A 112751-nucleotide genomic window follows, 5' to 3' on the forward strand; every position below is an offset into this window, starting at 1 on the left:
GGCGGCCCGGCCGGTGCCGCCGTGCTGCCGGTGCCCGAGCCTGCGCCGCGGGGAGCCGGCCCGGCGGTGGCGGGCGGTCCGGTCGCGGCGGGCGGCCCGGGCGACGGCGTGCATCGGCGGCCCGAGTACCTCGTGGAAGCTGATCCCGAGGCGGCGTTCGGCCCGGGCGGTTGGACGCCCCGGCCGGTGCTCGGCGACGAGGAGGCGTAGCCGGTGGCCGATCCGGCGGGCCGGGTGGACGTCCCGGTCGAAGCGCTCGCGGCGCTCGCCGAGCGCGAACAAGTGGGCCGGCTGCACGTGGCGCTGCGGCCGGACCCGGTCTGGCTCTCCGACGCCCAGCACGACGAGGCCGCCAAGCGAGTCGACGACGCGCTGGCCGCGGCGGGCCTGGTCGACGCGCGCGGCCGCGCCACCATGGACTTCCTCGACTGGCTCCCGCTGCTGGTCCGGCCGGTCGTCGAGTACTACGGCTGGGTGGCGACCGGCGACCGCACCTACGGCGTGCTCGCCGCGGCCAGCGGGCTGCAAGCGGTGCTCGCGGTGTCCGACGGCGAGCACGTCGGCGTCCAGGAGATCGACCGGGACCGGCTGCTGGAGACGCTAGTGGAGCAGCTGCCGGCGGTCGGGCCGGGCGGCGGGTCGGCGCGCTCGGTGCGGGTCGCCGACCTGACCGACGCCGCTGCGCGCGGCGCGGACGCATATCCGCTGGACCCGGCGCTGTCGGATGTGCTCACCTTGGTCCAGCGTCCGGTGCGCGGCAGCGGCGAGCTGTACGCCGGGCGGCGCGACGAGGTCGGCCGCTACGTCCGGCTGGAAGAGCCGCTGCACTACGCCGACACCGACTGGGGCCGGTATCTGAGCTACACGGTCGGGGCCGGGGCGGACGCGGAAATCCGGATCGGCCCGGCCGGTCCGGCCGAGCTGTGCGGTGCGCTGCGTGCTCTGGAGCGCACCCTGAACTGAGGGGAAACAGGTGCGCTATCCGGAAATCGAGCCGTACGACAGCGGACTGCTCGACGTCGGCGACGGACACCGGGTGTACTGGGAGACCTGCGGAAACCCGGACGGGAAACCGGTCGCGGTGCTGCACGGCGGGCCGGGCACCGGCTGCAGCGCCGGCCTGCGCCGGTTCTTCGACCCGCAGCGGTACCGGATCGTCCTGCTCGACCAGCGCGGCTGCGGCCGGAGCAGGCCGCACGCCGCCGAGACGGTCGACGCGCTGGCCGCGAACACTACCGAGCATCTGATCGGCGACCTGGAACTGCTCCGGGAGACGCTCGGCATCGAACGCTGGCAGCTGTTCGGCGGCTCGTGGGGCTGCGTGCTCGGCCTGGCCTACGCCGAGCGGTGCCCGGAGCGGGTCGCCGAGATCGTGATGATGGGCCTGGCCACCGACCGGCAGGTCGAGATCGACCAGCTGACCGGCGGTCTCGGCGGGATGTTCCCGGAGGCGTTCGCGCGGTTCCGCGACGGCGTGCCGGAGGCGGAGCGCGACGGAGACCTGGCGGCGGCCTATTACCGGCTGCTGACCGACCCGGACCCGGCGGTGCACGAGGCGGCGGCCCGCGGCTGGTGCGATTGGGAGACTGCGATGCTGCCGGGAGTGCCGCCGTCGCCGCGGTTCGAGGACCCGGCCTTCCGGTTGGGGTTTGCCCGCCTGGTCACGCACTACTTCTCGCACGGCTGCTTCCTGGAAGACGGGTCGATCCTGCGCGACGCGGGCCGGCTCGCCGGGATCCCGGCGGTGCTGGTGCAGGGCGTGCTCGACCTGAGCAGCCTGGTCGGCACGCCGTGGCTGCTGGAGCGCGCGCTCCCGGACGCCGAGCTGGTCCTGGTCGGCGGGGCAGGGCACACCACTGCGGTGGCGGCCATGGAGGACGCGCTGATCGCCGCGACCGATCGGTTCGCCGACCGTCCGTGAAGGGAACATTGAGGGACTCCGAGTCCCTCAATGTTCCCTTCACGGACTTCTCGCCCTGCGGACCGCTCAGGGAATCATCAATGCCGGAGCCCCTTCCGGCCGCAGCGACTCCGCTGTCCGGGCCGCCCGGGTCGTCTCGGCCAGCTGCAGCGCGGTCACTCGCGGCGGCACCCGGTCCAGATGCCATTCCGCCAGCACCAGCGCTACCTTGGCCTGCATTTCGGTCCGCAACCGCAGGAACGAGTCCGCCGGGTCGGCTCCGACCTCGCCCAGCAGCAGCCACCACGCCCAGGCCGCCGCGCCGGCGTTCGCGATGAAGTCCGGAATGACCGCGACCCCGCGCGCGGAGAGCGCCGCTTCCGCTTCCGGCGTCGTCGCGGCGTTCGCCGCTTCCACGACGACCTTGGCCTTCACCAGGTTCTCGTTGTCCACGCGCAGGGCGTACGAGATGGCGGCGGGCACGAAGATGTCCGCGTCGGCGGCCACGACGGCTTCGCGCGGCAGCACCTGGATCCCGGCCGGCAACCGGGTCCGGTCCACCTCGCCGAAGCGGTCGCGAAGCTCGAGCAGCGCGGGCACGTCCAGGCCGTCCGGGTCGTACAGCGTCCCGGCCGCGTCGGCGACCGCGACGATCTTCATCCCCGCTTCGTGCAGGTACCAGGCCGCGCCGCCGCCCATCGTGCCGATGCCCTGGACCGCGACGGTCGTCTCCGGGACCGCCCAGCCCCAGGTGTTCGCGGCGCCGAGGCAGGCTTGCGCCACGCCGTAGCCGCCGATCACGTCGCCGAGCAGCTGCCCGCCGGGAACCGGTGCGTTGAGCCCGGCCTGCACCCGGCGCAGGGTCCGAGCCGGATCGGCCGAACGGCGGATCGCCGCGTGGTAGGACTGCTCCAGGCCGAGCTTCGCGAACACCTCGTCGATCAGGTGCTGCGGCACCCCCAGGTCTTCGGCGGTCACCCAGCTGGCGTCCAGCCAGGGCCGCAGGAATTCGCAGAACCGGGTGAGCACGCCGGTCGCGCGCGGGTCCTTCGGGTCGAAGTCGAGCCCGCCCTTCGCGCCGCCGACCGGGAGGTTGAACGCGGCCGTCTTGTTCGCCATGCCGCGCGCGAGGTCGGCGACCTCGTCGACGGTGCAGCCGGCGCGCATCCGCGTCCCGCCGGTCGCGATGCCGGAAACCAGGCTGTGCACGACCAGGTAGCCGTGCGCACCGGTGACCGGGTCTGTCCACGTCAGCTTCATCAGCGGTTCGGCGATCCGCGAGTCCATCGAGCCACTCACCTCCTCGGGTCCTGGGCGGCGTCTTGCCGCCCCTGCTTCCGAGGGTGCGGCCAGTACCGCGGCCGCGTCCATTTACCGAACCTGCACGAAGTTGTTTAGGGTTCGTACATGGAGCTTTCGTTGCACCGCCTGCGGATGCTTCGCGAGCTGCGCCGCAGGGGCACCGTCACCGCGGCCGCCGCGGCGCTGCACTACACCGCGTCGGCGGTCTCGCAGCAGCTCGCACAGCTCGAACGAGACGTCGGCGCGAAACTGTTCGAGCGGCTCGGCCGGCGGGTGCAGCTGACCGAACTGGGCATTCTGCTCACCGAGCACGCCGAAGACATCCTGGGCAGCGTCGAGCGGGCGACGCTCGCGCTGGAAGAGGCGCAGGGAACGATGTCCGCGCGGATGACCGCCGGGGTGTGGGCGTCGGTCGCGTCCGGTTTGCTGCCCACCGCGCTGACCGCGCTGGCCGCCGATTATCCGGGAATCCAGGTGCGGACGAAGGAATTGGCGCCGGAAGCGACCGCGGAGGCGGTCCGGGACGGCACCCTGGACCTGTCGTTCGTCATCGATTATTCCGACGCGCCGATGCCATGGGACCGCGGCTTGGAACGCGCGGTCGTCGCGGTGGAACGGCTGCACGCGGCGGTGCCGGCGGGCGCGCTGCCGTCGGCGACCGTGCCGCTGGACTCGCTGGCCGAGCACCCGTGGATCCTCGCGAGTCCGAAGTCGCATTTCGGCCGGGCGATCCGGAACGCCTGCCAGCGGCACGGGTTCCAGCCGAAAATCAACCACGAGGTCGAGGAGCAGTCGACCGCGATGGCGATGGTGGGCGCCGGGCTCGGCGTGACCCTGGTGTCCGACCTCGGCTTGCGGCTGCTGCGCCCGCCCGGGATCGATGTCGTCGCGCTGGCCCCGCCGCTGCTGCGCACGGTGTCGATCGCCTACCGGCGCACCGAGATCCGGCGGCCGGCGCTGCATCTGGTGATCGGCGCCGTGCAGCACGCCGCGGCGGAACTGGGGCTGGGCACCGAACCCGCGCTGCCCTGAGCCGGGGCACCCCGGATGGAGCAGCGTCGGGCATTGTTCACCGACGGGGTGAACGCGCAGGTCAAAGCAGATTACGAGGTTCTTATCGATCGCCGCCGCCGGCTTGCGACGCTGTTTTTGTCAGACCCCGCGTGTAGCGTCGCGAAGCGACGAGGTTCGCCTCCCGCGGACCTCCTGACGTGGACGGCGACAGATGACTGCAGTGCACGATTTTCCGGACCGATCCGGAAGTGCCGCGAACCGGACCGCGCGGGTGCTCGCCGATCGCGCGGAGGGGGAGAGGTACGTCGCGTCGGTGTGTTTCAAGCACGGCCCGCCGAGACTGCTCGGGGTGGAACTGGAGTTCACCGTGCACCACGCCGGCGCCCCGGTTCGCCCGCTCGATCCAGACGTTCTCGCCGCCGCGCTCGGCCCGCACACCCCGCGGACCCTGCGCCCCGACAGCCCCGCAGAGCCGCTCCCGGCCGGTTCGCCGGTGAGCCTGGAACCCGGGTGCCAGGTGGAGCTTTCCCCTCCGCCGCAAGCCTCGCTGCGTGCGCTGCACGCCGTCGTCGAGGCTGATCTCGCTTATCTCAGCGGCCTTCTCGCCCGCCACGGCCTGGAACTGGGCGGCGCGGGCATCGACGAGCACCGCCCGCCGCACCGGGTCCTGCGCACCCCCCGCTACGCCGCGATGGAACGCCGGTTCGCCCCGCTCGGGGACGGCGGCCTCACGATGATGTGCAGCACCGCTGGCCTGCAGGTCTGCGTGGACGCGGGCGAGGCGCACGAAATCGCCCCGCGCTGGGCGGCCGCGCACGCGATGGGGCCGCCCCTGCTGGCGCTGTTCGCGAATTCTTCCGTGCACGCCGGCGCGAACACCGGGTTCGCCTCCGCCCGGTGGCTGGCCGTGCTGGAAACGGAACCGGTCCGCACCCGCTCCGCGGACCCGGGCCCGGACCCGGCGGGCGAATGGGCCCGCCGGATGATGGACACCCCGCTGATGGTGTTCCCCCGCGGCGAGCGCCCGTGGGACGCCCCGGAGGGCCTCACCTTCGCCGATTGGATCGCCGGCCGCGGCGCGGCCGGCATGCTGCGCCGCCCGACGGTCGAGGATCTCGACTACCACCTCACCACGATGTTCACCCCGGTGCGGCCGCACGGCTATCTGGAGCTGCGTTTCCTCGACGGCCAGCCGCCCGGCGAATGGCTTCCGCCGGTGGCGCTGGTGTCCGCGCTGCTGGCCCGTCCGTCCACAGTGGAGCTGGTACGCCGGGTGTGCGCGCCGGTCGCCGGGAAATGGGCCGAGGCGGCGCGCACCGGGCTCGCGGACCGGGAACTCGCCGCGGTCGCCGAGGAGCTGGTCGAGCTGGGGATCGCCGGGCTCGACACAACCGGGTTCCCCGTGGCGGTCGTCGAGGAACTTGCTGCTTCGCTGCGGGCTCGCCTTGCCGCCGCGAGGGGGAGTTCGCGATGACGATCCGTTCCGTGCGGAGCGCGTCGCCGAGCTGCGCCACCGAACTGGCCCCGGCCTGGACCGGAAGCTCCCTGTCTGCCGAAACCCCTGCCGAAACCGCTGCCGGGCAGCCCGCCGCGGCGCGGTCCCGGCGTCGCTGCGCCGCACTCGCGGCGCACCCCGAGATCACCGCCGGGCCGCGAACCCGGCTCACCGGATCGAGGAGTCAGGACCGATGAGCACTATCCCCGAACCGAACCCGTTGCTGGAGCTCAGCCCGCAAGACCTGCGGGCGCACGCCGCCGCCGCGCTGACGCGCGCGCGGAAACGCAGCGTGGCCCTCACCGACGCGGTGGACGACGACGATCTCGTCCGCCAGCACTCGAAGCTGATGTCCCCGCTGGTCTGGGACCTCGCGCACATCGGCAGCCAGGAAGAGCTGTGGCTGGTCCGGGACGTCGGCGGCCGCGCCGCGCTCCGCCCGGACATCGACGACCTTTACGACGCGTTCCAGCACGCCCGCTCGGACCGTCCGGCGCTGCCGCTGCTGGGCCCGGCCGAGGCGCGCGCGTACGTCAAGGAAGTCCGCGAGAAAGCCTTCGACGTATTGGAAACCGCCCCGCTCGAAGGCCGGCGGCTGACCGAAAGCGCGTTCGCGTTCGGCATGATCACCCAGCACGAACAGCAGCACGACGAGACGATGCTGGCCACTCACCAGCTCCGCAAGGGCGAGCCGGTCCTGCACGCAGCCGAACCGCCGCGTGCCCCGGCGCGTCGATTGCCGCCCGAGGTGCTCGTGCCGGGAGGCGCGTTCACCATGGGCACCACCGCCGAACCGTGGGCGCTGGACAACGAACGCCCCGCACACCAGGTCGACGTCCCGGCCTTCGTTCTCGACACCGCCCCGGTCACCTGCGGTGCGTACCTCGAGTTCCTGGACTCGGGCGGATACCACGACCGGCGGTTCTGGACCGAGCCCGGCTGGGCCTACCGGCAGGAGCACGACATCACCGCGCCCCGGTTCTGGCACCGCGAACCGGACGGCTGGTGGCGCACCCGCTTCGGGGTGCGCGAGCGGGTGCCGCGGAACGAGCCGGTCGTGCACGTCTCGTATTACGAGGCGGACGCGTACGCGCGCTGGGCCGGGAAGCGGCTGCCCACCGAGGCGGAGTGGGAGAAAGCCGCCCGGTACGACCCGGCGTCCGGCCGGTCGCGGCGGTACCCGTGGGGCGACGAGGAGCCGACCGCCGAGCACGCCAACCTCGGGCAACGCCATCTGCGCCCGGCCGAGGCCGGGGCGTATCCGGCGGGCGCGTCGCCGTTGGGCGTGCACCAGCTGATCGGCGACGTCTGGGAATGGACCAGCACCGACTTCCACGGCTATCCGGGCTTCGCGGCCTTCCCGTACCGGGAATACTCGGAAGTGTTCTTCGGCCCGGAGTACAAAGTGCTGCGCGGCGGCTCGTTCGGCACCGACGCGGCGGCGATCCGGGGCACGTTCCGCAACTGGGACTATCCGATCCGGCGGCAGATCTTCTCCGGATTCCGGTGCGCACGCGATCCGCGCCCGGGCGAGGCGGGTTGAGCGAGATGTGCCGTCACCTCGCCTACTTGGGCGCACCGGTGTCGCCGGCCGAACTGGTGTTCGCCGCGCCGCACGCCTTGCTCGTGCAGTCCTACGCACCGCGGGACATGCGCGGCGGCGGCTCGGTGAACGCCGACGGCTTCGGCCTCGGCTGGTATCCGGAGCCGGGCGCGCTGCCGCAGCGCTACCGCCGCCGCGAGCCGCTTTGGACCGACCAGACACTGCCCTCTCTCGTCGCGTCGGTGCGTACCAGGGCGTTCGTCGCGGCGGTGCGCAACGGCACCACCGGAATGCCCGTCACCGAAGCGGCTGCCGCGCCGTTCGCGGAGGGCCGTTGGCTCTTCAGCCACAACGGCGTCGTGCGAGGCTGGCCTGGGTCGATGCGCGGACTGGCCGGGCAGCTCGACGTCACCGAGCTGTTCACGCTGGAAGCGCCGACCGATTCCGTCCTGCTGTGGGCGCTGCTGCGTGCTCGGCTGACCGCGGGGGAGGAACCGCTCGACGCGGTGGCCGCTCTCGTCCGCGACGTCGAGGCGGTCGCACCGGGCTCCCGGCTGAATTTCCTTCTCACCGACGGCCAGACGCTGGTCGGCACCGCCTGGACGCACTCGTTGTCGCTGCGCTGCACCGAAACCGGGGTGGTGCTGGCGTCCGAACCGTGCGATCCGGATCCGGTCTGGACCGCGGTGCCGGAGCACCACGCCGTGCGCGTCACCGCGGACGGCGTCGACGTCATTCCCCTGAACCTGGAACGGAGCATCGCCCGATGACCGAGGCAGACCTGGAAAGCCATCGCAGCGACGTGGCCGCCGAACTGCGCGCGGACGTGCGCGAGGGTCTCACCGCAGCGCAGAAGTGGTTGCCGCCCAAGTGGTTTTACGACGCTGAAGGCAGCAAGCTGTTCGAGGAGATCACCGCACTGCCGGAGTACTACCCGACGCGCAGCGAGCGGGAGGTGCTCGCCGGACGGGCGGCCGAGATCGCCGAGCTCACCGGCGCGCACACGCTCGTCGAACTGGGTTCGGGGTCGAGTGAGAAAACGCGGCTGCTGCTGGACGCGCTGACCGCGCACGGCACGCTCGAATCGTTCGTGCCGATGGACGTGTCGGAATCCGCGCTGGCCGAAGCCGCCACCGCGATCTCGGCGGACTACCCGAAGCTGGAGGTCCGCGGCGTCGTCGGCGACTTCACCCGGCATCTGCAGCTGCTGCCCGGCACCTCGCCGCGAGTCGTCGCCTTCCTCGGCGGCACGATCGGCAACTTCCTGCCCGGCGAACGCGCGGAGTTCCTGCACTCCGTGCGCGAAGTGCTCGACGAGGGGGAGTGGCTGCTGCTCGGCACCGACCTGGTCAAGGACCGGGACACGCTGGAGCGGGCGTACGACGATTCGGCGGGCGTCACCGCGGCGTTCAACCGGAACGTGCTGCGCGTGATCAACGCGGAGCTGGACGCGGACTTCGACCCGGACGACTTCGACCACGTCGCGTACTGGAATGCCGACCAGGAGTGGATCGAGATGCGGCTGCGCGCCCGCCGCCCGCTGCAGGTGCGGATTCCCGGCGCGGACCTGGTGGTGCCGTTCGCCGAAGGCGAGCACATCCGCACCGAGGTGTCCGCGAAGTTCCGCGCCGCCGGAGTCGAGGCGGAACTGGGCGCCGCGGGTTTCGCGCTGGAACGGTGGTGGACCGACTCCCGGCAGCGGTTCGGCGTGAGTTTGGCAAGATCGGTCCGTGCGTAACCCTCTCGCGGCGTTCGCCCGCAAGCTCGGCACCCGGCCCCGGCTCATGGCGGCGTCGCGTGCCGTGATCGTGACCGACCGGTTGTTGCACCGCTGGTTCGGCGGCCGGATCAGCCTGGTCGGGCTGGCCGGTCTGCCCTCCCTGCGGCTCACCACGACCGGACGGCGCAGCGGCCTGCCCCGCAGCACGAACCTGCTGTACTACCCGCACGGCGACGAATTCGTGCTCACCGGCTCGAATTGGGGCCGCCCGAAGAACCCGGCCTGGACCTACAACCTGCGAGCGAACCCGCAGGCGACGGTCGCGCTGCGCGGCCGGGAGGCGGAGGTCAAGGCGCGGGAACTGGCGGGTGACGAGTACGCCCGGATGTGGACGGAACTGCTGGAGTTCTGGCCGGGGTACGAGATGGAACGGAAGGCGGCCGGGCGGGAGTTGCCGGTGTTCGTGCTGACCCGGGTGTCGAGCTGACCGGACGCTCGGTCGGCCCGCTGACGCCGGTGCGTCCCAGCTGACCGGGCGCTCGGATGGCCACTGATGGGCCGGGCACCGACCTGCCGGAGCCCGTCCCCAGCGGCACTGATCAGGCGAGGCCGGGTCGGCCACTGCATCCTCGGCCAGGCCCGAGGCGTGGACGACGCGACCGCGGCGCACCTGATCGACCTCAAGGCTCCCGCCGACGGCCAGGCCTTCCAGCCGGACAAGCAACCGTTCGGTTCGCCTGCCAAACCCTGAACCGGCGGCGTTCCGGCCGGTGCGCGAAAGGGCCCCTGGAGAGAACCAGATTCTCTCCAGGGGCCCTTCGCCTGCGCTACGACCGGGATATCGGTCAGGAACGGGTCATCTTGCGCAGCACGTACTGCAGGATGCCGCCGTTGCGGTAGTAGTCCGCCTCGCCCGGGGTGTCGATGCGGACGACCGCGTCGAACTCCACCTTCGAGCCGTCTTCCTTCGTGGCCGTCACGTGGACCGTCCGCGGCGTCTCGCCGTCGTTCAGCTTCGTGATGCCCTCGATGTCGAACGTCTCGGTGCCGTCCAGCTTCAGCGACGCCGCCGACTCGCCCGCCGGGAACTGCAGCGGGATGACGCCCATGCCGATCAGGTTCGACCGGTGGATCCGCTCGAACGACTCGGTGATCACCGCGCGGACGCCGAGCAGCGAGGTGCCCTTGGCCGCCCAGTCGCGCGACGAGCCGGAGCCGTACTCCTTGCCGCCCAGCACGACCAGCGGGGTGCCCGCCGCCGCGTAGTTCTGCGCCGCGTCGTAGATGAACGCCTGCGGCGCGCCTTCCTGGGTGAAGTCGCGGGTGTAGCCGCCCTGCACGTCGTCCAGCAGCTGGTTGCGCAGCCGGATGTTCGCGAAGGTGCCGCGGATCATCACCTCGTGGTTGCCGCGGCGCGAGCCGTAGGAGTTGAAGTCCTTGCGCTCGATGCCGTGCTCGACCAGGTACTGCGCGGCCGGGGTGCCCGCCTTGATCGCGCCGGCCGGGGAGATGTGGTCGGTGGTGACCGAGTCGCCCAGCTTCGCCAGCACCCGGGCGCCGGAGATGTCCTGCACCGGAGCCGGTTCGGCGGCCATGCCGTCGAAGTACGGCGGCTTGCGCACGTAGGTGGACTGCGCGTCCCACTCGAACGTCTTGCCGGTCGGCGTCGGCAGCGACTTCCAGCGCTCGCCGCCGTCGAAGACGTCCGCGTAGTCCTTGGTGAACATCTCCTGCGTGATCGCGGAGTCGATGGTCTCCTGGATCTCCTGCGGCGACGGCCAGATGTCCTTCAGGAACACGTCGTTGCCGTCGGTGTCCTGGCCCAGCGGCTGGTTCGCGAAGTCGAAGTCCATCGTGCCGGCCAGCGCGTAGGCGATGACCAGCGGCGGCGACGCCAGGTAGTTCATCTTGACGTCCGGGTTGATCCGGCCCTCGAAGTTCCGGTTGCCCGAGAGCACCGAAACCGCGGTGAGGTCGTTCTCCTGGATCGCGGCGGAGATCTCGTCCGACAGCGGGCCCGAGTTGCCGATGCAGGTGGTGCAGCCGTAGCCGACCAGGTGGTAGCCCAGCTTCTCGAGGTACGGCCAGAGACCGGCCTTGTTGTAGTAGTCGGTGACGACCTGCGAACCGGGGGCCATCGACGTCTTGACCCACGGCTTGACCGACAGGCCCTTGTCGACCGCGTTGCGCGCGAGCAGCGCCGCGCCCAGCATGACCGACGGGTTGGAGGTGTTGGTGCACGAGGTGATCGAGGCGATCACCACGGCGCCGTGGTCCAGCACGAACTCGCCGCGGTCGGCGGTGGACACCTTGACCGGCTTGCTCGGCCGCCCGGTGGCCCCGTTCGCCGCGGACTGCAGGTCGACGGCGTCCTCGTCCTTGAACGACAGCGCGGCCGGGTCGGAGGCCGGGAAGGTCTCCTCGACGGTCTCGTCGACGTTGGTGTGCGGAGTGGGCTGCTCGCCCTCGACGTAGTCGTGCACCGACTTGCGGAACGAGGACTTCGCGTCGCTCAGCTCGATGCGGTCCTGCGGGCGCTTCGGGCCGGCGATCGACGGGACGACCGTCGAGAGATCCAGCTCGAGGTACTCGGAGTAGGCCGCCTCGTGCGACGGGTCGTGCCAGAGGCCCTGCTCCTTCGCGTACGCCTCGACCAGCGCGACCTGCTCGGCCGAGCGGCCGGTCAGCTTGAGGTAGCGGACGGTCTCGTCGTCGATCGGGAAGATCGCCGCGGTGGAGCCGAACTCCGGGCTCATGTTGCCGATGGTGGCGCGGTTGGCCAGCGGCACCTGGGCGACGCTCTCGCCGTAGAACTCGACGAACTTGCCGACCACGCCGTGCCGGCGCAGCATCTCGGTGATGGTCAGCACGACGTCGGTCGCGGTGACGCCGGCCGGGATCTCGCCGGTCAGCTTGAAGCCGACGACGCGCGGGATGAGCATGGAGACCGGCTGGCCCAGCATCGCCGCCTCGGCCTCGATGCCGCCGACGCCCCAGCCCAGCACGCCCAGGCCGTTGACCATGGTGGTGTGCGAGTCGGTGCCGACGCAGGAGTCGGGGTATGCCTGGCCGCCGCGCGCCATCACCGTGCGCGCGAGGTGCTCGATGTTGACCTGGTGGACGATGCCGGTGCCCGGCGGGACGACCTTGAACTCGTCGAAGGCGCCCTGGCCCCAGCGCAGGAACTGGTAGCGCTCGCGGTTGCGCTCGTACTCGATCTCGACGTTGCGTTCGAAGGCGTCGGCGCGGCCGAAGACGTCGATGATGACGGAGTGGTCGATCACCATCTCGGCCGGCGCGAGCGGGTTGACCTTGTCCGGGTCGCCGCCCAGCGCGGTCACCGCTTCGCGCATGGTGGCCAGGTCGACCACGCACGGCACGCCGGTGAAGTCCTGCATGATCACCCGGGCGGGCGTGAACTGGATCTCGGTCGACGGGTCCGCGTTCGGATCCCAGCCGCCGAGCGCGCGGATGTGGTCGGCGGTGATGTTCGCGCCGTCCTCGGTGCGCAGCAGGTTCTCGAGGAGGATCTTCAGGCTGTAGGGCAGCCGCTCGGCGCCTTCGACCTTGTCCAGGCGGAAGATCTCGTACGAGTTCTCTCCTACCTGCAAGGTGTCCTTGGCGCCGAAGCTGTCCTGGCTAGGTGCAGTCACGTCTAACTCCAGTGGCATGGATTCCACGCCGCTGGGGCGTGGCCTCCCGGGTCAGTTCGGTGTCGTTCGTCGTATCCGCCGGCTGTCGTCGGGCCGACCCGGCGGGGTCGTCGGCAGTCTTGCGCACCCCCACCGTAGAACCGGAACCGGGAGGGCACACCTCGTCCGCCGATCAAACAGTACGCGCGTCCTGTATTTCGTTCAAGACGACACGCGCAGTGATGTAGGCCATGCGGGACGCGCCGTGCCCGGAGGTCCCCCGATCAGGGGAAATGATGTCTACGGTGTGTAAGTTCTTGCTGAGGCTTGTGATAGTGATGTGACTACAGTGGCACGGGGTGTGACTGCGGACGCCGAGCCGGAAACGGGCCTGGTCCGGGTCCGGCCGAGGGGAGTCCGGGCAGCACCGGTGTGAGCGGAGGTGGCGGGTCGTGATGGTCCGGCGGGGACGGTCCGGAACAGCGAACGCGGCGACGGTGCACGGCGCCGGCGTGCGGCGCGGCATCACGGTGGCCGCGTTCACCCTGGTGGCGCTGCTCGGCGCCACCAGCACCGGTCTCGCGGTGCCCCCGCCGCCGCCGAACCCGAGCGACTCCGACATCAACTCGGCGAAGGGCGACGCCAACGCCAAGGCGGGCGAGGTCGGCCGGCTCACCAATCAGCTCGCCCAAGCCGAACAGAAGCTCAGCACGCTGCAGGACGACGTCGAGCTCAAGCAGGAACAGGCCATGAAGGCGCTGGTCGACCTGCAGACCGCGCAGGACGCGGCCACCCAGGCGCAGAACGACGCGAAGTCGGCGCGCCAAGAGGCGGACGCGGCGGCGGGTGCGATCGAGAAGGCCCGCGCGGACGCCAAGAAGTTCGCCGCTGCCAGCTTCGAGCAAGGCAGCACGATCGGGTCGGTCTCGGCGTACCTGACTTCGGACAGCCCGAAGGACCTGCTCGCCCGCGCCCAGCTGCTCGACTCGATCAGCGGCTCGCGGATCAACGCGATGGACCGCCTCCAGCAGGCCCAGACCGACAAGTCCAACAAGGACGCTGCGGCGCGCAAGGCGCTGGACGTCGCGCGGCAGAAGCAGGACGCGGCGACCCGGGCGAAGGGCAACGCCGACGCCGCGCAGGCGGCGGCGGTGTCCTCGCAGCAAGCGCAGGCGGCGCAGAACACTCAGCTCGAAGCCAGCAAGAACTCCGTCGAGCAGCAGCTGTACGCGGCGCAGGCCAAGGTCAGCGGCCTGCAGGGACAGCGGCAGCGCTACCAGGACTGGCTGGCACAGAAGCAGCGCGAGGACGAAGAGCGCGCCCGCCAGGCGGCTCTGCGCGCAGCAGCCAACAGCGGCGGCAACGACAACGGCAATGACGACGGCGGCCCCAGCCGTCCGGCTCCGGCAGCGGGCAGCTCGATCGAAGCCGTCATCGCGCGAGCTCTTGCACAGGTGGGCATGCCTTACGCGTGGGGTGGCGGCACCGGCAGCGGCCCGAGCCGCGGCATCCGCGACGGCGGCGTGGCCGACCAGTACGGCGACTACCGCAAGATCGGCTTCGACTGCTCCGGCCTGATGATCTACGCCTTCGCCGGTGTGCAGGGCCTGCCGCACTACAGCGGCTACCAGTACACCGCCGGCCGGCGCGTGCCGCTGTCGCAGATGCGGCGTGGGGACATGCTGTTCTGGGGCGGCTCGGGCGGCATCCACCACGTCGCGCTCTACCTGGGCAACGGGCAGATGGTCGAAGCCCCGCAGTCCGGCTCATACGTGCGGGTCACCTCGGTGCGCTACGGCGGCATCATGCCGTACGCGACCCGGCTCATCGGGTGAGCGGGCTCCAGACGTACGGCGTGGTCTCGGTGACCGCGGTGAAGCCGAGCCGTTCCAGAATCGGCCGGCTGGTCGGCAGCGCGTCCACCTGCAGGTAGGCGATCCCGCGGGCGCGCGCCGCGCCGACCCGGTGCGAGACGAGCGCTCGGTACAGCCCCCGCCCGCGCCACCCCGGCAGCGTCGCGCCGCCCCACAGGCCGGCGAATCCGGTGCCCGGGACGACTTCCAGCCGGGAAGCGGCGACGAACTGGCCGTCCGCTTCGGCCACCACGTGCGTCGTCGTGCCGCTGTCGGCACGCGACCGGGCAAGCAGATCCGCCGCGACCGCCGCCTCGTCGTTGCCGAACACCGCCGCCGACAGCGTCGCGATGCGCAGCAGGTCGTCGTGGCCGCTGGCTTCCCGCACCACGAACTCGGCCGACGGCGGGGCCGAATCGGCGACCGCGTCGAGCGGCGCGATCAGCACGGTCTCGGTCTCCTCCGGTACGAACCCGGCGGCGAGCAGCCGGTCCGGCAACTCGGCCGGACGGTCGTGGCCCCGGGTCTTCCACTCGAACTCCTCGCCTCGGGCGGCGAAGAAGTCCCGCTGGCGGGCGATGAGCTCGTCGAGCGCGGCGCCGGTGACGCCGAGGTCGGGCGGCCCGGCGACGAACCCGCGGCGGCCGCCGGTGAGGCGGGCGACGGGACCGTCCTGGACGAGCTGCTGCCCGGGTTCGGGCCGGGTGAGCTCGGCTTGGCGAACTTCGCGGTCGTAAGCGGCGAGCAGCCGCGCGGCGTCGGGCACCTCGGCAAGGTAGCGCGGCCCGGCGCGGGGCGCGCGCGGGTTTCCGGGCCGAGAGGTCCGTGAAGGCCGCCTTGAGGGAATCAGAGTCCGTGAAGGTTCCCTTCACGGACTTGGCTACCCCCGGGGTTGCGCGAGCTGTGCGGGCGGGCAGGCTGGGGAACATGACGGGATTCGCGGGCATCGTCCTGGCCGGCGGGACGGCGCGCCGGCTGTCCGGAGTGGACAAACCGGAGCTGCGGGTCGGCGGGATGTCCTTGCTGGCGAGGGCGGTCCGGGCACTCGCCGGGGCCGAGCCGGTTGTCGTGTGCGGGCCGCAGCGGCCGGGCTACGACGTCGTCTGGACGCGCGAGGCGGTGCCGGGCTCCGGTCCGGTCGCGGCGCTCGCCGCGGCCCTCGAACGCGTCGACACGGTCAGCATTGTCTTGCTGGCGGCGGATCTTCCCGGCATCCGGCGGTCCACAGTGGAGCGGCTGCGGGCCGCTCTGGACGACGACACCGACGGCGTCGTGCTGCTGGACGCGGCGGGCAAGCATCAGTGGCTGACCAGCGCCTGGCACACCGCGGCGGTCCGCCGGGCGCTGCCCGCCGATCCCGCGAACGCGTCGCTGCGCCGGACCCTCGGCGGTCTCCGGATCGCCGGGCTGCCCGCGGAACCGGGGGAGAGCGACGACATCGACACGCCGGAAGACCTCGAAAAGCACCGCTGACACGGGCTTCACAGCTGTCACACCGGCAATCGGGTTGGCTACCCTCGCCGCACGTCGGCGACGCAGTAGGGTCGCGGGCGAGCCCGCAGACGTGGATACCCCTGGAGGAAGAGTGACCGAGCCCGGCTTCGCCGAGGGCGCGAACGGGCAGCAGCCCGGCACCCCGGCGCGGGACGCCCAGCTGCTGGAACGCACCGTGTTCGAGGTGAAGCGCGTCATCGTCGGACAGGACCGGCTGGTGGAGCGGATGCTCGTCGGTCTGCTGGCGAAGGGGCACCTGCTGCTCGAAGGCGTGCCCGGGGTCGCGAAGACGCTGGCGGTCGAGACGTTCGCGCGGGTGGTCGGCGGTTCGTTCTCCCGCGTGCAGTTCACCCCCGACCTGGTGCCCGCGGACATCCTCGGCACCCGGATCTACCGCCAGGGCTCCGAGCGGTTCGACGTCGAGCTCGGCCCGGTGGTGGCGAACTTCGTCCTGGCCGACGAGATCAACCGCGCGCCGGCGAAGGTGCAGTCGGCGATGCTCGAGGTGATGGCCGAGCGGCACGTGTCGATCGGCGGCCGGACCTTCGCGATGCCGGATCCGTTCCTGGTGCTCGCCACGCAGAACCCGATCGAGAACGAGGGTGTCTACCCGCTGCCGGAGGCGCAGCGCGACCGGTTCCTGTTCAAGATCGTCGTCGAGTACCCGACCGCCGAGGAAGAGCGCGAGATCATCTACCGGATGGGCGTCGCCCCGCCGGTCCCGCACGAGGTGCTCAGCCCGGCCGAGCTGGTCCGGCTGCAGGGCGTCGCGTCGCAGGTGTTCGTGCACCACGCGCTGGTCGACTACGTGGTGCGGCTGGTGCTGACCACCCGCACGCCGAACGACCACGGGCTGTCCGACGTCGCGGGCTGGGTGTCCTACGGCGCCTCGCCGCGCGCGAGCCTCGGCATCATCGCCGCGGCGCGGGCACTGGCGCTGGTCCGCGGCCGCGACTACGTCCTTCCGCAGGATGTCGTCGATGTCGTGCCGGACGTGCTGCGGCACCGGCTGGTGCTGTCCTACGACGCGCTGGCCGACGGCGTGCCGGTGGACCACATCGTCACCCGCGTGCTGCAGACGGTGCCGCTGCCGCAGGTTTCGGCCCGGCCGCAGGGCGGCGCCGGTCCGGTGCCGGCTGGCGCGCCCGCCAGGTAACGACGTGGCTGGCACCTCCTCGAAGAACCAGGACGGCCGTCCGGGCTGGGCGCCGCCGGTCCTGCGCGGCGAGCGGATGGAAGCCGGGCTGCGGACGCTCGAACTCGACGTGCGCCGCCGGCTCGACGGCCTGCTCCAGGGCAACCATCTCGGGCTCGTCCCGGGCCCGGGCTCGGAGCCCGGCGAGGCCCGTCCGTACCAGCCCGGCGACGACGTGCGCCGGATGGACTGGGCGGTCACCGCGCGGACGACCACACCGCACATCCGGGAAACCGTCGCCGACCGCGAGCTGGAGACCTGGGTAGTCGCCGACCTGTCGGCGAGCCTCGACTTCGGCACCGCGCTGTGCGAGAAACGCGACCTGGTCGTGTGCGCCACCGCGGCGGTCGCGCACCTGACCGGGGGCGGCGGCAACCGGATCGGCGCGCTCGTGTCGAACGGCGAAGGCAGCACCCGGATCCCGGCCCGCGGCGGTCTGCCGCACGCGCGCGGCCTGGTCCGGAAGCTCGCCGAAACACCGCGCGCGGCGGAAGGTGTGCGCGGCGATTTCGCCGGTGCGCTGGAGCAGCTGCGCCGTCCGCCGCGCCGGCGCGGCCTGGCGGTGGCGATCTCCGACTTCCTCGGTCCGCTCGACTGGGAGCGCCCGTTGCGGGCGCTGGGCGGACGGCACGAAGTGATCGCGATCGAAATCGTCGACCCGCGCGATGTCGAGCTGCCGGACGTCGGCACCGTCGTGCTGGCCGACCCCGAGACCGGAAGGCAACGCGAAGTGCACGCTTCGCCGCTGCTGCGCAAGGAATTCGGCGCGGCCGCCAGCGCGCACCGGGAGACGGTCGCCGCCAGCCTGCGCCGCGCGGGTGCCGCGCACCTGGTGCTGCGCACCGATTCGGACTGGATCGCGGACCTGGTGCGATTCGTCGTGGCCCGCAAGCGCCGCTGGTCGGGAGGGGTCGCGTGAGCCTCGGCGGCTTCAGTTCCCCCTGGTGGTTCCTGCTGCTGCTCGCGGTCGCCGCGGTAGCCGGCGCTTATGTGCTGGCGCAGCGAGCGCGCCGCCGCCGCGTGCTGCGGTTCGCGAACCTGGAATTGCTGGACAAGATCGCGCCGAAGGCACAGGGCTGGATCCGGCACCTGCCCGCGGTGCTGATCGTGATCTCGCTGCTCTTCCTGACCGTCTCGCTGGCTGGGCCGACGGCGGAGCAGAAGGTTCCGCGCAATCGCGCGACCGTCATGCTGGTCATCGACGTTTCGCTGTCGATGGAAGCCACCGATGTCGTGCCGACGCGGCTGAAGGCGGCCCAGGACGCGGCGAAGCAGTTCGCGCAGAACATGACGCCGGGCATCAACCTGGGCCTGATCTCGTTCGCGGGCACGGCGACCGTGCTGGTGAATCCGACCACCGACCGGGCCGGGGTGTCGAAGGCAATCGACAATCTGAAGCTCGCCCAGTCGACGGCCACCGGCGAAGGGATCTTCGCCGCGATGCAGTCGATCCAGAGCTTCTCCGCCGTCGTCGGCGGAGCGGACGGCCCGCCGCCGGCGCGCATCGTGCTGATGAGCGACGGCAAGCAGACGGTGCCGGACGACCTGTACGCCCCGCGCGGCGCGTACACCGCTGCCCAGGCGGCGAAGCAGGCGCAGATGCCGATTTCCTCGATCTCGTTCGGCACCGAGCACGGTTCGGTGGACATCGAGGGCAAACAGCAGGACGTCCGGGTGGACGACGAGTCGCTGCAGGAGATCGCGCGGCTCTCCGGCGGCGAGTTCTACAAGGCGGCCAGCGCGGATGAGCTGAAGCGCGTCTACGCGGACCTGGGCGAGCAGATCGGCTACGAGCTCAAGAACGCCGACGCGAGCAAGCCGTGGGTGGTGCTGGGCACGCTGATGCTGATGGCAGGGGCGGCCGCCGCGCTGGTATTCGGCCAACGACTGCCGTAATGCCGTGAAGGGAACATTGAGGGACTCTGAGTCCGTCAATGTTCCCTTCCCGACCGGGCGCACTCAGGGCATCGCGAACCCGTTCTGCCGCCAGGCTTCGTAAACGGTGATCGCCGCGGTGTTCGCCAGGTTCAGCGAGCGGTTGTTGGGCAGCATCGGCAGCCGCAGCCGGTCGGTGACCTCCGGGGCGTGCTGGACCTCGTCCGGCAGCCCGACCGATTCCGGCCCGAACATCAGCACGTCGCCGGGCTCGAAAGCGACGTCGGTGTACAGCCGGGTCGCGTTCGCGCTGAACGCGTACACCTTCGCGGGCAGCAGCGCCCGCCACGCCGCCGCCAGGTCGGCGTGCACTCGCACCCGGGCCAGGTCGTGGTAGTCCAGCCCGGCGCGGCGGAGCTGCTTGTCCTCCAGCACGAATCCGAGCGGCTCGACCAGGTGCAGCTCGCATCCGGTGTTGGCGGCCAGCCGGATCGCGTTGCCGGTGTTGGGCGGGATTTCGGGGTGGTAGAAGAGCACTCGGAACACGGGCGGCCTCAGACGGTTTCGGGGAGGTACGCCGCGTAGGCGGCCCGGACCTCGGCTGGCGGTTCGGTCTTGCGGTACTCGACCGGGTCCACGAACACGTACCGCAGGCGCATCCGGGTGGTCACCGCGCTGCCGCGGCGGATGACATTCTCGAACTCCATCGACGTGGTGCCCTGGCGGGCCAGGTACACCGAGATCACCAGTTCGTCGTCGAACCGGCAGGGCGCGAAGTACCGCAGGTTCGATTCCGCCACCACCGTGTCCACGCCGAAGGCGAGCATCTCGGCGTGCGACCCGAACAGCTTCCGTTCCACCTCGAACGCGGCCATGTCCGCGTAGGCCAGGTAGTTGGCGTTGAACACGATCCCTTGCCCGTCGCATTCGTGGTAGCGCACGCGCAGAGGCATCTCGATCATCGGTTGCCGCTCGGTCACGCGACCAATCTAGCCATCACCCGTGCAGCGCCCGATAGGTGTCGGCCGCACCGGGATGCAGCGGAACCGGCTGGGTGCCGATCAGCGTCCGCACGTCGAGGAACTGCGTCCCGACCGCCTGTGCGGGCACCAGTTCGGCGGCCCGCCCGACCAGCACCCGCACCACCGCGGCGGCGACGTCGGTCGGCAGCGCGGGGGAGCACACCAGCAGGTTCGCGACCCCGATCGTCGGAAGCGAACCCACGCCGCGATAGGCCCCGGCCGGCACCTGGACCTGTTCGTACAGCGGGCCGTACGCCTTCCGCAGCTGGGGGAGCACCGACGTGAGCGGGATGAGCGCGAGCGGCGTCGTCCGGTTGAGCTCGGCCAGCGCCGGCGTCGGGATCCCGCCGGACCAGAGGAACGCGTCGATCCGCTTGTCCCGCAACGCGGCGACGGCGTCGCCGAGCGGAAGGTGCAACGCGGTGATCGGCACGTCGATACCGGCGAAGACCCGCTCGCCGAGCTGTGCGGCGCCGGAGCGGCTCGCCCCGACGGAGATCGGCCTTCCGGCGAGCGACCGGAGATCGGTCAGCCGGTCCTCGGCGCGCACGACCAGCTGGAGGTAGTTCTCGTACACCCGGCCGACCGCCTGCAGCGGCACGGGCTTCCCGAACGGCGATCCGCCGGTCAATGCGGACTGCGCGATGTCGGCGAGCGCCAGCCCCAAATCGGCGGTCCCGTCGCGAACCCGTTCGACGTTCTCGACGCTTGCTTCGGTGCGCAGCGCGGTGCAGTGCAGTCGCGGTTCGGCGCGCGTCAGCTCGGCCGCCAGCACCTCGGCGAACGCCAGGTAGAAGCCGCCCGGCTCGCCGGACGCGATGGTGATCTGCCGTTCCGGCCCGCGGTAGGAGTCTCCGCAGCCGGCGAGGGCGAGTGCGAGCCCGCCGAGCAGCGCGGCGCGACGGGTGACGGTCATGGCGTCACCGCCGCGGGCAGGGTGATCCGGACTTCGAGCCCGTGCGGCTCGACGCCGCGCAGCTCCAGGATTCCGCCGCGCGCCCGGGTCTGCTCGCGCGCGATGGAGAGCCCGAGCCCGGTGCCGCGCGGTGCGCCGTCGCCGCCGGCGCGCCAGAACCGCTCGGTGGCGCGGGCCAGGTCCTCCGGCGGAAGTCCGGGGCCGTCGTCGGCGACGATCAGCGTGCCGGTTTCCGGGGTGGATTCCCAGCCGGCGGTGATGGTCGCGCCCCGGCCGGCGTAGTGGACCGCGTTGTCCAGAAGGACATCGAGCATCTGCGCCAGTTCGCTCTCCGGTGTGCGCACCAGCAGCGGTTCGGTGTGCCCGGCGCACGGGACGAGGGTCGCGCCCGCCTCGTCAGCGGACAACCGCCACGCGTCGACGCGTTCCGCAACGACGGCGGCGAGGTCAGCGGGCTCGTCGTCGGCTCGGGCGGCGAGCCGGGTCGCAGTGCTTTCGGCGGTGGCGAGGGCGAGGAGCCCGTCGAGAATCCGTTCCAGCCGCTCGACTTCGGCCACGGTCGCGGCGTAGGCGGGCCGGTCGGCCATCTCGGCGCCGAGCGAATCGAGCCGCAGCCGCAGCGCCGCCATCGGGTTCCGCAGCTGATGGGAGGTGTCCGCGACGAGCCGCTGCTGCTGGTTCGCCGATTCGACCACCGCGTCGGACATCCGGTTCACCGAGGCGGCGAGCGAGCGCAACTCCCTCGGCCCGGAACGCTCCGGCACTTGTGCCCGGCGTCCGCCGGCCACCGAGAGCACGCCGGTCTCCAGTTCGATCAACGGGCGCACCATCCAGCGCGACAACAACACCGCGAGCAGCACGAACAGAGCCGCGACCACGAGCGCGCCCGCGGCGATCGCGCTCCACGCGCCGCTGACGTCCGCCGCGGCGGACGCCACCGAAGCCCGCAACAGCACGACCCCGGAGACGCGGGTGCCGGTGCCGACTGGCCGGGCGAAGAGCACCGGCGTGTCCGACCACGGCATGATCCGCTCGACCGGTGCCTCCGGTTCGTTCCGCAGCGTGGCCTCGACCAACGCCCGGACCGCCGGGTCGTCGCTGCGCAGGCCGCCGGTCTGGACGAGCGGCTCCCGCTGCGCGTCCACGACGAGCACGCCTTCGGTGTATAACGCCGAATACTGCCGGGCGTCGGCGTTCAACGCGGCCGCGTCGCCGGAATCGACGGCCTGTTGCGCGAGCACCACGAAGCGGTCGACGTCGCTGCTGCGCGAGATCACCAGCTGCTGGGTCCGCTGGTCGGCGGTCGCGGACAAGAGCGGCACAGCGAACGCCGTCACGACGGCGAGCGCGAGCGTGACGAGGACGGCCAGCAGACGCGCGCGCACCGGTCAATCCCGGCCGAGCCGGTAGCCGAAGCCGCGGATGGTGGTGAGCAAGCCAGGCCGGTCGAGCTTCGCGCGCAGCTGTGTCATGTGGACATCGAGCGACCGCGACACGGCCAGGTATGCGTCGCCCCACACCTCGTCCATCAGCTGCTGCCGGCTGACCGCCGTGCCGGGCCGCGCCGCGAGCACCGCCAGCACGGCGAATTCCTTGGTGGTGAGCCCGATATCGCCCCCGGCGACGAGAACGCGCCGGGCGCCGAGGTCGATCTCCACGTCCTCGACCCGCACGATCTGGTCCTCCGGCACCGCACCGGAGTGGCTCGCCCGCCGCGCGACCGCGTCCATCCGGGCCAGCAGCTCGGCCAGCCGGACCGGCTTGGCCAGGTAGTCGTCCGCGCCGAAGCGGAGCGCGCGGACGACCGAACGTTCGTCGCTGCGCGCGGTCAGCACGATCACCGGCGCGGGGGAGACCTGCCGGATCTTGCGCAGCACGTCGAGGCCGTCCATGTCGGGCAGCCCGAGGTCGAGCAGCAGCAGGTCGGCGTCCCGATGCCGGGTGAGCGCGTCCGAGCCGCGGCCGACGGAAGCGACGGAATGGCCGTGCGCGTGCAGCGTCTCGGCGAGCGCCCGGGCGACCCCGGTGTCGTCCTCGACGAGCAGTACGCGCACGGCCGTCCTCCTGATCAGTCCTCGTCGCGTTCGAGAGCGGACGAACGCGAAGTTTCCCGCATTGTCGCGTACACGATGAGCGACACGAGGACGCAGCCCGCGACATACCAGAAGAACAGCGATTCGTGGCCGGCTTTCTTCAGTGCCTGGGCGATCAGCTCGGCGGTGCCGCCGAAGATCGCGACGGTGAGCGCGTAGGGCAGGCCGACGCCGATCGCGCGGATCCGCGTCGGGAAGAGCTCGGCCTTCACGATCGCGTTGATCGAGGTGTAGCCGGTGACGATCACCAGCGCGCCGAGCAGAAGCAGGAACGCCAGGACGGGCTGGCTGGTGTGCGCCATCAGCGTCATGATCGGCACGGTCAGCACGGTTCCCGCGACGCCGAAGAACATCAGCAGCTTCCGGCGCCCGATCTTGTCCGAGAGCCGGCCCGCGATCGGCTGCAGGATCGCGAAGACCAGCAGTGCGAGGAACATGATCACGGTCACCGTGCGGCGCGGGATGCCCGCGGTGTTCTCCAGGAACTTCTGCGTGTAGGTCGCGTAGGTGTAGAACGCGACCGTGCCGCCCAGCGTCAGGCCGACGACCAGCAGGATCTCGCGCGGGTATTTGACGAGCTGGCGCAGCGTGCCCGCTTCCCGCTTGGCTCCCTCGGCGTTGTCCGACAGCCGCTGGTAGCTCTCCGATTCGTCCATCGACTTCCGCAGCAGCATCACGATCACCGCGGCGGCCGCGCCGACCACGAACGCGATCCGCCAGCCCCAGTCGCCCATCTGCTGGTCGGTGAGGACGCTCTGCAGGACCAGCTGCAGGCCGAGCGCGAGCAGCTGCCCGCCGACCAGCGTCACGTACTGGAAGCTGGAGTAGAACCCGCGCTTGCCCGGAGTGGCCACTTCGGACAGATAGGTCGCCGACGTCGAGTACTCGCCGCCGACCGAGAGGCCCTGCAGCAGCCGGGCGAGGACCAGCAGGATCGGGGCGGCGATGCCGATCGTCCGGTATCCGGGCGTCGCGGCGATGAGCAGCGAACCGCAGGCCATCATCGTGACGGACAGCATCAGCGCGGAGCGCCGGCCGTACCGGTCGGCGAAGCGGCCGAGCAGCCAGCCGCCGAGCGGCCGCATGAGGAACCCGACGGCGAACACGGCCGCGGTGTTGAGGAACTGAGCGGTGGCGTCGCCGCCGGGGAAGAACGCCTTCGCGAAATAGACGGTGAACGCGGAATAGGCGTACCAGTCGTACCACTCGACGAGATTTCCTACCGAGCCGCGCAGCACGTTGCCGACCACGCGCCGCTCGGCCCGTGCCGAGCCGGCGTCCTGGATCCGGGTTGTCATCTTTGACCTCCTGTGTTGCGACTCACGGTGACCAACTGGCGGGTAACCAGCAAGGTCAGAGCGCGGTTCCTTACCGTCGCTTAGGACGGGAGTGCCGGGTGCGCACGCGGTGTGCGCAGCCGATAGCCTCAGGCAGGCGCAGCGGTCAACGGACGAGGAGAAACGCAGTGGGACGGTCGGTTTTGGTCACCGGCGGCAACCGGGGCATCGGGCTCGCGATCGCCCGCGACCTCGCCGAGCAGGGGTACCGGGTGGCGGCGACGCACCGCGGTTCCGGGGTGCCCGAGGGCATCTTCGGCGTGCAGGCCGACGTCACCGACACCGAGCAGGTGGACGAGGCGTTCAAGCTCGTCGAGGAGCACCAGGGCCCGGTCGAGATCCTGGTGTCCAACGCCGGTCTCACCGACGACACGCTGCTGATGCGGATGTCGGACGAGCAGTTCGAGCGCGTGCTGAACGCGAACCTGACCGGCGCGTTCCGCGTCGCGAAGCGGGCCTCGCGCGGCATGCTGCGCGCCCGCTGGGGCCGGTTCGTGTTCATCTCTTCGGTGGTCGGCCTCTCCGGCGCGCCCGGGCAGTCGAACTACGCCGCGTCGAAGGCCGGCCTGGTCGGCTTCGCGCGCTCGCTCACGCGGGAACTGGGGTCGCGCAACATCACTGCCAACGTGGTCGCGCCGGGTTTCGTGCGCACCGACATGACCGACGCGCTGAGCGAGGCCCGGCGCAACGAGATCCTCGCCACCGTCCCGGCCGGGCGCTACGCCGAGCCCGCCGAGATCGCCGCAGCGGTGCGGTACCTGGCCTCCGACGAAGCGGGCTACGTCAACGGCGCGGTGCTGCCCGTCGACGGCGGCGTCGGCCTCGGCCACTGACCTCGTTCCCCGTAGAACCCAAGACCTGGAGGACCCGTTGCCCGGATTGCTCGAAGGCAAGCGGCTGCTGATCACCGGCGTCATCACCGACGCCTCGCTCGCGTTCCACGCCGCCCGCATCGCCCAGCAGGAGGGCGCGAAGGTGGTGCTCACCGGCTTCGGCCGGCTGTCGCTGGTGGAGCGCATCGCCAAGCGGCTTCCCGAGCCGGCCCCGGTGCTGGAGCTGGACGTCACGAACCAGGAGCACCTGGACACCCTCGCCGACCGCGTGCGCGAGCACGTGGACGGCCTGGACGGCGTGCTGCACTCGATCGGCTTCGCGCCGCAGAGCTGCCTCGGCGCGCCGTTCCTGGACGCGCCCGCCGAGGACGTCAAGGTCGCGGTGGACGTTTCGGCGTACTCGTTCAAGTCGCTCACCGTGGCGACGCTGCCGCTGCTCGGCCCCGGCGCGTCGATCGTCGGGATGGACTTCGACGCACGGGTGGCGTGGCCGGTCTACAACTGGATGGGCGTGGCGAAGGCCGCGCTGGAGTCGGTGAACCGGTATCTGGCCCGCGAACTCGGGCCGCAGGGGATCCGCGTCAACCTGGTCAGCGCCGGCCCGATGAAGACGATGGCCGCGAAGTCGATCCCGGGCTTCGACAAGCTGGAGGGCGGCTGGGACGGCCGGGCGCCGCTCGGCTGGGACTCGTCGGACCCGGAGCCGACCGCGAAGACGGTGTGCGCGGTGCTGTCGGACTGGATGCCGGCGACGACCGGGTCGATGATCATGGTCGACGGCGGAGTGCACGCGCTCGGCATCTGAGCTTGCTGCTGTGCGGCCCCGCGGGAGTCTCCCGCGGGGCCGCTTTTTGTTGCACGGCAAAGGGTTCCGTGCCCTCAGGACGCGTTCGAGGAACCCTCGGGCGCCTCGGTCTCGCCGAACCGGAGCCCGCCGAGGCGTGCGGAGCGCCCTAAGGGCAGGATGACCACCGTGGGTTATGACGCGTTGCTGTGGCTTTCGTTCGGCGGTCCGGAGGGGCCCGACGAGGTGATGCCGTTCCTTGAGAACGTCACCCGGGGCCGGGGCGTGCCCCGGGAACGGCTGCTCGAGGTGGCCGAGCACTACCAGCACTTCGGCGGGGTCTCGCCGATCAACCGGCTCAACCGCGCGGCGATGGCCGCGGTGGAGAAGCAGCTGGCGGCGGAGGGCCTCGACCTGCCGGTGCGGTTCGGCAACCGCAACTGGAACCCGATGGTCGAGGACACGCTGGCCGAGATGAAGGAGGACGGGGTGCGTCGGGCGCTGGTGTTCCCGACCAGTGCCTACGGCGGATACTCCGCCTGCCGCCAGTACGACGAGGACATCGAACGCGCCCGCGCGGCAGTCGGCGAGGACGCGCCGGAACTGGTGAAGCTGCGCCAGTTCTTCGATCACCCGCTGTTCGTCTCGGCGGTCGCCGACGCGGTCCGCGCGGCGCACGCGAAGCTCGGCGACCGGCCGGGCACGCGGACCGTCTTCACCGCCCACTCGATTCCCGACAGCGCCGACCTGGCGGCCGGCCCGCCCGCGGAAGGCGGACGGCGGTACTCCCGGCAGATCGCGGAAGCGGCGCGGCTGGTCGCTGCCGAAGCGGGAGTCGCGGAGTACGACGTGGTCTGGCAGTCGCGGTCCGGCCCGCCGCAGATCCCGTGGCTGGAGCCGGACATCGTGGACCACCTCGACGCGCTGCACGCGCAGGGCGTGGAGTCGGTGGTGGTGAGCCCGATCGGGTTCGTCGCGGACCACCTGGAAGTGATCTGGGACCTGGACAACGAGGCCGCCGAACGGGCCGCGGAGCATGGAATGGCGTTCGCTCGGGCCGCGACGCCGGATTCGGATCCGCGGTTCGCCGAAATGGTGGTCGAGCTGGTGCGCGAGCAGGTGGACGGGGTGCCGGCGCGGAAGCTGTCGGCGTTCCCGGTCGCGGGGTGCACCGTGAACGGTGCGCCGTGCGCCGTGTCCTGCTGCGAACCGCTCCGGCGGCCGGGGCGCTGAGCTTCGAACGACTGTCCGTGAAGGGCCCCTTGAGAGACTTGGATTCTCGCCAGGGGCCCTTCACCGACGTCGCGTGGGGCGATGCCAGTTCGGGCGTTTCGCGCGCACCTCGCGCTGCCCGCCGGTATTGTCCGGTCCACACCGACTTCCGGGGGGACTCCACATGTTACGCTTGGCGGTTTCGGCCGCTGCGATCCTGGCCTGCGTGCCGGTGCTCGCGGCCTGCGGCGGCAACGACGGCAGCGGCAACGGCACCAGCGTTTCGCAAAGCGGCGATACCTCGGCAGGAAGCGGCAGCGGAAAAACGGGAACACCCCTAGCCGGCACGGACCCGTGCACGCTGCTCAAGCCGGAAGACGTGCCCGAAGCCAAGCCAGACCCCAGCGTCACGCCGAGCGCTGCGCCGCTCGGCGACGGCCGCCGATGCCAGGGCGACGACTACGCCGTGACCATCAGCGACGTCGACGCGGACGGTTACGCCGTCCAGTTCGAAGGTTCGGTGAACACACCGCTGCCGGACATCAACGGGTACAAGGCGGCGAAGCGCGAAGACGGCAAGCCGCCGTACCAGTCCTGCGCGGTCCTGCTCGCGGTGACCGCCAACGAGCTGGTGACGGTCGCCGTGGGGCTGAAGGAAGACCAGGACCCGTCGAAGACCTGCGAGGTCGCGCAGAAGGCAGCGACCGTCGTCACGGGCCGGATTCCTCGTTGACGCCCGCTGGCGGCTAGGTCACGCCACGGCAGGGAAGGCCCCTTGCGGGACGTGGATTCCCGGAATGGGCCCTTCACGGACCGCTGAGTGTCGAGGCAGGCTCAAGCCTGCCGGTCGGCTTGCTCGGCGAACACGCGGACTGCCTCGTTCACCGAGGCCGTGCGGGCGACCCGTACCGCATCGGCCAACGGCCGCAACGCGTCGGCGCGCCTGCTCGCGGCCGACGCCGACAGTGCCCCGCCCGGCTCGTCAGTTTGGGCGATCGCCAGGATCGCCGAGATCTCCTCCGCGCGCTGCAACACCCGCAGGGCTCGCGGTGGCGACCCGGCCGGCCAGTCCACCTGCGGCCGGGACCGCAGGTGCGCCGACAACTCCGCGCGCACCCCGGGCCGGTCGCTGGCGACGTCCAGCGACTGCAACGCACCGGCGCTGGCCCGGATCGCGTCGGTCAGCCCGTGCTCCGCGTCGGGCAGCGCCTGGTACTCCAGCACGACCGGGGCGGGCAGCGAATACACCGTCCAGCGCATCAAACCCTCGGCGATCGGTTCCGGCACCAGCCCGAACCCCAGGCCGGTCAGCACTACCGCCTCGCCGCAGCGCAGCGCGGCCTCCGCGAACGGTCCGCCGGCGCCGAGGCCGCGTACGTCGCCGGGCACCGGCAGGACGAGCTGAACGCTCGTCGCGCCTTGCGTGCGCAGCGCGAGCAGGAGCTGGACGGGGGTGGCCGCGCGGTGGAAGGCGAGCGGGAGATCGAACGCATCAGCGGCGCCCGGGTCGGCGGCGACCACGTCGTGGGCCTCCGCCCAGGCTTGCAGAGCGTCGAGGACGTCGTCGGACGCCGCGGCTCCGTTCAGCCACGCGGAGGACCAGACGGCGAGGGTCGCACTGGGTCGGCACACGACCGCCTATTTTACCGGCTCCGTCCGGCTTCGCCGAGCACCGCCCGGCTGGAGCCGCTCCACATCGACGGATGGCGGAACGGTCAGTAGCGTCGAAGGGGTGAACGCTGTTCCCGATGCTCTTCCCCGTACTGCCGGCGAGCTTCGCGCCGCCGGATACACCCCGCGCCCGATCGCGCGCGAGATCCACGACAACCTGCTCGCCGCGCTGCGCGAGGGCCGCGACGCCTGGCCCGGCATCGTCGGCTTCTCTCGCACTGTGCTGCCCCAACTCGAACGCGCCCTGCTGGCCGGACACGACGTGGTCCTGCTGGGCGAGCGCGGCCAGGGCAAGACCCGGCTGCTGCGCACGCTGGCCGGCCTGCTCGACGAGTGGACCCCGGTCATCGAAGGGTCGGAGCTGGGGGAGCACCCGCTCGATCCGATTACGCCCGCCTCGATCCGCCGGGCCGCCGAGCTCGGCGACGAACTGCCGGTGGCCTGGCGCCACCGCAGCGAGCGCTACACCGAGAAGCTGGCCACGCCGGACACCAGCGTGGGCGACCTGATCGGCGACGTCGACCCGGTGAAGGTGGCCGAGGGCCGCAGCCTGGGCGACCCGGAGACCATCCACTTCGGACTGGTGCCGCGCGCGCACCGCGGCATCGTCGCGATCAACGAGCTGCCCGACCTCGCCGAGCGGATCCAGGTCGCGCTGCTCAACGTCATGGAGGAACGCGACATCCAGGTCCGCGGCTACACCCTGCGGCTGCCGCTGGATGTGCTGCTGGTGGCCACCGCGAACCCGGAGGACTACACCAACCGCGGCCGGATCATCACGCCGCTGAAGGACCGGTTCGGCGCGGAGATCCGCACGCACTACCCGTTGGACGTCGAGTCCGAGGTCGCCGTGGTGCGCCAGGAGGCGCACCTCGTCGCCGAGGTCGGCGAACCGCTGCTGGAGGTGCTGGCCCGGTTCGTGCGCAACCTGCGCGAGTCGACGGTCATCGACCAGCGCTCCGGCGTCTCCGCGCGGTTCGCGGTGGCGGCGGCGGAAACCGTGGCCGCCGCGGCGCTGCGCCGGTCCGCCGTGACCGGCGAAGACCCGGCCGTCGCGCGTCCGGTCGACCTGGACGCGGTGCCGGCCGTGCTGCGCGGGAAGATCGAGTTCGAGCCCGGCGAGGAGGGCCGCGAGGTCGAGCACCTCGTACACCTGATGCGCCGTGCGATAGCCGAGACCGCCCGGGAGCGCTTCGCCGGTCTGGACCTGCGTCCGCTGGCCGACGCGGTCGCGGACGGGCACCTGGTCGCTACCGGAGAACGCGTGCCGGGTGCGCAGGTGCTCGCCGCGCTGCCGGAACTGCCGGTGCTGCACGAGGTCGCCCACCGTGCCGGGGTGGCCGCGGACGAACCGGCCGGCCGCATCGCGGCGGCGGTGGAGCTGGCGTTGGAGTCGCTGTACCTCGCCCGCAGGCTGGCGAAGGACTCCGACGGCGCGACAACGGTGTACGGCGAGTAATGCCGCTGCTTCCCGAGGGGTATTCCTACGGCCCGTGGCACGACGGGCCGGACCCGCTCGCGCCGCCGGCCGACCTTCGCGACGCGCTGGACGAGATCGGCCGCGACGTGATGGGCGGGTCGTCCCCGCGCTCGGCGCTGGAGGAACTGCTGCGCCGAGGCACCGAACGCACCGCCGGCCTGGACGAGCTGACGAGACAGCTGTGGCAGCGCCGGTCGGAAATCCAGCGCCGGCACCGGCTCGACGGCACGCTGCAGGAGGTCCAGCAGCTCCTGCAGCAGGCGCTGGACGCCGAACGCCGGGAACTGTTCCCGGACCCGGACGACGACGCCCGCTTCCGTGAGGCACAGCTGGACGCGCTGCCGCCCGGCACCGCGGCCGCGGTCCGCGAGCTGAGCGAATACGACTGGCGTTCCGGCGAGGCGCGGCAGAAGTACGAGCAGATCCGCGACCTGCTGGGCCGCGAACTGCTGGACGCGCGGTTCCAGGGCATGAAGGAGGCGCTGCAGAACGCCGGCCAGGAGGACGTCGAACGCGTCAACCAGATGCTCGGCGACCTCAACGCGCTGCTGTCGGCGCACGCGCAGGGCGCGAGCGACATCGGCGAACGATTCGCCGAGTTCATGCGCCGCCACGGCGAGTTCTTCCCGGAGAACCCGCAGAACGTCGAGGAGCTGATCGACGTCCTGGCGGCGCGGTCGGCGGCCGCGCAGCGGATGCTGAACTCGATGTCCGAGGAACAGCGCGCCGAGCTGGCGGAGTTGTCCCAGCAAGCCTTCGGCGACCCGAGACTGGCGCAGCAGCTGTCCGCGTTGGACGCGCAACTGCGTGCCCTGCGGCCGGGGGAGGACTGGACCTCGTCGTCCCGGTTCCGCGGCCAGGACCCGCTCGGGCTGGGCGAAGGCGCGCAGGCGATGGCCGACCTGGCGGAACTGGACGCGCTGGCCGAGCAGCTGGGCCAGTCGTATCCGGGCGCCCGCCTGGAAGACATCGACGTGGAGGCGCTGGAACGCCAACTCGGCCCGGACGCCGGCGTCGACGCGAGGCGACTGTCCGAACTGGAACGAGAGCTGCGCCGGCAGGGCCTGTTCGAGCGGGCCGCGGACGGCACCCTGCGGCTGTCGCCGAAAGCCCTGCGCCGGCTGGGCGAGACCGCCCTGTCGGACGTCGTGAATTCCCTGCGCGGCAAAGCAGGGGAGCGGGAGACGGAATCGGCGGGCGCGGCAGGCGAGCCGACCGGGGCGAGCCGCCCCTGGCGGTTCGGTGACATGCAACCGTGGGACGTCCCGCGCACGGTGCGGAACGCGGTGCTGCGGTCCACTTCGACCGGTTCGAGAGCGGTCACCCTGGACGTCGAAGACGTCGAGGTGATCGAAACCGAACACCGCTCGCGGGCGGCGGTCGCGCTGTTGGTGGACACCAGCTGGTCGATGGTCCAAGAGGGCCGGTGGCTGCCGATGAAACGCACCGCCTTGGCACTGCACCAGCTGATCACCACCAGGTTCCGCAACGACGCCCTGCAGCTGATCACGTTCGGCCGCTATGCCACCCCGGTCGACCTGCCGGAACTGGTCGGCCTGGAAGGAACCTGGGAACAAGGCACGAACGCCCACCACGCACTCCTGCTGGCCGGACGGCACCTGCGCCGCCACCCGGACGCGCAACCGGTCGTCCTGATGGTGACGGACGGAGAGCCGACCGCCCACCTGGAACCGGACGGCGAAGCGATTTTCGCCTACCCGCCGGAAGCGATGACCCTCTACAAGACACTGTCCGAAGTAGACCGAATCGCCAAGCTGGGCGCGTCGGTCACCGTATTCCGGCTGGGCGACGACCCTCGCCTGGAAGCCTTCGTGGACACGATCGCCCGCCGCTCCGGCGGCAGGGTCGTAGCCCCAGACCTGGACGGCCTGGGCGCGGCCGTAGTAGGCGACTACCTGAATACCCGCCGCCGCTGACGAACGGAGGGCTTGCCGAAGCGTCTTTTCCGCCTCGGCAAGCCCTCTGCGCGTCGTTGTCGCAACCAGACGCCGCCGTCCGCGGCATTCCCCGGACCCCGGCTTTCCTGGCGCGAGAACCGGCGACGAGGCTGACCAGCTGGTACCTGCCGGTCAGCGAGCAGAACCTCAGGTAGCCAGTCCCGGAAGCCGGTCCGCCGCGGTCCGCTTGCGCCGCAACCACACCCGCCGCGTCCCGTCCGCGTACAACCGGACCGTCCGCAGCTCCCACCCGGCGAACTCCGCGTGGATGGACAGCTGGATCATCGCCGCGCGCCGCGACACCGCCGGGGGCAGCCGCAGGCGGCGGTACTCCCAATCCCCGTCGACCACCGCCTCGTCAACCGTCGTCATGGCTGGATCACCTGCGTCCCTTCTCCGGCGGCCGAGCCCACGAACACCCGGCCGCTCTGGTCGTCCACGCCCACCGAATTCGGCTGGCGCACCGTCGGGAATCGGTACTTCTCGGTCGGCTCGCCGCCCCGGACGTCGTATCCGACGACCTCGTTGCGGGCGGTCAAGGTGACCCACGCCAGGCTGCGCTTGGCGTCGTAGGCGATGCCGTACGCGCCACCCGGCACCGGATACCGCTGGCGCAGAATCAGCGGGTTGGTGGAGAAGGCCAGCAGTGCCCCGGCCCGCGCGTCGGTGACCAGCACCCGGCCGTACGAGTCGGCGACCGCGTTCGCCGCGCCGTCGCCCGCGCGCAGCCCCTCGTCCATGGTCCCGGCCTGAACGTTCACGCTGAACACGGCGGTGCGCAGCCGGTCCAGGACGACGACGCTGTTTCCGGTGTCGACGACATCGTCGGCGCTGTAGAGCTGCCCGGTGATCGTCTTGGACACCGCGCCGTTCGTCAGCACCTCGACCGCCTTGCGGTCGCGGACCGCGACCAGCGTGTCCGCTCCGTCCGCGAGCCCGGCGGCGGGCTGGCCAGCGACCTTCTCGGTGTTCAGCTGCCCGCTCGGGAGCGCGACCCGGGCCAGTACGCCCTTGCTCGGCACTCCGGCGATGGCCTGCCCGGCGGAGGCGCTCAGCGACTCGGCCGGGCCGGGCAGCGACACTGTCTTCTTCGGCGCGTCCAGCGAGCCGAGGTCGTAGATCCGCAGCTCGGGCGGCTGGGCGAGCGCGACGACGAGCGTGCGGCTCTGCTGGTCGGCGGCGATCGCGGACACCGCGGGCATGGCCAGCACCTGCCCGGCCGGGGGCACGGAAACCGCGGGGGAGGCGGCTGGCGTCGCGGCCGTCGGATGGGCCACCACCTGCAGGCTGTCGTTCGGCTGGGCCGAGGACGAGCAGGCGGAGAGCGCGAGCGCACCGGCCAGCGGGATCGCGATCCGCGAAACGGCGGCGAGCCGACGCACCTTGATACCTCCACCAGGTTGGCGAGCAGACCCGTCCAGCATCCTCCAGGATCCCCGAGTCGTCACGCCCATGTCACCGAGCCGACACCTGCGCCTCACCTGGTGCCCCGCTCCGGGTAGCCGAAATCGATGCCGCTGACGTCGTCCAGGGCACTCCGGATAGCAGGCGGGAGCTGCAGGTCTTCGGCGGCGAGCGAGCCGGTCAGCTGCCCGGTGTCGCGGGCGCCGACCACCGGCGCGACGACGCCGGGCCGATCGCGGACCCAGGCGAGCGCGACGGCCAGCGGGGACGTGCCCAGTCCTTCGGCGGCGGTCACCACGGCCTGCACGATCCGCGCGGCCCGCTCGGTGCGATGGTGTTCCACGTACCCGGCGTACTCGGTCGAAGCGCCACGCGAGTCCGCTGGGGTGCCGGTGCGGTACTTGCCGGTGAGCACGCCGCGGCCGAGCGGAGCCCAGGGCAGCAGCCCGATCCCGTGGTGCGCGGCGGCAGGCACGACCTCGCGTTCGACGCCGCGCTCCAGCAGCGAGTACTCGAACTGGCCGGACACGATCGGCACGGTCGCGAGCGAGGCGGCCGTCGCGAGCTGCCAGCCGGCGTAGTTGGACACGCCGACGTAGCGGACCTTTCCGCTGGTCACGGCGTAGTCGAGGGCGGAGATCGTCTCTTCGATCGGCACGCACTCGTCCCAGGCGTGCAGCTGCCACAGGTCGAGGTGGTCGGTCTTGAGACGCTTCAGCGAGCCTTCGAGCGCAGAGAGCAGCGCACCGCGCGAGGCGCCGCCGCCGAACGGGCCGTCGGTGCGGCGGGCGACAGTCTTGGTGGCGAGCACGACATCGTCGCGCGGCACCAGGTCGCTGAGGAGTTCGCCGAGCATCCGCTCGGCCTCGCCGCCCGCGTAGAGGTCCGCGGTGTCCACGAGCGTGCCGCCCGCGTCGACGAACGCGACTAGCTGGCTGGCCGCCTCGTCCGGATCGGTGTCGCCACCCCAGGTCATGGTGCCGAGGGCCGTCCGCGAGACCCGCAGTCCCGACCGGCCGAGCTGTCGCTTTTCCACGACCGCCGAGCCTAGTGGGCGCGCCCCCGGTTACCGGATCAAGGTGACCCGTGTCGGACCCGGGGGTCTGGGACGAGTCCGCCGGAACCACCCGATAGGTTCCCGATCGTGCGAATCGGACTGCGCCCCGTGCGGGCGGGCGAACCGGCGGGAGCGGCCTGATGGGATGGTTCGAGGCCCTGATTCTGGGGCTGGTTCAGGGGCTCACCGAGTTCTTGCCGATTTCCTCGAGCGCGCACGTGCGGATCGTCGCGGCGTTCGCCGGCTGGGGCGACCCGGGCGCGGCGTTCACCGCGGTCACCCAGATCGGCACCGAGCTCGCGGTGATCCTGTACTTCGGCGCGAAGATCGGCCGGATCCTGCGCGCCTGGTTCTTCTCGCTGTACCGGCCGGACTGGCGGCGCGACCCGGACGCGCGGCTGGGCTGGCTGATCATCGTCGGCTCGCTGCCGATCGTCGTGCTCGGCCTGCTGCTGCAGAACGAGATCGACCGGGCGTTCCGCGACCTGCGGATCACCGCCGTCACGCTGATCGTGTTCGGCCTGATCCTGCTGTTCGCCGACCGGACCGCGAAGCAGCAGCGGACGCTGGACCACCTGAACGTGCCGCACGGCCTGGTCTACGGCTTCGCGCAGGCGCTCGCCCTGATCCCGGGCGTGTCGCGCTCGGGCGGCACGACGAGCGCCGGCCTGCTGATGGGCTACACCCGGTCGGAAGCGGCGGAGTACTCCTTCCTGCTGGCCGTGCCCGCGGTGTTCGGCTCGGGGCTGTACAAGCTGACCGACATCGGCAAGAACGGCGAGAACGCGCAGTGGGGCCCGACGATCCTGGCCACCCTGGTCGCGTTCGGCGTCGGCTACCTGGTGATCGCCTGGCTGATGGCCTACATCAAGAAGCGCAGCTTCGTGCCGTTCGTCATCTACCGGGTGGTGCTCGGCGCGGTCCTGCTCGTCCTGGTCTTCGGCGGCGTGCTCGACCCGAACGCGGGGCCGGTCGGCGGCTGAGCCCGCCGATCACCGGTTAGGGTGGCGGAGTGAGTACGGTCATCTTGCTCCGCCACGGAAAGTCCACCGCGAACGGTTCCGGCGTGCTCGCCGGCCGGATGCCCAAGGTCGCGCTGGACGACACCGGCCGCCAGCAGGCGGCGGCGCTGGTCGAGCGGTTCGCCGGAGTGCCGCTGGCCGAGCTGGTGGTGTCGCCGATGCTGCGCTGCAAGCAGACAGTCGCGCCGCTGGCCGCCGAGCGCGGCCTGGCGAAGACAGTCGAACCCGGACTGTCTGAAGTGGACTACGGAGACTGGACCGGTCGCGAGCTCAAGGCATTGGTCAAGGAGCCGCTGTGGCGAGTGGTGCAGGCGCACCCGTCCGCCGCGGTCTTCCCGGGCGGCGAGGGGCTGGCCGCGATGCAGGCCCGCGCGGTCGCCGCGATCCGCGCGCACGACGCCCGGATCACCGCTGAGCACGGCGACCACGCGGTGTGGGCGGTGTGCAGCCACGGCGACGTGATCAAGGCGATCCTGGCCGACGCGCTGGGCCAGCACCTCGACGCGTTCCAGCGGATCGTCGTGGATCCAGCGGCGGTCTCGGTGGTCCGCTACACCGAGACACGCCCGTTCGTCCTGCGGGTGAACGAACACGGCGGCGACCTGGCCGGGATCGTGCCGCCGCCGCCGAAGAAGCGCACTCGCGCGAAGAAGGCGTCCAGCGACGCGGTGGTGGGCGGCAGCACCGGCCGCTGAGCGGCAGCAGCCAGGACGCCGGGAACGGCCGCCCTGCGCTGCGCTGGCACCGGCCCGCTCCGGCAACGTCCGTGGTGGGCGCCGTGCGGGAACCCGGGTCCGTGATGGGCCCTTGGAGGGAATCAGAGTCCGGGAAGGGGCCCTCCACGGACGGCTGGCAAGCCCAGGCGGCAATTCCTCCTGCCGCGAATGTTCCCCCATCGAGAACGAGCCACCCCCGCCCCGACAGTCCTTCCGTCGGGCCCCCGACCCCGTAGGGTGGCAGGACCGACGTGGAGAACCAGGAGCACATCCCGAATGATTTCCCCGGACAACCCGTTCGCCGTCCCCAGCGAGCTGCCGTACGAGCTGCCGCCGTTCGACAGGATCGCCGAGGAGCACTACCGGCCCGCTTTCGAGGCCGGGCTCGCCGAGCACGTCGCGGACGTCGAGCGGATCGCGGACGATCCCGCGGAGCCGACGTTCGAGAACACGATCGAGGCGCTGGAGCGGGCCGGTGCGCTGCTGGACCGGGTGTCCGGCACCTTCTTCAACATCGCCGGCTCGAACTCGACGGACGAGGTCCAGGCGATCCAGGCCGAGCTGGCCCCGAAGCTGGCCGCGCACTCCGACGCGATCCACCTGAACCCGAAGCTGTTCGCCCGCATCGACGCGCTGTTCCAGCAGCGCGCCGAGCTGGGCCTGAGCCCGGAGGCGCTGCGGTTGCTGGAGCGGCGGCACACCGACTTCAGGCGGGCGGGCGCCGGATTGCCGGAAGCGGACCAGGAGAAGCTGCGCGCGCTGAACGAGCAGCTGTCGACGCTGCAGACCCGCTTCTCGCAGAACCTGCTGCGCGACACCAACGAGCTGGCTGTTGTTCTGGACGACGTCGCGGACCTGGCCGGGCTCAGCGACAGCGCGATCGCCGCAGCGGCGCAGACCGCAACCGAGCGTGGTCTCGAAGGCAAGTACGTGCTGACGCTGACGCTGCCGACCGCGCAGGCGGCCGTCGAGTCGCTGGAGAACCGCGCGGTGCGCGAGCGCGTCTACACCGCGTCGGTGTCGCGCGGCAACCGCGGCAACGAGTACGACAACAACGCGGTGGCCGCGGAAATCGTGCGGCTGCGCATCGAGCGCGCGACGCTGCTGGGCTACCCGAACCACGCGGCGTACGTGATCGCGGACGAGACCGCCAAGACCGTCGAGGCGGCGGGCGGTCTGCTGGAGCGGCTGGCACCGGTCGCGGTGGCCAACGCTCGCACCGAAGCGGCCGAGCTGCAGCAGCTGCTCGAAGCAGACGTGCCGGGCGCGACGCTGCAGCCGTGGGACTGGGCGTTCTACGCGGCGAAGGTCCGCCGTGAGCGGTTCAAGCTGGACACCGAGCAGCTGCGGCCGTACTTCGAGCTGGACCGGGTGCTGCACGACGGCGTGTTCGTCGCGGCGAACCGGTTGTACGGCTTGACCTTCACCGAGCGGACCGACCTGCCGAAGTACCACCCGGAGGTCCGCGTCTACGAGGTGTTCGACGCCGACGGGGCCGGGCTGGGCCTGTTCTTGACCGACTACTACACCCGCGAATCCAAGCGCGGCGGCGCGTGGATGAACAACTTCGTGGACCAGTCGCGGCTGCTCGGCCGCCACACCGTGGTGGTCAACGTGCTGAACGTGACGAAGCCGCAGGCGGGGGAGCCCACCCTGCTCTCGCTGGACGAGGCGCGCACGGTCTTCCACGAGTTCGGGCACGCGCTGCACTCCCTGCTGTCCGGAGTGCAGTTCCCGACCTTCACCGGCACCAACGTGCCGCGGGACTTCGTCGAGTACCCGTCGCAGGTCAACGAGATGTGGATGCTGTGGCCGGAAATCCTGGCCAGCTACGCCAAGCACAACGTGACGGGGGAGCCGTTGCCGGCTTCGACGGTCGAGCAGCTGGAGGCCGCGCAACAGTACGGCGAAGGGTTCCGCACCACCGAGTACCTGGCCGCGGCGCTGCTTGACCTCGCGTGGCACCGGCTCGGCCCGGACGACGCGGTGGAGGACGTGCAGCAGTTCGAGGCGGCGGCGCTGGAGAAGGCCGGGGTGGCGCTGGAAAGCGTTCCGCCGCGGTATCGGACGACGTACTTCAACCACGTCTTCTCGGGCGGGTACAGCGCGGGCTACTACTCCTACATCTGGAGCGAGGTGCTCGACGCCGACACCGTGCAGTGGTTCACCGAAAACGGCGGCCTCAAGCGGGAGAACGGGGACCACTTCCGGTCCGCCTTGCTCGGCCTGGGCGGCAGCGTGGACCCGATGGAGGCGTTCGCGAACTTCCGCGGCCGCGCGCCGGAGATCGAGCCGCTGCTGAAGCGGCGCGGCCTGGCCGGCGCGTAAGACCAGCGTATAACGCCCTATACGGCGGAGCGGGAGGGCTCCGTCGGATAGGGCGTTTTCGGGTGCCTGCCGGGCCTTCGGTGACGAAAACCGCGGCGGATGCGGATCGCTGCCGCGCGCACAAGAGCCGGAATTCGTCGGATCGGCTGAATCCCGGACGTGAGTCTCGGCGGAACCGACGAAGCCGCACAGGGGGTCGATGACCCGACAATGCGGCGTCGCCGATTCAAGGAGGATCCGCCTGTGAGCACTCCGAGTTCCGTCTCCGTCGTGCGGCGGACCGAACGGACCACCCTGACGCTGCTCGTGGGCGTCTTCATCATCGACTACATCGACCGGGTCATGATCGCGGTGGCGCTGCCGCTGATCGGCGCGGAGTTCGGGCTGAACAAGACCACCCAAGGCCTGGTGGTCTCCGCGTTCGCGATCGCCTACTTGATCGGGCAGATGCCCGGCGGGCTGCTCGCGGACCGGGTGGGCGCCCGGCCGCTGCTGGTGATCTCCCTGGTGGCCTGGTCGGTGTTCACCGCCGCGACCGGGTTCGCGCCGGCACTCGTCGTGCTGCTGGTGCTGCGCGCGGCATTCGGGTTCGCGCAGGCGCTGTTCCCTGGCGCGGCGTTCAAGGCGCTGGCCGAACGCACCACGCAGGAAGGCCGCAGCCGTGGTGCCGGTCTGCTGCTGGCGTCGAACTCGGTCGGTGCCGGGCTCGGTCCGCTGCTCGTCGCGCCGCTGGTGGTGGCGGCGGGCTGGCGGCACACGTTCTGGATCGTCGCGGCCGCCGGGCTGGTCGTCGGCCTGCTGTTGTGGCGTCTGCTGCCCCCGCCGCTGCCGCGAGAGCTGACCGAGCCGGACGCGCGGGTCACGCCGGTGAAGGTGCCGGTTTCGAAGGTGCTGCGGAACAAGCTCGTGGTCCGCTGCGCGCTGATGTTCGCCTGCTTCAACATGCTGGCCTATGGGATGATCACCTGGGTGCCGTCCTACCTGGTCGAAGCGAAAGGCATGTCGCTCGTCTCGGCGGGCATCTCGGCGGCGATCCCGCAGCTCGTCAGCGCGGCGGCAGTGCTGCTCGGCGGCTGGCTGATGAGCAAGTACTTCGACCAGCGGCCGCGGCTGCTGGTGGTTCCCGCGCTGGTGGTGTCGGCCGCGGTGCTGGTGGCGATGCTGCTCGCTGAGTCCGCGACTCTGTTCACCGTGCTGCAGACGGTGGCGATGTTCATCAGCGGCCTGGCGTCGATCGGCATCGTCGGGTTGCCGCTTCGGGTGCTGCCGCGCGATCTGGTCGGCACCGGGATGGGCCTGGTGAACTCCGGCGGCCAGCTCGCCGGGGTGCTCGCGCCGCTGGTGATGGGCTGGCTCGCGGACCAGTTCGGATTCGCTGCGGCGTTCGGCTTCCTTGCCGTGTCGACGCTGGCCGCGGCGCTGATCTCGCTGTCCACCCGGTCCACCCAGCTGGGTCTGGAGGCGCCGGCGTCCGCGCGCGAACGGGTCAGCTGACCCCGGGCGGGGCCTCGTGGTTTCCCGGGCGGACCACGGGGCCCCGGCGGCATCCGACGAACCGACCCGGCCGTTCGGCCGCATTAATGGTCTAGACCTTGACGGGATATCTGGTCCAGTCCAATTCTGGGAAAGTTCCGGCCGCGCGCCGCCGCGCGGCCCCTTTCCGGCACTGGAGCCCGCCATGCGACGAAGAAGGCACCTGTCCCGATGGTCCGCCCTGCTGGCCGCCGCCGCGGCGCCGCTCGGCGTCCTGGTCGCCACTGCCGGTCCGGCCACGGCCGCGACACCGTTGCCGAACCATGTGTTCGCGCCCTACTTCGAGTCCTGGAACGGCGAGAGCCCGGCGGCAATGGCGCAGGACGCCGGCGTCCAGCACCTGACCATGGCCTTTCTCCAGGCCGCGACGAAGGGCCAGTGCACGGTCTACTGGAACGGCGACAGCGGCATGCCGGTAGCCGACTCGACGTTCGGCGCGGACATCCGCGCCATCCGCTCGCGCGGCGGCGACGTGATCCCGTCGTTCGGCGGCTACACCGCGGACAACACCGGTACTGAGATCGCCGACAGCTGCACGAACGCCGACCAGATCGCCGCCGCGTACGAATCGGTGGTCACCACCTATGACGTCCCGCGGCTGGACATGGACGTCGAAGACAACTCGCTGACCGACTCGGCCGGGATCGACCGGCGCAACAAGGCGATCAAGAAGGTGCAGGACTGGGCCGCGGCGAGCGGCCGCCAGCTGCAGATCTCCTACACTCTGCCGACCACCACGAGCGGCCTGGCCAGCGCGTTGGGAGTGCTGGAGAACGCGGTGTCGAACGGGACCCGGGTCGACGTCGTCAATCTGATGACGTTCGACTACTACGACAACGCCAGTCACCAAATGGCGCAGGACACCCAGACCGCGGCGGCCGGGCTGGTGTCGCAGCTGGGCCGGCTGTATCCGGACAAGACCGAGGCGCAGTTGTGGGCGATGGTCGGCATCACCGAGATGCCTGGCATCGACGATTTCGGCGCAGCCGAGACGTTCACGACCGCGGACGCGACGGCGGTCTACGACTGGGCGGCCTCGAAGGGCATCAACGAGCTGTCGTTCTGGGCGCTGCAGCGCGACAACGGCGGGTGCCCCGGCACCGGCGGCTCGGACACCTGCTCCGGCATCGCGCAGGACAAGTGGTACTTCAGCCATACGTTCGCGCCGTTCACCGGCGGAACCCCAGTGCCGGGCAACGATTCCTCGGTGTCCGCGAGCCCGTCGTCGGCCTCGGTCGACCCGGGCGGCGCTGCTTCCGCGAAGCTGACCACAGCGGTGACTTCCGGTACCGCGGAGCAGGTTTCGTTCGCGGTGAGCGGCGCGCCGGCCGGCGTGGCTGCCTCGGTCAGCCCGGGAACGGTGACCGCGGGGGACAGTGCCACCCTCTCGATCACTACGACGGCGGCCGCTCAGCCCGGCGTCTATCCGTTGACAGTCACCGGTACCACGCCGAGTGGTGGCAGCCGCACTGCGACGTACACGTTGACTGTCAATGGAACCAGCCCGGCTGGCACTGTGAGCAACGGCAACTTCGAAACCGGTGCGCTGGGCCCGTGGACCGGGGCAGGGGATACCGTCGTGTCGTCGCCAGTCCATTCCGGCAGCCACGCGCTGAAGGTGTCGCCGACCGCGGCGACCACCGGAGAAGCGGCGCAGAACCTGACGCTCGCGCCGAACCACGCATACACGCTGACTGCCTGGGTGCAGGGCGGATATGCCTACGCGGGAGTGCGCGGGGACGCGACGGCGAGCGATTGGACGTCACAGGCCGCCTGGACTCAGCTGACGGTGCCGTTCAAGACCGGCTCGACCGGCGCGGTGACGGTATACCTCCACGGCTGGTACGGCCAGGCCCCGATCTACGCGGACGATGTCTCGGTGAGCTGACCGCCGCGCTCCTGCCTCCTGGTGCGGACTGTGCTCGCAGGGAGGTCCCGGTCTGCAACGCTTCGGCCGAACCTCCGGCGCGGTGTCTCACCGGACGTTCGGCACGAAGCGTGCGGGCCGATCACGGCTATGCCCGAGTCGGGCAGGGCGGTCCGTGGCAACTACCGGCCAATATTTCCGTGACCGGCGTGAAAACCATGGTGGTGTATAACGTCCTATTCGGTCAGGCGCTGGCTGAAACGCCCCGAATGCCACATTGGGTGCGTGAGATGCATCGAATGCCACATTGGGTGCGCGAGATGCACCCAATGTGGCATTGGGGTTTTCAACCAGTGCTGCTCGGCGATCCCAGCGGGCGGCACCAGCCGGCTACCGGACGGCGGGCGCTTACCAGGGGTAGGTGCCGCCGTTCTCGTTCAGGAACTGGCCAGTCCCGGTGCCGTCGATCAGCAGCCGCGCGACCTGCTCTCCGCCCACCGATGCCGGGGCCGGGCCGGTGTTGTTGTTGAGGTCGGTGGCGCAGTGCCCGGGGGAGAGAGCGTTGACGCGAATTCCGCTGTCGCGCAACGTGTTTGCGTAGATCAGCGTCACCGCGTTGAGGGCCGCCTTCGACGAGTTGTAGGTGAGCAGGTTGGCATAGGCGCGCAGCGTTGAGCCTGCCTGGTCCGGATCGTCGAGCACCGCGAAGGTGCCGAGGCCGCTGGACACGTTGCCGATCTGCCCGACTGGCGATCGGCGCAGCAGCGGCAGCATCGCGTTGGTCACCGCGACCACGCCGAACACGTTGGTCTCGTACGCCTCGCGCAGGTCCGCGACCGGGATGTCGGCCGGGACGCGGCGGAGGTCCCGGGTGATCGCCGCGTTGTTGACCAGGATGTCGAGCCGGCCGTACTCGGTGTCGATCAGTTCGGCCGCGGCGGCGATCGTGGCCGGATCGGTCACGTCCAGCCGGATGAACCGGGTCCCGGTCTCCGCCGCGGCTTTCGCTCCTCGTTCGGGGTCGCGGGCACCGAGGAGGACAGTGTGGCCGGCGTCGGCGAGCGCGCGGGCAGTGGCGAATCCGATTCCTTTGTTGGCACCGGTGATCAGGGCGATTTGAGACGTCATGCGGCAACTGTGTCCCGGCCTGGCCGACACCGGGAGAGACCTGCTGAAGCTGGTATCGGCAGTCCCCTGGTGACGGTCGGGCCGGAACGGCATGCTGGCAGCATGGACCAGGTGGACCGGACCGAGCTGGCGGCGTTCCTGCGCGGGCGCCGCGCGCGGGTGCAGCCCGCCGACGTGGGGCTCGCCAACGGGCCGCGGCGGCGCACGCCGGGCCTGCGACGGCAGGAAGTGGCGCAGCTGGCCGGAATGTCCGTCGACTACTACATCCGGCTGGAGCAGGCACGCGGGCCGCGGCCGTCGCGGCAGATGCTCGGCGCGATCGGCCGTGCCCTGCGGCTCTCCGGCGACGAACTCGCGTACCTGCACCATCTGGCAGGCGAACCGCCCGGCCCGCCGCCGGGCCTGGTCAAGCAGGTGCGCCCGGGCGTGCTGCACCTGCTCGACCGGCTGGACGACACTCCGGCGATGGTGTGCGACGCGGTCTACACGGTGCTGGCCTGGAATCCGATGGCAGCCGCGCTCATCACCGATTTTTCCGCGCTGCCGGCGGGGGAGCGCAACGTGATTTGGCGGTTCTTCAGCCGCCCGGCCGCCCAGCGCCGGTTCGATGCGGCCGACGCCGACGAGTTCGCGCGCGCCTCGGTCGCCGACCTGCGTGCGGCCGCCGCCCGGTATCCGAACGATCCGGAGGTGCGCGGGCTGATCTCGCGGCTGTCCGCGGAGAGCGCCGATTTCCGGTCTCGCTGGGCGGAGCGGGACGTCGAAGTCGCGCGCTCGACGAGCAAGCGGATCCGGCATCCGGAGGTCGGCTGGCTCGACCTGGAATGCGAAGCGCTGCACGATCCGCACCGCGACCAGTGGATCATCCTGTACACCGCCGCGCCGGGCACTCCGTCGCACGAAGCGTTGCGGCTGTTGAAGGTGGTCGGGACGCAGAGCTTGACGCCCTAAGCGCGCGCGGTGATTTCCTCCACGGCCGTGCAGGTTTGCGCAGGGCTGAGCAGGTCGGTTTCCAGAACGGTGCACTGTGGACGGAGCGGGAGATATTCGGCGAGCCGGTCGTTGATCCGGCCGAGTTCGACCGGAGTGCCGTGCGCTGCCATTGCGTCTGTTGTCGCGTGCTCGCCGCGGGTCGCGAATCGAGCCGCACCGCGCGGCCGCGAGACGGCGAGCATGATCTCGAGGTACTCGCTGCCAGCGGTTCGGGCTGCTCGTTCGAACCGCTGAACCTGCTCGACGCTGGCTACGAGCTGGGGCATGACCACATCGAAACCGGCTCGCAGGTGCGTCTCCGCCATCGCGACCGCGAGCCGTCGCGCGGCCGGCAAGCTGTCCTGGAAGGCGTCGCGCCAGCCGCCGAGCAGGGTGCGGACTTCGTCGGCTTCGAGGTCGAGCACGCCGGGATGCCGATCGGCGTACAACCGGGCCACGGCGGATTTCCCGACGCCGGAGGGGCCGTTGAGGTGGATCAACCGCGGCATGCGGGCAACGATAGCGAGCTTCGCCGGGCTGCTGGCAAGAACTGCGGATCCGGTGGATAACCATGTCCGGGCAGTGCCCGGCGAAGCCGATCGCGCGAAAAGCCGGGCCGGGCAGTGCGGTGCGCGCCAAGCACCTTCGCCGCGCCGATGAAGGGACAACGCTGCGTTTGAGCCGGCGGGAGTCGCCAGGCCTCAATCCGGCGCAGCAGCGAGCCCGCCAGGGGCTGGGGCAAGTGCTGGCCCCGGGCGCAGGCCGTTGAGGATGATCCGCAGGTTGCGCTGCCACTGATCGCTGCGCGGGGCGAGTCCGATGGTGTGGTTCGCCGGGATCGCCGTGGCCAGGGCGAACGGCACGTCGCGCCAGTCGAGATCCGCGCGGATGACGCCGGCTTCCTGTGCGTGCTGGACGAGGGTGCGCATCGCGCGCTGGAGCCGGTTGATCTGCGGGGCCAGGTCGAGCCGGCTGCCGCGATTGGACAGGGCGTCGTGGAGGCCGCAACTCGACGCGCGCAGCTGTACGTAGGTTTCGGCGAATGCCATGAATGCCTGGCTCGTCGCGGGGGAGCGTGCGGCCTGCTTCGCGCGCTCGGTCATCTCGTCGATCGTGTCGGCGAGGATGGCGGCCAGCAGCGCGTCGAGCGACGGCACGCGCCGGTACAGCGTGCCGAGGCCGACGCCGGCGCGCTGGGCGACATCCCGAGTGGTGACGGCGAGGCCGAGTTCGTCGAGCGCCTTCCGGGCCGCGGCGACCAGCCGTTCGACGTTGCGTCGCGCGTCCGCGCGCGGCTGGGGGTCGCCTTGGGCGAGGAGCGCGTCCACCGCGGAACCGGTCATGGTCCGATCCTACTCAAGCGGGTCAGCTCGTTCCGGTTCTGGTAGCTTCGGATAAGTGGAACAACATGACCCGGTTAAGCGGGAGACGATCGGCGTCGGGATTGTCGGCGCGAATCCGGAGCGGGGATGGGCGTCTCGGGCGCACGTCCCGGCCGTTGCGGCATTGCCGGAGTTCGAGCTGGCCGCGGTCGCGACCACCCGGGCAGACAGCGCGGAAGCCGCACGGACGCGCTTCGGGGCGCGGCACGCGTTCACCGACGCGCGAAGTCTGGCTGAGCATCCGGAGGTTGATCTGGTCGTCGTGACCGTGAAGGTTCCGGCGCATGTCGAGCTGGTGACTGCCGCGCTGGCGGCAGGCAAGCACGTGTACTGCGAGTGGCCGTTGGCGGTGACCGCGCCGGAGGCGACCGCGCTGGCCGAAGCGGCGGAGCGAGCCGGAACCCGAGTGGTGGTCGGATTACAGGCGCGGTTTTCACCTGCGGTGCGGCGGGCGCGCGAGATGATCGCCAGCGGACGGCTTGGCACGGTGCAGTCGGCGACCGTGTACAGCTCGCGCAGCAAGGGAGCCAGCCGCGAAGTGCCTGCCTGGACGGCCTACACCTACGACCTGGGCAGCGGCGCCGGGTTGGTCGAAGTTCTGGGCGGGCACGCGTTGGATCTGGTCCAGCACTTGCTCGGCCCGATCCGTGAGCTGACCGCGCGTACCGCGATCCGCAGCAGCGACCATCGCAGCGCCGAGACCGGCGAGCCGATCCCGGTCACCGCACCGGATCACTTCCTCGCCCACGCGCAGCTGCAGAGCGGCGCGGTCGTCTCTGTCCACCTGCACGACGGGGAGGTCTCACAGCCGCGTACTCGGATCGAAATCGCCGGTACCGAGGGGAATCTCGCGCTGACCTCGGCACCGGAAGACAACCCGTGGGCGGCCCAGCTGCAGATCGGCCGGCTCGACCTTCGCTGGTCCCGCCCGGGCAGTCCGGAGTGGACACCGGTAGCGACGGGGCCGGAGCGGGTCCCTGGCGAGGCTGCGAACGTAGCCGGCCTTTACTGGCAATGGGCGCGAGACCTTCGCGAGGGAACCCGCGTCGCACCGGATTTCCGGACTGCCGCGCGGCTGCACGAGCTGCTGTCGCGGGCCTGCTGAGCGGACAAGACGTGTCCCGGCTCACCCTCGGACTCGACGGCGGAGCTGGACTTCAATGGAGGTTGAAGTCTTAGCGTCGGGTGCATCGAGTTCGCGAGACTTCCTGGAGGAGACCATGATTCTGGTGACCGGCGCGACCGGAAACGTCGGACGGCGAGTGGTGGAGCGGCTGCTGGCCGCGGGGCACCCGCTGCGTGCGGTGACCCGCGAGCCGAGCCGCGCGAACCTGCCTGCGGGCGTCGAGGCCGTAGCTGCCGATCTGGCTGACCCGGAGACGCTGCGGCCGCATCTGGCGGGCGTGCGGGCGGTGTTCCTGATCTGGCCCTTCACCGACCCGGCGGTCACCGCGCGACTCGCTCCTCGGGTCGCGGAGGTGTTCGCCGCCGCAGGCGGGCCTCGGGTCGTCTACGTGTCGGCGGCTTCGGCGGGGGAGGACCCGGACTCCTTCTGGGCGGTGGTGGAGCGCGCCGTCGCCGCCTCCGGTGTTCCGTGGACGATGCTGCGCCCCACCGGGATCGCCACGAACGCGCTCGGCTGGGCCAGTTCGATCCGCGCCGGGGGAGTGGTGCGGTGGCCCTACGGTGGCGCTGCCCGGTCACTGGTGCACGAGGACGACATCGCGGCAGTGGCGGTGGAGGCGTTGACCAGCGCCCGGCACGACCGGAAGACCTACGTCCTCACCGGCCCTCGGACGGTCACTCAGGCTGAGCAGGTCCGCATCATCGGGGAAGCGGTCGGTCGTGAGACGAAGTGGCTCGAGACGTCCGCCGAAGCGGTCCGTCCGATGCTGGCGGGGGCGATGGGCAGCCCGGAATTCGCGGATTCCGCGCTCGCCGGGTGGGCACGGCTCACGACGGAGCCGGAGCCGGTAACGGGTGACGTCCAGGCGGTGCTCGGCAGGCCGGCGCGAACGTTCGAGCAATGGGCCGCCGACCACACAGCTGACTTCTCCTAAAAAGTGTATAACGACCTATACGGCAGCCGATCTGAGGAAAACCAGACCTGTGCAGACTTCCGCTCAAACAGCCGCTTAGACCAACCGGCACAGACGAAAGAGTGCCGTTCGACGTCGATCAGGTGCGGTTGAGTTCCGCGGAAACAGCGAAGGCCGCCCGGCGCGATGCCGGGCGGCCTTCACCGCGGAGAACTCAGATGAGGCCCAGCTTGCGGACCGCGTCGCGCTCCTCGGCCAATTCGGCCACCGAGGCGTCGACGCGGGGGCGGGAGAACTCGTCGATCTCCAGGCCCTGGACGATCTCGTACTTGCCGTCCTTGGCGGTGACCGGGAAGGACGAGATGAGGCCTTCCGGGACGCCGTAGGAACCGTCGGAGACGACGCCGGCGGAGGTCCAGTCGCCTTCGGCGGTGCCGTTGACCCAGGTGTAGACGTGGTCGATGGCGGCCGAGGCGGCGGAGGCAGCCGAGGAGAGGCCGCGGGCCTCGATGATCGCGGCGCCGCGCTTGGCGACGGTCGGGATGAAGGTGTCGGCCAGCCATGCCTGGTCGTTGATGGTCTCGGCGACGTTCTTGCCGTTGACCTCGGCGTGCTGGACCGACGGGTACTGGGTGGCGGAGTGGTTGCCCCAGATCGCGACCTTCTTGAGGTCGGTGACGGCCACGTTCAGCTTCTTGGCCAGCTGGGCCAGCGCGCGGTTGTGGTCGAGGCGGGTCATCGCGGTGAAGCGCTCGGCGGGCACGTCGGGGGCGTGCGACTGGGCGATCAGCGCGTTGGTGTTGGCCGGGTTGCCGACCACGAGCACGCGGATGTCGTCGGCCGCGCCGGCGTTGATGGCCTCGCCCTGCGGTTTGAAGATGCCGCCGTTGGCCTCGAGGAGGTCGCCGCGCTCCATGCCCTTGCTGCGCGGGCGGGCGCCGACCAGCAGGCCGATGTTCGTGCCGGAGAAAGCCTGCTTCGGGTCGTCGAAGATGTCGATGCCGGCCAGCAGCGGGAACGCGCCGTCGTCGAGTTCCATCGCGGTGCCCTCAGCCGCCTTGACCGCCTGGGGGATTTCCAGGAGCCGCAGCTTCACCGGAGTGTCGGAGCCGAGCAGCTGACCGGACGCGATGCGGAACAGCAGCGCGTAGCCGATCTGGCCGGCCGCACCGGTGACGGTGACGTTGACAGGGGCTTGGGTCATAGCGGGTTCTCCAGCTTGAGACGACTTTGGCTAGTACCAGGATGCTAGCCCTACCGGCGGGTGTCGTCCGGGTGCGTCCAGTCACTCTCCGGGGCGGTCTGCGTCACGTTTTCCGCGAGCCGGGTGAGCAGGCTGGCCAGGGTGGCGATTTCTTCGTCGGTGAAGCCGGCTCGGAGGCGTTTGTCGTGCGCGATGGCGGCGTCGGCGAGGCGGTGGAAGACGCGTTCGCCGTGCTCGGTGAGCTCGACCTGGTGCACCCGGCGGTTTTCCGGGTCGCGGGCGCGAGTGATCAGGCCGGCGGTCTCCATGCCGTTGAGGTGGTGGGTGAGGGTGGCACCCTGGACGCCGACGGCTTCGGCGAGTTCGCGCTGGCTGGCGTGCCGCCGGGTTTTGAGGGCGATGAGGATCTGCCACACCGGCTGGGAGCCGCCGACTTCGGCGAGGGCGCGGTCGAATGCCTGTCCCGCGGTTTTGGCGGTGCGGGCGAGGTGGACGCCGATCGGCGGCGTGGCGGGGCGGGGCACGGACTGGACGGTACCGGAGATCGTTGCCCGGCTAAGCGTTTGACGTCTAACCATTAGATATCTAACGTTTAGGGCATCGCACCTCGAGCCGCCGGAGGGATCATGACTGCTGGAGAGATCGTTGAGCTGGGCCGGAACTGGGCAGCCGCCGAAGTCGCGGGCGACCCGGACGCGCTGGCCGGGATGGTCGCCGACGAGTTCCGGCTCGTCGGCCCGCTCGGGTTCGTGCTCGACCGGGAGCAATGGCTGGACCGCTATCGCTCCGGCGCGCTGGCGACACAGCGGCTGGACTGGCGCGAGGTCGACGTCCGGGTGCACGGCGACACCGCGATCGCGATCGGCGTGCACGACCAGGAAGCGACCCATCAGGGCAACCGGGTGGACGGTACGTTCCGCGCGACGCACGTGCTCGTCCGCGGCGGAGGCGGCTGGCGGCTCGCCGGGATGCATCTCAGTCCGCTCGGGGCGCCACCGGCGTTCGCCGGCTGATTCGTCGCTGGGGAGACTTCTGCGACGGGCGGGCGAGTGGTGTCGGCTATCGCGAGGGCGCGCACCTCCCGGCGTCTGCCGGTCTTCTGAGCCGGTTCCGTGAGGGCGAGCGGTGTCCCGGCTTGACCGGTAGCTGGCCAGCCGCCGCTGCAATCGAGCCCGAGTCGCCGCAGCGGGCTGATGTCCTGTGGGGTCGGCCGTTATGTCTGCGCAGGGGCTTGTCGCGGGCGGGCTCCGGTGAGGTTCGTGAAACGCGACTTGTCCGGAGTTTCGTGCGCGGTGCGGGTGACGGCTGCCGTTTTCCATCTCGTTGTACCTTTTTGCAGCCATTCCGGCCGGACTTTTTCGGTGGAGTGCCGCGCATTCTTGTTGAATCATCAAATGTCCACAATGGTCTTGATCAAGTATTGGTGAAGCAGTTGCTATGGGCAGCTAACAATGAATTTACTCCATTTAGTGGATCTTGCCGACTGTGCTGTTCGCGCTACTCTGTGTGCGCCCCGTTTCGCCCCCCGAAGTAATGGGAAGGATTCCCATGCTCACCACGATGGCCGCTGCCCTGCTCACACTTTCCTCGACGATTTCCCCGCATTCCTGGCCGCAGAATCCGCCACCGGACAAAATTATCATCGACGTCGCGACCGTGAATGGGACCGGGTGCCCGCCGGGTTCCGCGGCGGTCGCGGTCGCGCCCGACAACACTGCCTTCACGGTCACCTACAGCCAGTACACCGCGCAGGTCGGCGTCGGCGCGCGGCCGACGGACTTCCGCAAGAACTGTCAGATCGCCCTTCGCGTGCACGTGCCGCAGGGGTTCACCTACGGAATCGCCTCGGCGGACTATCGCGGGTTCGCGCATCTCGAAGCCGGCGCGAACGGCCTGGAGCGGGCGAACTACTATTTCCAGGGGAATTCGCCGACCGCCGATGTGAGTCATCCGCTTACCGGGTTCTATGACGACGACTGGCAGTTCTCGGATTCGACGGACGTCGGTGCCATCGTCTACGAACCCTGCGGGGAGGAACGCAACCTGAACATCAATACGGAGTTGCGGGCGTATGCCGGGACCTCCGACCCGGCGAAGACGACCAGCTTTGTGACGATGGACTCGACCGACGGCGGCGTCCAGACCGTGTACCACTTCTCCTGGAAGACCTGCCCGTAACCGTCCGCACCCGAGGAGGGAGGCCCGTGAGCGCTCCGGTGGGCACGGGTCTCCGCGGATTCGTCGAGCAGGTCGCCGCGCCGGTGGAGATGCACGACGGCTGGCCCAGCGGGTGCGGAGTTCCTTGGGCCCGAGCGGACGGCAGAGGACCCGTGGGCCCGCGCTCAACTGTGCGGCGGCGGGTCCTGCGCCCCGACCCCCAGCACCCTCCCGAGCGCGATCAGCCCCTCGTCCAGGTGGCTCATGCTGGACAGCACGGCGCGGGTCTCCGCCTCGTCGATCCGGTCGGCGACCGGTGTCCCGTCGTCGCGGACCAGCTTGCGATCGCGGGTGCTGCCCGGTGCGCTCACCGCTTCGTGCACGAGGTCGACGTTCGCGATGATCCGGCCGGCGAACTGGTCCAGTCGCTCGGAGACCGGGCCGTCGAGCTGGCCGGGCTGCGCTCGGGCCGCGACGTGCCGGGCCCGGAACGCGATGCCTTCGAGCGTGGTCAGCACGTGCCAGCCGTAGTCGCGGCGGGCGCTGCGCAGGTTGATCGGGTGGGTCAGCGGCTCGATGGTCAGCCGCACGTGCTCGACCGCCCGGTCCAGGTCGCGTGACATCTCGATGATGTTCACGTTCTCCCGCCCGGACAGCAGTGTCGCCGCGGACGCCACGAACTCGTGGAGTTCGTCCAGTGCGATCGCGATGTCGTCGAGCATCACCGCGCGGGTGCGCACCGGCAGGACCACGATCGCGGCGAGCAGCCCGCACGCCGCCCCGACCGCGGTCTCCGCGACCCGGATCCACAGCACCTCGATGCTGAACGTGCCGAGCAGGCTGTAGAGCAGGCCGAGCATGCTCGTCACGAAGAACGCCATCAGGAACTGCGACACCCGCGCGGTGTAGACCATGCCGAACACGCAGACCAGCAGGAGCGTCAGGATCGCCGGGGTGTTCCCGCTGACCAGCAGCGCGAGCGCGACGCCGCCGACGATGCCCAGCAGAGTCCCGCCGGTGCGCCGGACCCCCTTCACGAACCGGGCGCCGGCGCTGGAGGTGCCGATGAACACGACGAATACCGTCAGCACCGCCCAGTACCAGCGCTGCGGCGAGATCAGCTGCCCGGCCAGCACCGCGAGCCCGCCGCCGAGCACCGCCTGGATGGCGCCGCGCGTCTGGTTGTCCCAAGCGAACACCTTGGCCGGTTCGTCCTCGTCCGCCTCGCCTTCGGCGAAGTCCACGTCCGCCTGGTGGCTGGCGATCCGCTGCGCGCGGTCGTCGGCGACGGCGAGTTCGGCGATCGCCCGCCGCACCCCGTCGCCGGGATGCGCGCGCTCGTCGATCCGGCTGCCCTCCACCAGCATCCGGCTGTACTCGCCGGTCTCGCTGATCAGCGGGAGCTCGCGCGGATCGCGTTCCATCAGCGAGCGCAGCCGCGCCAGCCGTGCGACCAGATCGTCCGCGACGCCCGGCGGCATCGGCTGCGAACAGGTCTTCCGCACGGTGATCACCAGCCACTGCACGGCCAGTTCCACCTCGATCACCCGGCGGCGCAGCAGGTCCGCGCGGCGCTGGTCGACCACGTCCGGCGCGTGGTCCTCGATCAGCAGCACCACCTCGTGCAGGCGCTCCATCGAGGTCCGGATCTGCCGGGTGCTGCGTTCCGAGCCGCTGGAGGAGATGTACGCAGCGGCCGAGCGCACTACCGCGCCGAGCCGCAGCCGGAACGCCTGGCGGTAGCGGATCAGCTCGGTCGCGGCGTTGTGCCGCAGCAGCGCGAACCGCACGACCGCGTTCGCCGAGACACCGATCGCGAGCGCGATCAGCAGGTGCGGCACCTGCGCGAGACGCGCCTGCAGGAACATCGGGAAGAAGAACAGGAAGAACGCGATCGACCCGAGCGCGACGCCGCGCGCGCCGAAGCGCTGCACGTACACCGCGACGAAGATCAACAGCACGAAGATGATGCTGTCCAGCGGCGCGTACGCGGACCCGACGCAGGCCACCGTGATCGACGCCGCCCCGACGAGCAGTGCGAGGCCCAGGGTGACCGCCTGGCCGCCGTGGGTCGCGTCGTTGATGGTGAACGCGCACATCATCGCCGAGATCGCCGCGACGAGCGTGGTGGTGAGCGGGAAGTGCAGCGGCAGCGTCGCCAGCACGGCGATGACGATGCCAAGCACCGCCGACGCGGCGAGCCGCAGCCGGACCAATCCCGGGTCGGCCGCGGCCAGCCGGTCGAAGAACGCGTTGCGCAGATCGGTGATCATCGGGCGAGCAGCTCCCACTGGGCGAGGGCGACGCGCCGCCCGGACGAGGCACGGACCCGCAGCCGGTAGTGCCGGCACGCGGCAGGCGCGGCGAGCGCGAACGGACGGAGCTGCCGTCGCCAGCGGAACACCTCGCCGGCGCGTTCGTCCAGCGTCCGCCAGTGTTGCCCGTCGTCGGAGCCTTCCAGCACCCAGTCCCTCGGATCGCCGCCGCGTGAGCCGGACGTGAGCGTGTAGAGGACGACTTCGCGCGGCTCGCCGGTCACCGTGAAGGTGACGGCCGGGCACCGGGTGCGGAAAACGGCTTGGCTTCGGCTGGTGTCGTCGACCAGTGCCACCGCCGGGCCGTCGGGGCTGTGCACGGAGCCGTCGAGGTCGGACAGCGGGGCGGGCTCGACCGGGGTGACCGGTCCGCCGCCCCAGCTGCCGGGCTCGGAACGGACGTCGAACTCCAGCACCGCGCCGCGCGCGAGGACCGCGTGCGCGAGGGTGGCCGACGGATGCGGTTCGCCGTCGACGGTCAGGCCGTGCACGTACGGCGTGTCGGCCTCGTCGTCGGCGGTCGCTGCGCGGGGTGCTCGGATCACCAGGTCCTTTCCGTCGTCCAGGTGCACGGTGGCGGAGCGGAACAGCGGCGCGCACGCCGTGTACCGCGGGCTGCCGACGGCCAGCGGATAGAGACCGAGGGCGGTGAAGACATACCAGGCCGACATCTCGCCGTTGTCCTCGTCCCCGGGATAGCCCTGGCCCAGCTCGCTGCCGAGGTACAGCCGGCGCAGCACCTCGCGGACCGTGCGCTGCAGTTTTGCGTGCGCGCCGGCGAACGCGTAGACGAACGGGATGTGGTGCGAGGGCTGGTTGGAGTGGCCGTACTGGCCCATCCGCACGTCCCTGGCCTCGGTCATTTCGTGGATACGGCGGTCCTGGCCGGTCTCCGCGAGCCGGAAGAACTCGTCCAGCTTCGCCTCCAGCGCGGCCGGGCCGCCGTGCAGCGCGGCCAGGCCGGGGCCGTCGTGCGGGACGGAGAACGCGGTGTTCCAGGCATTCGTCTCGACGTAGTCCGGGCCCCACACCCGGGGGTCGAATTCCGCCGCCGGGGTGCGCCAGCCGCCGTGCGGGGTGCGGCCCTGGAAGAAACCGATCCGCCGGTCGAAGTGATTGCGGTAGTGCTGGGCGCGTTGGCGGAGGTAGAGCGCGTTGTCGGCGAAGCCGAGCGCGTCCGAAAGGTTCGCGAGGCCGGCATCGTTGAGGCAGCCTTCCAGCGCCCAGGACAGGCCGCCGCGGGTGGAGGTCGGCGTGTAGCCGAGGTAGGGGGAACGGTCGAGTCCCTTGCGGCCGACACCCCGGCGCGGCGGAGCGACGGTGGCGTTCTTGAGCGCCGCGTCGTAGGCGGCTTCGACGTCGAAGTTCCGGACGCCCTTGAGGTAGGCGTCGGCGAACGCGACATCCGAGCTGGTGCCGGTCATCAGATCGGCGTAGCCGGGGGAGGACCACCGCGCGATCCAGCCGCCTTCGCGGTACTGCTGCACGAAACCGTCGATCATCCGGCCGCACTGGCGAGGCGCGAGAAGCGCGTACGCGGGCCAGGCAGTGCGGTAGGTGTCCCAGAAGCCGTTGTTGACATACAGCTCCCCGTCGACGACCTTGGCGCCGGTGCGGCGGCGGGTGCTCGCCCGGAAGCTGCGGGCGACCGGGCTGGCATGACGCACGCCGTGCGGCGTGTTCTCGTGGGCGGCGTTCGGGTAGAGGAAGAGCCGGTACAGGTTGGAGTAGAAGGTGGTGAGCGCGTCTTCGGACGCGCCCTCCAGTTCCACCCGGCCGAGTACTTCCTGCCAGCGCGCCTTGGCCTCGTCGCGGACCTGCTCGAATGCGGTGCCGCGCGGGATTTCCAGTTCCAGGTTGCGTTTCGCCTGGGCGAGGCTGATCAGGGACGTCGCGATGCGCAGCGTGACCTCGGTGTCGGCGAACTCCAGCCAGCCGGTGACGGTCCGCCAGAACGGGCGGCGGAGCCGGCCGCCGCCGGTCGGGCGCTGGTCGGTCTCGGCGTAGACGAACATCCGGCGTGCCCCGGCCGAGTGGACGCTGCGCACCCAGGCGTGGCCGGTGAGCACGCCGTTGTCCGGGTTGAGCCGGATGCCGCCGCGGTTGCGGGCATTGTCGAACAGGAGCCAGTTGTTCCCGGTGGGAAAGGCGAAGCGGAAGATTGCCGCGTGGTCGGCCGGTGCCAGGTCAACGGTGATGCCGTTGCCGAAGCGGACGCCGTAGTGGTGCGGGCGGTCCAGTTCGTCGGCATGGCGGAACGGGAGCGACCGGCGGACCCGGTCCGGTTCGACCGGTCCGGTGCCGGGCATCAAATGGAAGGTGTGCCGATCGCCCATCCACGGGCTCGGCTGGTGGCTCACGCCGAACGCCTGCAAGCGCGGGCGGTTCTCGGCGTCGTTGTGGCGGTGGTAGGAGTAGAACCAGTTCAGCGCCCGGGCGTCGGTGATCGGCGTCCAGAAGGCGAAGCCGTGCGGGACGGCGGTGGCCGGGAAGGTGTTGCCGCGGGAGAACCGGCTGCTGGAATGCGTGCCGCGAGTGGTGCGCACCCGGTCGGGCAACGACTTCTCGGCGGGCGGTTCGTCGGCGAGGCGGACGTCGTCCAGCCAGCCGACCGCGGTGCCCGCCAGGTCGGTGCGCAGGACGATCCGGCGAACTCGCTTCCCGGCGAACGCGGCCAGCGAGCGGCGGACCAGGTTCCACTGGTCCACGTACAGCGTCTTCGCCTCGCCCTGCTCGGCGGCGGAGAACCCGGCCCGGGTCCCGTCGGCGAACTCGAGGTCCAGCGCGACCCGGGTGCTGCGGTAGGTCGGCACCGGCCCGTCGGAAGCCGGGAACACCACATACGACAGCGCACTGTGGGCGGCGACCGGAATGTCCACTTCGAACAGCACCGCCGGCGGCCCCGCCGAATACCGCAACGCCTTCGCCCCGGTGAACCCGACGCCGGTCTTCGCGGTCGGCGACCGCCGCGGCCCGGAGTCCACCGCCAACGCCGGCGAGACCGGCTGCGGATCGCCCGCTTCGAACGAGGAGAAGAACGCAGCCGTGGTCACCGCCCCCACGGTAATCGGTCCAGCACCGCGAGTGCGGGATCAGCGGTCAGCGTCGTGGCCCGCCGGGCCGGTTCGGGATGCAGCAAGCTGGCGCTGTCGTGATGCCCGGGCGGCCACCTTTGCCGGTCTGTCCGTGAAGGGCCCCATCACGGAATCCAAGTCCGTGAAGGGCCCCTTGAGGGAATCCAAGTCCCTGAAGGAGCCCTTCACGGACAAGACCAGCGGACCGTTCGGCACGCACCACCTGAGACAAGCTCTAATCCTGCGCCGGACGCTGGCGCGCTGCTGCCGCTGACCAGCCGGCTAGACGCGACATGAAACGGGTGCCCCCTCGGGAAAAATCCCGAGGGGGCACCCGCTGGCTCACGCCGTCAGAACTTCGAGCACTGTCCGCCGGCCGGGCCGTTCACCGTGTTGGCCAGCTGATAGTCGGTCGGCGCGGGGGAGTTCCCCGTGCACGCCAGCGGCCCGTTGACGGTGCTGCCGGTCAGCAGCGTCGCCTGGTTGCCGTCCAACCTGACCGGGCCGGTGACGTCGGTCAGCTCGATCGACACCGGGCCGGTGCTGCCGGTGATCGACACCGGGCCGTTCACCTTCGTCCGGTTCAGCACCACCTGCGCCGCACCGCTCGCCGCGAGCGGGCCAGCGATCTGGCCTCCCCGGACGATCAGCGAAGCACCCCGGGCCACGTTCACCGGTCCCGAGACCGTGGCGCCGTTCAAGCACACCACGCCGCTCGACACAGTCAGCGGGCCGTTCTGCTGGCCGGTGAGCGTCTTCGTGCACGACGCGTCCGGCCGGCCCAGCAGCTCGACCTCCGACAGGCTCGCCGGACCGCCGGTCGTCGCGGTGACTTCCAGCCGGTAATAGGCGTAGTGCGCCGGGTTCTTCACCGCGAAGGCCCGCGTCTGCTGCCGCCACCGGAAGGACTGGTCAGTCTGCTGGTCGGCGACCGTCCAGGTCTTCCCGTCATAGGAGCCCTTCAACGTCCAGCTCTTCGCGTCGCCCGCACCGGTGCCCGAGGTCAGCGTGTAGTGCGTGACCGCCTCGTCAGTCGACTTCAGCTGGTACTGCACCGCACCGGTCACCTTCGCCTGCGTGCCCGACGTGTTGTCGAACAGCGCCGAAGCGTCCGAACCGTCCGAAGTGGACAAGGTGCCCTTGCCCGGGCCGGTCTCGTCGTGCAGCGGCGTCGGCACGGCGTCGCCGGTGGTGATCGACTTCGGCGCGTCGTTCGCGCCGGTGCCCCACGCCGACGGGTTCGGGCCCATGTCGAAGTCGAGCGTGGCGCCGTGGGCGAGCAGGTCGTGCGGCAGCGACGTCGACGTCCACGCCTTGCCGTTGACCTTCAAGCCCTGCACGTACACGTTCTTCGCCGAGTTCTTCGGCGCGTTGATCACCAGGTCGCCGCCCGGCAGGTGCACGGTCGCCTTGGTGAACAGCGGCGACCCGATCGCGTAGTTCGGGCTGCCCATCTGCAGCGGGTAGAAGCCCAGCGAGCTGAAGACGTACCAGGCCGACATCTCGCCGTTGTCCTCGTCGCCCGGGTAGCCCTGGCCCAGCTCGCTGCCGGTGTACAGCCGCGACACCGCTTCGCGCACCTTCGCCTGCGTCTTCGCCGGCTGGCCCGCGTAGTCGTACATGTAGAGGATGTGGTGCGAGGGCTGGTTGGAGTGGCCGTACTGGCCCATCCGCACGTCCCGCGCCTCCCGCATCTCGTGGATCGTGCCGCCGTAGCTGCCCGGGAAGGTCGCGGTCTCCTGATCGGCGAAGAACTGGTCGAGCTTCGCGCCCAGCTTGTCCTTGCCGCCGTAGAGATTCGCCAGCCCCTGCCCGTCCTGCGGCACGGTGAAGGCCATGTTCCAGCCGTCGGTCTCGGTGTAGTCGCCGCCCCACACCCGCGGGTCGTAGGACGCCTTGTCCTTGGTGAACTTCCCGCTCGCGTCCTTGCCCTGGAAGAAGCCGACGCTCGGGTCGAACAGGTTCACGTACTGCTGCGCCCGGCTGGTGAAGTACTGGTAGTTCTCCAGGTACTCCGCCTTCCGCGGATCGTTCGCCGGCGCCTGGTCGTACAGCTTCTTCGACAGGTTCGCGATGCCGAAGTCGTTGACGTAGCCCTCGATCGCCCACGAGAAGCCCTCGCCGGTCGAGTTCGGCGTGTAGCCCAGGAACTCCGACTGGTCCAGTCCCTTGCGGCCGACCGCCGAGTTCGGCGGCGCCACGGTGGCGTTCTTCAAGGCCGCGTCATAGGCCGCCTTCACGTCGAAGTTCGTCACGCCCTTCTGGTAGGCGTCGGCGAACGCGACATCCGAGCTGGTGCCGGTCATCAGATCCGCGTAGCCGGGGGAGGACCACCGCGCGATCCAGCCGCCGTCCCGGTACTGCTGCACGAAGCCGTCCACCATCTTGCCCGCCATGTCCGGCGTGAGCAGCGAGTACGCCGGCCACGTCGTGCGGTAGGTGTCCCAGAACCCGTTGTTCACGTAGGTCTGGCCGTCGACGATCTTCGACCCGGTCTGCGTCGGGGTGTCGGTGCCGGTCTTCGGCGACACCGGGCTCGCGTACTGGTACTTCGGCGCCTCCTTCGTGCCGACGTTCTCGAAGCCCTCGTTCGGGTACAGGAACAACCGGTACAGGTTGGAGTACAGCGTCTCCATCTGGTCCTTCGAAGCGCCCTGCACCTCGATCACACCGAGCTGCTTGTCCCACGCCCGCTGCGCCGCGTCGCGCACCGAGTCGAAGCCGGCGTTCGGCGCGATCTCCTGCTCCAGGTTCTTCTTCGCCTGGTCCACGCTGATCAGCGACGTCGCGATCCGCATCGTCACCGTCTTGTCCCCGCCCGCGGCGAACCGCAGATAACCGGTCACGTTGTCCCGGCCCTGCCCGGTCAGCTTCCCGCCGGCGGTGACCGGCTTGTCGAACGTCGCGTAGACGAACATCCGCCCGGCGCCCGCGGACAAGCCGCTCTTCGCGTCGGAGTACCCGCTGAGCGTGCCGCTGGCCGGGTCGAGAGTCAGGCCGCCGGAGTTGTTCACGTTGTCGAAGATCAGGCTGGAATCGGCGCCCGGGAACGAGAACCGCATCATCGCCGCGTGATCAGCCGGCGCGATCTCGGTCTTGATCCCGTTCTGGAACGTCACGCCGTAGTAGTGCGGCCGCGCGACCTCGTTGTCGTGCGTGAACGGCAACGCCCGCTTGTCCCGGTTCGCGTCCGGCACGCCCGCGGCGGCCGAAGGCATCACCTGGAAGCTCTGCCGGTCGCCCATCCACGGGCTCGGCTCGTGGCTCACGCTGAACGCCTGCAGCTGCGGGAGATTGTCCCCGTTGTTCTGCGAGTGGTAGTTGTACAGCCAGCTCGCCGAGCTCGCGTCGGTCACCGGGGTCCAGAAGTTGAACCCGTGCGGCACCGCGGTCGCCGGGAAGTTGTTGCCTCGCGAGAACGTGCCGTTCGCCATCGTGCCGCGCGTGGTCAGCACGTTGTCGCTGGGCCGGGCGCTGGCCGGCGGAGTCGGCGTCGCGGAGATCTTCAGGTCGTCCAGCCAGCCGGCGAACTGCGCCGGCCCGCTCGGGTTGTCGTAGCCGACCACGATCCGGTCGATCGTCTTGCCCGCGGCGACCCGGCCGATCGCCGAACGCACCAGGTTCCACTGGTTCGCGTACAGCACCTTGCTCGCGCCCTGGCCTTCCGGCGTCAGCGGGAAACCGTACTGGTCGGTCGCGCCGAGATCGCGCAGATGCGTGCCGTCGGTGAAGTCCAGGTCCACCGCCACGTTCGTGCTCGGGTACTTCAGATCGCCCTCGACGAACTGCGGCTGCACCTTGTAGGACAGCTCGGTGGTGGCGGCCACCGGCAGGTGCACGTCGTAGATCTTGTTGTAGGAGTAGCCGTGCCCGGCGGCCGGCTGGCTGCCCGAGTACCGGAACGCCTTCTTCCCGGTGAACCCGACCCGGTTCTTGTTGGTGTAGCCCGAAGTCGGGCCGGAGTCGACCACGCTGCGCATGTTCGGCAGCGGCGGCGGAGCCGGGTCGTCGTTGGCCAGCAGCAGCTCGGACATCTGCATGATGCTGTCGCCGTTGTTGCGCGTGACGTCCAGCCGGTAGTAGGTGTAAGCGGCGCTCGGCGCGGCCAGCTTGTAGTCGTTCTGCTGGAAGCGGTTCGCGAACGACTGCCCGGACTGCTTGTCCAGGTCCGTCCAGCTCGACCCGTCGTTCGAACCCTGCAGCGTCCAGTCCCGCGGGTCCCGGCCCGGCGCGTCGTTGGCCGAGCTGATCGCGTAGTGGGTGATCGCGGTCGGCGCGGACAGCGTGAACGTCACCGACGCGGCCGGATCCCAGGACAGCCACTTGGTCCCGGTGCTGCCGTCGATCAGGTTCGCGGCGACCTCGCCGCCTCCGGTGTTCTCGCTGGTCGCGCTGATGTCGGTGATCTTCCCCCGGATGTCGCCGGGGATGGCGGTGCCGTTCGCGCCGTTGACGCCCGAAGCGCGCGGCTTCCCGGCGGCATCGGTGTCGACGGCGTCCTGCGTCGCGGGCGGGTCGTTCGCTTCGAACGACGAAACGAAGTCCGGCGGGGCGGCCTCTGCCGGCGCGGCGGCGGCCGCGGCAGGCAGGACGACCAGGCCGGCCGCCGCCACCGCCGCGGCGAGCACGGCGTGGAGCGGTCTGGCACTTCGGGGCATCGTTGCTCCCAATTCGTCGGGCGGGTGAGTCGGGGAATCTCGGGGCCCCGGAAGTGAAAGACGCGGGTGACATCGATGTCAAGGCCGGTCCGCAAACCTGACTCGAAACGGACAAGCGCCGGTGGCCGCGCTGCGCCGGCCGGCGCAGCGCGCTCCGGAAGCGCCGCGGCCAGGGGCTTGCCCGGCGGGACTGCGGCGGGCTTTCTCGCGCGGGCGCACCCGGCCCGACTGTCCGTGAAGGGCCCCATCAAGGAATCCAAGTCCGTGAAGGACCCCTTGAGGGAATCCAAGTCCGGCGAGGGGCCCCTCACGGGCGGCCGGGAGCGGAGCCACGGCCGACCCGCCACTGCCGGTAGGGACCCGGGCGCGCGGGAACCGGTAAGGACTCGGGCGCGTGGGATGGCGGAAGCTTCTCCGCTCCGGCCAGTCGAGCACCCCCGCGCCCCGGCCCGGGAGGTATAACAGAACCATGTCGACCGATCCCGACGAGGAGGCCCGCCGCCGGGCCGAAATCGCTCTTGCCGACGGTGATCCCACCGGATGGTTCGAACCTCTGTACGCGGCGGCGGAAGCCGGCGAGGCAGTCGTTCCCTGGTTCCGCGGCGAGCCGTCGCCGGAGCTGGTCGCCTGGGTCGCCGAGCGGCCGGGCCACGGCAAACGCGCGCTGGTCGTGGGATGCGGGATGGCCGACGACGCCGAACTGCTCGCCGCGGCGGGATACGAAACGTCCGCGTTCGACGTGTCGCCCAGCGCGATCAAGGCGGTGCTCAACCGCTTTCCGGACACCGAGGTCTCCTACCGCACCGCGGACCTGCTCGCCCCGCCGGCCGAGTTCCACTACGCGTTCGACCTGGTCGTGGAGATCATGACCGTCCAGTCGATGCCCAAGGACGTGCACGACCCGGCCATCGCCTCGGTCTCCGGCTTCCTCGCTCCCGGGGGGACCCTGATCGTCGGCGCGGTCGCCGAGGAATCCATCGATCTGGACACCTGGGCCGGTCCGCCCTGGCCGCTGAACAAGGCCGAAGTCGAATCGTTCGCCCGAGACGGCGTCACTGTCGCTTCGCTGGACCGCGTGCGCGACGGCGCCCGCTGGTGGGCGGAATTCACCCGCTGACGTCCGACGACCGGGCCCCAGCCAGGCGCGAACGCCAAGCAGGCAGTCCGCAGAAAGACCGGGCCCCGTGGGACATCAGCCGCCCGCAGCCGGCGTTCGAGGAACTGGCCGCCGAGGGCGGATTCCGCGACGCGGTGCTCGACGCTGGATGCGGGACCGGGGAGAACGCACTGCACGTCGCCGCCCTCGGCTGGCCCGTGGTGGGCGACCTCGCGAAAGCCCGGGAGCGCGAGCTGGCCGCCGAGTTCACAGTGGACGACGCGCTCCGGCTGTCCACCGTGGACGGTCCGTTCGACGCGGTACGCTGCGCCGGACGGGCTCCCCGCCTGGCTCGTGACAGCGGAGCGCGTGACGGCTTCGTGAGTGGTCCGGACCGCCGGTCCGGACCACTCGCCAACCGCCTCAGCAAGACTCCAGGAACCGCTTCACCACTCGTTCGCCGAACCTCAGCCCGTCCACCGGCACGCGCTCGTCCACGCCGTGCGCCATGGCCCGGTACGGGAAGCCCTCCGGCAGCGCCAGCGGCGCGAACCCGTAGCACGCCATCCCGAGCTGGGTGAACGCCTTCGCGTCCGTGCCGCCGCCCATGCAGTACGGCACCACCACCGCCTCCGGATCCTCCGCGCGCAGCGCCGCCGCCATCGCGTCGAACCACGGAGAATCGACCGGCGCCTGCACTGCCGGCTGATGCGCCACGAATTCCCGCGTCACACCCTCGCCCAGCAGCGAATCCAGCACCGAGAACAGCTCGGTCTCAGCCCCGGGCAGCACCCGGACGTCGACTTGCGCGGTCGCGGTGGACGGGATCACGTTCACCTTGTACCCGGCGTCCAGCATCGTCGGCGTCGTGCTGTTGCGCACGGTCGGCACCACCAGCGACCCGGCCGGCCCCAGCGCGGCCACCGTCGCGTCGACGGCGTCTCCGGACGAAAGATCGACCGGCACGCCGAGCGCGGCGCCGGTGCGTTCCAGGAACGCCTGCACGGTCGGCGTCAGCTGCACCGGCCACCGGTGTTCGGCGATCCGCTGCAGCGCCCCAACCAGCCGGATCACCGCGTTCTCGTCGTTCGGCCGCGAACCGTGCCCGGCTCGCCCGCGCGCGGTCAGCCGCAAGTGCGCGGTCCCGCGCTCGGCCGTGCCGACCGGGTAGAGCCGCACTTTCCGGCCGTCTGCGGCGGGAACGTGATAGCGGTAGCCGCCGGACTCGCTGATCGCCGCGGCGCAGCCATCGAAGAGCTCCGGATGGTTCTCGACCAGCCAGTGCGCGCCGTAGTCGCCGCGGTCCTCCTCGTCGGCCACGAACGCCAGCACCAGATCGCGGCGCGGCCGCAGCCCGGACGCGACCGACGCCAGCACCATCGCGCAGAAGTCCTTCATGTCGACCGCGCCGCGGCCCCACAGGAACCCGTCGCGCACCTCGCCCGAAAACGGCGGTACAGACCAATCCGCCGCGTCGGCCGGCACCACGTCCAAGTGGCCCTGTACGAGCAGCGCGGGCAGCGCCCGGTCCGCACCCGGGATCCGCGCGATCACGTTCGCCCGGCCCGGCGCGGACTCGAGGAGCTGCGCGGAAACCCCGTGCCGGCCAAGGAATTCCGCCACGTACTCGGCGGCGTCGCGTTCCCCCTCGGACTGTCCGTTGCCGTGGTTGGTGGTGTCGAACCGGATCAGGTCCGCGCACAGCGAAACGACGTCGACCTCAGCCATAGATGCCTTGCACCGCCCCCGCCGCGATGGCCGTGACCACCTTGAACGCCTTCATCGCTTCGGTCATGCTCGACGCCTCGAACGCGACCCGGCGCGTCCCGGTCTGCTCCACCGTCGGCACCACCGCGGTCGCCTGCGCGAGATGACTGGCGTCGAACTCGACCTCGATCCGGTGCCGCCCCGGCGTCCGTTCCACCCGCCCGGCACGGGACATCGCGTCCCGGGCACCGGCCTCCAGCAGCCGCGCGGTGCGCGCCGGCGGCAGGCAGATCGCGGCGTACCGGCTCACGCATTCCTTGACCTGCACCAATTCCGCGTCCGGCGCGTAGTCCCGGGCGTCCTCGCAGGTCTGGTCGTCACCGCTGACCAGCAGCACCGGCACGCCGTACTCGCCGGCCATCGCCGCGTTCAGCCTGCCCTCGCTGGCAGGGACGTCGTCCAGCCACACGCCGGTGATCTGGTTCTCCAGGTACGTGTGCGACAGGACGCCGTCGAAACCGGCGCCGGCGTGGTAGCCGAGGAACACCACGCCGTCCACGCCGGAGTCGATGCCCTGCATCATCGAGAGCGGCTTGTGCCGCCCGGTCAGCATCCGCGCGCGCTCGTCGAGGTCCTCCAGCAGCAGGTTGCGCTGCGACGAGTGCGCCTCGTTGACCAGCACGTCGGTCGCTCCGGCCGCGTACAGGCCGGCCAGCGCCGCGTTGACGTCGCCGGTGAACATCCGCCGGAACCGCTGCCACTGCGGGCTCCCGGGCACGACGTCGTCGGTCCAGGTAACCCCAGTTGCGCCTTCCATGTCGGCCGAGATCAGGATCCGCATGCGGCGCACTCTAGTGATCGGCGCCCGGTCGATAACGATCGGCACGGCGGGCCGGTCAGATATTGCGCGGTTCCCGTCGTATGTGGTTACTTTTCGTCTCTGGGGTCGGGGATGGACGATGGGGTGATTCTCAAGTGCGGATGAAGCACGTACGACGCGGGTTCGGTCGCGTATTCAGCGCCGCGATGGCGGGAACATTGGCGATTCTGCCGTTGGCGGCCACGGCGGCCGCGCAGGAGCCGGCCAAGCCGAAGGTGCTGCGGGTCGCGCTCACCACTGGTATCGACCACTTGAACCCGTTCACCGCCAGCCTGGTCGCCTCGACCCAGGTCGGCCGGTTCATCTACGAGTTCCTCACCATCCCGTCGCAGGACAAGGCCGTCGCGGCGCCCGCGCTCGCGGAGTCCTGGTCGACCTCGCCGGACAAGCTGACCTGGACCTTCAAGATCCGCAAGGGCGCGAAGTGGTCCGACGGGCAGCCGGTCACCGCCAAGGACGCCGCCTACACCTTCAACCGGATGCTCACCGACGAGACCGCGCGCACCGCGAACGGCAACTACGTCTCCAGCTTCCAGTCGGTCAGCGCGCCGGACGACACCACGCTGGTCATCAAGACCAAAACCGTCCAGGCCACCATGCAGCTGCTCGACGTCCCGATCGTGCCCGAGCACGTGTGGTCGCAGATCAAGGACCTCAACGACCCGAAGTCCGACAGCCTCCCGGTGGTCGGCGTCGACGACGGGCCGTTCACCATCACCGACTACAAGCAGAACGAGTACGTCAAGTTCAAGGCCAACAAGGACTACTGGCGCGGCGCGCCCAAGGTCGACGAGCTGCAGCTGCTGGTGTTCAAGGACGTCGAAGCCGCGGTGAACGCCCTCAAACAGGGCGAGGTCGACGTGATCAACCGGCTCACCCCGACGCAGTTCGACGCGCTCAAGGGCCAGCCGAACATCGCGCAGAACAAGGCGCCCGGCCGCCGCTACAACTCGATCAACCTGAACTTCGGCGTCGAGAACAACGAGAACAAGCCGATCGGCAACGGCAACCCGGTGCTCAAGGACCTGCGGGTGCGCAAGGCGATCGCGCAGGCCATCGACATCAAGACGATCGTGGACAAGGTCGCCGGCGGCTACGCCCAGCCCGGCACCGGCGTGGTGCCCGCGGTCTATTCGGACTACCACTGGGAGCCCTCGCCCGCCGAGGCACGCCCGTTCGACCTCGCCGCGGCCAATGCCGCGCTGGACGCGGCCGGCTATCCGAAGGGCCAGGACGGCATCCGCACCGCTCCCGGCGGCGCACGCCTCGAGCTGCGCCTCGCCGGCCACGCCAACCGCGCCAACGACCAGCGTCTCGCCCAGTACGTGACCGGCTGGCTGCACGACATCGGCATCTCGGTGAAGCAGGAACTCGTCTCCGACGACGAGCTCAACGACCGCACCAACGCCGGCAACTACGACCTCGCCATCTCCGGCTACGGCACCAGCCCGGACCCGGACTACGCGCTGTCGCTGCACACCTGCGCCTCGCGGCCGAACGCCCAGGGCAAGGGCGGTACTTCCGACAGCTTCTTCTGCGACGCGGAATACGACGCGCTCTACGCCAAGCAGCTCGCCGAGACCGACCCGGCGGTCCGCGCCGGGTACGTCAAGCAGGCGCAGGCCCGGATGTACAGCCAGGTCCCGAACATCGTTTTCGACTACGACAACGTGCTCGAGGCGTACCGGACCGACAAGTTCTCCGAGTTCGGCAAGCAGCCGCAACCGGAAGGCCAGATCCTCGAGCAGACCGGCTACTGGGGCGTGTACGGCGCGGTCCCGGCCGACAGCGCGGCCGCGTCCGGCGACAGCGGCTTCGGCGCGAACGTATGGATCATCGTCGGCGCCGTGGTGGTCGTCGCGCTGGTCGGCGGCGGCGTCGCACTCTCGCGCCGCGGCAAGTCCGCGGACGACCGGGAGTGAACCGGATGTCCGGCCAGCGAGCCGTGAAGGGAACCTTCACGGACTCTGAGTCCCTCAATGTTCCCTTCACGGCACGTCGTCCGCCGGAGGCAGGCAGATGAGCCAAGCCCTCGCCACCGACCAAGCCGCGGCGCTCGCCGATCCCGACGAACGCCGCGGCGGGACCGGGACGCCGCGGTTCGTCCTGACGAAGATCGCCGAAGCGGTCGCCAGCATCCTGCTGGTGATCGTCCTCGGGTTCTTCCTCTTCCGGATGCTGCCCGGCGACCCGATCGCGTTCATGGCCCGCGACCGGCCCACCGACCCGGGCCAGATCGCCGAGCTGCGCGCCCGGCTCGGCATCGACAAGCCGATGCTCGCCCAGTTCGGCAACTACTTCCTGGGCTTGTTCCAGGGCGACTTCGGCGAGTCCTACATCGAGCGCCGCCCGGTGCTCGACATGATCGGCGAACGCCTCTGGCCGACCGTCCTGCTCGTCGGCAGCGCCACGATCCTGGCCGTCGCGTTGGGACTGTGGCTCGGCATCCGCGCCGCCTGGAAGCGCGACAGCTTCTTCGACCGCGCGCAGACCGGCATCGCGTTGACCCTGTGGTCGGTCCCGCAGTTCTGGCTCGGGCTGCTGCTGCTCGTCGCGACCAACGGCCTGTTCCCCAGCCGAGGCATGCACTCCCCGGACGCCGGACCCGGATTCTTCGCACAGGGCCTGGACGTGCTGCACCACCTGATCCTGCCGTGCCTCACGCTGCTCGCGGTCTTCTACGCGCAGTACATGCTGGTGATGCGCTCGTCGCTGCTGGGGGAGATGAACGCCGACTACCTCACCACCGCCCGCGCCAAGGGACTGCGCGACGACCTGGTCCGCCGCCGGCACGCGGTCCCGAACGCGCTGCTGCCCGCAGTGACGCTGGTCTTCATGCAGTTCGGCGCGGTCGTCGCGGGCGCGGTCACCGTCGAGGCGGTGTTCAGCTGGCCCGGACTGGGCCAGCTCACCTACGACGCGCTGCACGGCCCGGATCTGCCGGTGCTGCAAGGGGTGTTCGTCGTCCTCGCGAGCGCCGTGGTCCTGATGAACATGTTCGCGGAGCTGCTCTACCGCGTGCTCGACCCTAGGGTGCGTACCGCATGACCGCCGCCGGAACCACCGCCGAAAGCCCCCGCGCGATCGCCTGGCGGCGCCGTCGCGCCGGGATCGTCCGCACCTGGCACGAATTCGCCGGCCAGAAAGCCGCGCTCGTCGGCTTCTGCCTGCTCGTGCTCACCGTGCTGGTCGCATTGGCGCTGCCGCTGATCAGCGACCAGAGCGGGCTCGACGTCACCAAGGTCACCGGGCGGCCGCTCAGCCCGCCGGACGGCCAGTTCTGGCTCGGCACCGACATCGACGGCCGCTCGGTGCTGCTGATGACGGTGTGGGGCACCCGGATCTCGCTGCTCGTCGGGTTCTGCGCGACCGTCCTCAGCGTGTTCATCGGCACCCTGATCGGCATCGCCGCCGCGCACTTCGGCGGCTGGGTGTCGGCGATCCTGCTGCGGTTCACCGACTTCTTCCTCGTGCTGCCGTCGCTGGTGCTGGCCATCGCACTGTCCGCCGTGCTGCCGCAAGGAATCTGGACGATCGTGCTCGCCATCGGCGTCACCGCCTGGCCGGGCACCGCGCGCCTGGTCCGCGCGCAGACCCTCACCATCGAAAGCCGGCCGTACATCGAACGCAGCCGCGCGCTCGGCGGCGGGCACCTGCACGTGATCGTCAGGCACGTGCTGCCCGGCGTCGCGCCGCTGGTGCTCGCCAACACCACCCTGGTGGTCGGCAACTCGGTGATCGCCGACGCCACGCTGTCGTTCCTCGGCGTCGGCGACCCGAACTCGATCTCCTGGGGCGCGATGCTGGAAACGGCGCTCAACAACGGCGCGGTCACCCGCGGCGCCTGGTGGAACCTGCTCCCGCCGGGCATCGCGATCGTGTGCGTCGTCCTGATGTTCACCCTCGTCGGACGCGGACTGGAGACGGTGCTGAACCCGCGGCTCAAAGGACGGCACTCGTGACCACCCCGCTGCTCGAACTGAAAAACCTCGGCGTCACCTACCTCACCGGCAGCGGCGACGTCCCCGCCGTGCGCGGCGTGGACCTGCGCCTGGACGCGGGCGGCACGCTCGGCGTCGCGGGGGAGTCCGGCTCCGGCAAATCCACCGTCGCGATGAGCATCCTGCGGCTGCTGCCGCGCAGCGCGCGGATCTCCGGCGAGATCCTGCTCGACGGCGAGAACGTCGAAGAGATGCGCTGGGGAAGGCTGCGCGCGGTCCGCTGGGCCGAGGCGTCGGTGGTGTTCCAGGGCGCGATGCACGCGCTCAACCCGGTCCGCCGCATCGGCGAGCAGATCGCCGAACCGATCCGGATCCACGCCCCGGCCGGCAACGCGCCGTCCGAAACGCAGGTCCAGGCCCGGGTCACGGAACTGCTGGAACAGGTCGACCTGCCGCGCTCGCGCGCGGACGCCTACCCGCACGAGCTGTCCGGCGGCCAGAAACAGCGCGTGATGATCGCGATGGCGCTGGCCTGCGAACCCCGGCTGGTGATCGCCGACGAACCGACCACCGCGCTCGACGTCATCGTGCAGGCCCAGGTGCTGTCCGTGCTGTCGAAACTGGTCGCCGAACGCGGCATCGGGCTGATGATGATCAGCCACGACCTGTCCGTGCTTGCCTCGACCTGCGAACGCATCGCGGTGATGTACGACGGGCAGCTTGTCGAGGAACGGCCCAGCGCCGAGCTGATGTCGGCGCCGGAACACGAGCACAGCCGCGCGCTGGCCGCGGCGTTCCCGACCGTCGGAGACCCGGCGTCGCGGTTCGCCCCTGCCACAACCACGCCGCTGCCGCCGGAACCGGAGGAACGCGCCGGGACGGGGCAGGCGCCGCTGCTCGCCGCGCACGACCTGCACGTCGCCTTCCGGGACCGCACCGGCAAGCGGATCCACGCCGTCAACGGGGTGGATCTGGAAGTCGCCCGGGACGAGATCGTCGCGCTCGTCGGCCAGTCCGGCTCCGGCAAAACCACCCTCGCCCGCACGCTGCTCGGCCTGCAGAAACACGACGCCGGCACGATCAGCTACGCGGGCAAGCCGCTGCCCTCGGGCGGAGCGGAGCTGCGCGCGTACCGGCGGCAGGTCCAGCTCGTCCTGCAGGACCCGACCAGCGCGCTCAACCCGGCGCACACCGTCTACGAAGCCGTCGCCGAAGGACCGCGCATCCACGGTCTGCCGGAAGAACGCGGCATCGTGCTCAAGGCACTGGAATCGGCCGAACTGCGCCCGCCGGAGAAATACCTCGACCGGCTGCCGCACGAGCTGTCCGGCGGCCAGCGCCAGCGCGTGGTCATCGCCGGCGCGCTCGCGCTCGGCCCGTCGCTGCTGCTCGCCGACGAGCCGGTGGCCTCGCTCGACGCGTCCGTCCGCGGCGAAATCCTCGCCCTGTTCCTGCGGCTGCGCCGCAACCTCGGCCTGTCCGCTCTGGTCATCACGCACGACCTCGGACTGGCCTGGAACATCGCCGACCGGGTCGCGGTGATGTACCGCGGCGAGCTCGTGGAAACCGGTACTGTCGAACAAGTCCTGCTGGACCCTCAGCACGAATACACGAAATCGCTGCTCGCCGCCCTCCCCGGCGGCACCGCGCAGCGCAGCGCCGCACCGCGCTGACCCCGACCGCGCTCCGGGCACGGGCCGACCGCCCGCGCCCGGAGCCCGCGCGGGGACAGCCGACTGCACCCGGTAATCTTCTGGATCGAAATGGCCACTACGACCGACACTGCGCAGCCGAACGCCGGCACTCTCGACCGGCCGTTCCTGACGCCTGCGCGCTTCCCGTACCGCACCATCGCGATGGGCACGGTCGGAAGCACCCTCCTCATGCTCGCCGCGCTCGGCGCGGGCGGCATCCTCATCCGCGACCCGGTCCTGGGCCACGGCCCGCTGTCCTGGATCCGCTACGGGCATGGCCGGGCGCTCGCCAACGCGGTCCTCTACACCGGCTTCGGCCTGGTGGTGTGGGCGTGGGTGCGGCTCGGCCGCTACGCGCTGGCCGGCCGGATCGGCAGCAAACCGATCCTGATCGCGGCGCTGTGCTGGATGGCGCCGCTGATCGTGTCGCCGCCGCTGTTCACCCGTGACGTCTTCTCCTACCTCGGCCAGGGCGCACAGCTGCTCTACGGGCTCGACCCGTACGCCAACGGCCCGGCCGAGCTCAACGCGCTGCCGAACGTCGTGCAGAACGTGCACCCGCTGTGGCAGACCACGCCCGCCCCGTACGGGCCGCTGTTCCTGCTGATCTCCAAGGGCATCGTGTCGGTCACCCAGGACGACATGATCGCCGGCGTCGTCCTCACCCGGCTGGTGCTGCTGGTCGGGCTCGGCATGACGCTTTGGGCGCTGCCCCGGCTGGTCAAGCACCTCGGCGGGAAGCTGCCGGTCGCGCTGTGGGTCGCGGTGGCCAGCCCGATGATGGTCATCCACCTCTTCGGCGGCCCGCACAACGACCTGATGATGCTCGGCTTCCTCGCCATCGGCGTGCTGGCCGCGCTCGAACGCAAGCACGCGGTCGCGGTCGTGCTCATCACCATCGGGATGCTGATCAAGCCCACCGCCGCGGTCGCGCTGCCGTTCACGGTCTGGATGTGGGCCGCGGACATGGCCGGCCCGTCCAAGACGAAGAACTTCTTCAAGGCGGGCGCCGCGTCCGTCGCCCTGTTCCTGCCGGTGTTCCTCCTGGGCACCTGGGTGTCGCTCGGCTCGCTCAACCTCGGCTGGTGGTCCGGTCTCAAGGCCCCGCAGCTGATCACGAACTGGCTGAACTTCCCCAGCGGCGTCGGCGAAGCGGTGTACAACCTCGTCCACCTGCTCGTCAACGTCCAGCCGTCGCCGTTCGTCACCGTCGCCCGCGCCATCGCGATGATCGGCCTGGTCGTCTTCGGCGTCCGCCAGTGGTGGCTGGCCCGCGAAGGCGGCAAGGAAGCGGTGTACCGCGCCGCGATCACGCTGCTGGCCGTCGCGATCCTGATGCCGCCGACCCTGCCCTGGTACCTCACGTGGGGCTTCGTGCTGATCTCCGCGTTCCCTTGGGAACGGCGCAACCTGTCGGTGATCGTCGGGGTCTCGGTGTTCGTGACCCTGGTGTACTACCCGACCGGCGAGCAGGCGCTCTACGACTGGTGGTTCATCGCGATCGTCGTCGTGGCCAGCCTCTACGCCGCCGCGTCGCTGTTGCGTCCGGACCCGCTCGGGCTGATCGCCGCCTGGCGGAAGAAGCCCAAGGACGAAGAGTTCCTGCCGGCCGCCGACTGACCGATCGACAACGGGCGGTGCTCCCCAGCCGGGGAGCACCGCCCGTTTTCCTTCGCTACTTCCGCGCCGCCTGGTAGTTCCGGAACATCAGGTAGGTGTCCAGGATGTCCGACGGCGTGCTCTCCACCGACCGGTAGATGCCCCACTTCGGACGGACGTAGTCGCCTTGGTCCGGCAACTTCACGCCGGTCTTGCGGCCCTGCGCGGCGATCGGCGCGCCGGCCCCGGTCCCGTTCCGGATCACGCAAGCCGCCGCACCCGAATCGCCCGGCGTGAGCGTCCACTCGACGGTGATCCACTTCTCTCGCAACGGCGCCAGCGGAGCCGACGCGATCGACGGCGAGCCCGGGTTCGCGTACGCCCGCGCCGAGATCATCTCCGTGCCGCCCTCGCGGATCAGGTCCAGCGTCACCCACGGGCCGTACGCGGCCGCGTCGCCGCCGCTGTTCCCGCTCGGGTTCTTCGTCTGGAAGATGTGCGTGAACCGGTTCGTCCCGTGCAGGCTCGCCGGCATGAACATCTCGTAGGAGATCGTCCAGGTCTCGCCGTTGTGCATCTTCAGCATCGTGCCGTTCTGCACCATGCCCTTGACCTCGGTCCGCTGCCGGTCGCCGCCGCCGGTGGAATCCCGGTCGTCGCGCCAGATGTTGAACCGGTAATGGTCTCCTTGCACGACCACGTACTTGCGGTCCGGGTGCAACCCTGCCCGGTCGGCTTCGACTCCCTCGAACGCCTTCAGCCCGTCCTTGTTCGGATCGGGATGCCACGCCAGGCTCGGTGCAGCGGGGCCGGCGGCGGCGAGCCGGGCGAGCGGCCCGGCCGCGAACGGCGCGGCGAGCGCCGCTCCGGCGAGCGTGCGCAGCGCTGTCCGGCGCGGGAAATCTGGGAATTCCGGCATCGCGGAGTGTCCTTTCCGGCAGGAGCGAAAGGGGCACATCGGTCGGCGGCGGCGGACCTCCGATGTCTGGGAGACCCAAGGTAGGAGTCTTTCCGAATCCAGGTCAAATGAACACCGCGGAGGAACACGATCTTGTCCATCGGTGCCCGGTTTCGGTTCCGGTCATCGGAGCACTGGGTCAGCGATGCCGGCAGCCGCCGTCGACGTGGACCGTCTCGCCGGTCACCCATCCCGCCCCGAGAAGCCACCAGGCGGCGTCGGCGACGTCGTCGAGCGTCCCGACCCGGCCGGCGAGCGATGCCGCGGCGGCCCGCTCGTACAAGGCGCTGCGCCGCTCCGCCGGAAGGCCGTCCCAGGCGCCGGAGTCGGTGATCCCCGGTGCGATCGCGTTGACCCGCAGCGGGGCGAGCTCGACGGCCAAATGCGTCACCAGCGCGGCCAGCGCAGCGTTCGCGGTGCCTTTCACGACGGTGCCGGGCTTGGGCTGCCAGCCCACGATGCCGGAGAAGAACAGGAACGACCCGCCGGCGGACATGCGCGGGGCGAAGTGCTTGGCCAGCAGCAGCGGGCCGACGACCTTGGCGGAGAAGGCCGCTTGGATCTTGTCGTGTTCCAGGTCGGGCACCGGCACGTCGTGGTGCGCCGAGGCGGTGGAGATCACGTGGTCCACCTCGCCGAGCGACTCCGCCGCTCGCGCGATGGTCGTCTCGTCGGTGACGTCGATCCGGAGCTCGGACCCGGACCGCGCCGCGACGAAGACCTCGGCGCCGGCCTGTTCGCCGCGCCGGGCGATCTCCGCGCCGATGCCGCGCGCGCCGCCGACGACCAGAATCCGCTTGCCTGTCAGTTTTTCGTTCATGACCAGGACGGTATAGATTTGCTACCGGTATCTTCAACGCTACCGGGAGGACCTCATGGGCAAGGCGTACAACGTGATGGCAGCGACCTGCCCGAGCCGCACCGTGCTGCACCGCATCGGAGCGCGCTGGACGGTATTCGCGGTCAACGCGCTGGAGCACGGTCCGATGCGATTCACCGAGCTCAAAGCGCACATCCGCGGGATCACCCCGAAAGCCCTCACCGAGACGCTGCGCGCGATGGAGACCGACGGCCTGGTCGCCCGCACCGACCGGGGCGGCAACCCGCCGCACGTCGAATACGCGTTGACCGAGCTGGGCCGCTCTCTGCTGATTCCGCTGCGCGCCGTCCGCCAGTGGGCCGAGACGCACGTCCCGGACATCCTCGCCGCGCGCGAACGAGCCGGCGCCGAGGCCGCCCTCGGCTGACGATTACGCCCGGCCCGCGACGTCGTTCTCGAGAAAGTCGACCAGCTGCGCGGAAAAGACGTCGTTGTCGTCCCCGGCCACCATGTGCCCGGCCGAGACCTCCTCGAACCGCGCGCCCGGCACCAGCCGGCGGAGGTCCTCGACGCTCTCGTCGGTCACGATGTCGGACTCGCTGCCGCGCACCAGCATCGTCGGCACCCGTACCGCACGCGCCGCGTCGGCCAGCCGGTCCTCGCCGATGTCGCGGCTCGGCTCGTCGCCGAAATCCAGGAATCGCGGGTCCCAATGCCAGTACCAGCGCCCGTCCGCGCGCTGCCGCACGTTCTTGCGCAGCCCGTCGAGACTGCGCGGCCGCCGCCGGTGCGGGTTGTACGCGTGGATCGCGTCCGCGACCTCCTCCAGCGACCCGAACCCGTTCGGCGCGCCCGCCATGAACGCGACGATCCGCTCGCGCCCGGCAGCCGAAATCCGCGGCGTCACGTCGACCAGCACCACCCCCGCCGCACACCCTGGCCGCTCCCCGGCCGCGGCGAGCGACGTCAGACCGCCGAGAGACGCGCCGACCAGCACCGGAACGTCGTCGAGCGCTTCGATGACCGCGTAGAGGTCGTCCACGAACGCGTCGAGCGAGTAGCCCTCGTCCGAAGCCCACTCGCTGTCGCCGTGCCCCCGGGCGTCGAGCGTGACCGCCGCCCAGCCGCTGCGCGCGACCCGTTCGGCGGCCCGGCCCCAGGAATGCCGGGTCTGTCCGCCGCCGTGCAGGAACAGCACCGTGCCCCGCCTGGCCGCCGACGGCTCCCAGCGGTCGCCGGCGAGCCGGACGCCCTTGCCTTGAAACGAAATCGAAGCCGGTCGGATGTCGCTCTCGGTCACCTGCACTCCGTTTCGTTCAGCGCTGTGTGCACTGTAATGGGGGAGTGGGGGGACGCACCGATCGGTCAGTCGTCGACGACGGGTCAGGGCTCGTAGAAGGCAGCGACCGGGGTCGGCGCGATGCACTTCAAGTCTGCCTGCTGCGCCGCGGGGCCCGCCTCCGGGCTGTCAGCGGTCAGCGCGAGTGCCCGGACGCCGCAAGCCAGCCCGGTCCGCAGCAGCGTAGTGGCCGAGGAATGCGGACAGGTCCAGGGCGCTGAAGTCCAGGTTCTGGGGACGAACCCGTTTTGCGGGGCGGGCCGGGACAGTGGTGCTGCGCTTTCATCGAAATGTCATCCGGCTGCGCTACGTTACGTGCATGAGCGCTTCCAGACATCTTAGACGTGCCGATCTGGGCATGAGGCGTGTCGCCGCGCTCGGGGACGATTCGGATGAGAACCGGGGGCGATTGATGTGAGCAAGGACCGCTTGGATTCGTACGCCAAGGGCCTCCTGGAGCTACGAAATCTGGTCCCCCGGCATCTGCGGACCGGTGTCGTGCAGATCTGCGCGGACGACGGCAGCGCCAACGGGTTTCCTATTGGCTGGGCCGAGAAGGCACCGCATCCTTATTATCGACGTCTTACCTGGCAGACAGTGGTCCGAGGCGTCCCCGGCGACGACGACAGCTACTGGCAAGGGGGCCTGGCCCGCCGTGCCAAGTACAGCCCGTCGGACCACGGAGGACATGAAACACTCGGCCGCGCAATACAGGAGATTCTCACGCTCGCAATGTGGGGGGACGCCCTGGCCGCCCATGAGATTAGAGCAGGCAGGGCCGGAACCTATACCGCCACTATGGACGAGACGAAGGCTAATTGGTTCGCTCGGCTCTATCAGCCTGAGGGCATCACCCATCTCGGTGGGGGAAGGATGCGATTCACCAACGTCGCCATCGCTTACTTTCGCGGCAATCCAGAAGTCAGAGCTTACGTCGACGCCAACGATGTGTTTCACCTCAATCCGCTGGACCCTACCGTCCCATTGACTCGCGAACGCTGAGCTCACGTCAACGGGCGAAAGGCAGGATGACGCCTCACCGGCTGACGGGAGCGCGATACCTGTGCGCCGAATGCTGTGGGAACCGCCAGCGTGGGACTGTTCGATTTTGCGTCTTGGCTCACCGCCCAGCGGAGCGGACGTCTCCGGCGTCTACGCGCAGCTATTCGCCAACCCGTGCCCAGGCGTTACGCCCCGGCCCACCCCCGCCAGGTGTGCACCTCGGTCACCACCACGGAATGCTCCGGCGGTCGCTCCGCGTATTGCGGATACTTCTCGATCAGCCAGCCGGCGAACCGGTTCCGTTCCGCCTCGGCCGCCACCCGCGCCGTCCCGTCCGCGCGCACCCACCACAACCGCGTCCAGTCCTCGTCGTACACGTCGGCCAGGAACGACACCTGCGGGTTCTCCGCGATGTTCGCCAGCCGCCGCAACGCCGTGGTGGTCTTGGGTTTGTGGTCGATCGCGAACACCACCTGGTCGTCGCGGACCGCGAAGGTGACCGGCACCAGGTGCGGCGCCCCCCGACCGTCCACTGTGGCCAGCCGGGCCACCCGCGCCCCGGCGAACCGGGTGCGGGCCTCCGCTGCGGACAGTCGCATCGGGAGTCAGTCCAGCGCGGGGGCGTCGAGGGTGAGCGTGGCCAGGTCGGTGTCCAGCGACGCGGACACCCCGAGCGGCAGCGTCGGCGAACCGGGCACGTGCCCGAAGCCGAACCCGCTCAGGATCGGCACCCCGAGCGGCGACAGCCGTTCCCGCATCAGCTCCCGGATCTCGTCCGGGTCGCCGCACGCGGCCCACGAGCCCAGCACGACGCCGCGCACGCCTTCGAACCAGCCGGACCGCAGCAGCTGGGTCACCATCCGGTCGATCCGGTACCGGCTCTCGGTCACGTCCTCCAGCAGCACGATCCCGCCGCGCGCCGAGCCCTGTTCGGCCGCGCCGATGCCGGACGCCAGCAGCGACAGGTTGCCGCCCACGAGGACGCCCAGCGCGCGGCCGGGCACCAGCACGTCCGGTTCGTTGGCTCGCAGCACCCGGGTGTGGTCCGGTTCGAACAGAGTGCGCCGCAAATGCTCGGCGGCGTCCTGGTCGAACAGAACGCTCGCCGGCATCGGCGACAGCAGGGTGGCGAGGTCCAGATGCGTGTGCACCGCCCGGTGCAGCGCGGTCACGTCGCTCGACCCGGCCAGCAGCTTCGGGCCTGCGGCCCGCAACGCGGACCAGTCCACCAGGTCGAGCATCCGCTGCGCGCCGTAGCCGCCGCGGGCGGCGAGCACGCACCGGACCTCCGGGTCCAGCCACGCCTCGGTGAACTCCGCCGCACGCGCAGCGTCCGGCGCCGACAGATACGACCCGACCGCCTCCGCGCGCACCCCGGCGCCGATCTGCACCTTGACGCCCCAGCCGCGGAGCACCGGCAGTGCGGCGTCGAGCAGGTCCTGCGGCACCGGACCGGAGGGCGCGACCAGCGCGACCGTGTCGCCGACGACCAGCCGAGCCGGTCTCATCGGGACAGCTCCAGCCGCGGCACGTCCGGCGTCTCGAAGCCGAACACCTGGCCGTAGAACGACAACTCGGCTTCGAGCGCGGCGACGATCGTCTCCGCCTTGCGGAACCCGTGCTGCTCGCCCTCGAACCGCAGGTACGCGTGCGGAATCCCGCTGCCGTCGAGCCCGGCGACGAACCGGTCCGCCTGCTCCGGCGGGCAGATCTGGTCCTCCAGCCCCTGCAGGAACAGCACCGGCCCGGCCAGCGAGCCCACGTGCGTCATCGGCGAGCGCTCCCGGTAGCGCTCCGCCTGCTCCGGGTACGGGCCGACCATGCTGACCAGGTACTGCGACTCGAAGTCGTGCGTCTCGCCGCCCTCGCCGGTCCAGCCCGCGAAGTCCAGGATCGGGAACTTGACGGTCGCCGCCGCGTAAGTGCGGGTCGTCGTGATCGACGCGGCCGAGGTGAACCCGCCCGCGCTGCCGCCGCGGATGCCCAGCCGGGCGCCGTCGGCGATGCCCTCGGCGACGAGCGCCTCCGCGACCGCCGCACAGTCCTGCACGTCCACCACGCCCCACTGCTCCCGCAGCCGCTCGCGGTAAGCGCGTCCGTAGCCGGTCGAGCCGCCGTAGTTGACCGCGACGACGCCGATGCCGCGGCTGGTGAAGTACGCGAAGTCCAGGTCGAGCGATTCGTCGCTGCTGCCGGTGGGGCCGCCGTGCACGTGGATCACGTACGGCGGCAGCTCCCCGTCCGGCGCGGCGAAGTCCGGGTTGGCCGGCGGGAACACGAACGCCGGGATCTTCGTGCCGTCCGCCGCGGCGAACGTGCGTTCCTGCGGCACCGGCAGATACTCCGCGGGCGGCAGCGCTGCCGGCTGCGGCGTGAGTTCGCGCCAGGTGCCGGCGGCCGGGTCCAGGACCACGACCGCGGCCTCGTGCCGCGGCCCGCCCGCGATCCCGGCGACGCCGTCCGGCAGCGAGACCAGGCCACTGGCCGACCACACCGTCAGCTCGGTGCCGACCGGCGTCACCGACCGGTCGCTCTCGTCCAGGATCGCCAGCCGGTGCCCGTCGACGACCGCGTGCCGGCCGCCGCCCAGCGGTGTGAACCAGCTCAGGCCCAGCTTCCACATCGGCCCGCCCAGTTCGCGCTCGACCGGCGCGAGGTTGACGACCGAACCGTCCAAGCCGACCCGGTGCAGGTTCCACCAGCCGTCCGGGTCGGCGAGCACCAGCAGCCGCTCCGCCGACTCCCATGCGACCTGGCACACCGCGACCTCCGGCCCGCCGGCCAGCACGCGCGCCTCGCCGAACGAACCGTCGGCCGCCACCGGCGCGACGAACAGCTCGGTCCCGTCCCACGGCATCGCCGGGTGGTCCCACGCGATCCAGGCGGCGTGCCCGCCGTCCGGCGACAGCTGCGGCGCGGTGAAGAACCGGTGTCCCTCGGCGAGCACCCGCTCGGCCGAACCGTCCAGCGGGATCGCGACCAGCTCGCGCGAGATGTCCGTGCGCCGCTCACCGGTGCTGCGCTCGCGGACCGCCCACACCTCGCCTTCGCGGCCGGCCCGGAGATCGCCGTACCGGACGCCTTGCGGCGTGGCCGGTTCCGGGGTCAGCGCGGAGACTTCGCCGTCCTTCAGCGCGTATACGCGCTGATCGGCCCAGTGCGTGAAGACCACCGTGCCGTCGACCGCGATCCACGGCCGACCGCCGTACTCGTGGACGCGGTTCCGCACGTTCCACGGCGCGGGCAGCACGTCTTCGGCGCCGCCGCCGGGCAGCGCGCGCACGAGCGCGACCCGGCCGCCCTCGGCGGGGCGGGCTTCGGCCCACCAGAGCGCGCCGTCGACCGCGGCGAGCCACTGCGCGCCGCCGCCTGCCGCCGCGGCGTCGGCGGCTGTGACGGGAGAGGTCCAGGTTCCATGAGGAGCTATGCGAGGCACCCGGAAAGCCTAACGAGGATTCGCTGCGTGTCCGGATCCGCACGCACCGCGCAGGGAGCGCCCGGCGAGTCGCGGGAACCCCGGGGCGGCGGATGCCGATCATGCGCCGGTGGCCTAGGGTCGAAGGCGTTATGTCACGCGTAATCCACGTCTTCCGCAAGCCCGACCGGTTCGTGGCCGGCACGGTCGGCGAGCCCGGCGACCGCACCTTCTACCTCCAGGCGACGGAGGACGTGCGGACGATCAGCGTCACGATCGAAAAACAGCAGGTCGTCGTCCTCGCCGAACGGCTCGGGGCGCTGCTGGAGGAGGTCGCCAGCCGGTTCGGCGCCGACGTCCCCGACGAGGCCCCGGCCGACCAGGTCGACACCGAACCGCTCGCGGTGCCGGTCGAAGAGGAGTTCCGGGTCGGCACGATGGGGCTCGGCTGGGACGCCGAGTCCAGCGCCGTCGTGGTCGAACTGCTCGCGATCACCGAGGGCGAGATCGACGAGACGGTCGTGCTCGACGACACCGAGGAAGGCCCGGACGCGGTCCGCGTGTTCCTCACCCCGGTCGCCGCGCGCGCCTTCGCCGAACGAGCCGAACGGGTGGTGAACGCCGGCCGCAAACCGTGCCCGCTGTGCGGCGAGCCGCTCGACCCGACCGGGCACATCTGCCCGCGGCAGAACGGCTACCGGCGCGACGTCGATGTGACCGAGGACTGAGGGCGGCCGTGCCCAGCACCCCGCCCGGGCCGGCCGACCCGGCCGCCCGCGACTTCGTCTCCCGCGGCCGCATCGACGTCGAGGGCAGGTTGGTCGACGCCTCGAACGTCACCCTCTTCTGCGCCATCGAGCTCGACGGCGTGACCGGGCGGGTCGTGTACAAGCCGGTGTCCGGCGAGAAGCCGCTGTGGGACTTCCCGGACGGCACGCTCGCCGGCCGCGAGGTCGCCACCGCGATGATCTCCGACGCCTGCGGCCTCGGCGCGATCCCGCCCACCGTGCTGCGCGACGGCCCGTTCGGACCGGGCATGGTGCAGCTGTGGGTCGAGACGGCCGACGAGGAAGTGGTCGACGTGTGCGCGCCGGACGAGGTCCCGGAAGGCTGGCGGGTCGTGCTGCAGGCGCAGGACCGGTTCGGCGACCCGGCCTACCTCGTCCACGCCGACCATCCGGACCTGCGCGAACTGGCCGTGCTCGACGCGGTGGTCAACAACACCGACCGCAAGGGCGGGCACCTGCTGGCCGGCACGGACGGCCACGTCTACGGCGTCGACCACGGCATCTGCCTGCACACCGACCCGAAACTGCGCACCGTGCTGTGGGGCTGGGTCGGCGAGCCGCTGCCCGCGGACGCGGTCGAGAAACTGCGGAAGCTCCGCGCGGACCTGGACGGCCGGCTCGGCGGCGAGCTGGCCGAGCACCTCACCAAGCCGGAAATCCGCGCCCTTTCCGACCGCACCGACGTCCTGCTGGCCGAAGCGGTGTTCCCGCAGCCGGGCGAAGACTGGCGCGCCGTCCCGTGGCCGTTGTTCTGATCGACGACGCCTCCCGCGCGCGACTCGTCGACCGGTTCGGCCCGTCCGTCGAAGCGTGGTGCGCCGCGCTTCCGGCGCTGGCCGACCGGCTGTGCCGGCGCTGGGGCCTCACCGTTGCGGAGGTCCGGCCGGGCAACACTGGCCGCACTCTGCTCTGCCGTGCCGGCGGGAACCGGCTGCAGGTGCTGAAACTCTGCCCGGACAAGGAGGTCGCGAGCGCCGAGGCCGCCGCGCTTGCCGCGTGGGCCGGGCTGCCCCGCGTCGTGCAGGTCCTGGACAGCGACCTCGAACACGGCGCCGTCCTGCTCGAAGGACTCGAACCCGGCACCACGCTGGTCGGCGCCGAGGTCCCGTGGGACGAGATCGGCGACCTCCTCACCGCGCTGCACAGCGTCCCGGCCACCGGCCCGTTCCCGACGTTGCTCGACCGCGTCCGGTTCATGTTCGACCTGGCCGAACGCCGCCTGATCGGCTCCGCCGCCGAACCGCACCTGCCGGTGGAGCTGCTGGCGGCCGGGCGAGCCCTCGCCGAAGAACTAGCAGTCGGCGGGCCGGCCGCTCTCCTCCACGGCGACCTGCACCCGGCCAATGTCCTGGACGCCGGACCGGCGCGCGGCGCGGTCGCGATCGACCCGCGACCCTGCGTCGGCGACCCGGCGTTCGACGCGGTCGACTGGGCCGTCCTGCCGATCGCGGAAGGCGGCACGGTCGAGGACGGGATCGCCAACCTGCCGCGCCTCGACGCGGACCGAGTGCGCGGCTGGTGCGTGGCGCTGGCACCGCTGGTCGCGATGGGCCCGCTCACTCGCGGCGGGCCCGCCCAGTTCACGGACGCGATGCTGCGGCTGGCGTCGAGCTGAGCCGTTCCTGCAGCCGGGCGTGCCGGAACTGATAGGTCGCGCCGATCTGCCGCAGCACTCCGCGGGCGTAGGCGTCGCCGAGGAACTCCGTGACCGCCCACGGCAACCGGCCGGACAACGGAAGCCAGATCTTGGCGAACAGCACCCACTGACCCCACGCGGTGAAGCTCAGCGTGTAGCACACCGAGCCGGCGATGCCGGCCAGTGTTCCGGCCACGAACCCGTAGGACAGCTCCCAGTTGATCTGCCCGAACACCGGCGAGATGACAGCACCCACCAGTCTCCCGCTGAACGCGATCGTCACGGCGAACGTCGGCGCGAGCACCAGGATCCGCCGGATCGCCGTCGCCCGGTCGCCGCACGGCAGGAGCAGCTGCGCGGTCGCGGATTCCAGCTCCACCGGAGCTTCCAGCAGCGCCGCGGCCGAGAACACCAGCCCGGCGGCCAGCCCGATCGTCAGGCCGAAGAACACAATGTCGACCAGCGCGACCCGGGCCATGGTCCCGAACGGAAGATCGGTGCCCGCGACGAGATTGACGACGGTGGTCGCCAGCAGCACGTAGCCGAGCCCGGCGACAAAGCGGCCCGCGAGCCCGGCCGCGAACCGCTGCGCCGCCGTCGTCGCCGACACTGCCGGATAGCTTCGGCCGAGAAGCCGCAGCCGGATCCGGGCCGGCTCGAACCGGCGGTTCCGGTGCACCACCATCACCCCGTAGACCAGGCCGAAGCCGAGTCCGGCGGTCGGCCCGAGCACGAAACCGTCGATCAGCACGCCGATCGGAGTGCCGTAGCCGAACAGCAGGGCGACGCCGAACACGAGCCAGTCGCACACCGCCGTCACCAGCGCGCAAGCCAGCACGACGCCGACGATCCGGCGCGGCTGCCCGAGCGCGTCGCCCAGCCGCCACCACGCCAGGTCCTGGCCGTCGACGTGCCGTGCCAGATGCCGCAGCCACCGCTGCACCCGCTCCGACGTCCAGTCCCGGCGCGGCCGCGCCGAGGCGGGGGACTGGTAGACAGCCGGGACGAAGCTGTCCAGCAGATGGTTCTCCAACGCGGCTGCGGTCGGGAACCGCTCCAGGTCGAGGAATTCCTCCGGGTCCTGGCCGGCGTCGTCGCACGCGGTGCGGGCCAGCATGACCATCAGCGGCGTCGACAGCACCGCTGCCAGATTGCGGCAGGCCGGGTCGTCCGGCCGTTCGGCCCACGCCGCCAGCACCACGTCCCATCGTCCGGTCCGATGCGCACGGCGCAGGTAGTCGGACAGGTCGGCCGGGGTCAGGCCGACGAGGTGGATGCCCGCGGCGCTGGCGAGGACGGCGGTCTGCGCGGCGGCCGCCGCGTACTCCTCAGGACGGCTGGTCAGCAGCAACGGCAGGGAAGTGCCGTTCAGCGTCTGCAGCGCGGCCCGGCGCGCCCGCTCCGGGATCTCGTCGAAACCGTCGAGCACGGGCAGGATCCGCCCGGTCGACACCAGCGCGGTAGCGAAATCGGTGCCGCCGGGTGCGGGCGCGTTGAGCTCCGGATGGTCGCGCTGGAGCCGGTCGACCAGCCAGTCGCGCAGCGCGCTCGCAGCCGGGTCCCACGAGCCGATGCTGAACAGCACCGGCACCGGATCCGCGTCGCTGCGCGTGCGGAGGCAGTCGAGCAGGAAACGCAGCGTGAGGATCGACTTGCCGGAACCGGCCTCGCCGAGCACCACCAGCCGCCCCGAAGGGATGCGCCGGTACACCTCGGCAATCGTGCCCAGGTTGCCTTCCAGGTCCAGCGGTTCGGCGTCGCTGCCGGCCGGCAGCGACGCGACATTCGCCCAATGGTCCGCCAATCCGTCGGCGACCGGCCGCCAGCGCACCGGCAGCGGGAACGGGTAGTCCGCGCCCCGCTGCTCCAGCTCCCGCTGCCATCGCCCGGCGAGGACCGCCGCCAGCTCCACGGCGACCGCTTCGAGCTTCGGGTGCCGCGGCGCGTTCGGCCGCGGGCTGGGCAGCGGAGGACCTGCGCTGATTGCGGGCTCGGCCGGCTTCCGCTGGCCGGGGAGCTGTGCGGGCGCAGTGTCGGCGTTGTCGGCGGCGGCCAGGAACTCCAGCCGGGCTTCGCCGGCCAGTCCGAGCGCGTTCGCCAGCCGCATCAAAGTGTCCTGCTGGCAGTTCTGCTTCGGCCGGTTCTCCAGCCGGCCGACCGTCTTGGTGCTGATCTCGGCCCGCTGCGCGAGCTGCTCCTGGGTCAGTCCGGCGCCGGTGCGCAGCCGCTGCAACAGCGCGCCGAAATCGCTCGCCACCCGATCTCCCTCCCCGGTGATCCCGAACCCGGCGAGCCTAGCGGCGATCGGACATAGATGTCCGGCCCCGTGTCCTCGACCGCTGACCTGCGCGGACCCGAAGATCGGACCGGTCCGCATCCGAACCAGGAGGGAATTCGATGCGTCTCCGAACTGTGCTCGCCGCGGTCTCGGCGGCCTGCCTCGCCACCGCGCTGGCAGCCCCGGCCGCGTCCGCCGCCGACGAACCGCCGCGGCTGCACGACGGCTTCGGCCTCAAAGTGACCGAGCAGCCGGTGTGGGTGGACGGCCACCACCGCACGTTCGTCTTCTCCGTGCACTCCGACGCGGTGCCGAACCCGACCCTGCTGCCCGGCCAGAAAGCCGGCCAGCACCCGGTGATGGTGACCCTGCCCGACGACTACGCCAGCTCCGGCTCGACCCGCTACCCGGTCCTGTACTCCCTGCACGGCAACCCGGACGTGCCCAACACCCAGGTCAACCAGCAGCTCGCGGAGCGCTCGACCGAGCACGTGCCGCTGATCACGGTGTACCCGAACGGGGTCCGCAGCTGGTACTCGAACTGGGTCAACCCGGGCTCGCTCGGCCCGCAGAACTGGGAGACCTTCCACCTCGACGAGCTGATCCCGTTCCTCGACGCCAACCTCCGCACCATCGGCGACCGCGCCGGCCGCGCCATCGCCGGCCATTCGATGGGCGGCTTCGGCGCCTTGCACTACGCCGAGCACCGGCCCGACCTGTTCAGCTACGTCGGCAGCTTCTCCGGCGGCCTCGACCTGCTCAACCAGGGAGTGCGCGCGGCCGTGGTGGGCACCGAGCTGATGCCCGCTTCCGGCGTCCCGACCGTCGGCGCGGACGCGATCTTCGGCCCGCCGGTCTGGCCGCTGGACGGCGTCTGGAACGCCCAGAGCCCGGCCCAGCACGTCAGTTCCCTGCGCGGCATGGGCGTCGCGCTCTACACCGGCAATGGCGGCGACCTCACCGTCGACCCGGTGCTGGCGGTCGTCGAGAACCAGGCCCGCGACACGAACCTGGTGACCGCCGCGAACCTCACCGCCGCCGGCATCCCGTTCGACTTCGCCGACTACGGCGACGGCAGCACCTGGGCGCCCGGATGCAACGGCAAGCACGCCCAGCCGGCCTGCCTGCAGGCCGACCTGGACCACTTCGTGCCGCTGCTGATGCAGCGCCTGCAACACCCCTGACAAGGAGACAGCCATGTCCGGCAACTACCGGTACTGGTGCGGCGAATGCAGCTATCGCACCGCCTGGGTCACCGAATCGGAAGTCGCGGGCGTGCGGGAGATCCACTACGCCAGCAAGCATCCCGGCATCGTGCCGGGCGGCCGGGTCGAGTCGAACCACGGCGGCAAGTCCGGCGGCGGGGCGGGCTGCCTGGGACTGGTCGGCGGGCTCGTGCTGATCCTGGTGCTCGCGAGCATGTGCAGCGGGCACAGCCAGCAGAGCGCCCCGCCGCCTCCCGCGCCGACGGTCAGCCACGTCGCGCGGTGAGGGGGTCCGGGGTGCTGGCCCGGGGCTGGCCCCGGTTGCCTCCCCGGTGTCACACCGCTGATCCCGCCCGCGAACGATCCGTGAAGGGCCCCTTGAGGGACTTAGATTCCCGCAGGGGGCCCTTCACGGACAACAAGCCAGTGTCGGGAGCCGGAGCCGGTCGGCGTGGCGGCGGGACGGCCTGCCGCCGCGCCGATACCGTCCCTGTTCGTGCGCTCCCGTTCCTACGACGACGTCCTCTCCGGCCCGCGCAAGCGGAAGATCCCGGAGGTGCCCGCCGAACCCGGGCTGGTGGTCGAAGACCCGGCCAGCGGCTACTGCGGCGCGGTCGTGAAGATCGAATACGGCAACGTCGTCCTCGAGGACGCCAAGGGCCGGCACCGGGTCTTCCCGCTCTCGCCTGCCGGGTTCCTGCTGGAAGGCAAGCCGGTCACGCTGGTCCCGGTCAAGAAGGCCGCCGCGCCGGTCCGCCGGGTTTCGGCATCCGGTTCGGTCCGGGTGGAGGGGCTGCAGGCGCGGGTCGCGCGCGACTCCCGCATCTGGGTCGAGGGCAAGCACGACGCCGAGCTCGTCGAGCGTGTCTGGGGCCACGACCTGCGCGTCGAAGGCGTCGTCGTGGAACCGCTGGACGGCGTCGACGTGCTGGCCGACCGGATCGCCGAGTTCGGCACCGGCCCGGGCCGCCGGCTCGGCGTGCTGGTGGACCACCTGGTCGCGGGCAGCAAGGAATCCCGGCTGGTCGAGCAGATCCGGGACGAGCAGGTGCTGGTCACCGGCCACCCGTACATCGACATCTGGCAGGCGGTGAAGCCGGCGTCGGTCGGCATCCGCGCGTGGCCGGAGATCCCGCGCGGCATCGAGTGGAAGGTCGGCATCTGCGACGCGCTCGGCTGGGGCGAGCCCTACGAGGGCTGGCAGCGGGTGCTGCGCGGAGTGCGCGGCTTCCGCGATCTGGAGACCCCGCTCCTCGGTGCGGTCGAACGGCTCATCGACTTCGTGACCGAACCGGGTGATGACCCATCGTAATGCCCGGTATGTCGTATTTTTCCAAGGTCACGCGTCGGTTACGTCGGGTCACTTGCCCGGTGCGACGCGGCGCGATCTGAGAGCATGAAGGCATGGCAGCGGCTCTGATTTGGCTGATCCTCGGCATCGCGCTGATGATCGCGGAGGTCATCTCCGGCGACTTCGTGCTGATCATGCTCGGGCTCGGCGCTCTGCTCGGGGCCGGTGCCGAGGCGCTGACCGGCAACATCGTGATCGACGTGGCCGTTTTCGCGATCAGCTCGGTCGGACTGCTCGTCCTCGCCCGCCCGGCGCTCAAGCGCAGGCTCATCAGCGGACCCGCGGTCGCCACCGGCACCGACGCACTGGTCGGAACCAGGGCGGTTGTAGTGTCCACTGTGGACTACGACGCCGGTCAGGTGAAGATCGGCGGCGAGGTCTGGTCGGCACGCTCGGTGCACGAGCACCAGCCGCCGATCGCTCCGGGAACCAGCGTCACGGTCGTCCAGATCTCCGGCGCCACGGCCGTGGTGGACATTGTCTAGCGAGGCGCCGCAACCGAAAAACGGCACTAGGTAAGGGGAGACGCTCTTGTCCACAATTGCGATCGTCGTGGTCGCGCTGCTGGCTCTTTTCGTCGTCATCACCGTGGTGAAGGCGATCATGGTGGTGCCACAGGCCCAGTCGGCGGTAATCGAGCGGCTCGGCCGGTTCCGCACGGTCGCCTCGCCCGGTCTGACGTTCCTCGTGCCGTTCCTGGACAAGGTCCGCGCGCGCATCGACCTGCGCGAGCAGGTCGTCTCCTTCCCTCCGCAGCCGGTGATCACCGAGGACAACCTGACGGTGAACATCGACACCGTCGTGTACTTCCAGGTCACCGACTCGCGCGCGGCGGTCTATGAGATCTCGAACTACATCATCGGCGTCGAGCAGCTCACCACCACCACGCTCCGCAACGTGGTCGGCGGCATGAGCCTGGAGGAGACGCTGACCTCCCGCGACGCGATCAACACCCAGCTGCGCGGCGTGCTGGACGAGGCCACCGGCCGCTGGGGCATCCGGGTCGCCCGGGTCGAGCTGAAGGCGATCGAGCCGCCGCCCTCCATCCAGGACTCGATGGAGAAGCAGATGCGCGCCGACCGGGAGAAGCGCGCGATGATCCTCACCGCGGAAGGCCAGCGGGAGTCGTCGATCAAGACGGCGGAAGGACAGAAGCAGAGCCAGATCCTCGCCGCCGAAGGCCAGAAGCAGGCCGCCATCCTCGCTGCCGAGGCGGAACGGCAGTCGCGGATCCTGCGCGCACAGGGTGAACGGGCCGCCCGCTACCTGCAGGCCCAGGGGCAGGCGAAGGCGATCGAGAAGGTGTTCGCCGCGATCAAGGCCGGCCGCCCGACGCCGGAGGTGCTGGCCTACCAGTACCTGCAGACCCTCCCGCAGATGGCGCAGGGCGACGCGAACAAGGTCTGGATGATCCCGAGCGACTACGGCAAGGCCCTCGAAGGCTTCGCCCGCGCGCTCGGCGCACCCGGCGACGACGGCGTGTTCCGCTACGAGCCGCCGAAGGACGACACCCCGGCCAAGCCGGACCTCGAAGACGACGAGGTCGCCGGCTGGTTCGACACCTCGAGCGACCCGAAGGTCGCCGAGGCGGTCGCCGCCGCGGAAGCCGTGGCCCGCAAGGAGGTCGAGGGCCCGCTGGGCGCGCCGGCCGAGCACCGGCGCCGCGCCATCGCGCCCGCCTCGCAAGAACCCGCGCCCATCCCGGCGCCAGTTCGGGAGGAAGAGCCGCCCGCGCCGCCTGCCGCTCCGCAGCAGCCGAGCACCCCGCCGTCGGGGCAGCAGCAGGGGCTCCCGCAGCCGCAGCAGCCCCCGGCCGCACCGCCGGGCGGCCCGTACCAGGGCCCGCCGCCGCAGTACGGCGGACCGCACGGCCCCGGCCAGCCGGGCAGTGGACCGTTCCCGCAGCAGGGTCCGTTCGGCGGCCCGCAGGGCGGACCGCCGCAGCGCTGATCACGTAGCGAAACGGGGGCTGTTCCACCGGATTTCGGTGGAACAGCCCCCGTTTTGTCGTGCCGGGAGTCAGCGCGCGTACACCCGCACGTCGTCGATGTCCGCCTTCGACCGGTCCGGCAGCGCGAGCACGCACAGCACCGTCACGACCACCGACCCGACGATGTAGATCGAAATCGAATACGGCGTCCCGGTGGCGTGCAGCAGCCAGGTCGCCAGCAGCGGGGCCGGCCCGCCCGCGAACACCGACGCCAGCTGATAGCCCAGCCCCGCGCCGCCGTAGCGCAGATGCGTCGGGAAGCTCTCGCCGATCAGCGCCGCCTGCGGTCCGTACTGCATCGAGTGCGCGACCATCGAGACGATGATCGCGAGGAAGATCAGCGCGTGCCCGCTGTGGGTGAGCACCGTGAAGTACGGGAACGCGATGACGCCGGTCAGCACCGAGCCGACGAGGTAGATCCGCTTGCGCCCGATCCGGTCGGAGAACTGGGAGAACAACGGGATCAGCACCAGTTCCGCGGCCGCGCCGACAAGCACCGCGTTGAGCACGAACGTCTTGCTGAACTCCGGCCGCTGCACCACGTAGACCAGGACGTAGCTGGTGAACAGGTAGAACGGCATCTGCTCGCTGAACCGCAGCCCGGCCGACAGCAGGATCTCCCGCCAGTGGTGGCGCACGACCTCCTTCACCGGCGCCTTGGCGGTCCGCTTCGCCGCGACCGCCGCCGCGAACATCGGCGTCTCCATGATCCGCAGCCGGATCACCAGCCCGATCCCCACCAGGACCAGGCTGAGCAGGAACGGGATCCGCCATCCCCACGACTCGAACGCGGCCGGCGAAAGCGTCGCCGACAGCAGCGTCATCCCGCCGGTGCCCAGCACCAGCCCGACCGGAACGCCGACCTGCGCGAAACTGGCCAGCAGCCCCCGCCGCCGCTGGTCGCCCCATTCCATCGCGAGCAGCACCGACCCGCTCCACTCGCCGCCGATCGCGATGCCCTGCACCAGCCGCAGCAGCACGAGGATCAGCGGCGCGGCGACCCCGATGCTCGCCGCCCCGGGCAGCACGCCGACGATCGCCGAGGACAGCCCCATCAGCAGCAACGTGACGATCAGGGTGGCTTTGCGGCCGAGCCGGTCGCCCCAGTGCCCGAAGATCGCCGCACCGACCGGCCGGGCCGCGAACCCGACCGCGTAGGTGGCGAAGGACTGCATCACGCCGGCGTAGGCGGACGACGCGGGGAAGAACAGATGCGGAAAGACGAGCGCGGCGGCGGTGTTGTAGAGAAAGAAGTCGTACCACTCGATCGTGGTGCCGATGGACCCGGCGAGCGCGGCTCGCCGCACCTGCACCCGGCGATCGCCGGTGGATGCCTGGACTGACTGGGTGACTTCGTTGTCGCCTAGGACCATTTCGTGCACCTCTCGTGACGGGCGTCACACAATAGTGTGAATGACAAGAGAGGGTTTGACGATTCGGCAGGGTGCTCCGGACGGGTTGTTTCCGATCGGCCGAAGGCGGAGTCGCGCTCGCCTGACGATCCGCCGTGTCCAGAGCGTGGTGCCGGGGCGCGTCGCTCCTCGGCACCACGCGACTACCATCGCCGCTGTGACGGAGGAAAAGCCGCTGCGCGCCGACGCGCGGCGTAACCGGGCGAAGGTGCTCGAAGCCGCCGAGACTGTTTTCGCGGCGAAGGGCACCGGTGCGCCGACTGAAGAGGTCGCGCGCGAGGCCGGGGTGGGCATCGGCACCGTCTTCCGGCATTTCCCCACCAAGGAAGCCCTTCTCGAGGCCGTCCTCTATGCGCGGCTGCACCGGTTCGTCGACGAGGCGGACGCGGTAGTCGCGCAGAACGCCGCCGATGCCGGGGCGGCCTTCTTCACCTTCCTCACCAGCTGGGTCGAGATGTCCAGCGCCAAGAACGCCTACTTCGAGGCGCTCACCACCGCAGGCGTGTGCGTGCCGAGCACCGGCTCGGAGATCGGCGAGCGACTGCGCGCGTCGCTCGGCGTGCTGCTGAAACGCGCACAGGACAGCGGCGCGGTCCGGGCGGACCTCACCACCGCCGAGCTGATCCCGGTGATCATCGGCACCGCCAAGGCCGCTGAGCACGTCGGCGCGGACGGCCCCCTCCGGGACCGCACGATCGCGATCTTGTTCGACGGCCTGCGCGCCTGACGCGCTCCGGCCAGGCCGGGACGCGCGGCGTCGCGGTCAGTTCGGCGTGTGGGTCCGGAGCCGGAGAAGCCGAGAGCGGACGCGGTCCTAGACTGGGAGAATGAGCAAGCGCTTAGTGTGCCTCGGGGACTCGTTCACCGAGGGAGTCGGGGACGACGATCCGGCCGCGCCGAACGGGGTGCGCGGATGGGCCGACCGGACGGCCGCCGTGCTGGCGGCAGGGGAGTCCGGGTTTCGCTACGCCAATCTGGCGGTGCGCGGGAAGCTCCTGCCGCAAGTCCTGAACGAGCAGGTCGAGCCGGCGCTGGCGATGAAACCGGACCTGGTCACGTTGTACGCCGGCGGAAACGACCTGATGCGCCCCCGGGTGGACCTCGACGCACTGGCGGACTCGTACGAGCGGGCGGTCGCCCGGTTGCGTGCGTCCGGGGCGCAGGTGGTCTTGTTCACCGGAGTGGACGGGGTGGAGGACGCGCTGTTCCGGACGATCCGCGGACGGGTGGCGATATACAACGAGCATGTCCGCGGAATCGCGGCCCGGCACGAGACGCTGCTGGTGGACATGTGGTCGATGCGGCAGCTGCGGGACCGCCGGATGTGGGCGGCGGACCGGTTGCACCTGAATGCCGCCGGGCACACGGAGATCGCGATCGCGGTGCTGGACACGCTCGGGGTTCGGCACGAGCTGAGGCACGTGACGCTGGGAGCGCGGCCCCGGCTGTCGGCCCGGGAGCGCCGGGCGGAGAACTTCCGGTGGGGACGGGAGCACGCGCTGCCGTGGATCGGGCGGCGGTTGAAGGGGGAGTCCTCGGGGGACGCAATGAGTCCTAAGTGGCCGGTGCTGGAGGCGTTCGGCGGAGACTGAGCGCTCAGGGCACCGTCGCGCCCCGGAGCTGGATTGCGAATACGGTTCTGGGTCGCTGGACAAGGCGGTCGTTGATCAACGACCCAGAACCGTGCTCGGCTTGGGATCGAAGTGCGCGCGGGTCCCTACTTCGGCGGCTGGAAGCCGCCGATCTTCTCTTCGAGCAGCTCCGCCAGGCGCAGCGGGGTGCGGTCTTCGAACATCGGGCCGATCAGCTGCACGCCCACCGGCAGGCCCGCAACGGTCCGGTCCGCTGGGACCGCGGTGGCGGGCAGGCCGGGCATCGTAGCCAGCCCGGCCCAGACGAGCTGGTCGAAGAACGGGTGCTCGACGCCGTCGATGTCGATCCGGCGGTCCAGCAGATCCGGATTGTGGTCGTGCGGGAAAGCCGGCGTCGCCGTGATCGGGCACACCACGGCATCGAACTCGGCGAAGAACTTCCGCCAGCCGTGCCGGTGGAGTTCGCGCTGGTGGTTCGCCTCCAGCCAGTCGCGGTGAGTGAACACCATCCCGCGCAGCCGCGCCGCGTCGAGGCTCTGGTCGGCTGAGCTCAGTTCGGCGGCGCGGGTCTGCAGCTGCTCGTAGGCTTCGACGGGAAAGCGCGCGACGGAGCCGGAGACCAGCAACTGCGTGTAGAGCTTCCCGGCTTCGGCCAGGTCGGGAAGCAGCGAGCTGTGCCGTTCGACCCGGGCGCCGCCGTCGGCCAGCGCTTCGGCAACCCGGGTCAGCCCGGCCCGTACCGCGGCGCCGGTCGGAATGAGCGGATGCTCGTCGAGGATCAGGACCCGGAAATCACTCAGCCGCTGGTGGCGTGCGGGCGGCAGAGCCAATTCGTAGGCCAGGCCGTGGGTGAGCGGGTCCGGCCCGGCCATCACGTCGAGCAGCAGGGTGAGGTCGCGGGCGGTGCGTGCCATCGGACCGACGACGGCGAGGTCGAGGTCGAGCGGCAAGGCCGGCGTGTCCGGCGGGACCATGCCTCGGCTCGGGACGAGGCCGAGGGTCGGCTTGTGCGCGTAGACGCCGCAGAAATGCGCCGGGGTCCGCAGCGAGCCGGCGAGGTCGGACCCGATCGACAGCGCGCCGAACCCCGCCGCCAGAGCCGCCGCCGATCCGCCGGAGGATCCGCCCGCGGTGCGGTCGTGATCCCACGGGTTGCTGGTGGTGCCGTAGATCTCGTTGAAGCTCTGCAGGTCCTGCAGTCCTAACGGGACGTTCGTCTTGCCGAGCACGACCGCGCCGGCCGCTTTGAGCCGCGACACCTGCAGCGCGTCCTCATCGGGCAGGAAGTCCCGGTACTCCGGCATTCCCCAGGTCGTGGGCAGCCCGGCGACGTGGTAGCACTCCTTGACCGTCACCGGAATGCCAAGCAGCGGGCGATCGTCGCCGCGGGCAAGCGCCTCGTCGGCGTCGCGCGCGGCGGACCGGGCGCGCTCGAAGTCGGGCACGCAGATCGCATTGATCGCCTTGTCCTCCCGCTCGATGCGGGCGATCGCCTCGTCGGTCAGCTCCGCCGAGGTCGCTTCGCCCGCCCGCAAAGCGACCGCGAGCTGTTCTGCACTGTGAAAGTTCCGCTCCATGAATTGGACCGTATCGACCGGCCGGCGCAGCCATAAAATACTGATGTGCACAACAACGCGGAGGCCGCGATTCGCCGTTTCCCCGCCGGCCGCGGAAAACGCGCCGGCCGGTTAGTTGCAGCGGCCCGCCGCAGCCGGTTTGACCTGCGCAGACTGCCGCTACGGGCCGACCCGGGCGCTTCGGCCGCTGGAGGCCAGGGCACAGGCGCCCCGTCCGGTCAACGATTGCCGCTCGCGGTAATGCTCACAACTGACAACTCGCGACAGTTATGCGGGCCGCCCAGTTTTTCTCAAAGGCACGAAGCTGCGATTTTCGCAAGCCGGTCAGTGCGCCAGATGCCGAGCGCGGTGGTCCGCGACGTTGACCCTCGTCCCACATCTGGTCGAGCAGAATCGGCGGCGGCCGTTCCTGGAGGTGTCCACGAACGCGACGCCGCAGCCTTCCCGCGCACAGACTCCCAGCCGGTTCGGCTCCTCGCAGACCAGGTGCGCCAAGCCGCCTGCCGTGTACGCGTGAAAGCGCTCCACGACGCCTGCGCCCTCGTTCGAGTAGTGCAGGTGCGGAGGCTTGCCGTCGTGGCTGGCGATGTTCGGCCTGCACGCGGCGACGGCGAGCAGATCGTTCACCAGCTCGACGCGCTGCGAGGTGGTCGCGGCCACGAACACGCGGCGCAGCCGTCGTCCCCAAGCGAGGATCTGAGCTGCCTCGTCCGCGGTGATCCGGGGCAGCGTCATCTCGTGCGCCTGTCCGGCGGCCCGCACCTCGGCGGCGGTGACGTCGGCGCGCTGGGCGAGGGTGGCCAGGTCGGCGGCCACTTGCGCGCCCGCGCCGCCGTAAGGGTTGAAGTGCACCCAGTCATTACATCATCCCGGCGGCGAAAGATAAACCCGCCTCTTCGAAAATAGGATTGACGCGCCCCGGGTCCATGGTTCAGGATGAATGCACATCAGAGATTGAAGGAGTGGTCATGACGAGCACGGGCATGCGAGCGACGGGTCGCCGGCGACCGGCAGCGGTCATTGCTGCCCCCTGTTCGTCGGACAGCGCGCGGTCGATGCTGTTCTCCTGCGGCAAAGGCAGCACCGGCTCCCCACCGTGACGCGGAAGCGTCCGGTTCAGGGAGCCGCCCGTCGGGAAACCGACCCGGGCGGCTTTCTTTGTTTCGTGCTGCGTGAAAACAATTCTTCGCGGTGATGAGAATTCGTCGCGCGATGGTTCGCGGCGGTTTCTCGAATAGCGTCCGGGCTCGGACGCGGCTGATTGACATCTGCATAGCGGAGCAAGACATTTCCCCAAGCTTGTCCCCGTCGCCTCACCCGCGGCCAGGACAAGCGCCCGGTTCGTCGGCCACGCCGGCGGACCCCGGTGAAGGCGGGACTCGCGGACCACGCCCGGCCGTCAACCGGGCAGTGCCCAGGTCTTCCTTCCCCCAACGCCCCCACGGCCACCGCGGACTCGTCCGCGTGGCCGAGGGAGCGCGCCCGCCCTGGCGAGAGTCCGGGCGGGCTCCGCGGTCGTGGTGAACTCGGCGGACACGTCGGTCTTCCAAACCGAAGCAGAGGGTTCGATGCCCTCCGGCCGCTCGCGGGAACGCAAGGCCCCGGTAGCTCAGCGGGAGAGAGCGCCGCACTACGAATGCGGAGGTCCCAGGTTCGAATCCTGGCCGGGGCGCGACCGGCGCGGGGGAGCGCCGGCGTCTTCGCTCAGGTGGTCCGCGCTCGCCGTATCGTCGACGCCGTGGCGTTGGGTGCATCTGACGCACCCAATGTGGCATTGGTTGCATGCGACGCACCGAATGCCACATTGGAGCGCGGGCTGGAGTCCCAGCCTGAGTGTTTCGGCCGGCGACGGCCGAGGTTGCGGGTGCGAGGGGCACTGGCGACCCCACCTGAGTTGGGATCAGGAGACACCGCGTTCGACTCGCGGGCATCTGACGGCACCGCCGGGCAGGACCGGCGAAGGAACAAGCCCAGCGCGGTGGACACGTTGTCGCGCACGAACTTCTCCGGCCCGGCAGCCAGGACGGCACGCTTCGGCTCGGCGCTCCTTTCGGCGCCGGGCAGGTCGAACCCCGCGCAACCCGCTGCCGCGCGGACGTCCCAGTCGCCGTCCTCGCGGGCAAGCCGCAGCAGCGCGTCCCGGCACCGCTCGGCGAGCGCCGGCAGCGGCGAAGTCCAGCAGCGGAATCTCCCGGATCGCCTCGCCCCGGACCAGGTCGTCCTCGGCGGCATCGTTTCGCAAGCGGGAACGGCCCGAGCACCGCGAATCCCCGCGTCGGGAACCAGCAGCCGCAACGCCTGGAAGCGGTCGTCTGCGTTGAGCCGGCCGAGCCAGGCATCGCAGCTGCCCCGGGAACTGAGCCCGGCATGGGTTCGTCCTCCGCGGGCCGCTAGCTCAACAGCGCAGAGCAGCCGGCTTTTACCCGGCGGGTTCAGGGTTCGAGTCCCTGGCGGCCCACTCCTGCCCGCGACACCGTGCTCGGGCATGTCCAGCTGAAGGTCGCCGACGCGGACCTGGCCGACACCGACCCGGTCTATTGCGACCTCCTCGGATTCGAGGTCGGCGCCCGGACGGGAAGCAGGTTCCTCGGCGTCGGCCCAGGGGAGCACCGCAGCATGATCGTGGTCACGAACCGGTTCGGCACCGGGGCGAGCGCGGCGGCGCCGGCGGACAGCGCACGCCTGCTCGCGGTCAACTTCACGCTGCCCGGGGCGCACGATGTCGAGGCTCGCAGGGCGGGTGCGGGCAGCGGGTCGTCCGGCCGAGCTGACCGGCGGAATACTGACTGTTCAGGACCCGTCGGGCAATTCGCTGCGGTTCGCCCCGGCCGCCGCATGCTGACCGGTCCGCGGGACCGCCTGCGGTAACGTCGGGGATCGATGTCGGCGGGCAACAGGAGTGCGGTCATGAGCGCGAGGCGAACACCGGTCAGCAGGTGAGAACGGCCTGCGAAGCCGGCGCTGTCGCGCGAGGGAATCGTGGCCGTCGCGGTCGCGATCACTCGGTCCGAGGGCCTTGACCGGCTCACCATGCGGCGCTTGGCGAAGGAACTCGATACCGGGGCTGCCTCGCTCTACGTCTATGTCGCCGACATCGAGGAGCTGCACGCCGCGGTCCTCGACGATTTCCTCGGCGAGGTCGAGGTCGGCCGCGCGGAAGGCGACTGGCGGGAACGGCTTCGGGCGCTGATGCACTCGCACCGGGCGGTGCTGTTCGCGCAGCCGAGCTTGGCGAGAGTGGCGCTGGTGACGAGGATGAGCGGGCCGCGCTATCTCCGGGCGGTCGATGCCGCGCTGGGGCTGCTCGTCGAAGGCGGGCTGTCGGCGTACGGGGCGGGCCTGGCGGTGGATCAGCTGTTCCTGCAGGCCACCGCTTCCGCGGTGGAACACGGCACCCGGGCGAGGACGCCGAACGCGCATCGCCAGCACGAGGACCTGATCGCGGAAATCGACGCGGCCCCGGCCGAGGAGTACCCGAACATCGCGCGCATCGGAAGGCTGCTGGTCGCGGGCACCCCCAGGCGGCCGGACGAAATGGTCGTTCGACGTGATACTCAACGGAGCACTGGCGACACCGAGCCCCAAGCCGGACTGATCCGGCCGCCTCCAGCGCGGCTCCGCCGGTAGGCACCTTCAGTCCGTGAAGGGATCCTTGCGGGAAACTGGTTCGGTCAAGAGGCCCTTCACGGACCGCAAACCCCGCGTCAGCCGGTGGGTTCGTCGAGCGAAGGGGCAGGTACGAGCCATAGGGAGCTCGTGCTTCTCGGCAGCAGTCATGACGTTCCTTCCGCGACGTCACGGACATGCGATAGCGGCTGGACAACGAAAAGCCTGGTGTGAACGGCAGTTGGTCGACCGGTGCGACCGGGTTTGGCCCTGGGACGCGGCGGGCAAAGGAGCGGCAACGGACCACCGGGACCGACAACGTCGGTAAATCAGACTCGACCCGTCTCCTCGCGGGCGAAGTGCAGTTCCGCCGCTTCCAAACGCGGTACGGAGATGCCGAGCCGTCGTGCTTCGGCCAGGACGTCCCGGCAGACCGCGCGCGGCTCCTCGGCATCGGGGTCGTCGTGCATCGTGAGGCTCACGCGCGCGAGCGGGACGTGAGTAGTCAGCCAGGCGAGCGCGGGGGCGGTCAGCCAGGTGGGCGCCCGGAAAGGCAGCAGACCGCCCCGGTGCCGTCGCAGGTCGAGGCCGCGCGCTTGGAGGAGCGGCAGCAGCTCGCGGCCGGCCAGCAGCGCCTCGCGCAGGTCGCCCCTTGCCCCGGCCAGTTTGGACAGGGAACCACGCCGCAGGCCCTGCGAGAACATGCCGGCATCCGACACGAAATGGATCCATAGCCGGCCGCGGAAGTCAGGCCGCTCCTTGATCCGGAGCCCGGCCTCGCGAAACGCCTGGCGCACGGCCTGTTCCCGGTCAGTCGGGGGCTGGCCGAGGGTGCCGAAGACGACCGACCGCAGCAGTGCCCCGCGGAGCACGCCGTCCGCGCCGAAACCGCCACCGGCCTGGGGCGAGCCCCAGGCGATCTGGTCGGGCGGGAGTGTGCCGATCGCGGCGAGCGGCTCGGCCCAGAGGTTGCCGAAGATCAGCACCGTGGCCTGACCGACCCGCGGGGACAGGAAGGCCGTCGCCTCCGGGAGGCGGTGGTGCGGCACGCTGAGCACGATCAGGTCGAAGTCGTGGTCCGGCTCCAGCGCCTCGCGGTAGCGCACCGGCCACTTCTCGGCGACGCGCTGCCCCCACACCCGGTGCCGCATATCGATCAGGTCGAGGTTCACTGCGTCGCCGTACGTCGCCGCGCGGCCCGGCCGGACGTAGAACTCGACGTCATGCCCGGCCCGTTCCAGCACCCAGCCGTAGATGGTGGCGATCACGCCTCGGCCGAACATCAGGATCTTCACGCTGCACCTCGTGGGGTAGGATCGATTTGGAGGTAATCTCCACTTTAAAAATATGGAGGTCATCTCCATTTGTCAACGGGAGGCAGCGCATGACCGCCGACAAGCCGCTGCGGGCCGACGCCCAGCGCAAGCGTGAGGCGCTGCTCGCCACAGCCCGGCAAGTCTTCGACGCCGGAGAATTCTTCGACCTGCGCTTCGATGACTTCGCCCGCCTGGCCGGGGTGGGCACTGGCACGCTGTACCGCCATTTCCCCACCCGGGAGGCACTGGCCGAGGCGGTCTACCACGGCGAGGTCGCCACGCTGTGCGACCGCGCCCGCCAACTGCAGGCCACACTGCCCGCGGCAGAGGCATTGGCGACCTTCCTGCGCAACATGGTCGATCACATCGCTGCTCACGAGGGCCTGGCTCGGACGCTGGCCACGCTCATGGCCGATCGCTCGGGTGCCCTCGCCGAGGGCAGCAGGGCGTTGGAGCAGGCGGTCACCGACCTGATTGCCGCCGCCAGGCGGGACGGTTCCGTTCGCGGCGACGTGAATGCCGGTGCCGTGATGATGGCGCTGCACGGCATCGGTGCGGCCCACAACCGCCCCGCCTGGCGGGCCGAGGCCGACGATGTCATCACCCTCGTGCTGGACGGGCTGCGCCGGCCGCGATGACAAGGTGCGACACGAGGTCGCATGCCGCGGCGCTTGAGCACCGGCCGCTCGCCATCCAGCACCGGCTCGGTGTTCGCCGGGAACCCGGCGTTCACGGTCGCGGCGGTGCGGGTCAGCTCGTGCCGGTAGTGCGCCACCAGCGCGGCCGCGTCGACACCACCCTCTTGAACCGCGGATGCGCGGTCCGATGAATCGGTGCGACCCAGAACCCCGGAAGATCACCTCGTAGGACGTGATCACCACAGCCGCACCGTCGCCCGCAGCGGTGTCAGTGCCGTTGATCAGCGCCTGCCGGAGTCGGCTGCAGGTTTCTGGCGTATTCCGGTCCCACCCCTCAACCGACCTAGGCCGTCCGAAACCTGGTCCAACCGACCTTTACCCGGCGGGTTCGAGGTTCGAATCCCCGGCGGCCCATGCCCTTGTGGTCCAACGGATACGACTCCGGCGTCCGAAGCCGGCGATGCAGGTTCGACTCCTGCCAAGGGCACTGCCAGCGACGGGATGCGAGCCGGACAACGCCTCGCCCGCCTCCCGCCCCCTCGGCCACGGCCGGGAACGCGCGCGGTTCGGCAACCAGCGGGACCTCATAAGCCCCGCCACCGTGGATCGACACCACGGCGCGCGACCACGCCGGCCGCTCGGCCGGTGCTGACCCGTTTCACGACGGTAGTGGGACGGCCCGCAAAGCCGTTCGTGCCGGGTTCGACTCCCGGGCGGGTCTCGCCGGAATGCCTTGCTCCGCTGTGCAGATTTCCGCGGGAGCCCGCCGTTCGCCGGAATCGACGGATCTCGACCGGCAGGCACGGACTGCGAAACGGGTCGACGAGCTGGCTGCGGCCCGCGACGGCCTGCTCTGCCCTGCCCGGAGACGGGTCTCGATCGTCGCCGGGCCGGTCCGCCGGGTCAGTCGTCGTACGGGTCGTCCACCGCCGAGCCGTATTCCCACTCGCTGGCCAGCTCCGGGTCGATCAGTGCGAACCGGGTGCCGAGCGGGTCGGACAGCACCGCGACTCGGCCGAGCGTCGACGCGTACGGGCGGAATCGCAGCTTCGCCCCCGCGGCACGAGCGCGTTGCACCGCGTCGTTCAGCCCTTCGCGAGGCTGCACGGCGAAGTGCGCGATCCAGCGCGGCGGCACCTCGGCCGGAGTGTCCGGGGCCATCCGGACGCGGGCGAGGACCGAGTCATCGCCGAGCGCGTAAACCACGTAGTCGACGTTCTTCCCGTCGCCGAACTGCCGTTGCGTGTAGCCGAAAAGCTGAGCGTAGAAGCGGTCGGCCCGGACCGGGTTGCGGGTGATGAACTCCAGCCAGACGAGGCTGCCCGGCACGCCCGCGGTGAACGAACCGTCCGGCGCGGGCTGGACCAGCCCGACCGTCGCGCCGGACGGGTCGTCGGCCAGCGCGGTCGCGCCGACGCCGGGTATTTCGCGCGGTGCCGGGTCGAGCATCGCGCCGTCGAGCCGCAGCACGTCCTCCGCGGTGCCGACGAGATCTGCGGTCGCGAGATACGGGGTCCAGTCCCGGACCTCGCCGGCGTGCGGACGGATCCCGGCGACCGGTTCGCCATCCAGCAGGGCGAGCGCGTAGTGCCTGCCTTCGCCGTCCTGGACCCATTGGTAGTCCCAGCCGAGCAGTTCGGCGTAGAACCGCATGGTCCGCTCCGGATCGGCGGTGGCGAGTTCGAGCCAGCACGGGCTGCCGGGCACAACCGGCGCCTCGTTCATCGCGTGCTCCGGACCCGGTCAGGGCGGCGAAGTTGCCGGGAATCGCGTCGGTTCGAGGCAGCCATGCGCCGACCGTATCGGGTACCGCTCGCAGCCCGCCGGCAGACTGGCCAGCAGTAAGGGTTGAACTGCACTGAACCATTACCAGAAGATCGGGGCATGGAAGAAAGCCGTTGTCCCCGGTGCGGTTGGCCGCTGGCCGAACTGCCCGCCTCCGCTGTCGTGCCCGCGTCCGCCGGCAGTCGTGCCGACTACGTCCGCTGCCTGTGCGGCAGCTGGATCGCCCGGCTCGGCGGGGTTGTCGTGGGCGCTACCCGACCGAAGCCGAGCTGATCACCAATGACTCGGGCGGGCCAGTCGCGGCGGCAGCTTCGTCTCCCGGTCGCCGCGGGCGGCGTTGACGTGGGACTGAGTAAGGAAAATGCTGCCGGTCAGGTCCGCGCCGCGCAGATCGGCGTCGCGCAGGTCGGCCCCGATCAGATCCGCCTGCCGCAGGTCCGCGCCGCGCAGGTCGGCGGCGATCAGGTACGCCCCGCGCAGATTCGCGCGCCGCAGATCGGCACCCCGGAGTTTGGCGCCCATCAGGTCGGCTCCGCGCCGGTCCTTCTTCCGCCCAGCGCCGGCGCGGACGAGTTCGCTGGTGCGCACCAGCAGCGGGTTCACCCGGGACCGCTGCGCATCGACGTCCACGGCCAGCACGGTGTCCGCGTCACCAGCGCTGACCTGCTCGATCTCGGCGATCGCGGCGTCCAATTCGGCGTGAATCTCGCCGGTTTCGGCCAGCGAGCGCGCTTCGGTGAGGTACCAGAGCAGTTCGTGCAGCAGCCGCATCGCAGGGAGCGCGGCGAACATCTTGGCGCGGGTCTCCGGTGCCTCCCGCCAGTCGCGACCGGCGAAGGTCACCTGCGACACCTGCTGTCCGGCTCCGAAGCAGTCGTACCCGGTGCAGCCGGCGAAACCCTTGGGGCGCAACCGGTCGTGGATGCCGCATCGGAAGTCGGCCAGCAGGTTCGGGCACGGCTCGCCGGCGGGCTTGTCGATGGCGAAGTCCGCGGACCGGGTGAAGGTGAGAGCGACGCAGCAAAGGGCAAAACAGCTCGTGCAGTCGGCGGTCAAGGTGCGGTCGGGCAAAGTCTCTCCTGCGCAGGCGGGCGAACCTTCGCAGGGTAGTCCCCGCTCAGCCGCCCGAGACGGCGCCTGCGGCGATCGCACTGCGCCGGCGGCGCAGCCGCATCGCCAACGCGGCGATGGCGAAAACCTGCAGCCTCAAATCCGTGCCGGCTAGGTCGGCGTCGATGCCGCTGTGCCCGACCGCGATGCTGCCGATCGCGTTCCCGGCCGCGTCGACCTGCGTATGGTCGCGTCCGCGCAACGCCGCGCGCTCGAATCGCAGGTGCTCGCCGCCAGATTCCACGCTCCAGGTGCGGTCGCCGGGGCGGGCAGCGGTCGCGAGCACCGATCCGTCGGCGGAGAGCAGCTGATACGCCCGCCCGAGCGGACGGCGGAGCTGGTAGGTCGCACCGTCCAGCTCGAACCGCCCGCCGGACCGCGCTTCGACGACGGTGAGCGGCTTGCCGTCGCTGGTGATCTCGTATCGCCGGCTCGCGAGGCCGGACTTCTTCGCGTGCAACATGTCCTCAGTGGACCATCGTCCGCAGCGGCCCGCAGGTGCCGTTTGTCATGGATGGTCACGAACGGGTTAGTTCTTGCCCGTTCTCGCCGGCCGTGCCTTGGTCTTCGACATCTGTCACTTGAGCCTCCTCGGCTTCCCGGAGCCGATGCAGCTCTGCCTGCGCCGCGCTCACTCGCGCACGCAGTTCCCCGAGTTCGGCGTGCAGCGGCGCGAGGGCATCCGCGTAGTTCTTCGTCGCTTGGCTCAGGTGCGCCGCTGTTTCGGCTACGCGCTGGTCAGCCGCCTGCTGGACGGCGCGCACTCGTTCGTCCGACTCCGCCGTCTGCTCCCGGAACCGCTCCTCCTGCTCGCGCAGCCGACGCTCGTGTTCAGCGCTGAGACTGGCCCGGAGTTCCTGCTGAGCTTGATCCGCTGTGCGACGAGCCTGCTCCAGGTCCTCGACCGCCGTCGCACGCAAGGCGGAAATCTCTTGCTGAAGCGCGGTGACTCGATCGTGGGCGACGGCTGCCTGCTCGAGTGCGCGCTGCCGGTTGTTCTCCGCTTCGTCGCGGATCGCCAGCGCGGTCTGCTGCGCTTTCCTTGCCGCAGCGGTGCTGGCGAGCGCTTCGTCCCGCTCCGCCCGATCCATTTCGGACTGTCGCCGCGCCTCGGCTTCGACCGCGCGTGACTCGTTCGCGGCCGTCAATGCCCGATCCCGCTCGGCGTTCGCGGCCCTGGCCTGCTCCAGTGCCTGGTCCCGAGCCGCTTCGGCTTCCTCGCGGGCGGCCAGGGCAGCCGCGGTCTGGTCCGTGACGTGGGTCCGCAGTGAGGCGAGTTCCGCGTGCAGCGGGTCCAGTGCGGACAGGGCGGACGCGAGCTGCTCGTCCAGCGCCCGCGTGTCGAGGAGGGTCATCGGCTGGTCCGGGCCGTAGACGGTCACCCAGATCTCGCGCTGCTCGTCCAGCATCGCGCAGGTGATGACCTTCGCGCCCCACTTGCCGTAGCGCTCCGGATCGGCCGGGCAGTACGGAGTCGGCCGGCCGCCTTGTCGGGGGATGGGCGGCAGTGGTTGCCCGCAGTACGCGCATCCCGCTTCGTCTCCGGCCGCGAGCGCGCGCACGGTCGCCTCTCGACGGTCGTCACGGCTTCCGCGTCGAATCGGCGGTGCTTCCGGCTCCATCACTGCCCCTTTCTGCAGGCAGAGGAGACCTTACAGTTATAGATTCACTACTTAAACACGGGGTTCGAGTTGGGAAACTAATACAGGACCTATGCCGAGCACCGGTGAAGGCTATATGGATAACTGAGATTATTCATATAGTCCGATCGCAAGCGGCTGCCGCGACGGCCGAGCAGGCAGGAGCGTCAGCGGAGGCGGCGGAAAAAGTGGGCAGGCAAGGATTTCGCGGCCGGAGGCCACGGGGCGCGCCGGGTCGAAGCAGCCCCTGCACATCCCGAACGGCCGACGGATTACAGGCCGATGGACCTGGTTAGTGCCCCGCTCGGGTCGTTCTGACGCGGAGCGTGGGTCGGTTGCTGCTTCGTGCCCGCACGGGGTCAGACCGGTTCGGTGAGTGCTTCGCGGGCCCGCATCAGCGCGAAGCCGAGCAGGTTGAGCCCGCGCCAGCGTGCCGGGTCCTCGACGGCCGGGTCGTCGGCCGCGAGCCCGATGCCCCACACCGGGTCGACCGGGCTCGCCTCCACCAGCACCCGCTGGCCGGTGTTCAGGAGAAACCGGCGCAGCTCCGGATGCTGGCCGAACTTGGCGATGCTGCCGGTGAGGACGATCTCCTCCCGGCGCTCTTCCCAGCGGCCCTGGTCGAAGCCGGGCACACCCCGCCCGAATTCCTTCGCCTGCTGCGGATGCCCGGCGGCCAGGATCTGCCCAGCGGTCGCTTCGTCGCCGAACAGCAGCGCTTTTCGCCACATCATGTAGTGCTCTGCGGTGGCAAAGGTCCGGCAGTCGAGCACGAAGGGCGCGGGCCACCACTGACTCAGACAGCCCTGCCCGACCCGGCCGTCCCGTTCCGGTTGATGTCCCCAGAAGAACAGGAACTCTGTCCGCTGTCCCCGGCGCACCCGGTCCGCCGCCTCGGCGACGTTCTGCGGGTTTCGTTCCATGAGCGGGCAGTATGTCAGCCGCTGCGGCGCAGTCGCGACCGCATTACAGCTGACCGGGCGCGACCGGATGCGCGGCCGGTCCCGGCCGCGGCGATCGCCTGGACGCTGTCGGCGGTCCGGACGATCCGCAGGTCGGTGCCGCCGATCCGGAACGCGGTCCGCGCTCTGGTATGCCATTCCATTTTTGGAACGTCGCTCCAGGTATGTCAAAATGCGGGCATGGCAACGCGGACTCGGCGGGCGCACCGGCGCACGGAGGCGCTCTCCCGCGAGCGGATCGTCGAGGCGGCGGTGGAGCTGCTGGACGTGGCGGGCGAGGGCGGCCTGACCTTCCGGGTTCTCACCGAACGACTGGCAACCGGGCCCGGGGCGATCTACTGGCACGTGGCGAACAAGGGCGAGCTGCTGGCCGCCGCGACGGATGCGGTGGTGGCCGACGTGCTGGCCGGGGAGTCGGACGGGCCGCCGCAGGACGAGATCCGTGCGGTCGCGCTCGGGCTGTTCGGCGCGATCGACCGGCATCCGTGGCTGGCCGCGCAGCTCCTGCTGCAGTTGTCGCGGAGCCCGAGCGGTCCGGTCACCCCGCGGATCCTGGAAGCGCTCGGCAGGCGGGTCCGCGCACTGGGCGTGCCGCAGGAGCACTGGTTCACCGCGACGTCGGTGCTGATGCACTACGTGCTGGGCGCGGCCGGGCAGAACGCGGCGAACAGCCAGGTCGTCGAGCCGGTGCCGGACAGAGCGGAATTCCTTGCCGCGACGGCGAAAGCGTGGGAAGAGCTGGACCCGGTCGAGTATTCGTTCACCCGGGCGGTGGCCGGTCAGATGCGCGAGCACGACGACCGCGAGCAGTTCCTCGCCGGGATCGACCTGGTGCTGGCCGGCGTCGCCGAGCTCCACCCGGCTGGGCGCGCATGACTCTCGCGCTGACCGGCACCGGGGGAACCGGCAAGGACGCGCAGGAGCGGTTCGGTGAATTCCTGCGCATCTACGCATCGCTCAACACCCGGGTCGCCTACGCGACCGACCTCGGCATCCCGCTGGAATGGGTTCCCGGTTACCAGCCGCCGGACCCGAACCGCCGCCGCGGCCGGGCGCGGCGGGCCGAGCCGGACGGGCTGGCGTGGCTGCCGTGGTGCCTGCGCAACGGGTTCACCTCGTTCGCCGACGTCCGGGTCGACCATGTCGAGCAGTGGCTGGACGAGCTGGCCCAGGCCGGGTACCGGGACGCGACGCGCGGCCGGATGCTGTCCGCGGTCTCCGCCTTCTACCGCAAGTACCTGCTGCGGGAAGGGCTCGCCGGGCACAATCCGGCGGCGCTGGTGGACCGGCGCGCGCAACATCTCAACCGGCCGTCCGGCGTCCCGTCCCAGACGGCGCGCTGGTCGTTCGACGCGTGCCGAGCGCTGCTGCTGGGCGCGTGGCTGCTGGTCGAGCACAGCCGCAACGGCCTGCGCGACCGGGCGATGGTCGAGGTTCTCGTAGGCACCGGCGTGCGGGCGGAGGAACTGGTCGGCGTCGACCTGGGCGACTACCGGCGGCCGGCTGCGGGCGGGATCGGCGTGCTTCGGGTGCACGGCAAGGGAGCCAAGGACCGGGAAGTCGCGCTCGCCGCGCCGGTGGCGGACGCGCTCGACGCGTACCTGGGCGAGCGGGTCACGCCGCAGGTGCCGGCGCTGCGCGGGCAGGTCGGCGCGAAGCGAGCGGAGCCGCTGTTCGTCACGAGCACCGGCGCGCGCGTGCACGTTTCGCATGTGACGGCGCTGCTGCGGCGGTTGTGCGCGACGTTCTGCCCGGCACCGGGCAGTGCGCCTCGGACCGCTCGGCTGCAGGAGTTGCTGGACACCGCCGAGGCGAGGTTCGTCGCGACGCATCTGCGGCCGTTGTGCGACAGCATCCATCCGCATTCGGCGCGGCATTCCTATGCGACGCATGCGATCGAGCGCGGGGTGCCACCGCGCCAGGTGCAGCGCGACCTGGGCCATGCGGCGTTGTCGACGACCGAGGGGTACCTCCACGACGAGAACGCCATCCGGGATTCGGCAGCTCACGAGCTGGCCCCGGCGCTGCACCGGGGATGGTTGGCGCAGCGCTAGTTTCCGCAGCCCAGCCGGGCCGCGAGGTCGGACGCGGACGTGGCGGCGAGGTCGCAGACTGCGTCGGCGGCCCGGTCGGCTTCGCGGTCGGGGCCCTTCTCCGCCGGACGTTCCAGAAACGCGGTGCGCAGCCCGGCTGCCCGTGCTCCGTCGAGGTCCCAGCTGTGCGCGGCGACCATCAGCACCTCGTGCGGAGCGACGTCCAGCAGCCTCGCGGTGGTCTGGTATGGCGCCGGATCCGGCTTGTACCGGCCGGCGAGTTCGGCGGACGCGATCGCGTCGAAGGTCAGCCCGGCGTGCTTCACCAGGTTGACCAGCAAAGCGAAGCCTCCGTTCGACAACGCGACCACGAGGTAGCGGGAGCGCAGGCGAGTGAGCAGCTCCGCGCTGTCCGGCCAGGCAGGGAGCCGATGCCAGGCCCGCACCAGGTGCGCGCGGTCGGATTCGCTCACCGCGTCCGCCACGCGGTGTTCGGAGAGGAGGGCGTCCAGTGATTCGCGGTGCAGCGTGTCGAGGTAGACCCACTCCCGCTCGGCGTTGTTGACCCGAGCCATGGCGGGCAGGTAGCGGTCGCGCCAGGCGTCGGCGAACGCGGCTGGGTCGAGGTCGATCCGGAGGCGGGCGAAGACCTCGCCGACCTGCGAGGTGATCCCGGTGTGCCAGTCCACGACGGTGCCGAAGATGTCGAACGCCACCACGCGCACGTCGTCGAGCATGTCGCTGTCCCTCCGCCTTGCCCGAAGGCTCAGCACGGGCGGCTCCCGCGCTTGTACGCCGCATCCGGGACTCGCCCTGCATCCTGACGCGGCGTGGCAGCGACCGCAGCACGGCCGCGGATCCGGGCCGCTTCGCGTCCGCGCTCAGGTCTCGGCGAACGGCTCGGTGCACAACGTGCACGTGATCGGTCCGAGCTCGAGGATCGACCGGGCCGCCCGGATCCGGCGCGGCGGTTCGCACCGGCAGATCGCGGCCACGTAGTTCGGGCCGCCGCGGTGCGCGCCGCGCCCGTCGACCGGGGCGATCACCACCGGCGGCGCCAGCGGCTCGGGAAGTTCGCCTTCGGGCGCGTCAGGATCGTCCGGCGGCGCCGCGACCGCGCGCCGCGCGACTTCCTGCTCGGTGTGGCGCCACACGGTCAGCGCGGCTTCGAGCTGGGCCATCTCGTGCTGGTAGGCGTCCAGGGTTGCCGGAAGAGCGGTGGTCGCGGACCAGCCGATCCGGTCGGCTTGCTCGGCCCGCACGCCCAGCTCCGCGGCGAGCGCGGCGAAGCGTTTGTTGTGGTAGCGGCCGTCGCTGACGTCCACGATGTCGCGGGTGGCGGCGAGCCCGTGAGCGGCTTCGTGCAGCGTGGTGGAGAGAATCTCGGCGGCGCCGCGGCGCAGTCCTTCCGCGCCGAGGAAGAACTCGGCGCGCGGCTCGACGCCGTCGCCGACGTGCCAGCGCGAACGGGCGAAGTGGCCGTGGATCTCGGTGGTCGTGCCCATCGTGCCGGAGGCCAGCACCAGGATCGCGTCCGGAACGTCTGGATGGCGGCGGCGGATTTCGGCCCAGAGCTGTTCCATCGCGTGCATCACGCGGGTCGTGGGGCCAAGCCCGCCGGCGGTCATGGTCTTATCTTGCCGCTTAAGCGGGAACTGTCACCGGGTGAGCCCGGCGAGCACTCGTTCGAGGCCGGTCGCGAAGACGGTGTCCGCGTCCGGATGCTCGGCTTCGTAGACGGTGCGGGCGAGGGTGGGGTAGCGGCCGGTGGCGAACATTCGCACCAGGTACGGACCGGAGGCGCGCTGCCAGGCTTCCTCGTCCAGGCCGGTGTCGCTCGCGAGCCGCCGTTCGCGCAGTTCGCTGCGGACCGCGCCGGCGACGTAAGCGTGCACGGTGGACACGGTGATCATGGCGTCCTCGACCCCGGCCTCGCCGATCGCTGCGGCGAGCGAAGCTTCCAGGTGCGCCAGGGCGTTCGGGCCGAGGCCGGGCCGGCCGCCGATGAGGTCGGCGAACCAGGGGTGCCGGTGTGCGGCCGTGCGGGTGCCGTGCGCGAGGGCGCGCAGGGCGGCGAGGCGTTCGGTGTCCGGGTCCGGAAGCGGGATTTCGCCGTAGACCGCGTCGGCCATCAGGTCGAGCAGTTCCTCTTTGGTGTCGAGGTAGCCGTACAGCCGCATCGGTCCGGCGCCGAGCGCGGCGGCGACCTTGCGCAGCGAAACCGCCTCCAGCCCGCCGGAGTCGGCGAGCTCGCAGGCGGTCTCGACGATGCGGGCGCGGCTCAGCGGCGCGGGGGTCGCCCGGGCCGGCGGTTCGGGCCGTTCCCACACCAGTTCGTCCATGCTCGCTCCCTTTTTCGGGCGACAGTACCGCTCGCCGTTCGATACAGTGTATTCGATCAATACAGTGTATCGGAGGGTTGGCATGCGGATTGTCATAGCTGGCGGCGGGCTCGGCGGGCTCACCTGCGCGCGCGTGTTGCGGGTGCACGGCATCGAGGCGATCGTCTGCGAGCGCGACGCGGGTCCGGCGGCACGGGTCCAAGGGGGAACGCTGGACTTGACAGTGGAGGGCGGCCAGTGGGCACTGCGCGAAGCCGGGCTGGTGGCCGGTTACCGCGCGATCGCCCGCCCGGAGGGCCAGGACATGGTCCTGTACGACTCCGGCGGAACCCTGCTGCGGCGCGAGGTCGCGCGCGAAGACGACTGGGCCCGGCCGGAGGCAGACCGGCCGGCGCTGCGGAAGCTCCTGCTGGACGCGTTGCCTGCGGGCGCGGTCGGCTGGGGGCAGGCGGTGACCGGCGCGGTGCCGTTGGGCGACGGGCGGCACCGGGTCTCTCTCGCTGGCGGCGAGACGATCGAGTGTGATCTCCTCGTCGGCGCGGACGGCGGCCGGTCGAGGATCCGGCCGCTGCTCACCGGCGCGGAACCGGCGCACGCCGGCGCGAACGGGGTGGAGCTGGTGATCCACGACGCGGACCGGGCGCATCCGGCGGCGTCGGCGCTGGTCGGGCGGGGCAGTTTCTCCGCGCTGGGCGACCAGCGGACGCTTTCCGCGCAGCGCAACGGGGACGGCACGATCCGGGTGCACGCCATGCTGCGCGGTGCCGCGGACTGGGCGGAGACGTCAGGGATCCCGTTCGACGACCCGGACCGCGCCCGCGTCGCGCTGAAGGACTGGTACGCGGGCTGGCCTGAGGAGTTCACGGCGCTGCTGGACGCGACGTCCGGACCGGTGTCGGTGATCCAGTTGACCGCGCTGCCGGTCGGGCTGCGCTGGGAGCACGTCCTGGGCGTGACGCTGATCGGCGACGCGGCGCACCTGATGTCGCCGTTCGCCGGGCAGGGCGCGAACCTGGCGATGCGCGACGGCGCAGAGCTCGCGTTGACGCTGGCCGAGGGCGGCGACGTGCGGAAGTTCGAGGACGCGATGTGGGAGCGGGCGGAGCCGTGGGCGCGGATGTCGGCGGAGAACCTGGAGTTGTTCTTGTCCGACGGCGCAGGCGAGAAGGTGCGGGACCTGTTCGCTTCGATGGCCGGGGAGTGACGGGTCAGAGTGCGTTGTCGGCGGCGAGCACGCCCGCGAGGACGAGAAAGCACACACCGGACCCGGCGTCGATGCGGCGCTGCGCCTTGGCGCGGATCCCGGCCGTGCCGAGGCCCCTGCCCACTGCGAGGTAGCCGAACCCGACCACCAGCTCCACCAGCAGGTACGCGGAACCCAGTTCGGCGAGCGCGAGCTGCGTGCCCGGGCCGGTGACGGTGCTGAACTGCGGCAGCAGAGCGGCGAACAGCAGCAGTGCTTTGGGGTTGCTGAGCGCAACGCCGAACTCGCCGACGGCGAGCGAGCGCCAGCCCTTGCGTGGCTGTTCGACGGCCGCGGGCCGCGCGCCGTCCCGGCGGAGACGGAGCAGGCTGCTGATCCCGAGCCACAGCAGGTAGGCCGCGCCTGCCCACTTGAGCACGGTCATCACCGTCGCCGAGGACGCGATGACCGCGCCGAGCCCGGCGGCGACGAGGCCGACCAGCACAACGAACGCGACAAGCCGTCCCGCGATGCCGGCGAGCGCGTATCCGAAGCCGTAGCGGGCGGCGTTTCGCAGGCCCAGGAGCTGGTTCGCGCCGGGGACCAGGGAAATGACGAAAGCGGCCGGGAAGAAGCCGATCCAGTTGATCACGGAGGTGCCTCGCGACGTGCCGATGGGAACCGTTCTCCGACGTTAACCCGCCGCGCTCCGGAAGCGGTCAGGCAGGTTCCCGGAGCCGGTAGTGCTGCGGGCTGCGGCCGTACTCGCGTTTGAAGGCGGCGCTGAGCGCGAACGGGCTGCGGTATCCGACCTGGCGGGCGATCGCCGCGAGCGTCGCGTCCGGTTCTTGGCGCAGCAGGTCGGCGGCGAGGGCGAGCCGCCAGGCCGAGAGGTAGGTCATCGGGGGTTCGCCGACCGCGTCGGTGAACCGGCGGGCGAGCGCGGCGCGGGAGACGCCGGTGGCGGTGGCGAGCCCGGCGACGGTCCACGGGTGTTCGGGCTGGTCCTGCAGCAGCCGGAGGGCGTGGCCGGCGACGGGGTCGCGGTGCGCGCGGTACCAGGCGGGCGCGGCGGGACGGCCGAGCCAGTCGCGCAGGACGCGGACGAGCAGCAGGTCGAGCAGACGGTCGAGAACGGCTTCCTGCCCGGGGACGTCGCGCTCGATCTCTTCGGCCAGGAGCGCGACCAGCGGATCGTCCGCGGTCTCGGCGGTGACGACGGCGGGCAGCGCCGCGAGCAGCCGCCGGGAGACCTCGCCGACGGTCGGGTAGGTGCCGGTGAGCAGCACGGTCGGGCCGTCGGCGGCCGAACCCCAGGTGCGGACGCCGAGTTCGGTCAGGTCGGCGAGGTGCCCGCCGTCCGGCGTGACGCAGACCTGGCCGGGCTGGATCACCGCCTGCGGCGGAGTGGCCGGGTCGTCGGCGACCAGATACGCGTCGGGCCCTCGGACGACCGCGACGTCGCCGGCGCCGAGCCGCACCGGCGCATCCGCGTCGGGCGCGAGCCAGGCATCGCCGCGGACGACGGCAACCACGGTGAGCGGCGCTCCGTCCTCGATCCGCAGCGACCACGGCGGGCGCAGCACGGACCTCAGCAGGAATGCGCCGTGCGCGCGGGGGCCTTCGAGCAACGCGGTGAGCGGGTCCACCCGGCCGAGATTAGCGGCGGGCAAGGAAAATTCGGGCGAGCTCCGGCTCCGGCCCGGGCTAGGGTGGCCGCCGGCGAGGGGAGCGACCGATGCACGACGCGGAAAGACGGGCGGTTTCGGTGACGATCGGCCGCGAGCACGGCAACCGGCTAGTGATTTCCGTGCTGGGCCGGATGCACGGCCAGGCGACCGATTTCTGGGACGGCAACTGGCTTTTGAGCCCGATCGAAGTCTTCGCTGGCGGGTTCTCCGGGCGGGTGCCGGCCGGGTTGCGGACCGACGAGCTGCAGTCGTTCCGGGAGGAGCTGGAGAATGCGCACGAGGACTTCGGCGGGGTCGCGCGGCTGACTTCGATGGAAGAGTGGCTGGAACTGACCGTCACCGTGGAGAAGTCCGGCCGGGTGGAAATCGAAGGCGCCGTCGCGGACGGCGAGGGGCTAGGGAACGATGGGACCGGAAACCGGCTGTCGTTCCGCATCGACGGGCTGGACCAGTCCGAGGTACCCGCGATCATCGACGGGCTGTCGGCGATCGAGGACGCGTTTCCGGTGCTGGGCGCGCCGCGCGCCAGGAACGGCCTCTTCGGCCGGAAAGGCTGACGCGGCAGCCGTTTTGCCGGGTCAGCACCGGGTCAGCATCGCTGCGACGATTTCCGCGGTCGCGGCGTCCGGGATCGCGCTCGCCGCATCTTCCAGGATGTGCAACCGGGCGCCGGGGATCTCGCGGGCGAGCGCTTCGCCGTTGCCGAGCGGGAAGAACGCGTCGCGGCGGCCGTGCACCACGAGAGCCGGGACGGCGAGGTCAGGGAGGCGTTCGCGCCAGCGCGGGGCGCAGTCGAGTTTCGCGAACACCAGTCCGAGCTGGTTGGCCATCTGCACCGACGGTTCCCGGCTGGGAGTGCGGTCGAAGATCCGGCCGGCGGTTTCGCGGGCGGCGTCTGGGTCGTTGCCGATCGCGATCGCCGCGGCGGCGGCGCGTTCGGTCACCGCGCTGCGATCCGACCAGTCCGGCATCTGCACGGC

General features: G+C 70.8%; 101 protein-coding genes and 5 tRNA genes (2 of these 106 running past the window's edge). 60 read left to right on the top strand and 46 right to left on the bottom strand.

Annotated elements, in window-relative coordinates; translation table 11 throughout:
- The 3 genes in view from AMYBE_RS41465 to pip are tightly spaced (at most 10 nt apart) and all read left to right on the top strand, a layout consistent with a single transcriptional unit that may run on beyond the window.
- Positions 1–210: the end of a WXG100 family type VII secretion target gene (locus AMYBE_RS41465; RefSeq protein WP_027927560.1), read on the top strand. The gene continues 567 nt to the left of window position 1, outside the view; the window shows 210 of its 777 coding nt (coding positions 568–777); its start codon lies off the left edge, out of view; it ends in the stop codon at positions 208–210.
- Between the two features lie 3 nt (positions 211–213).
- Positions 214–963, top strand: coding sequence for an ESX secretion-associated protein EspG (locus AMYBE_RS0110800; RefSeq protein WP_020659388.1), 750 nt, complete (start codon positions 214–216; stop codon positions 961–963).
- 10 nt (positions 964–973) lie between these two features.
- On the top strand, positions 974–1921 hold the full coding sequence (gene pip / locus AMYBE_RS0110805) for a prolyl aminopeptidase (RefSeq protein ID WP_020659389.1): 948 nt from the start codon (positions 974–976) through the stop codon (positions 1919–1921).
- 66 nt (positions 1922–1987) lie between these two features.
- Here the strand turns inward: pip and AMYBE_RS0110810 are convergent, their stop codons facing one another.
- Positions 1988–3187: a Glu/Leu/Phe/Val dehydrogenase dimerization domain-containing protein gene (locus AMYBE_RS0110810; protein WP_020659390.1), complete on the bottom strand. Its 1200-nt coding sequence runs from the start codon at positions 3185–3187 to the stop codon at positions 1988–1990.
- Between the two features lie 120 nt (positions 3188–3307).
- Between AMYBE_RS0110810 and AMYBE_RS0110815 the strand changes: the two genes are divergently transcribed.
- The 6 genes from AMYBE_RS0110815 to AMYBE_RS0110840 all read left to right on the top strand — a co-directional run bounded on the left by AMYBE_RS0110815 (position 3308) and on the right by AMYBE_RS0110840 (position 9461).
- On the top strand, positions 3308–4234 hold the full coding sequence (locus AMYBE_RS0110815; protein WP_020659391.1) for a LysR family transcriptional regulator: 927 nt from the start codon (positions 3308–3310) through the stop codon (positions 4232–4234).
- A 193-nt stretch (positions 4235–4427) separates the two neighbouring features.
- Complete coding sequence (locus AMYBE_RS0110820; protein ID WP_020659392.1) at positions 4428–5690, top strand: glutamate-cysteine ligase family protein; 1263 nt, start codon at positions 4428–4430, stop codon at positions 5688–5690.
- Positions 5691–5904: 214 nt separating this feature from the next.
- The gene (egtB, locus tag AMYBE_RS0110825; RefSeq protein WP_020659393.1) at positions 5905–7254 is read left to right on the top strand and encodes an ergothioneine biosynthesis protein EgtB; all 1350 of its coding nucleotides are present in this window, start codon (positions 5905–5907) and stop codon (positions 7252–7254) included.
- Positions 7255–7259: 5 nt separating this feature from the next.
- Positions 7260–8024 (top strand): ergothioneine biosynthesis protein EgtC, encoded by a 765-nt coding sequence (gene egtC, locus AMYBE_RS0110830; protein ID WP_027927561.1) that lies wholly within the window; start codon positions 7260–7262, stop codon positions 8022–8024.
- Positions 8021–8992: an L-histidine N(alpha)-methyltransferase gene (gene egtD, locus AMYBE_RS0110835; protein WP_020659395.1), complete on the top strand. Its 972-nt coding sequence runs from the start codon at positions 8021–8023 to the stop codon at positions 8990–8992. Before egtC ends, egtD begins: the two co-directional genes overlap by 4 nt.
- Entirely contained in the window at positions 8985–9461 is a 477-nt protein-coding gene (locus AMYBE_RS0110840) for a nitroreductase family deazaflavin-dependent oxidoreductase (protein ID WP_020659396.1), read from the top strand. The genes egtD and AMYBE_RS0110840 overlap by 8 nt, the downstream gene beginning before the upstream one ends.
- A gap of 358 nt (positions 9462–9819) precedes the next feature.
- On the opposite strand, the gene acnA is transcribed toward AMYBE_RS0110840, so the two are convergent.
- Positions 9820–12627: an aconitate hydratase AcnA gene (gene acnA / locus AMYBE_RS0110850; RefSeq protein WP_020659398.1), complete on the bottom strand. Its 2808-nt coding sequence runs from the start codon at positions 12625–12627 to the stop codon at positions 9820–9822.
- A gap of 434 nt (positions 12628–13061) precedes the next feature.
- On the opposite strand from acnA, the gene AMYBE_RS0110855 reads away from it, so the two are divergent.
- Entirely contained in the window at positions 13062–14441 is a 1380-nt protein-coding gene (locus AMYBE_RS0110855) for an NlpC/P60 family protein (protein WP_020659399.1), read from the top strand.
- Here the strand turns inward: AMYBE_RS0110855 and AMYBE_RS0110860 are convergent.
- A complete protein-coding gene (locus AMYBE_RS0110860; RefSeq protein ID WP_020659400.1) occupies positions 14431–15225 on the bottom strand; it encodes a GNAT family N-acetyltransferase in 795 nt (264 codons plus the stop codon). The two genes, AMYBE_RS0110855 and AMYBE_RS0110860, sit on opposite strands and share 11 nt — an antisense overlap.
- A gap of 161 nt (positions 15226–15386) precedes the next feature.
- Between AMYBE_RS0110860 and mobA the strand changes: the two genes are divergently transcribed.
- From mobA to AMYBE_RS0110880, 4 genes are all read left to right on the top strand, one after another.
- Positions 15387–15932, top strand: a complete 546-nt coding sequence (gene mobA, locus AMYBE_RS0110865) for a molybdenum cofactor guanylyltransferase (RefSeq protein ID WP_020659401.1) — start codon at positions 15387–15389, stop codon at positions 15930–15932.
- Between the two features lie 112 nt (positions 15933–16044).
- Positions 16045–17109, top strand: a complete 1065-nt coding sequence (locus AMYBE_RS0110870; RefSeq protein ID WP_020659402.1) for an AAA family ATPase — start codon at positions 16045–16047, stop codon at positions 17107–17109.
- Between the two features lie 76 nt (positions 17110–17185).
- Complete coding sequence (locus AMYBE_RS0110875; RefSeq protein WP_154676511.1) at positions 17186–18067, top strand: DUF58 domain-containing protein; 882 nt, start codon at positions 17186–17188, stop codon at positions 18065–18067.
- Positions 18064–19044: a VWA domain-containing protein gene (locus AMYBE_RS0110880; protein WP_020659404.1), complete on the top strand. Its 981-nt coding sequence runs from the start codon at positions 18064–18066 to the stop codon at positions 19042–19044. The genes AMYBE_RS0110875 and AMYBE_RS0110880 overlap by 4 nt, the downstream gene beginning before the upstream one ends.
- A gap of 63 nt (positions 19045–19107) precedes the next feature.
- On the opposite strand, the gene AMYBE_RS0110885 is transcribed toward AMYBE_RS0110880, so the two are convergent.
- From AMYBE_RS0110885 to AMYBE_RS0110910, 6 genes are read right to left on the bottom strand one after another with little or no spacing between them, the layout of a single operon-like run.
- Positions 19108–19569, bottom strand: coding sequence for a tRNA (cytidine(34)-2'-O)-methyltransferase (locus AMYBE_RS0110885; protein WP_020659405.1), 462 nt, complete (start codon positions 19567–19569; stop codon positions 19108–19110).
- A gap of 8 nt (positions 19570–19577) precedes the next feature.
- A complete protein-coding gene (locus AMYBE_RS0110890; protein ID WP_027927563.1) occupies positions 19578–20003 on the bottom strand; it encodes an acyl-CoA thioesterase in 426 nt (141 codons plus the stop codon).
- A 16-nt stretch (positions 20004–20019) separates the two neighbouring features.
- Complete coding sequence (locus AMYBE_RS0110895) at positions 20020–20961, bottom strand: TAXI family TRAP transporter solute-binding subunit (protein WP_020659407.1); 942 nt, start codon at positions 20959–20961, stop codon at positions 20020–20022.
- Entirely contained in the window at positions 20958–22346 is a 1389-nt protein-coding gene (locus tag AMYBE_RS0110900; protein ID WP_020659408.1) for a sensor histidine kinase, read from the bottom strand. The genes AMYBE_RS0110895 and AMYBE_RS0110900 overlap by 4 nt, the downstream gene beginning before the upstream one ends.
- A 3-nt stretch (positions 22347–22349) precedes the next feature.
- Entirely contained in the window at positions 22350–23015 is a 666-nt protein-coding gene (locus AMYBE_RS0110905; protein WP_020659409.1) for a response regulator transcription factor, read from the bottom strand.
- 14 nt (positions 23016–23029) lie between these two features.
- Positions 23030–24352: an MFS transporter gene (locus AMYBE_RS0110910; RefSeq protein WP_020659410.1), complete on the bottom strand. Its 1323-nt coding sequence runs from the start codon at positions 24350–24352 to the stop codon at positions 23030–23032.
- Between the two features lie 167 nt (positions 24353–24519).
- Here AMYBE_RS0110910 and fabG point away from each other — a divergent pair, with 167 nt between their 5' ends.
- From fabG to AMYBE_RS0110930, 4 genes are all read left to right on the top strand, one after another.
- A complete protein-coding gene (gene fabG, locus AMYBE_RS0110915; protein WP_020659411.1) occupies positions 24520–25224 on the top strand; it encodes a beta-ketoacyl-ACP reductase in 705 nt (234 codons plus the stop codon).
- A gap of 37 nt (positions 25225–25261) precedes the next feature.
- Complete coding sequence (gene fabI / locus AMYBE_RS0110920) at positions 25262–26029, top strand: enoyl-ACP reductase FabI (RefSeq protein ID WP_027927564.1); 768 nt, start codon at positions 25262–25264, stop codon at positions 26027–26029.
- Between the two features lie 168 nt (positions 26030–26197).
- A complete protein-coding gene (locus tag AMYBE_RS0110925) occupies positions 26198–27241 on the top strand; it encodes a ferrochelatase (RefSeq protein ID WP_027927565.1) in 1044 nt (347 codons plus the stop codon).
- A gap of 163 nt (positions 27242–27404) precedes the next feature.
- A complete protein-coding gene (locus AMYBE_RS0110930) occupies positions 27405–27953 on the top strand; it encodes a DUF3558 family protein (protein WP_063710038.1) in 549 nt (182 codons plus the stop codon).
- 101 nt (positions 27954–28054) lie between these two features.
- On the opposite strand, the gene AMYBE_RS0110935 is transcribed toward AMYBE_RS0110930, so the two are convergent.
- Positions 28055–28852 carry a hypothetical protein gene (locus AMYBE_RS0110935; RefSeq protein ID WP_020659415.1) on the bottom strand — a complete coding sequence of 266 codons (798 nt, stop codon included), beginning with the start codon at positions 28850–28852 and terminating at the stop codon, positions 28055–28057.
- A 100-nt stretch (positions 28853–28952) separates the two neighbouring features.
- Here AMYBE_RS0110935 and AMYBE_RS0110940 point away from each other — a divergent pair, with 100 nt between their 5' ends.
- Both AMYBE_RS0110940 and AMYBE_RS0110945 read left to right on the top strand, forming a co-directional pair.
- Positions 28953–30350 (top strand): ATP-binding protein, encoded by a 1398-nt coding sequence (locus AMYBE_RS0110940; protein ID WP_020659416.1) that lies wholly within the window; start codon positions 28953–28955, stop codon positions 30348–30350.
- A complete protein-coding gene (locus AMYBE_RS0110945) occupies positions 30350–32308 on the top strand; it encodes a VWA domain-containing protein (protein ID WP_020659417.1) in 1959 nt (652 codons plus the stop codon). Before AMYBE_RS0110940 ends, AMYBE_RS0110945 begins: the two co-directional genes overlap by 1 nt.
- A 168-nt stretch (positions 32309–32476) precedes the next feature.
- Here AMYBE_RS0110945 and AMYBE_RS0110950 read toward each other — a convergent pair whose 3' ends face one another.
- From AMYBE_RS0110950 to AMYBE_RS0110960, 3 genes are all read right to left on the bottom strand, one after another.
- Positions 32477–32701, bottom strand: a complete 225-nt coding sequence (locus tag AMYBE_RS0110950; protein ID WP_020659418.1) for a DUF5703 family protein — start codon at positions 32699–32701, stop codon at positions 32477–32479.
- Positions 32698–33711 carry a YncE family protein gene (locus tag AMYBE_RS0110955; protein ID WP_020659419.1) on the bottom strand — a complete coding sequence of 338 codons (1014 nt, stop codon included), beginning with the start codon at positions 33709–33711 and terminating at the stop codon, positions 32698–32700. Before AMYBE_RS0110955 ends, AMYBE_RS0110950 begins: the two co-directional genes overlap by 4 nt.
- A 95-nt stretch (positions 33712–33806) precedes the next feature.
- Positions 33807–34769 carry an aldo/keto reductase gene (locus AMYBE_RS0110960; protein ID WP_020659420.1) on the bottom strand — a complete coding sequence of 321 codons (963 nt, stop codon included), beginning with the start codon at positions 34767–34769 and terminating at the stop codon, positions 33807–33809.
- A gap of 161 nt (positions 34770–34930) precedes the next feature.
- On the opposite strand from AMYBE_RS0110960, the gene AMYBE_RS0110965 reads away from it, so the two are divergent.
- The 5 genes from AMYBE_RS0110965 to AMYBE_RS0110985 all read left to right on the top strand — a co-directional run bounded on the left by AMYBE_RS0110965 (position 34931) and on the right by AMYBE_RS0110985 (position 42277).
- Entirely contained in the window at positions 34931–35773 is an 843-nt protein-coding gene (locus tag AMYBE_RS0110965; protein WP_020659421.1) for an undecaprenyl-diphosphate phosphatase, read from the top strand.
- Between the two features lie 29 nt (positions 35774–35802).
- Complete coding sequence (locus AMYBE_RS0110970) at positions 35803–36507, top strand: histidine phosphatase family protein (RefSeq protein ID WP_020659422.1); 705 nt, start codon at positions 35803–35805, stop codon at positions 36505–36507.
- A gap of 297 nt (positions 36508–36804) precedes the next feature.
- Entirely contained in the window at positions 36805–38856 is a 2052-nt protein-coding gene (locus AMYBE_RS0110975; RefSeq protein WP_020659423.1) for a M3 family metallopeptidase, read from the top strand.
- A gap of 243 nt (positions 38857–39099) precedes the next feature.
- On the top strand, positions 39100–40350 hold the full coding sequence (locus AMYBE_RS0110980) for an MFS transporter (protein WP_020659424.1): 1251 nt from the start codon (positions 39100–39102) through the stop codon (positions 40348–40350).
- 184 nt (positions 40351–40534) lie between these two features.
- Complete coding sequence (locus tag AMYBE_RS0110985; RefSeq protein WP_020659425.1) at positions 40535–42277, top strand: glycosyl hydrolase family 18 protein; 1743 nt, start codon at positions 40535–40537, stop codon at positions 42275–42277.
- Between the two features lie 387 nt (positions 42278–42664).
- Here AMYBE_RS0110985 and AMYBE_RS0110990 read toward each other — a convergent pair whose 3' ends face one another.
- The gene (locus AMYBE_RS0110990; RefSeq protein WP_020659426.1) at positions 42665–43384 is read right to left on the bottom strand and encodes an SDR family NAD(P)-dependent oxidoreductase; all 720 of its coding nucleotides are present in this window, start codon (positions 43382–43384) and stop codon (positions 42665–42667) included.
- A 102-nt stretch (positions 43385–43486) separates the two neighbouring features.
- Here AMYBE_RS0110990 and AMYBE_RS0110995 point away from each other — a divergent pair, with 102 nt between their 5' ends.
- Complete coding sequence (locus tag AMYBE_RS0110995) at positions 43487–44335, top strand: MmyB family transcriptional regulator (RefSeq protein ID WP_020659427.1); 849 nt, start codon at positions 43487–43489, stop codon at positions 44333–44335.
- Here the strand turns inward: AMYBE_RS0110995 and AMYBE_RS41470 are convergent.
- The gene (locus AMYBE_RS41470) at positions 44332–44865 is read right to left on the bottom strand and encodes a P-loop nucleotide/nucleoside kinase family protein (protein WP_020659428.1); all 534 of its coding nucleotides are present in this window, start codon (positions 44863–44865) and stop codon (positions 44332–44334) included. The genes AMYBE_RS0110995 and AMYBE_RS41470 overlap by 4 nt on opposite strands.
- A 192-nt stretch (positions 44866–45057) precedes the next feature.
- Complete coding sequence (locus AMYBE_RS0111005; protein WP_020659429.1) at positions 45058–45699, bottom strand: TetR/AcrR family transcriptional regulator; 642 nt, start codon at positions 45697–45699, stop codon at positions 45058–45060.
- Between the two features lie 55 nt (positions 45700–45754).
- Between AMYBE_RS0111005 and AMYBE_RS0111010 the strand changes: the two genes are divergently transcribed.
- Entirely contained in the window at positions 45755–46843 is a 1089-nt protein-coding gene (locus tag AMYBE_RS0111010; protein ID WP_027927568.1) for a Gfo/Idh/MocA family protein, read from the top strand.
- A 115-nt stretch (positions 46844–46958) separates the two neighbouring features.
- Entirely contained in the window at positions 46959–47798 is an 840-nt protein-coding gene (locus AMYBE_RS0111015) for an SDR family oxidoreductase (protein ID WP_020659431.1), read from the top strand.
- 193 nt (positions 47799–47991) lie between these two features.
- On the opposite strand, the gene AMYBE_RS0111020 is transcribed toward AMYBE_RS0111015, so the two are convergent.
- Both AMYBE_RS0111020 and AMYBE_RS0111025 read right to left on the bottom strand, forming a co-directional pair.
- Positions 47992–48981, bottom strand: a complete 990-nt coding sequence (locus AMYBE_RS0111020) for a malate dehydrogenase (protein WP_020659432.1) — start codon at positions 48979–48981, stop codon at positions 47992–47994.
- A gap of 50 nt (positions 48982–49031) precedes the next feature.
- Positions 49032–49505, bottom strand: a complete 474-nt coding sequence (locus tag AMYBE_RS0111025; RefSeq protein WP_020659433.1) for a MarR family winged helix-turn-helix transcriptional regulator — start codon at positions 49503–49505, stop codon at positions 49032–49034.
- A gap of 102 nt (positions 49506–49607) precedes the next feature.
- Between AMYBE_RS0111025 and AMYBE_RS0111030 the strand changes: the two genes are divergently transcribed.
- Both AMYBE_RS0111030 and AMYBE_RS0111035 read left to right on the top strand, forming a co-directional pair.
- Entirely contained in the window at positions 49608–49994 is a 387-nt protein-coding gene (locus AMYBE_RS0111030; RefSeq protein ID WP_020659434.1) for a nuclear transport factor 2 family protein, read from the top strand.
- A 535-nt stretch (positions 49995–50529) separates the two neighbouring features.
- A complete protein-coding gene (locus tag AMYBE_RS0111035) occupies positions 50530–51159 on the top strand; it encodes a DUF4360 domain-containing protein (protein ID WP_020659435.1) in 630 nt (209 codons plus the stop codon).
- A gap of 164 nt (positions 51160–51323) precedes the next feature.
- Here AMYBE_RS0111035 and AMYBE_RS0111040 read toward each other — a convergent pair whose 3' ends face one another.
- The 3 genes from AMYBE_RS0111040 to AMYBE_RS0111050 form a co-directional block, all read right to left on the bottom strand.
- Complete coding sequence (locus tag AMYBE_RS0111040) at positions 51324–53411, bottom strand: FUSC family protein (RefSeq protein WP_020659436.1); 2088 nt, start codon at positions 53409–53411, stop codon at positions 51324–51326.
- Positions 53408–56506: a GH92 family glycosyl hydrolase gene (locus tag AMYBE_RS0111045; RefSeq protein WP_027927570.1), complete on the bottom strand. Its 3099-nt coding sequence runs from the start codon at positions 56504–56506 to the stop codon at positions 53408–53410. The genes AMYBE_RS0111040 and AMYBE_RS0111045 overlap by 4 nt, the downstream gene beginning before the upstream one ends.
- A gap of 371 nt (positions 56507–56877) precedes the next feature.
- On the bottom strand, positions 56878–61185 hold the full coding sequence (locus tag AMYBE_RS0111050) for a GH92 family glycosyl hydrolase (protein WP_034286924.1): 4308 nt from the start codon (positions 61183–61185) through the stop codon (positions 56878–56880).
- A gap of 469 nt (positions 61186–61654) precedes the next feature.
- Here AMYBE_RS0111050 and AMYBE_RS0111055 point away from each other — a divergent pair, with 469 nt between their 5' ends.
- Positions 61655–62302, top strand: coding sequence for a class I SAM-dependent methyltransferase (locus tag AMYBE_RS0111055; RefSeq protein ID WP_020659439.1), 648 nt, complete (start codon positions 61655–61657; stop codon positions 62300–62302).
- Between the two features lie 402 nt (positions 62303–62704).
- On the opposite strand, the gene AMYBE_RS0111060 is transcribed toward AMYBE_RS0111055, so the two are convergent.
- Both AMYBE_RS0111060 and AMYBE_RS0111065 read right to left on the bottom strand, forming a co-directional pair.
- Positions 62705–64009, bottom strand: coding sequence for a M20/M25/M40 family metallo-hydrolase (locus AMYBE_RS0111060; RefSeq protein WP_020659440.1), 1305 nt, complete (start codon positions 64007–64009; stop codon positions 62705–62707).
- Positions 64002–64829, bottom strand: coding sequence for a M55 family metallopeptidase (locus AMYBE_RS0111065; RefSeq protein ID WP_020659441.1), 828 nt, complete (start codon positions 64827–64829; stop codon positions 64002–64004). The genes AMYBE_RS0111060 and AMYBE_RS0111065 overlap by 8 nt, the downstream gene beginning before the upstream one ends.
- A 140-nt stretch (positions 64830–64969) precedes the next feature.
- On the opposite strand from AMYBE_RS0111065, the gene AMYBE_RS0111070 reads away from it, so the two are divergent.
- The 5 genes from AMYBE_RS0111070 (at position 64970) to mptB (ending at position 72123) form a co-directional block, all read left to right on the top strand.
- Complete coding sequence (locus tag AMYBE_RS0111070; protein WP_020659442.1) at positions 64970–66790, top strand: ABC transporter substrate-binding protein; 1821 nt, start codon at positions 64970–64972, stop codon at positions 66788–66790.
- Positions 66791–66887: 97 nt separating this feature from the next.
- Positions 66888–67916, top strand: coding sequence for an ABC transporter permease (locus AMYBE_RS0111075; protein WP_020659443.1), 1029 nt, complete (start codon positions 66888–66890; stop codon positions 67914–67916).
- Complete coding sequence (locus AMYBE_RS0111080; RefSeq protein WP_020659444.1) at positions 67913–68830, top strand: ABC transporter permease; 918 nt, start codon at positions 67913–67915, stop codon at positions 68828–68830. Before AMYBE_RS0111075 ends, AMYBE_RS0111080 begins: the two co-directional genes overlap by 4 nt.
- Positions 68827–70482 (top strand): nickel ABC transporter ATP-binding protein NikE, encoded by a 1656-nt coding sequence (gene nikE, locus AMYBE_RS0111085; protein ID WP_020659445.1) that lies wholly within the window; start codon positions 68827–68829, stop codon positions 70480–70482. The genes AMYBE_RS0111080 and nikE overlap by 4 nt, the downstream gene beginning before the upstream one ends.
- Positions 70483–70572: 90 nt before the next feature.
- The gene (mptB, locus tag AMYBE_RS0111090) at positions 70573–72123 is read left to right on the top strand and encodes a polyprenol phosphomannose-dependent alpha 1,6 mannosyltransferase MptB (protein WP_020659446.1); all 1551 of its coding nucleotides are present in this window, start codon (positions 70573–70575) and stop codon (positions 72121–72123) included.
- A gap of 55 nt (positions 72124–72178) precedes the next feature.
- Here the strand turns inward: mptB and AMYBE_RS0111095 are convergent, their stop codons facing one another.
- Together AMYBE_RS0111095 and AMYBE_RS0111100 are read right to left on the bottom strand one after the other, a co-directional pair.
- On the bottom strand, positions 72179–73021 hold the full coding sequence (locus AMYBE_RS0111095; protein WP_020659447.1) for a hypothetical protein: 843 nt from the start codon (positions 73019–73021) through the stop codon (positions 72179–72181).
- A gap of 178 nt (positions 73022–73199) precedes the next feature.
- A complete protein-coding gene (locus AMYBE_RS0111100; protein WP_020659448.1) occupies positions 73200–73880 on the bottom strand; it encodes an SDR family oxidoreductase in 681 nt (226 codons plus the stop codon).
- A 55-nt stretch (positions 73881–73935) separates the two neighbouring features.
- Between AMYBE_RS0111100 and AMYBE_RS0111105 the strand changes: the two genes are divergently transcribed.
- Positions 73936–74307: a winged helix-turn-helix transcriptional regulator gene (locus AMYBE_RS0111105; RefSeq protein WP_020659449.1), complete on the top strand. Its 372-nt coding sequence runs from the start codon at positions 73936–73938 to the stop codon at positions 74305–74307.
- Positions 74308–74310: 3 nt separating this feature from the next.
- Here the strand turns inward: AMYBE_RS0111105 and AMYBE_RS0111110 are convergent, their stop codons facing one another.
- On the bottom strand, positions 74311–75180 hold the full coding sequence (locus AMYBE_RS0111110; RefSeq protein WP_245573181.1) for an alpha/beta fold hydrolase: 870 nt from the start codon (positions 75178–75180) through the stop codon (positions 74311–74313).
- 453 nt (positions 75181–75633) lie between these two features.
- Here AMYBE_RS0111110 and AMYBE_RS44775 point away from each other — a divergent pair, with 453 nt between their 5' ends.
- Positions 75634–76221, top strand: a complete 588-nt coding sequence (locus tag AMYBE_RS44775) for a hypothetical protein (protein WP_154676168.1) — start codon at positions 75634–75636, stop codon at positions 76219–76221.
- A gap of 185 nt (positions 76222–76406) precedes the next feature.
- On the opposite strand, the gene AMYBE_RS0111115 is transcribed toward AMYBE_RS44775, so the two are convergent.
- From AMYBE_RS0111115 to AMYBE_RS0111125, 3 genes are read right to left on the bottom strand one after another with little or no spacing between them, the layout of a single operon-like run.
- Positions 76407–76820, bottom strand: a complete 414-nt coding sequence (locus tag AMYBE_RS0111115) for a TIGR03668 family PPOX class F420-dependent oxidoreductase (protein ID WP_020659451.1) — start codon at positions 76818–76820, stop codon at positions 76407–76409.
- A gap of 6 nt (positions 76821–76826) precedes the next feature.
- Positions 76827–77729, bottom strand: a complete 903-nt coding sequence (locus tag AMYBE_RS0111120) for a S66 peptidase family protein (RefSeq protein ID WP_020659452.1) — start codon at positions 77727–77729, stop codon at positions 76827–76829.
- Positions 77726–79657, bottom strand: coding sequence for a S9 family peptidase (locus AMYBE_RS0111125; protein ID WP_020659453.1), 1932 nt, complete (start codon positions 79655–79657; stop codon positions 77726–77728). Before AMYBE_RS0111125 ends, AMYBE_RS0111120 begins: the two co-directional genes overlap by 4 nt.
- 131 nt (positions 79658–79788) lie before the next feature.
- On the opposite strand from AMYBE_RS0111125, the gene AMYBE_RS0111130 reads away from it, so the two are divergent.
- The 3 genes from AMYBE_RS0111130 to AMYBE_RS0111140 are packed head-to-tail and all read left to right on the top strand — an operon-like array spanning position 79789 to position 82039.
- On the top strand, positions 79789–80364 hold the full coding sequence (locus AMYBE_RS0111130) for a DUF3090 domain-containing protein (RefSeq protein WP_020659454.1): 576 nt from the start codon (positions 79789–79791) through the stop codon (positions 80362–80364).
- A gap of 8 nt (positions 80365–80372) precedes the next feature.
- Complete coding sequence (locus tag AMYBE_RS0111135; protein ID WP_020659455.1) at positions 80373–81179, top strand: SCO1664 family protein; 807 nt, start codon at positions 80373–80375, stop codon at positions 81177–81179.
- A complete protein-coding gene (locus AMYBE_RS0111140) occupies positions 81164–82039 on the top strand; it encodes a phosphotransferase (protein WP_020659456.1) in 876 nt (291 codons plus the stop codon). The genes AMYBE_RS0111135 and AMYBE_RS0111140 overlap by 16 nt, the downstream gene beginning before the upstream one ends.
- Here AMYBE_RS0111140 and AMYBE_RS0111145 read toward each other — a convergent pair.
- Complete coding sequence (locus AMYBE_RS0111145; RefSeq protein WP_020659457.1) at positions 82005–84317, bottom strand: NACHT domain-containing protein; 2313 nt, start codon at positions 84315–84317, stop codon at positions 82005–82007. The two genes, AMYBE_RS0111140 and AMYBE_RS0111145, sit on opposite strands and share 35 nt — an antisense overlap.
- 140 nt (positions 84318–84457) lie before the next feature.
- Here AMYBE_RS0111145 and AMYBE_RS0111150 point away from each other — a divergent pair, with 140 nt between their 5' ends.
- The 5 genes from AMYBE_RS0111150 to AMYBE_RS0111170 all read left to right on the top strand — a co-directional run bounded on the left by AMYBE_RS0111150 (position 84458) and on the right by AMYBE_RS0111170 (position 88844).
- Positions 84458–85522 (top strand): alpha/beta hydrolase, encoded by a 1065-nt coding sequence (locus tag AMYBE_RS0111150; protein WP_020659458.1) that lies wholly within the window; start codon positions 84458–84460, stop codon positions 85520–85522.
- A gap of 13 nt (positions 85523–85535) precedes the next feature.
- Positions 85536–85829, top strand: a complete 294-nt coding sequence (locus AMYBE_RS41475; protein ID WP_020659459.1) for a hypothetical protein — start codon at positions 85536–85538, stop codon at positions 85827–85829.
- A gap of 210 nt (positions 85830–86039) precedes the next feature.
- On the top strand, positions 86040–86855 hold the full coding sequence (locus AMYBE_RS0111160) for a DUF3097 domain-containing protein (protein ID WP_027927571.1): 816 nt from the start codon (positions 86040–86042) through the stop codon (positions 86853–86855).
- Between the two features lie 92 nt (positions 86856–86947).
- Complete coding sequence (locus AMYBE_RS0111165; protein WP_020659461.1) at positions 86948–87379, top strand: NfeD family protein; 432 nt, start codon at positions 86948–86950, stop codon at positions 87377–87379.
- 118 nt (positions 87380–87497) lie between these two features.
- Positions 87498–88844, top strand: coding sequence for an SPFH domain-containing protein (locus tag AMYBE_RS0111170; protein ID WP_425386948.1), 1347 nt, complete (start codon positions 87498–87500; stop codon positions 88842–88844).
- 69 nt (positions 88845–88913) lie between these two features.
- On the opposite strand, the gene AMYBE_RS0111175 is transcribed toward AMYBE_RS0111170, so the two are convergent.
- Positions 88914–90257: an MFS transporter gene (locus AMYBE_RS0111175; protein WP_020659463.1), complete on the bottom strand. Its 1344-nt coding sequence runs from the start codon at positions 90255–90257 to the stop codon at positions 88914–88916.
- Positions 90258–90453: 196 nt separating this feature from the next.
- Here AMYBE_RS0111175 and AMYBE_RS0111180 point away from each other — a divergent pair, with 196 nt between their 5' ends.
- Both AMYBE_RS0111180 and AMYBE_RS0111185 read left to right on the top strand, forming a co-directional pair.
- Positions 90454–91023, top strand: a complete 570-nt coding sequence (locus AMYBE_RS0111180; RefSeq protein WP_027927573.1) for a TetR/AcrR family transcriptional regulator — start codon at positions 90454–90456, stop codon at positions 91021–91023.
- A gap of 100 nt (positions 91024–91123) precedes the next feature.
- Positions 91124–91888, top strand: a complete 765-nt coding sequence (locus tag AMYBE_RS0111185) for an SGNH/GDSL hydrolase family protein (RefSeq protein ID WP_154676169.1) — start codon at positions 91124–91126, stop codon at positions 91886–91888.
- A gap of 125 nt (positions 91889–92013) precedes the next feature.
- Here the strand turns inward: AMYBE_RS0111185 and AMYBE_RS0111190 are convergent, their stop codons facing one another.
- Together AMYBE_RS0111190 and AMYBE_RS0111195 are read right to left on the bottom strand one after the other, a co-directional pair.
- Positions 92014–93465 carry an amidase gene (locus AMYBE_RS0111190; RefSeq protein ID WP_020659466.1) on the bottom strand — a complete coding sequence of 484 codons (1452 nt, stop codon included), beginning with the start codon at positions 93463–93465 and terminating at the stop codon, positions 92014–92016.
- Positions 93466–93789: 324 nt separating this feature from the next.
- Entirely contained in the window at positions 93790–94317 is a 528-nt protein-coding gene (locus AMYBE_RS0111195) for a CGNR zinc finger domain-containing protein (RefSeq protein WP_020659467.1), read from the bottom strand.
- Between the two features lie 659 nt (positions 94318–94976).
- Between AMYBE_RS0111195 and AMYBE_RS0111200 the strand changes: the two genes are divergently transcribed.
- The 5 genes from AMYBE_RS0111200 (at position 94977) to AMYBE_RS41480 (ending at position 97092) form a co-directional block, all read left to right on the top strand.
- Positions 94977–95049: transfer RNA gene (locus tag AMYBE_RS0111200), tRNA-Gly, on the top strand.
- A gap of 14 nt (positions 95050–95063) precedes the next feature.
- Positions 95064–95137 (top strand) — tRNA-Arg (locus AMYBE_RS0111205).
- A gap of 712 nt (positions 95138–95849) precedes the next feature.
- A tRNA-Lys gene (locus tag AMYBE_RS0111210) sits at positions 95850–95923 on the top strand.
- Between the two features lie 17 nt (positions 95924–95940).
- Entirely contained in the window at positions 95941–96333 is a 393-nt protein-coding gene (locus tag AMYBE_RS0111215) for a VOC family protein (protein ID WP_027927574.1), read from the top strand.
- 111 nt (positions 96334–96444) lie between these two features.
- Positions 96445–97092, top strand: a complete 648-nt coding sequence (locus tag AMYBE_RS41480) for a TetR/AcrR family transcriptional regulator (RefSeq protein WP_245573182.1) — start codon at positions 96445–96447, stop codon at positions 97090–97092.
- Positions 97093–97400: 308 nt separating this feature from the next.
- Here AMYBE_RS41480 and AMYBE_RS0111225 read toward each other — a convergent pair whose 3' ends face one another.
- On the bottom strand, positions 97401–98366 hold the full coding sequence (locus AMYBE_RS0111225; protein WP_020659468.1) for a ketopantoate reductase family protein: 966 nt from the start codon (positions 98364–98366) through the stop codon (positions 97401–97403).
- A gap of 89 nt (positions 98367–98455) precedes the next feature.
- On the opposite strand from AMYBE_RS0111225, the gene AMYBE_RS0111230 reads away from it, so the two are divergent.
- From AMYBE_RS0111230 to AMYBE_RS44780, 3 genes are all read left to right on the top strand, one after another.
- Positions 98456–99025 carry a TetR/AcrR family transcriptional regulator gene (locus AMYBE_RS0111230; protein ID WP_020659469.1) on the top strand — a complete coding sequence of 190 codons (570 nt, stop codon included), beginning with the start codon at positions 98456–98458 and terminating at the stop codon, positions 99023–99025.
- A 415-nt stretch (positions 99026–99440) separates the two neighbouring features.
- A tRNA-Arg gene (locus AMYBE_RS0111240) sits at positions 99441–99512 on the top strand.
- Between the two features lie 163 nt (positions 99513–99675).
- Positions 99676–99746 (top strand) — tRNA-Cys (locus AMYBE_RS44780).
- A 182-nt stretch (positions 99747–99928) separates the two neighbouring features.
- Here the strand turns inward: AMYBE_RS44780 and AMYBE_RS0111245 are convergent.
- The 6 genes from AMYBE_RS0111245 to AMYBE_RS45745 form a co-directional block, all read right to left on the bottom strand.
- Positions 99929–100750, bottom strand: coding sequence for a VOC family protein (locus AMYBE_RS0111245; RefSeq protein WP_020659471.1), 822 nt, complete (start codon positions 100748–100750; stop codon positions 99929–99931).
- A 333-nt stretch (positions 100751–101083) separates the two neighbouring features.
- The gene (locus tag AMYBE_RS0111250) at positions 101084–101881 is read right to left on the bottom strand and encodes a pentapeptide repeat-containing protein (RefSeq protein WP_020659472.1); all 798 of its coding nucleotides are present in this window, start codon (positions 101879–101881) and stop codon (positions 101084–101086) included.
- Positions 101882–101927: 46 nt separating this feature from the next.
- Positions 101928–102383: a hypothetical protein gene (locus AMYBE_RS0111255; RefSeq protein WP_020659473.1), complete on the bottom strand. Its 456-nt coding sequence runs from the start codon at positions 102381–102383 to the stop codon at positions 101928–101930.
- A gap of 55 nt (positions 102384–102438) precedes the next feature.
- A complete protein-coding gene (locus tag AMYBE_RS0111260) occupies positions 102439–103482 on the bottom strand; it encodes a coiled-coil domain-containing protein (protein ID WP_020659474.1) in 1044 nt (347 codons plus the stop codon).
- Between the two features lie 437 nt (positions 103483–103919).
- Positions 103920–104483 (bottom strand): riboflavin biosynthesis intermediates N-glycosidase, encoded by a 564-nt coding sequence (locus tag AMYBE_RS0111265; protein WP_020659475.1) that lies wholly within the window; start codon positions 104481–104483, stop codon positions 103920–103922.
- Positions 104484–104497: 14 nt separating this feature from the next.
- Positions 104498–104665, bottom strand: coding sequence for a hypothetical protein (locus AMYBE_RS45745; protein ID WP_020659476.1), 168 nt, complete (start codon positions 104663–104665; stop codon positions 104498–104500).
- A 37-nt stretch (positions 104666–104702) separates the two neighbouring features.
- Here AMYBE_RS45745 and AMYBE_RS0111275 point away from each other — a divergent pair, with 37 nt between their 5' ends.
- Both AMYBE_RS0111275 and AMYBE_RS0111280 read left to right on the top strand, forming a co-directional pair.
- The gene (locus AMYBE_RS0111275) at positions 104703–105398 is read left to right on the top strand and encodes a TetR/AcrR family transcriptional regulator (RefSeq protein ID WP_020659477.1); all 696 of its coding nucleotides are present in this window, start codon (positions 104703–104705) and stop codon (positions 105396–105398) included.
- Positions 105395–106576 carry a tyrosine-type recombinase/integrase gene (locus tag AMYBE_RS0111280; protein ID WP_020659478.1) on the top strand — a complete coding sequence of 394 codons (1182 nt, stop codon included), beginning with the start codon at positions 105395–105397 and terminating at the stop codon, positions 106574–106576. The genes AMYBE_RS0111275 and AMYBE_RS0111280 overlap by 4 nt, the downstream gene beginning before the upstream one ends.
- On the opposite strand, the gene AMYBE_RS0111285 is transcribed toward AMYBE_RS0111280, so the two are convergent.
- The 3 genes from AMYBE_RS0111285 to AMYBE_RS0111295 form a co-directional block, all read right to left on the bottom strand.
- The gene (locus AMYBE_RS0111285; RefSeq protein ID WP_020659479.1) at positions 106573–107292 is read right to left on the bottom strand and encodes a haloacid dehalogenase type II; all 720 of its coding nucleotides are present in this window, start codon (positions 107290–107292) and stop codon (positions 106573–106575) included. The two genes, AMYBE_RS0111280 and AMYBE_RS0111285, sit on opposite strands and share 4 nt — an antisense overlap.
- 144 nt (positions 107293–107436) lie before the next feature.
- Positions 107437–108183: a hypothetical protein gene (locus AMYBE_RS0111290; protein WP_034286929.1), complete on the bottom strand. Its 747-nt coding sequence runs from the start codon at positions 108181–108183 to the stop codon at positions 107437–107439.
- Between the two features lie 30 nt (positions 108184–108213).
- On the bottom strand, positions 108214–108897 hold the full coding sequence (locus AMYBE_RS0111295; RefSeq protein WP_020659481.1) for a TetR/AcrR family transcriptional regulator: 684 nt from the start codon (positions 108895–108897) through the stop codon (positions 108214–108216).
- Between the two features lie 82 nt (positions 108898–108979).
- Between AMYBE_RS0111295 and AMYBE_RS0111300 the strand changes: the two genes are divergently transcribed.
- Complete coding sequence (locus AMYBE_RS0111300; protein WP_020659482.1) at positions 108980–110101, top strand: FAD-dependent oxidoreductase; 1122 nt, start codon at positions 108980–108982, stop codon at positions 110099–110101.
- A 4-nt stretch (positions 110102–110105) separates the two neighbouring features.
- Here the strand turns inward: AMYBE_RS0111300 and AMYBE_RS0111305 are convergent, their stop codons facing one another.
- Both AMYBE_RS0111305 and AMYBE_RS0111310 read right to left on the bottom strand, forming a co-directional pair.
- Positions 110106–110732 (bottom strand): LysE family translocator, encoded by a 627-nt coding sequence (locus AMYBE_RS0111305; RefSeq protein WP_020659483.1) that lies wholly within the window; start codon positions 110730–110732, stop codon positions 110106–110108.
- 67 nt (positions 110733–110799) lie between these two features.
- The gene (locus AMYBE_RS0111310; protein WP_020659484.1) at positions 110800–111729 is read right to left on the bottom strand and encodes an AraC family transcriptional regulator; all 930 of its coding nucleotides are present in this window, start codon (positions 111727–111729) and stop codon (positions 110800–110802) included.
- A gap of 89 nt (positions 111730–111818) precedes the next feature.
- Here AMYBE_RS0111310 and AMYBE_RS0111315 point away from each other — a divergent pair, with 89 nt between their 5' ends.
- Complete coding sequence (locus AMYBE_RS0111315; RefSeq protein WP_020659485.1) at positions 111819–112328, top strand: WapI family immunity protein; 510 nt, start codon at positions 111819–111821, stop codon at positions 112326–112328.
- A gap of 21 nt (positions 112329–112349) precedes the next feature.
- Here AMYBE_RS0111315 and AMYBE_RS0111320 read toward each other — a convergent pair whose 3' ends face one another.
- Positions 112350–112751, bottom strand: partial view of an alpha/beta fold hydrolase gene (locus AMYBE_RS0111320; protein ID WP_020659486.1) — the end only. It continues 447 nt past the right edge of the window; the window shows 402 of its 849 coding nt (coding positions 448–849); its start codon lies beyond the right edge, outside the window; it ends in the stop codon at positions 112350–112352.

Origin of the sequence: Amycolatopsis benzoatilytica AK 16/65 (genome assembly GCF_000383915.1) — a bacterium.
Taxonomy (GTDB): Bacteria; Actinomycetota; Actinomycetes; order Mycobacteriales; family Pseudonocardiaceae; genus Amycolatopsis; species Amycolatopsis benzoatilytica.

Bases quoted from the DNA above. Each gene is read 5' to 3' on its own strand.
- AMYBE_RS0110810 (WP_020659390.1), bottom strand. From the start codon at position 3,187: ATGGACTCGCGGATCGCCGAACCGCTGATGAAGCTGACGTGGACAGAC.
- AMYBE_RS0110815 (WP_020659391.1), top strand. From the start codon at position 3,308: ATGGAGCTTTCGTTGCACCGCCTGCGGATGCTTCGCGAGCTGCGCCGC.
- AMYBE_RS0110820 (WP_020659392.1), top strand. From the start codon at position 4,428: ATGACTGCAGTGCACGATTTTCCGGACCGATCCGGAAGTGCCGCGAAC.
- egtB (WP_020659393.1), top strand. From the start codon at position 5,905: ATGAGCACTATCCCCGAACCGAACCCGTTGCTGGAGCTCAGCCCGCAA.
- egtC (WP_027927561.1), top strand. From the start codon at position 7,260: ATGTGCCGTCACCTCGCCTACTTGGGCGCACCGGTGTCGCCGGCCGAA.
- egtD (WP_020659395.1), top strand. From the start codon at position 8,021: ATGACCGAGGCAGACCTGGAAAGCCATCGCAGCGACGTGGCCGCCGAA.
- AMYBE_RS0110855 (WP_020659399.1), top strand. From the start codon at position 13,062: ATGGTCCGGCGGGGACGGTCCGGAACAGCGAACGCGGCGACGGTGCAC.
- mobA (WP_020659401.1), top strand. From the start codon at position 15,387: ATGACGGGATTCGCGGGCATCGTCCTGGCCGGCGGGACGGCGCGCCGG.
- AMYBE_RS0110875 (WP_154676511.1), top strand. From the start codon at position 17,186: ATGGAAGCCGGGCTGCGGACGCTCGAACTCGACGTGCGCCGCCGGCTC.
- AMYBE_RS0110895 (WP_020659407.1), bottom strand. From the start codon at position 20,961: ATGACCGTCACCCGTCGCGCCGCGCTGCTCGGCGGGCTCGCACTCGCC.
- AMYBE_RS0110910 (WP_020659410.1), bottom strand. From the start codon at position 24,352: ATGACAACCCGGATCCAGGACGCCGGCTCGGCACGGGCCGAGCGGCGC.
- AMYBE_RS0110930 (WP_063710038.1), top strand. From the start codon at position 27,405: ATGTTACGCTTGGCGGTTTCGGCCGCTGCGATCCTGGCCTGCGTGCCG.
- AMYBE_RS0110945 (WP_020659417.1), top strand. From the start codon at position 30,350: ATGCCGCTGCTTCCCGAGGGGTATTCCTACGGCCCGTGGCACGACGGG.
- AMYBE_RS0110950 (WP_020659418.1), bottom strand. From the start codon at position 32,701: ATGACGACGGTTGACGAGGCGGTGGTCGACGGGGATTGGGAGTACCGC.
- AMYBE_RS0110965 (WP_020659421.1), top strand. From the start codon at position 34,931: ATGGGATGGTTCGAGGCCCTGATTCTGGGGCTGGTTCAGGGGCTCACC.
- AMYBE_RS0110975 (WP_020659423.1), top strand. From the start codon at position 36,805: ATGATTTCCCCGGACAACCCGTTCGCCGTCCCCAGCGAGCTGCCGTAC.
- AMYBE_RS0110985 (WP_020659425.1), top strand. From the start codon at position 40,535: ATGCGACGAAGAAGGCACCTGTCCCGATGGTCCGCCCTGCTGGCCGCC.
- AMYBE_RS0110990 (WP_020659426.1), bottom strand. From the start codon at position 43,384: ATGACGTCTCAAATCGCCCTGATCACCGGTGCCAACAAAGGAATCGGA.
- AMYBE_RS0110995 (WP_020659427.1), top strand. From the start codon at position 43,487: ATGGACCAGGTGGACCGGACCGAGCTGGCGGCGTTCCTGCGCGGGCGC.
- AMYBE_RS41470 (WP_020659428.1), bottom strand. From the start codon at position 44,865: ATGCCGCGGTTGATCCACCTCAACGGCCCCTCCGGCGTCGGGAAATCC.
- AMYBE_RS0111005 (WP_020659429.1), bottom strand. From the start codon at position 45,699: ATGACCGGTTCCGCGGTGGACGCGCTCCTCGCCCAAGGCGACCCCCAG.
- AMYBE_RS0111015 (WP_020659431.1), top strand. From the start codon at position 46,959: ATGATTCTGGTGACCGGCGCGACCGGAAACGTCGGACGGCGAGTGGTG.
- AMYBE_RS0111020 (WP_020659432.1), bottom strand. From the start codon at position 48,981: ATGACCCAAGCCCCTGTCAACGTCACCGTCACCGGTGCGGCCGGCCAG.
- AMYBE_RS0111030 (WP_020659434.1), top strand. From the start codon at position 49,608: ATGACTGCTGGAGAGATCGTTGAGCTGGGCCGGAACTGGGCAGCCGCC.
- AMYBE_RS0111035 (WP_020659435.1), top strand. From the start codon at position 50,530: ATGCTCACCACGATGGCCGCTGCCCTGCTCACACTTTCCTCGACGATT.
- AMYBE_RS0111040 (WP_020659436.1), bottom strand. From the start codon at position 53,411: ATGATCACCGATCTGCGCAACGCGTTCTTCGACCGGCTGGCCGCGGCC.
- AMYBE_RS0111050 (WP_034286924.1), bottom strand. From the start codon at position 61,185: ATGCCCCGAAGTGCCAGACCGCTCCACGCCGTGCTCGCCGCGGCGGTG.
- AMYBE_RS0111055 (WP_020659439.1), top strand. From the start codon at position 61,655: ATGTCGACCGATCCCGACGAGGAGGCCCGCCGCCGGGCCGAAATCGCT.
- AMYBE_RS0111060 (WP_020659440.1), bottom strand. From the start codon at position 64,009: ATGGCTGAGGTCGACGTCGTTTCGCTGTGCGCGGACCTGATCCGGTTC.
- AMYBE_RS0111065 (WP_020659441.1), bottom strand. From the start codon at position 64,829: ATGCGGATCCTGATCTCGGCCGACATGGAAGGCGCAACTGGGGTTACC.
- AMYBE_RS0111070 (WP_020659442.1), top strand. From the start codon at position 64,970: ATGAAGCACGTACGACGCGGGTTCGGTCGCGTATTCAGCGCCGCGATG.
- AMYBE_RS0111075 (WP_020659443.1), top strand. From the start codon at position 66,888: ATGAGCCAAGCCCTCGCCACCGACCAAGCCGCGGCGCTCGCCGATCCC.
- AMYBE_RS0111080 (WP_020659444.1), top strand. From the start codon at position 67,913: ATGACCGCCGCCGGAACCACCGCCGAAAGCCCCCGCGCGATCGCCTGG.
- mptB (WP_020659446.1), top strand. From the start codon at position 70,573: ATGGCCACTACGACCGACACTGCGCAGCCGAACGCCGGCACTCTCGAC.
- AMYBE_RS0111095 (WP_020659447.1), bottom strand. From the start codon at position 73,021: ATGCCGGAATTCCCAGATTTCCCGCGCCGGACAGCGCTGCGCACGCTC.
- AMYBE_RS0111100 (WP_020659448.1), bottom strand. From the start codon at position 73,880: ATGAACGAAAAACTGACAGGCAAGCGGATTCTGGTCGTCGGCGGCGCG.
- AMYBE_RS0111105 (WP_020659449.1), top strand. From the start codon at position 73,936: ATGGGCAAGGCGTACAACGTGATGGCAGCGACCTGCCCGAGCCGCACC.
- AMYBE_RS0111115 (WP_020659451.1), bottom strand. From the start codon at position 76,820: ATGCGACTGTCCGCAGCGGAGGCCCGCACCCGGTTCGCCGGGGCGCGG.
- AMYBE_RS0111120 (WP_020659452.1), bottom strand. From the start codon at position 77,729: ATGAGACCGGCTCGGCTGGTCGTCGGCGACACGGTCGCGCTGGTCGCG.
- AMYBE_RS0111130 (WP_020659454.1), top strand. From the start codon at position 79,789: ATGTCACGCGTAATCCACGTCTTCCGCAAGCCCGACCGGTTCGTGGCC.
- AMYBE_RS0111150 (WP_020659458.1), top strand. From the start codon at position 84,458: ATGCGTCTCCGAACTGTGCTCGCCGCGGTCTCGGCGGCCTGCCTCGCC.
- AMYBE_RS41475 (WP_020659459.1), top strand. From the start codon at position 85,536: ATGTCCGGCAACTACCGGTACTGGTGCGGCGAATGCAGCTATCGCACC.
- AMYBE_RS0111165 (WP_020659461.1), top strand. From the start codon at position 86,948: ATGGCAGCGGCTCTGATTTGGCTGATCCTCGGCATCGCGCTGATGATC.
- AMYBE_RS0111170 (WP_425386948.1), top strand. From the start codon at position 87,498: ATGGTGGTGCCACAGGCCCAGTCGGCGGTAATCGAGCGGCTCGGCCGG.
- AMYBE_RS0111175 (WP_020659463.1), bottom strand. From the start codon at position 90,257: ATGGTCCTAGGCGACAACGAAGTCACCCAGTCAGTCCAGGCATCCACC.
- AMYBE_RS0111185 (WP_154676169.1), top strand. From the start codon at position 91,124: ATGAGCAAGCGCTTAGTGTGCCTCGGGGACTCGTTCACCGAGGGAGTC.
- AMYBE_RS0111190 (WP_020659466.1), bottom strand. From the start codon at position 93,465: ATGGAGCGGAACTTTCACAGTGCAGAACAGCTCGCGGTCGCTTTGCGG.
- AMYBE_RS0111230 (WP_020659469.1), top strand. From the start codon at position 98,456: ATGACCGCCGACAAGCCGCTGCGGGCCGACGCCCAGCGCAAGCGTGAG.
- AMYBE_RS0111245 (WP_020659471.1), bottom strand. From the start codon at position 100,750: ATGAACGAGGCGCCGGTTGTGCCCGGCAGCCCGTGCTGGCTCGAACTC.
- AMYBE_RS0111255 (WP_020659473.1), bottom strand. From the start codon at position 102,383: ATGTTGCACGCGAAGAAGTCCGGCCTCGCGAGCCGGCGATACGAGATC.
- AMYBE_RS0111265 (WP_020659475.1), bottom strand. From the start codon at position 104,483: ATGGAACGAAACCCGCAGAACGTCGCCGAGGCGGCGGACCGGGTGCGC.
- AMYBE_RS45745 (WP_020659476.1), bottom strand. From the start codon at position 104,665: ATGGAATGGCATACCAGAGCGCGGACCGCGTTCCGGATCGGCGGCACC.
- AMYBE_RS0111275 (WP_020659477.1), top strand. From the start codon at position 104,703: ATGGCAACGCGGACTCGGCGGGCGCACCGGCGCACGGAGGCGCTCTCC.
- AMYBE_RS0111280 (WP_020659478.1), top strand. From the start codon at position 105,395: ATGACTCTCGCGCTGACCGGCACCGGGGGAACCGGCAAGGACGCGCAG.
- AMYBE_RS0111285 (WP_020659479.1), bottom strand. From the start codon at position 107,292: ATGCTCGACGACGTGCGCGTGGTGGCGTTCGACATCTTCGGCACCGTC.
- AMYBE_RS0111290 (WP_034286929.1), bottom strand. From the start codon at position 108,183: ATGACCGCCGGCGGGCTTGGCCCCACGACCCGCGTGATGCACGCGATG.
- AMYBE_RS0111295 (WP_020659481.1), bottom strand. From the start codon at position 108,897: ATGGACGAACTGGTGTGGGAACGGCCCGAACCGCCGGCCCGGGCGACC.
- AMYBE_RS0111300 (WP_020659482.1), top strand. From the start codon at position 108,980: ATGCGGATTGTCATAGCTGGCGGCGGGCTCGGCGGGCTCACCTGCGCG.
- AMYBE_RS0111315 (WP_020659485.1), top strand. From the start codon at position 111,819: ATGCACGACGCGGAAAGACGGGCGGTTTCGGTGACGATCGGCCGCGAG.